This window comes from Bilifractor sp. LCP21S3_A7 (assembly GCF_052118825.1).
Taxonomy (GTDB): domain Bacteria; phylum Bacillota; class Clostridia; order Lachnospirales; family Lachnospiraceae; genus Bilifractor.
Window position 1 is genome coordinate 1 of record NZ_JBQKGL010000004.1, and the last position, 115343, is coordinate 115343.

93 protein-coding genes, 1 pseudogene, 1 CRISPR repeat array, 2 riboswitches and 1 other annotated feature are annotated in these 115343 nt (G+C 50.2%); of the genes and pseudogenes, 81 read left to right on the forward strand and 13 right to left on the reverse strand.

The features are described 5' to 3' along the window. Both ACTQ1O_RS04420 and ACTQ1O_RS04425 read left to right on the forward strand, forming a co-directional pair. The coding region (locus ACTQ1O_RS04420) for a transposase (RefSeq protein ID WP_441486290.1) at positions 1-1247 on the forward strand (1247 nt) is incomplete at its 5' end. Between the two features lie 132 nt (positions 1248-1379). Continuing rightward, a CRISPR array of direct repeats spans positions 1380-2802; the repeat unit is 33 nt; unit sequence GTCGCGCCCCGCGAGGGGCGTGTGAGTAGAAAT. 444 nt (positions 2803-3246) lie between these two features. Beyond that, positions 3247-3420 carry a hypothetical protein gene (locus ACTQ1O_RS04425; protein ID WP_441486291.1) on the forward strand — a complete coding sequence of 58 codons (174 nt, stop codon included), beginning with the start codon at positions 3247-3249 and terminating at the stop codon, positions 3418-3420. 57 nt (positions 3421-3477) lie between these two features. Here ACTQ1O_RS04425 and ygiD read toward each other — a convergent pair whose 3' ends face one another. Continuing rightward, entirely contained in the window at positions 3478-4269 is a 792-nt protein-coding gene (gene ygiD, locus ACTQ1O_RS04430) for a 4,5-DOPA dioxygenase extradiol (protein ID WP_441486292.1), read from the reverse strand. Between the two features lie 319 nt (positions 4270-4588). On the opposite strand from ygiD, the gene tnpA reads away from it, so the two are divergent. The 3 genes and pseudogenes from tnpA to ACTQ1O_RS04445 form a co-directional block, all read left to right on the forward strand. Further along, complete coding sequence (gene tnpA / locus ACTQ1O_RS04435) at positions 4589-5005, forward strand: IS200/IS605 family transposase (protein WP_441486293.1); 417 nt, start codon at positions 4589-4591, stop codon at positions 5003-5005. Continuing rightward, positions 4986-6125 carry an RNA-guided endonuclease TnpB family protein gene (locus tag ACTQ1O_RS04440; protein WP_441486294.1) on the forward strand — a complete coding sequence of 380 codons (1140 nt, stop codon included), beginning with the start codon at positions 4986-4988 and terminating at the stop codon, positions 6123-6125. Before tnpA ends, ACTQ1O_RS04440 begins: the two co-directional genes overlap by 20 nt. Before the next feature lie 195 nt (positions 6126-6320). Beyond that, positions 6321-6521, forward strand: a pseudogene (locus ACTQ1O_RS04445) (winged helix-turn-helix transcriptional regulator); the annotation flags it as partial. A 168-nt stretch (positions 6522-6689) separates the two neighbouring features. Here the strand turns inward: ACTQ1O_RS04445 and ACTQ1O_RS04450 are convergent. The 3 genes from ACTQ1O_RS04450 to ACTQ1O_RS04460 all read right to left on the reverse strand — a co-directional run bounded on the left by ACTQ1O_RS04450 (position 6690) and on the right by ACTQ1O_RS04460 (position 9065). Next, the gene (locus tag ACTQ1O_RS04450) at positions 6690-7487 is read right to left on the reverse strand and encodes a hypothetical protein (RefSeq protein WP_441486295.1); all 798 of its coding nucleotides are present in this window, start codon (positions 7485-7487) and stop codon (positions 6690-6692) included. A 298-nt stretch (positions 7488-7785) separates the two neighbouring features. After that, the gene (locus tag ACTQ1O_RS04455) at positions 7786-8289 is read right to left on the reverse strand and encodes a hypothetical protein (protein WP_441486296.1); all 504 of its coding nucleotides are present in this window, start codon (positions 8287-8289) and stop codon (positions 7786-7788) included. Continuing rightward, a complete protein-coding gene (locus ACTQ1O_RS04460; protein ID WP_441486297.1) occupies positions 8274-9065 on the reverse strand; it encodes a DUF1295 domain-containing protein in 792 nt (263 codons plus the stop codon). The genes ACTQ1O_RS04455 and ACTQ1O_RS04460 overlap by 16 nt, the downstream gene beginning before the upstream one ends. Before the next feature lie 201 nt (positions 9066-9266). Between ACTQ1O_RS04460 and ACTQ1O_RS04465 the strand changes: the two genes are divergently transcribed. After that, positions 9267-9818, forward strand: coding sequence for a TetR/AcrR family transcriptional regulator (locus ACTQ1O_RS04465; RefSeq protein ID WP_441486298.1), 552 nt, complete (start codon positions 9267-9269; stop codon positions 9816-9818). 203 nt (positions 9819-10021) lie between these two features. Here the strand turns inward: ACTQ1O_RS04465 and ACTQ1O_RS04470 are convergent, their stop codons facing one another. Beyond that, entirely contained in the window at positions 10022-11233 is a 1212-nt protein-coding gene (locus tag ACTQ1O_RS04470) for a 6-phosphofructokinase (protein WP_441486299.1), read from the reverse strand. Positions 11234-11862: 629 nt separating this feature from the next. Here ACTQ1O_RS04470 and mtnA point away from each other — a divergent pair. The 49 genes from mtnA (at position 11863) to ACTQ1O_RS04715 (ending at position 65503) form a co-directional block, all read left to right on the forward strand. Continuing rightward, complete coding sequence (gene mtnA / locus ACTQ1O_RS04475) at positions 11863-12966, forward strand: S-methyl-5-thioribose-1-phosphate isomerase (RefSeq protein WP_441486300.1); 1104 nt, start codon at positions 11863-11865, stop codon at positions 12964-12966. A gap of 38 nt (positions 12967-13004) precedes the next feature. Further along, positions 13005-14000 carry a serine O-acetyltransferase EpsC gene (epsC, locus tag ACTQ1O_RS04480; protein WP_441486301.1) on the forward strand — a complete coding sequence of 332 codons (996 nt, stop codon included), beginning with the start codon at positions 13005-13007 and terminating at the stop codon, positions 13998-14000. Positions 14001-14291: 291 nt separating this feature from the next. Next, positions 14292-14756 carry a GlcG/HbpS family heme-binding protein gene (locus tag ACTQ1O_RS04485; protein ID WP_441474146.1) on the forward strand — a complete coding sequence of 155 codons (465 nt, stop codon included), beginning with the start codon at positions 14292-14294 and terminating at the stop codon, positions 14754-14756. A gap of 645 nt (positions 14757-15401) precedes the next feature. Continuing rightward, entirely contained in the window at positions 15402-17066 is a 1665-nt protein-coding gene (locus ACTQ1O_RS04490; RefSeq protein ID WP_441101287.1) for a propanediol/glycerol family dehydratase large subunit, read from the forward strand. Positions 17067-17075: 9 nt separating this feature from the next. Then, positions 17076-17792, forward strand: a complete 717-nt coding sequence (locus ACTQ1O_RS04495; protein ID WP_441486302.1) for a propanediol/glycerol family dehydratase medium subunit — start codon at positions 17076-17078, stop codon at positions 17790-17792. Continuing rightward, positions 17792-18196, forward strand: coding sequence for a diol dehydratase small subunit (locus ACTQ1O_RS04500; RefSeq protein ID WP_441486303.1), 405 nt, complete (start codon positions 17792-17794; stop codon positions 18194-18196). The genes ACTQ1O_RS04495 and ACTQ1O_RS04500 overlap by 1 nt, the downstream gene beginning before the upstream one ends. A gap of 242 nt (positions 18197-18438) precedes the next feature. Beyond that, positions 18439-20256 carry a diol dehydratase reactivase subunit alpha gene (locus ACTQ1O_RS04505; RefSeq protein WP_441486304.1) on the forward strand — a complete coding sequence of 606 codons (1818 nt, stop codon included), beginning with the start codon at positions 18439-18441 and terminating at the stop codon, positions 20254-20256. Continuing rightward, a complete protein-coding gene (locus ACTQ1O_RS04510) occupies positions 20253-20591 on the forward strand; it encodes a glycerol dehydratase reactivase beta/small subunit family protein (RefSeq protein WP_441486305.1) in 339 nt (112 codons plus the stop codon). Before ACTQ1O_RS04505 ends, ACTQ1O_RS04510 begins: the two co-directional genes overlap by 4 nt. Positions 20592-20685: 94 nt before the next feature. Next, the gene (locus ACTQ1O_RS04515; protein ID WP_441474142.1) at positions 20686-21273 is read left to right on the forward strand and encodes a cob(I)yrinic acid a,c-diamide adenosyltransferase; all 588 of its coding nucleotides are present in this window, start codon (positions 20686-20688) and stop codon (positions 21271-21273) included. Between the two features lie 31 nt (positions 21274-21304). Then, positions 21305-22078, forward strand: a complete 774-nt coding sequence (locus ACTQ1O_RS04520; protein WP_441486306.1) for a phosphatase — start codon at positions 21305-21307, stop codon at positions 22076-22078. A gap of 368 nt (positions 22079-22446) precedes the next feature. Beyond that, the gene (locus ACTQ1O_RS04525) at positions 22447-23286 is read left to right on the forward strand and encodes a class II aldolase/adducin family protein (protein WP_441101280.1); all 840 of its coding nucleotides are present in this window, start codon (positions 22447-22449) and stop codon (positions 23284-23286) included. Positions 23287-23346: 60 nt separating this feature from the next. After that, positions 23347-24738: an aldehyde dehydrogenase family protein gene (locus ACTQ1O_RS04530; protein WP_441474140.1), complete on the forward strand. Its 1392-nt coding sequence runs from the start codon at positions 23347-23349 to the stop codon at positions 24736-24738. Between the two features lie 18 nt (positions 24739-24756). Next, complete coding sequence (locus ACTQ1O_RS04535) at positions 24757-26007, forward strand: zinc-binding dehydrogenase (RefSeq protein ID WP_441486307.1); 1251 nt, start codon at positions 24757-24759, stop codon at positions 26005-26007. A gap of 56 nt (positions 26008-26063) precedes the next feature. Further along, positions 26064-26381 (forward strand): BMC domain-containing protein, encoded by a 318-nt coding sequence (locus ACTQ1O_RS04540; RefSeq protein ID WP_441101277.1) that lies wholly within the window; start codon positions 26064-26066, stop codon positions 26379-26381. A gap of 22 nt (positions 26382-26403) precedes the next feature. Next, entirely contained in the window at positions 26404-26685 is a 282-nt protein-coding gene (locus ACTQ1O_RS04545) for a BMC domain-containing protein (protein WP_441101276.1), read from the forward strand. Between the two features lie 22 nt (positions 26686-26707). Next, positions 26708-27019 (forward strand): BMC domain-containing protein, encoded by a 312-nt coding sequence (locus ACTQ1O_RS04550; RefSeq protein WP_441101275.1) that lies wholly within the window; start codon positions 26708-26710, stop codon positions 27017-27019. Between the two features lie 398 nt (positions 27020-27417). After that, positions 27418-27699: a BMC domain-containing protein gene (locus tag ACTQ1O_RS04555; protein WP_441101300.1), complete on the forward strand. Its 282-nt coding sequence runs from the start codon at positions 27418-27420 to the stop codon at positions 27697-27699. A 109-nt stretch (positions 27700-27808) separates the two neighbouring features. Beyond that, complete coding sequence (gene pduL / locus ACTQ1O_RS04560; protein WP_441486457.1) at positions 27809-28423, forward strand: phosphate propanoyltransferase; 615 nt, start codon at positions 27809-27811, stop codon at positions 28421-28423. Between the two features lie 318 nt (positions 28424-28741). Continuing rightward, the gene (locus ACTQ1O_RS04565; protein WP_441101274.1) at positions 28742-29035 is read left to right on the forward strand and encodes a EutN/CcmL family microcompartment protein; all 294 of its coding nucleotides are present in this window, start codon (positions 28742-28744) and stop codon (positions 29033-29035) included. Next, positions 29032-30357: a 4Fe-4S dicluster domain-containing protein gene (locus ACTQ1O_RS04570; RefSeq protein ID WP_441474137.1), complete on the forward strand. Its 1326-nt coding sequence runs from the start codon at positions 29032-29034 to the stop codon at positions 30355-30357. Before ACTQ1O_RS04565 ends, ACTQ1O_RS04570 begins: the two co-directional genes overlap by 4 nt. A gap of 18 nt (positions 30358-30375) precedes the next feature. After that, the gene (locus ACTQ1O_RS04575) at positions 30376-30924 is read left to right on the forward strand and encodes a BMC domain-containing protein (RefSeq protein ID WP_441474136.1); all 549 of its coding nucleotides are present in this window, start codon (positions 30376-30378) and stop codon (positions 30922-30924) included. 165 nt (positions 30925-31089) lie between these two features. Continuing rightward, positions 31090-31866, forward strand: a complete 777-nt coding sequence (locus ACTQ1O_RS04580) for a DeoR/GlpR family DNA-binding transcription regulator (protein WP_441486308.1) — start codon at positions 31090-31092, stop codon at positions 31864-31866. Between the two features lie 248 nt (positions 31867-32114). After that, on the forward strand, positions 32115-32264 hold the full coding sequence (rpmG, locus tag ACTQ1O_RS04585; protein WP_441101270.1) for a 50S ribosomal protein L33: 150 nt from the start codon (positions 32115-32117) through the stop codon (positions 32262-32264). A 43-nt stretch (positions 32265-32307) separates the two neighbouring features. After that, positions 32308-32538: a preprotein translocase subunit SecE gene (gene secE / locus ACTQ1O_RS04590; RefSeq protein ID WP_441474135.1), complete on the forward strand. Its 231-nt coding sequence runs from the start codon at positions 32308-32310 to the stop codon at positions 32536-32538. A gap of 15 nt (positions 32539-32553) precedes the next feature. Then, positions 32554-33081 carry a transcription termination/antitermination protein NusG gene (nusG, locus tag ACTQ1O_RS04595; RefSeq protein WP_441101268.1) on the forward strand — a complete coding sequence of 176 codons (528 nt, stop codon included), beginning with the start codon at positions 32554-32556 and terminating at the stop codon, positions 33079-33081. A 56-nt stretch (positions 33082-33137) separates the two neighbouring features. Continuing rightward, positions 33138-33563, forward strand: coding sequence for a 50S ribosomal protein L11 (gene rplK / locus ACTQ1O_RS04600; RefSeq protein WP_441101267.1), 426 nt, complete (start codon positions 33138-33140; stop codon positions 33561-33563). A gap of 135 nt (positions 33564-33698) precedes the next feature. Continuing rightward, the gene (rplA, locus tag ACTQ1O_RS04605; protein WP_441101266.1) at positions 33699-34394 is read left to right on the forward strand and encodes a 50S ribosomal protein L1; all 696 of its coding nucleotides are present in this window, start codon (positions 33699-33701) and stop codon (positions 34392-34394) included. Positions 34395-34423: 29 nt separating this feature from the next. After that, positions 34424-34594 (forward strand): hypothetical protein, encoded by a 171-nt coding sequence (locus tag ACTQ1O_RS04610; RefSeq protein ID WP_441486309.1) that lies wholly within the window; start codon positions 34424-34426, stop codon positions 34592-34594. Positions 34595-34871: 277 nt separating this feature from the next. Further along, positions 34872-35915: a helix-turn-helix transcriptional regulator gene (locus tag ACTQ1O_RS04615; RefSeq protein WP_441486310.1), complete on the forward strand. Its 1044-nt coding sequence runs from the start codon at positions 34872-34874 to the stop codon at positions 35913-35915. Between the two features lie 56 nt (positions 35916-35971). Beyond that, positions 35972-37789, forward strand: a complete 1818-nt coding sequence (locus ACTQ1O_RS04620; RefSeq protein ID WP_441486311.1) for a transglutaminase domain-containing protein — start codon at positions 35972-35974, stop codon at positions 37787-37789. A 100-nt stretch (positions 37790-37889) separates the two neighbouring features. Next, complete coding sequence (locus ACTQ1O_RS04625; RefSeq protein WP_441486312.1) at positions 37890-38849, forward strand: hypothetical protein; 960 nt, start codon at positions 37890-37892, stop codon at positions 38847-38849. A 144-nt stretch (positions 38850-38993) separates the two neighbouring features. Then, positions 38994-40520, forward strand: a complete 1527-nt coding sequence (locus ACTQ1O_RS04630; protein WP_441486313.1) for an MBOAT family O-acyltransferase — start codon at positions 38994-38996, stop codon at positions 40518-40520. Then, on the forward strand, positions 40507-41487 hold the full coding sequence (locus ACTQ1O_RS04635; RefSeq protein WP_441486314.1) for a hypothetical protein: 981 nt from the start codon (positions 40507-40509) through the stop codon (positions 41485-41487). Before ACTQ1O_RS04630 ends, ACTQ1O_RS04635 begins: the two co-directional genes overlap by 14 nt. Positions 41488-41665: 178 nt before the next feature. Next, positions 41666-43183: an amino acid adenylation domain-containing protein gene (locus ACTQ1O_RS04640; RefSeq protein ID WP_441486315.1), complete on the forward strand. Its 1518-nt coding sequence runs from the start codon at positions 41666-41668 to the stop codon at positions 43181-43183. Positions 43184-43302: 119 nt separating this feature from the next. After that, complete coding sequence (locus ACTQ1O_RS04645) at positions 43303-43533, forward strand: acyl carrier protein (protein WP_441474129.1); 231 nt, start codon at positions 43303-43305, stop codon at positions 43531-43533. Between the two features lie 136 nt (positions 43534-43669). Further along, complete coding sequence (locus ACTQ1O_RS04650; RefSeq protein ID WP_441486316.1) at positions 43670-45340, forward strand: transglutaminase domain-containing protein; 1671 nt, start codon at positions 43670-43672, stop codon at positions 45338-45340. A gap of 418 nt (positions 45341-45758) precedes the next feature. Beyond that, entirely contained in the window at positions 45759-46748 is a 990-nt protein-coding gene (locus ACTQ1O_RS04655) for a glycosyltransferase family 2 protein (RefSeq protein ID WP_441486317.1), read from the forward strand. A gap of 172 nt (positions 46749-46920) precedes the next feature. Next, the gene (locus ACTQ1O_RS04660) at positions 46921-47343 is read left to right on the forward strand and encodes a GtrA family protein (RefSeq protein ID WP_441486318.1); all 423 of its coding nucleotides are present in this window, start codon (positions 46921-46923) and stop codon (positions 47341-47343) included. A gap of 123 nt (positions 47344-47466) precedes the next feature. Beyond that, positions 47467-47604 (forward strand) — a sequence feature (ribosomal protein L10 leader region). Between the two features lie 33 nt (positions 47605-47637). Next, positions 47638-48150, forward strand: coding sequence for a 50S ribosomal protein L10 (gene rplJ, locus ACTQ1O_RS04665; protein ID WP_279200398.1), 513 nt, complete (start codon positions 47638-47640; stop codon positions 48148-48150). Between the two features lie 122 nt (positions 48151-48272). Beyond that, positions 48273-48650, forward strand: a complete 378-nt coding sequence (rplL, locus tag ACTQ1O_RS04670; RefSeq protein WP_279200400.1) for a 50S ribosomal protein L7/L12 — start codon at positions 48273-48275, stop codon at positions 48648-48650. 340 nt (positions 48651-48990) lie between these two features. After that, positions 48991-50304: a murein hydrolase activator EnvC family protein gene (locus tag ACTQ1O_RS04675; protein ID WP_441486319.1), complete on the forward strand. Its 1314-nt coding sequence runs from the start codon at positions 48991-48993 to the stop codon at positions 50302-50304. A gap of 285 nt (positions 50305-50589) precedes the next feature. Continuing rightward, positions 50590-52575 (forward strand): sodium-translocating pyrophosphatase, encoded by a 1986-nt coding sequence (locus ACTQ1O_RS04680; RefSeq protein WP_441486320.1) that lies wholly within the window; start codon positions 50590-50592, stop codon positions 52573-52575. Positions 52576-52619: 44 nt separating this feature from the next. Next, positions 52620-52841 (forward strand): hypothetical protein, encoded by a 222-nt coding sequence (locus ACTQ1O_RS04685; protein WP_441486321.1) that lies wholly within the window; start codon positions 52620-52622, stop codon positions 52839-52841. Continuing rightward, positions 52838-54142: a fused HPr family phosphocarrier protein/2-hydroxyacid dehydrogenase gene (locus tag ACTQ1O_RS04690; protein WP_441486322.1), complete on the forward strand. Its 1305-nt coding sequence runs from the start codon at positions 52838-52840 to the stop codon at positions 54140-54142. Before ACTQ1O_RS04685 ends, ACTQ1O_RS04690 begins: the two co-directional genes overlap by 4 nt. 316 nt (positions 54143-54458) lie before the next feature. After that, positions 54459-58322 (forward strand): DNA-directed RNA polymerase subunit beta, encoded by a 3864-nt coding sequence (gene rpoB, locus ACTQ1O_RS04695; RefSeq protein WP_441486323.1) that lies wholly within the window; start codon positions 54459-54461, stop codon positions 58320-58322. Positions 58323-58453: 131 nt separating this feature from the next. Next, positions 58454-62212 carry a DNA-directed RNA polymerase subunit beta' gene (gene rpoC, locus ACTQ1O_RS04700; RefSeq protein ID WP_441486324.1) on the forward strand — a complete coding sequence of 1253 codons (3759 nt, stop codon included), beginning with the start codon at positions 58454-58456 and terminating at the stop codon, positions 62210-62212. A 155-nt stretch (positions 62213-62367) separates the two neighbouring features. Continuing rightward, a complete protein-coding gene (locus ACTQ1O_RS04705; protein WP_441486325.1) occupies positions 62368-62934 on the forward strand; it encodes a M48 family metallopeptidase in 567 nt (188 codons plus the stop codon). Between the two features lie 398 nt (positions 62935-63332). Further along, positions 63333-64274: an ROK family glucokinase gene (locus ACTQ1O_RS04710; protein ID WP_441486326.1), complete on the forward strand. Its 942-nt coding sequence runs from the start codon at positions 63333-63335 to the stop codon at positions 64272-64274. A gap of 392 nt (positions 64275-64666) precedes the next feature. Further along, positions 64667-65503: a deoxyribonuclease IV gene (locus ACTQ1O_RS04715; RefSeq protein WP_441486327.1), complete on the forward strand. Its 837-nt coding sequence runs from the start codon at positions 64667-64669 to the stop codon at positions 65501-65503. Between the two features lie 226 nt (positions 65504-65729). Here ACTQ1O_RS04715 and dapB read toward each other — a convergent pair whose 3' ends face one another. Together dapB and dapA are read right to left on the reverse strand one after the other, a co-directional pair. Beyond that, complete coding sequence (dapB, locus tag ACTQ1O_RS04720) at positions 65730-66488, reverse strand: 4-hydroxy-tetrahydrodipicolinate reductase (protein WP_441486328.1); 759 nt, start codon at positions 66486-66488, stop codon at positions 65730-65732. Positions 66489-66550: 62 nt separating this feature from the next. After that, on the reverse strand, positions 66551-67444 hold the full coding sequence (gene dapA / locus ACTQ1O_RS04725; RefSeq protein ID WP_441486329.1) for a 4-hydroxy-tetrahydrodipicolinate synthase: 894 nt from the start codon (positions 67442-67444) through the stop codon (positions 66551-66553). Positions 67445-67833: 389 nt separating this feature from the next. After that, a riboswitch (Lysine riboswitch) is annotated at positions 67834-68007 on the reverse strand. A 367-nt stretch (positions 68008-68374) separates the two neighbouring features. Here dapA and typA point away from each other — a divergent pair. Next, positions 68375-70210 carry a translational GTPase TypA gene (gene typA, locus ACTQ1O_RS04730; RefSeq protein WP_441486330.1) on the forward strand — a complete coding sequence of 612 codons (1836 nt, stop codon included), beginning with the start codon at positions 68375-68377 and terminating at the stop codon, positions 70208-70210. A gap of 474 nt (positions 70211-70684) precedes the next feature. Here typA and ACTQ1O_RS04735 read toward each other — a convergent pair whose 3' ends face one another. The 4 genes from ACTQ1O_RS04735 to murC are packed head-to-tail and all read right to left on the reverse strand — an operon-like array spanning position 70685 to position 75501. After that, the gene (locus tag ACTQ1O_RS04735; protein WP_441474112.1) at positions 70685-71872 is read right to left on the reverse strand and encodes a ribose-phosphate pyrophosphokinase; all 1188 of its coding nucleotides are present in this window, start codon (positions 71870-71872) and stop codon (positions 70685-70687) included. A gap of 40 nt (positions 71873-71912) precedes the next feature. Then, positions 71913-72947, reverse strand: coding sequence for an ATP-binding protein (locus ACTQ1O_RS04740; RefSeq protein WP_441474111.1), 1035 nt, complete (start codon positions 72945-72947; stop codon positions 71913-71915). A 54-nt stretch (positions 72948-73001) separates the two neighbouring features. Further along, complete coding sequence (locus ACTQ1O_RS04745) at positions 73002-74105, reverse strand: DnaD domain protein (RefSeq protein ID WP_441486331.1); 1104 nt, start codon at positions 74103-74105, stop codon at positions 73002-73004. 16 nt (positions 74106-74121) lie between these two features. Further along, on the reverse strand, positions 74122-75501 hold the full coding sequence (gene murC, locus ACTQ1O_RS04750; protein ID WP_441486332.1) for a UDP-N-acetylmuramate--L-alanine ligase: 1380 nt from the start codon (positions 75499-75501) through the stop codon (positions 74122-74124). A 381-nt stretch (positions 75502-75882) separates the two neighbouring features. Here murC and ACTQ1O_RS04755 point away from each other — a divergent pair, with 381 nt between their 5' ends. From ACTQ1O_RS04755 to ACTQ1O_RS04800, 10 genes are all read left to right on the forward strand, one after another. Beyond that, positions 75883-77160, forward strand: a complete 1278-nt coding sequence (locus ACTQ1O_RS04755; protein ID WP_441486333.1) for a glucose-1-phosphate adenylyltransferase — start codon at positions 75883-75885, stop codon at positions 77158-77160. Then, positions 77157-78272 (forward strand): glucose-1-phosphate adenylyltransferase subunit GlgD, encoded by a 1116-nt coding sequence (glgD, locus tag ACTQ1O_RS04760; protein ID WP_441098907.1) that lies wholly within the window; start codon positions 77157-77159, stop codon positions 78270-78272. Before ACTQ1O_RS04755 ends, glgD begins: the two co-directional genes overlap by 4 nt. A gap of 31 nt (positions 78273-78303) precedes the next feature. Beyond that, the gene (gene spoVG / locus ACTQ1O_RS04765) at positions 78304-78576 is read left to right on the forward strand and encodes a septation regulator SpoVG (RefSeq protein ID WP_441486334.1); all 273 of its coding nucleotides are present in this window, start codon (positions 78304-78306) and stop codon (positions 78574-78576) included. 157 nt (positions 78577-78733) lie between these two features. Then, positions 78734-80341 carry an RsmF rRNA methyltransferase first C-terminal domain-containing protein gene (locus ACTQ1O_RS04770; RefSeq protein ID WP_441486335.1) on the forward strand — a complete coding sequence of 536 codons (1608 nt, stop codon included), beginning with the start codon at positions 78734-78736 and terminating at the stop codon, positions 80339-80341. An 838-nt stretch (positions 80342-81179) separates the two neighbouring features. Continuing rightward, positions 81180-82169 (forward strand): tyrosine-type recombinase/integrase, encoded by a 990-nt coding sequence (locus ACTQ1O_RS04775; protein WP_441486336.1) that lies wholly within the window; start codon positions 81180-81182, stop codon positions 82167-82169. A 455-nt stretch (positions 82170-82624) separates the two neighbouring features. After that, complete coding sequence (pyk, locus tag ACTQ1O_RS04780; RefSeq protein WP_441486337.1) at positions 82625-84052, forward strand: pyruvate kinase; 1428 nt, start codon at positions 82625-82627, stop codon at positions 84050-84052. Positions 84053-84376: 324 nt separating this feature from the next. Continuing rightward, positions 84377-89068: an EAL domain-containing protein gene (locus ACTQ1O_RS04785; RefSeq protein WP_441486338.1), complete on the forward strand. Its 4692-nt coding sequence runs from the start codon at positions 84377-84379 to the stop codon at positions 89066-89068. Between the two features lie 109 nt (positions 89069-89177). Next, positions 89178-89369, forward strand: a riboswitch (cobalamin riboswitch). A gap of 148 nt (positions 89370-89517) precedes the next feature. Then, entirely contained in the window at positions 89518-90573 is a 1056-nt protein-coding gene (locus ACTQ1O_RS04790) for a FecCD family ABC transporter permease (protein WP_441486339.1), read from the forward strand. Next, the gene (locus ACTQ1O_RS04795) at positions 90574-91707 is read left to right on the forward strand and encodes an ABC transporter ATP-binding protein (protein ID WP_441486340.1); all 1134 of its coding nucleotides are present in this window, start codon (positions 90574-90576) and stop codon (positions 91705-91707) included. A 163-nt stretch (positions 91708-91870) separates the two neighbouring features. Further along, positions 91871-92521, forward strand: a complete 651-nt coding sequence (locus tag ACTQ1O_RS04800) for a hypothetical protein (protein ID WP_441486458.1) — start codon at positions 91871-91873, stop codon at positions 92519-92521. A 329-nt stretch (positions 92522-92850) separates the two neighbouring features. On the opposite strand, the gene ACTQ1O_RS04805 is transcribed toward ACTQ1O_RS04800, so the two are convergent. Next, positions 92851-93903, reverse strand: coding sequence for an aldose epimerase family protein (locus ACTQ1O_RS04805; RefSeq protein ID WP_441486341.1), 1053 nt, complete (start codon positions 93901-93903; stop codon positions 92851-92853). Positions 93904-94411: 508 nt separating this feature from the next. Here ACTQ1O_RS04805 and ACTQ1O_RS04810 point away from each other — a divergent pair. The 8 genes from ACTQ1O_RS04810 (at position 94412) to ACTQ1O_RS04845 (ending at position 106850) form a co-directional block, all read left to right on the forward strand. Further along, complete coding sequence (locus ACTQ1O_RS04810) at positions 94412-95893, forward strand: ABC transporter substrate-binding protein (RefSeq protein WP_441486342.1); 1482 nt, start codon at positions 94412-94414, stop codon at positions 95891-95893. Positions 95894-96107: 214 nt separating this feature from the next. Beyond that, on the forward strand, positions 96108-96965 hold the full coding sequence (locus tag ACTQ1O_RS04815; RefSeq protein ID WP_441098896.1) for a carbohydrate ABC transporter permease: 858 nt from the start codon (positions 96108-96110) through the stop codon (positions 96963-96965). A gap of 17 nt (positions 96966-96982) precedes the next feature. Further along, positions 96983-97897: a carbohydrate ABC transporter permease gene (locus tag ACTQ1O_RS04820; RefSeq protein WP_441474308.1), complete on the forward strand. Its 915-nt coding sequence runs from the start codon at positions 96983-96985 to the stop codon at positions 97895-97897. Between the two features lie 54 nt (positions 97898-97951). Continuing rightward, positions 97952-99445: a 4-alpha-glucanotransferase gene (gene malQ / locus ACTQ1O_RS04825; protein ID WP_441486459.1), complete on the forward strand. Its 1494-nt coding sequence runs from the start codon at positions 97952-97954 to the stop codon at positions 99443-99445. Between the two features lie 288 nt (positions 99446-99733). Beyond that, positions 99734-100771 (forward strand): LacI family DNA-binding transcriptional regulator, encoded by a 1038-nt coding sequence (locus ACTQ1O_RS04830; protein ID WP_441486343.1) that lies wholly within the window; start codon positions 99734-99736, stop codon positions 100769-100771. 18 nt (positions 100772-100789) lie between these two features. After that, positions 100790-102406, forward strand: a complete 1617-nt coding sequence (gene malQ, locus ACTQ1O_RS04835; RefSeq protein ID WP_441486460.1) for a 4-alpha-glucanotransferase — start codon at positions 100790-100792, stop codon at positions 102404-102406. A 131-nt stretch (positions 102407-102537) separates the two neighbouring features. Then, positions 102538-104805: a glycogen/starch/alpha-glucan phosphorylase gene (locus ACTQ1O_RS04840; protein WP_441486461.1), complete on the forward strand. Its 2268-nt coding sequence runs from the start codon at positions 102538-102540 to the stop codon at positions 104803-104805. A gap of 260 nt (positions 104806-105065) precedes the next feature. Continuing rightward, on the forward strand, positions 105066-106850 hold the full coding sequence (locus ACTQ1O_RS04845) for an LCP family glycopolymer transferase (RefSeq protein ID WP_441486344.1): 1785 nt from the start codon (positions 105066-105068) through the stop codon (positions 106848-106850). A 170-nt stretch (positions 106851-107020) separates the two neighbouring features. On the opposite strand, the gene ACTQ1O_RS04850 is transcribed toward ACTQ1O_RS04845, so the two are convergent. Continuing rightward, a complete protein-coding gene (locus ACTQ1O_RS04850) occupies positions 107021-107779 on the reverse strand; it encodes a DUF3786 domain-containing protein (protein WP_441486345.1) in 759 nt (252 codons plus the stop codon). 333 nt (positions 107780-108112) lie between these two features. Between ACTQ1O_RS04850 and ACTQ1O_RS04855 the strand changes: the two genes are divergently transcribed. From ACTQ1O_RS04855 to dxs, 7 genes are all read left to right on the forward strand, one after another. Continuing rightward, the gene (locus ACTQ1O_RS04855; protein WP_441474096.1) at positions 108113-109705 is read left to right on the forward strand and encodes a peptide chain release factor 3; all 1593 of its coding nucleotides are present in this window, start codon (positions 108113-108115) and stop codon (positions 109703-109705) included. A gap of 234 nt (positions 109706-109939) precedes the next feature. Further along, positions 109940-110329, forward strand: coding sequence for an Asp23/Gls24 family envelope stress response protein (locus ACTQ1O_RS04860; protein WP_441474095.1), 390 nt, complete (start codon positions 109940-109942; stop codon positions 110327-110329). Positions 110330-110486: 157 nt separating this feature from the next. Further along, positions 110487-110981, forward strand: a complete 495-nt coding sequence (gene nusB, locus ACTQ1O_RS04865) for a transcription antitermination factor NusB (RefSeq protein ID WP_441098889.1) — start codon at positions 110487-110489, stop codon at positions 110979-110981. Positions 110982-111038: 57 nt separating this feature from the next. Next, entirely contained in the window at positions 111039-112271 is a 1233-nt protein-coding gene (gene xseA / locus ACTQ1O_RS04870) for an exodeoxyribonuclease VII large subunit (RefSeq protein ID WP_441486462.1), read from the forward strand. Continuing rightward, positions 112272-112490 carry an exodeoxyribonuclease VII small subunit gene (xseB, locus tag ACTQ1O_RS04875; protein ID WP_441098887.1) on the forward strand — a complete coding sequence of 73 codons (219 nt, stop codon included), beginning with the start codon at positions 112272-112274 and terminating at the stop codon, positions 112488-112490. Next, a complete protein-coding gene (locus tag ACTQ1O_RS04880; protein ID WP_441486346.1) occupies positions 112480-113376 on the forward strand; it encodes a polyprenyl synthetase family protein in 897 nt (298 codons plus the stop codon). The genes xseB and ACTQ1O_RS04880 overlap by 11 nt, the downstream gene beginning before the upstream one ends. Before the next feature lie 88 nt (positions 113377-113464). Beyond that, a complete protein-coding gene (gene dxs, locus ACTQ1O_RS04885) occupies positions 113465-115318 on the forward strand; it encodes a 1-deoxy-D-xylulose-5-phosphate synthase (RefSeq protein WP_441486347.1) in 1854 nt (617 codons plus the stop codon). Positions 115319-115343 lie beyond the last annotated feature (25 nt).

Consider the following 115343-nt stretch of genomic DNA (forward strand, 5'->3'; position numbering starts at 1 on the left):
AGCTTGATGACAGGATCAAATGGCTTGATGGACATACGGACGAATACCTTCGTATTCTGAAAGAAATGGATGAAGAGAAAGATTTGGATGAGGATGTTGAACTTACACGTGGACTGGTTGAACAGAAGCTGAAAGAAGCACAGGAACGTCTGGAGAGATACAGAGGATACCAGAAGATAATGGAAGAAACTGGTGCTTCGCAGCTTTCTCTGACTGACGCTGATGCCCGGTTGATGAAGAATAAGAACGGTTTTGCTGTATCTTATAATCCCCAGACAGCGGTGGATTCAGAGACGCATCTGATCCGGAACTTTGAGATGACAAACCAGGTTACTGACCATGGATTGATTGGCCCAACGATGGATCAGATCAGAAAGGATTCTCCAAATCAGGTTTTGGAAGCTGTGGCAGATAAGGGATATGAAGACACAAATGATATGGCAGAATGTCTTGACAACGGAATTATCCCCCACGTGATCACAGATGATGGAAAAGATGGATATGAAATCGAGATTCCGTATGAAGAAGCCGAGGCAGATATTACCAGCACGAAGCCTAACGAGCTGAAGAAAGCACTTCATTCCGGACAGATACCTGAAGCTTACAAAGATGTGATCAGCGATATTAAGGTCGAAAATGTCCGCAGGAAGGTAAGCAATGATACATCCGAAGAAATAAAATCACCATATGGGACACCGGAAACTATGAAAGAGCGGGCGATGCAAGGCTACTTCGTCAGAGATCCGGAACGCAATCTTGTGTATTGTCCGGCGGGTGAAATCCTTCGGCAGAAATGTATCAAGAAGGGCGGACAGATCCGGTATGCAAATAAGAATGCCTGCCGTCATTGTCCGAACCGTAATAAGTGTTACCACGGGAAGAACGAGTGGAAGGAAGTTGATTTCTCGAAGGACAAGCTTGAAAAACCTTGTATCGATTGGCTGAAGAGCGAAGGTAGGGTGCCGGATTCATGTGGCGTGGATAAAAAAGGAAAATCTCATTATGAGATGGTTAAAATTGTGAGATTTTTCCTGAAGCCAGATATCGCGAAGACATCCAAAAGGATGTGCCTTTCGGAGCATCCCTTTGGAACAATAAAAAGGTCACTTGGATTCACTTACTTTCTCCTGAATGGGATAAAGAAGGTGACAGGAGAGTTTGCGCTCTTTTGTCTTGGATATAACATCGAACGGGCAAAAAAGTTGCTTGGGTTCGACAAAATGATGGAGCTGATGACTGCAACATAAACCTTTTGTCTTCTGAAACTGTGTACTTTATTCAGCTTTCAATGTGCATGAAAAATGGGCATATTTTATGCCAGAATTGGTTGTCAGGCCACAGAAAATCAAGGTTTTCGGACGGCCTGAGGGGGGTATTGTGTCGCGCCCCGCGAGGGGCGTGTGAGTAGAAATAGACATTCTTCTCCGTGGTCGCACCAATCCTTCGTCGCGCCCCGCGAGGGGCGTGTGAGTAGAAATTTTCAATTCAGCCTTGTCCACATCGTCTTCCATGTCGCGCCCCGCGAGGGGCGTGTGAGTAGAAATATGATGTATACGGAAAGTATTTCCGTGAAAACACGTCGCGCCCCGCGAGGGGCGTGTGAGTAGAAATTATCATTATTCGGGCTGTCGTAATTCATCGCCTGTCGCGCCCCGCGAGGGGCGTGTGAGTAGAAATCCGATCCATCAGCGTGTTGTACGTCCGGATGAGTCGCGCCCCGCGAGGGGCGTGTGAGTAGAAATAAAGTGATTGTCACTGTAAGCTCGTGGGGGATTGTCGCGCCCCGCGAGGGGCGTGTGAGTAGAAATGGTACACAGTTGGAACCTGCTGTGATGTGCCAGTCGCGCCCCGCGAGGGGCGTGTGAGTAGAAATCCTGAGCGATGTCAGCATGTCCGAAAGCTCTTCTGTCGCGCCCCGCGAGGGGCGTGTGAGTAGAAATATTAAACTCGTCCATATACGCCGGATCAAAATCGTCGCGCCCCGCGAGGGGCGTGTGAGTAGAAATGATTCCGACCGTTTCATAGACAAAATCCTGGTAGTCGCGCCCCGCGAGGGGCGTGTGAGTAGAAATTGCCGTTGCGTTGCCGTTGATCGTAACCTGCGGTCGCGCCCCGCGAGGGGCGTGTGAGTAGAAATTTAATGCCGTGGTTTTTCTTATAGGCGTGCAGCTGGTCGCGCCCCGCGAGGGGCGTGTGAGTAGAAATTTCCGATATCGTCCCGGGAGGCTTCGGGACATCGTCGCGCCCCGCGAGGGGCGTGTGAGTAGAAATGACTGAGATGGGCGTGGATGTGGAGACCTTTTCGTCGCGCCCCGCGAGGGGCGTGTGAGTAGAAATCAGTTACCAGCTGAAGTCCCAACAAAAAAGACCTGTCGCGCCCCGCGAGGGGCGTGTGAGTAGAAATCTCTGCATTCTTCTGTCATAGGCATCATCTATAGTCGCGCCCCGCGAGGGGCGTGTGAGTAGAAATGAAAAATATAAATATCAATTTAAGTTTCCGGAGACGTCGCGCCCCGCGAGGGGCGTGTGAGTAGAAATACCGAAAATATATAAATCCGTGGAATCTCCGTTTGTCGCGCCCCGCGGGGGGCGTGTGAGTAGAAATGTTCTTGATCCAACCCTCAGTGGCTGACACCGGTCGCGCCCCGCGAGGGGCGTGTGAGTAGAAATATTCCATCGACCAGAAGACCGTAACTGTCACCCGTCGCGCCCCGCGAGGGGCGTGTGAGTAGAAATGTGTCCGGTGTGACGGTCAACGTCACCGGCTTCGTCGCGCCCCGCGAGGGACGTGTGAGTAGAAATTATGTGGAAAGTACCATGCAGAGCGAGACCAAGTCGCGCCCCGCGAGGGGCGTGTTGCGAGTAGAAGTTAGAAGAAAATATAAGCTTTGCGGATTATTTATCCAGTTCATTGCACTGATCCTACGGTGCAGGAAACGCACGGACTTGAAAGACTGCTGCGAGAAGATGATAAAACGGCCGAAATACATGACCGTTGCAGCGGCTCTGAAAGTAATGATAGAAGCTCTTGATGCCGACCGATTTCTGCGCCGATCATGTTTGCAGAACCCTTCAGGATACTTTTTGGGTGGGCCCCATATAATCGATTTGGATCAAATCTCTGGAGATTCAGAGCATTTGGCAACCTGTGACAAAAATACAAAGCGTAACGTGTGCCGATTTTGGAACATTAATTGATAATGTGTCTTTTACGTGCCAAAATCGGAACATCATACTACGGAGGTGATGATTTTTGTTGAAAGAGGAGAATATCTGGACCAACTAATTCAGTGGAAGGATGAACTGGTCATCAAAGTTGTCACAGACACAGGTATAAGACGTTGTGGAAAATCAACGCTATTGATGCAGTATGCGGCGTGGCTTGGAGCAGACGGTATTGCAAAGGAGCAGATTATCTGAAGACAGGAACGCCTGTATGCCGTAGAACATCTGGTGTGTTGTATGCCTGCCTGATTATTAATTCTGCTCAAGACCGAACGCGTAGCCGGTCATCGCGATTGCGCCGAGTTCACAGTGGTTGTTGAAGACCAGTGGTTTTTCACCTTCGGATGCACCGAGCATGTAGAGGAGCGGAAGAAAATGTTCCGGTGTAGGAGCGGCATATCCGGTGTTCGGTAAGGATTCATATGCGATCACGCGGTCATCCTGGCGATTCCGGACATATTCCGTGATTGCCTTATTAAATGCAAGACATTCCGGGGATCCGTCCGGGTTGTCCCAATCTACCAGGCGCAGATTGTGTACAACGTTTCCGCTTGCAAGGATCAGATAGCCTTCATCACGAAGGGGCGCGAGCGCTTTTCCAAGATTGTAGATTTCGTCCGGGGAAAGCGTGCCGTCAACGGAAAGCTGAACGACCGGGATATCCGCCTCCGGGAACATATGGCAGAGCACGGTCCAGGCACCGTGATCAATGCCCCAGTCATCGTTGACAGACACCCGGTTACCGAGAAGCGCGGACACGCGTTCGGACAGGTCAGGATATCCTTTGACCGGATATTTGAAGTCATACAGCGCTTTCGGGAACCCGTACATGTCGTAGACCTGCTTCGGTTTTTCCGTGCTTTGCACAAAAGTCCCCTTTGTATACCAGTGTGCAGATACGGCGAGGATTGCCTTCGGCTTTCCGAATTGTTCTCTGATTTGAGAGCCGATGCTGTGCAGACCTCTCGTTACAGCAGTGTCCTCCAGTGCCAGCATTGGACTTCCATGGCCGGAAAAAATAACCGGCATTCTTTTTTTATTCATAGTACACCTCCGTAAATTTTATTTAAGATCATCAAATGCTGCCAGGGCCAAATGCTTTTTGACCCGAGATGAGGCCGGGAACTGCTTCGTTATTTTGAAGCTTATTTTGAAACTCTCCGACCTCATCGAAGATGGATATTGTCAGGAACGTGAATAATTCATTCTCATAAGTTTAACACGCCGTAAGCAAGAAATCCCCCACCTCTATAGGTGGCGGGATGAATTGCATAAACACGGCGTTTTTGACTTTGGTGTCTTGCTATGTTACAATCTAATTATAAATAGGTCAGTCGTACTTATCATAGGAGCTATAAATACAATGCAATTAGACACAAATAATCATTCGGTATTCATGCTGCACTATCATCTTATCATGTGCGTAAAATACCGGAATAAGGTAATCGATGACGAGATTTCTATACGTCTGAAAGAAATATTTGTGAGGATCGCTCCTACATATAACATAACATTGGAAGAATGGAATCATGATGTCGATCATGTTCATATTCTTTTTAGAGGACAGCCAAATACAGAGATCAGTAAATTTATCAATGCCTATAAATCTGCAAGCAGCCGTATCATAAAGAAAGAGTTTCCTATGATACGTAAATCCCTTTGGAAAGAGATGTTTTGGTCACAAAGTTTTTGTTTGCTGACTACAGGAGAAGCTGCTGTAGACATTATTAGGCAATACATTCAATCTCAGGGTAAGAAAGATGGCAAACAGGGCAATTAAGTATCGGTTATATCCTACAACGGAACAAAAGATCATGTTTGCAAAAACCTTTGGCTGCTGCCGCAAGGTTTATAATCTCATGCTCGCAGATAAGGTGGAAGGCTATAAAGCAACTGGTAAATTCCCAACGGTTACACCGGCAAAGTATAAGAAAGATTATCCATATCTCAAGGAAGTCGATAGTCTTGCTCTCGCCAATAAGCAGCTGGATCTGCAGGCAGCTTTTCACAATGCCTTTAGCAAAACCCGTAAGAAGAAAAATGGTTTTCCAAAGTTCAAATCCAAAAAACATAGCCGAAAATCTTATACGACAAACAACCAGAAAGGTACGGTTGCGATTATAGACAACAGGTATATCAAACTTCCAAAGGTTGGTAAAATCAAAGCTGTGATCCACCGCATTCCTGATAGCAGATGGATCATAAAATCTGCTACAGTTTTCCAGGAATCAGATGGAAAATTCTATACTTCTGTTCTTTTTGAATTTGAGCTAGTCGAAAACGGTTATATAGCCGACAAGACAAATGCGATCGGACTTGATTATGCGTCGGATGGCTTATATGTAGACAATAATGGTATTGTCGGCTCAAGCCACAAATACTATCGTGAAAGTCACAGAAAACTGGCAAAGGAACAGCGTAAGCTATCACGAAAAGCAGGCTCTAAAAAGAATGAGATAAAGTCGAATAATTATCTCAAACAACTCCGCAAAGTGAATAAGGTTCACAGACATATTGCTAATCAGCGGCTGGATCATCTACACAAAATATCTACTAAGATAGCCAATCAGTATGATGTTGTTTGTGTGGAGACATTGAATATGCGATCTATGGCAAATCATGGGTTCGGTAACGGAAAAGCCACTCTCGACAATGGATATGGAATGTTTCTTTCGATGCTTGAATACAAGCTGTCTGATAGAAATAAGTATCTTGTCAAAGTGGATAAGTGGTTTCCTTCCTCGCAGCGATGTCATTGTTGCGGTAAGATCCATCCGGAGATGAAAAGTTTGCAGACACGTATCATAAAATGCGATTGTGGGATGACTATGAGCCGTGACCAGAATGCAGCAATCAATATCCTGCATGAGGGATTACGATTACTTGCTGAAACAGCCTAAACAAAATATATAGTAGGGATGGAATAGCCCGAACTTATACGCCTGTAGACATTGTGTAAGACATTGAGTTACGTATCATCGTAGCCAATGCAGTAGTGGTTGAAGCAGGAAGCTCCGACTTCTATAAGTCGGAGTAGTTCACTTATCCGACTTGCAAAAATAATACGACCATAGTAGAATGCGGTCAAGCAGGCTACTCTTGCAACACATCTCCGGAATCTGGGAAAAGAGGGGCTGTTGACCAGGACGGTTTATCCGGAAGTACCTCCGCGGGTGGAATATGAGCTTACGGAGATCGGGTACGAGTTCAAACCCGTTCTTGACAGCATTGAATTGTGGGGAAGAAAGTATATCAGGCATCTTGAACAGACGAACTCGTCTTCTGATCGGCTCTGATCCATGCAATAGTCATCTCTGTTGAGTACGGGAAAACTGTCTGAACTACCCGGGTGTCCGTTGACAGTGCCGGGTAGTTGGAAATGGACTACAAGTGGAAATCACGCGTTTGACCACAAACGGATCAGTGTTATCATTGCGTTTATATCGATATTCAATTCCCATTATTTATCGAAACTGCTCAACAAAAGGGCGGATTTCTGTATGATCACGGCATATGTAGCGTTCGCAGATATCGTTGGTCAGAAATGGTGTCAGACAAGGCTGAGTGCCAATCACAATCTCTCTGCTATGCGGTACTGTTTTTTCAGCAATACTGTAGTATGACTGGAAATCTTCAATGATCCTGGATGGTGAGTCCGGGGGAATGACCATTGGCCGCGACTCTTTCATTAGAGAATCAAAGTGCATATTGAGATCGGCTAAAAATCTCGGATCTTTTGTGAAGGTACCGGTCATTGCTGTGTCACCGTTACCGAAAAGAAACGCACAGCTGTCTGTTACGATATAACTTGACGTGAGTGGCCATTTTTCCTGCTCGACATAGTCCGTGTAATAATAGTAGGAGGTATATCTGTCTGATCCAAGTGCCAGTTGCAGAGTGTTCTGCAGAATGGACAGATTTTTCCGCATAATGTCTGCATAATGGTCACCTCGCTGTCTCATTCGGATGATATTCTGGATTTTCGATTGATTTGCCGATTTTTCCGCAATAGAGAGACACTCCAGAATATGAGGGTCATCCGGCTGGACGACAGCATGGATGATCCCTTCGTCGGCGGTCGTCAGGATGGCGAGCAGAACCTGCTGAACGTTCAGGTCGCCGCGTATGTAGCTTATGGAATGGTCAAGCAAGCTGTCCGGGAGTCTCTGCTCGAACATATAGGATTCTGTTGCGTCCGGCGTGATACGGAAATGCTGCAGCATTGTCTCAATCTCTTTCCAGATTAAGTTTGATGTTTTCATTCTATTAAATCCCTACATGGACAACAATATCATATTTTGAAAACCCCCTATCCAGACGATTGTCCAATTATATGGGGAACAAGTTCAGCCCCTATAAGCGTGATAAAGAGTGAAATCTACTGCTGGTTTTTTCTTGCAAATAGTACAAAATCGCCGCCACCTGCTTAACGGGTGGCGGCGACTTTGAACTGCTTAACAAGTGGAGGCGATTCATTGCAGATGTAGTGCCATATTGAAAAAAAGCTGAGATACGCATTATTATCCAGAGATCGGAACAGGATGCCATGCCTGGTCTTCATCAGAACAGAATCCCCAGCAGAAAGCACAGCTGTGTGATTCCATTGACCATCTGTTCTTTCCAGTTTGATCGTGCGTCTCTTCCGTCCAGGCGTTTTGCGAAGAAGCACAGCACAAGGATGCCTGCGATTCCCGCGAGAAAGAAGATACAGGATGGAAAGGCTGTTACATGATGCAGAACCGCTGTCAAAGACCAGCGGCTCCGGTTTACAGCGAGTGCCAGGAGCATCAGGGCAAATCCGGAAGGCATGAGAAAACGCATCTGCCGGTTCAGAAACGGCACATCGATTTTTTTGAGTGCGATTACAAATTTCCAGCCTGCCTTTAGTGATCCGGCGAGGATAACCAGTACAGCGCCGATCCGGAAGAGCAGACTTGGAAAGCGGCAGGCGAGAACGCCGGCGCTGATACTGAAAAAGAGTACGGGTATACAGTCCGTCAGCGCCATGGACAGATGGAATCCTTCCGGGATGTTTGCGTTGCCTTGCATCATGCGACCAGCCATTTGTGCTCCTTTACCGAGTAGATGGGCAGAAACGGTATCATGATCGGGGTTGTGGATTTATATTTCCGATATTCCGGGTCATTTCCGTAGTTCTTGTCCTGACGGATTTCCAGCCGGCGCGCTCCTCCGAACATCACGTAGATAATTCCGGCATAGCCGAGAAGAGAACAGATCCATTCGGCGGCAGTGTGATATACGTTGAGTCCGGAAATGAAGACACCGGTCCAGAAGATCATCTCGCCAAAATAATTGGGACAGCGCACAAGACGGAACAGACCCGTATCGACAAAACGTCCCGGGTTCTTTTTCTTTGCGCGGTTTTTTTGCAGATCCGCGGTAGTTTCCAGAAGCAGACCGGTCAGAGAGATCAGGAATCCGATCAGGCAGAGAGCATCTGTGTCCTTATTGTCCTGCAGCCGGAAAAGAACCGGGGAAGTCTGCAGAACGTAAAGGACGGCTGCGGAAATCCATATGCCGACTTTGGCTGCGAAGGACACATTTTTATCGGATTTTACCTCTCCCTTCATCCGGCGGGTGTAGGCGGTTTTCAGGTCGCGATACGCGAGATATCCGGAGAGCCGGCAGCCGTAGACGATGAAGAGCACGCACTGCAGGATGGTTCCGGCACTCAGACTCCCGGAGAACGGGCACAGGAGGCCGGCACCGACCAGGGCGACAGCAGCTCCGTATCCCAGGGAAATGAACCATACATATTTGCGGAAACCACAGGAGCTGGCCAGAAGGGCCAGAAGCAGAAGAATCAAAAACTCTTTCATAAACAAAATCCTTTCGTTTGTCGCAGGCGAAAACCCACTGCCTTTAGGCTGCCGTTCGTTGGCACAGACACCTGCTGATGATCTTGACAGGTTATTTTTGAATGGTGCATATTAAATGATAGCGACAGCTGTCGTTATTTTCAATCGATTTCTTTCGGGAACGAGGAAACTGCAACATTCAGAGAGGAGGTGTCGCTTTTCTTGAGAAGAAAAGATCTGGACCACAGTCTGATACAGAGCTATCTGACGGAGGCGCTGCTGCAACTTATGGGGACAAAAAATTTTTCGGATATTTCTGTCGGTGAAATTGCGGAGCGGGCGGGGGTTCACAGGGCGACATTTTATCGGCATTTCAGTTCAAAGGATGAAGTCCTTCGATGTGCTCTGGCACGGATGCTCCGGGAAACAGAGGGAGACAGGGAACTGCTTCAAACGGATTTCACCTCGTTTATCCGCCCGGTGTTTCAGGCATTTTTCGACAACAAAAATCAGATGCTCCGGCTGTACAAAGCCGGTTTATCGGGTCAGATCCTGGATGTTCTGAAGGAGTATTTTCATTTTGATGAGATTCCGGATATGGCCATAAATTGCGGGGATGGTGATGGCGCATCCGATACAGGTGAAACCATAAATATGGAAAAATACAGGATGGCCTACCGGACAGGCGGCATATATTCCTGCCTGCTTCTGTGGTTTTCTCACGATATGAGGGAGACGCCGGAGGAAATGACGGAGATCGCTGTGTCGCTGTGACAGTGTAATTCGGTTAGTGATGAGTGTGGACGATGTGATTCGGTGAGTGATGATCGTAGAAGATGTGACCTTTTGCGTGATGGCAGGAAAGAAATTTTGAAGCGCCGGGCCGGCTGTGGAAAACTGTGTGAACCGGGGCTGCCACAACAGGTGTTGCGGCAGCCCCGGTTCATCAGGATTCCTGTTCAAACGAATGTGTGACGTCAGTACAGGACCATTGTTTCCGGGATGCCGTTTTTCCATACGATACGGCTCTCACCCTGGATCAGCGGTTTCAGGTAATCGATCATCTTCTGGGTCACATCGTTTCCGGATTTGTTGATCCAGTCCGCAGGAACTTTTTTCTCTGCATTTGCAGCGACATCGATATCGACAAGGCCGTAGGCCACGCGGTACGGTTTATCGGATGTACGGATAATGGAAGCCATTTTGCCGCTTTCGCCATTCAGAGCGGCCTGAACTGCTTTCATTCCGACCATACGCGACTCGTCTTCATCGGTTGCGCTCTGAAGGTGGGAGGCGCAGCGCTGCATGAGGTTCAGCTCGATGGATCGAACCTTGCAGCCGATTTTATTGCGGACGAGTGTCTCCAGAACAGAGGAGGCTCCCGCGATATAGGAATGTCCGAAATTGTCGGTCGCCTTAGTCTGGACGATTTCGGAGACATATCTTCCGTCCGAAAGCTTTACGCCCTCACTGACGGCGACCAGTACAGCGTCCTCCTCGGAAAGCTTCTGCTGGACATCCTGGATGAAGGATTCCGGGTAAAAAGGACTCTCGCAGAGGTAGATCAGATCGGGACCTTTTCCGCCATTCAGACGGGAGAGCGCGGAGGCGGCGGTAAGCCATCCGGCGTTTCTGCCCATGACTTCAACGATGGTGACCGCCTTTTTGGCGTATACATGGCAGTCGCGTTCCAGCTCTGAGAAGGTGGTGGCGATATATTTTGCCGCAGATCCGAACCCTGGGCAGTGATCCGTGCCGCAGAGATCATTGTCAATTGTCTTCGGTGCTCCCATGATGGAGATCCCGGTGATATTGTGTACACGGCAGTAAAGGGAGAGCTTGGCAATGGTATCCATGGAATCGTTGCCGCCAATATAGATGAAATACGAGATGGAATTCTTCTGAAGAATATCGATGATGCGCGCGAGCTGCTTCTGATCCTTCAGCTTCAGGCGGCAGGAGCCAAGAGCGGCGGCCGGTGTCTGGGACAGGAGCTGAAGTGCCTCGGAATTATCGATCTTGTCGCGGAGGTCGATGAAATTTTCCTCCATCACACCCTCGATACCGTTCACGGCACCGTAGATGTTGTCGATCTGGTCTGAAATCTGTGCACAGCTAATGATCCCGGCAAGGGTTGCGTTGATGGCGGAAGTAGGTCCGCCGGATTGAGCTACGAGCAAATTCTTCACTTTTTATTTATCCTCCGGTATATTTCTCATTCAGTGTCGTATACAATATAGCATCCCGCTGTAGTGTTGACAATAGAAGGTACGGAAAGGATGCCACGATGCCAGGCGCCATTTGTTGTTTACGGACGGGAACGACACGATCAAGCCACAGCAGGGTTGGGAGCATGGGGTCTCCAGACAAAAGACAGAAAGAAAAAGACAGGATGAAGAAGGTATAAGGGAAAATACGAAAAACAGGTTCACTTGATGTAAGAAAGATGATATAGTTGAAACTGTACTGTTTTAGTCGGATTTACTGTATAAGTCCAGTCGTAATGTTCTTGGCCCATGGGGAGCTTGCTCACCAGTGGGCAAGAACATTAGCGACGACAACAGGTATGAGCATGGAGCGGTGCGAAGCAACGCGGGAATGCTCATACCTGTTAGCGGCACGGAAGCTGCGAAGCAGCGAAGTGACGCGGGGACTTATACAGTGTGTGGCACGATTATCGTGTGGGCGTTACAGCATAAGTCCAGTCGTAATGTTCTTGGCCCATGGGGAGCTTGCTCACCAGTGGGCAAGAACATTAGCGACGACAACAGGTATGAGCACGAATTTATACATATTATTATAGAAAGAGGATTTTGTAATGAGTAAAAAACAGAGCATCATGGATATTGACACCGTTTCCCTGGATGATGAGAACAGTCAGATTATCATCATCGACCAGACTCTCCTTCCCTATGAGACAAAGACGATTCGTCTGACCACGCAGAATCAGATCTGGGACGCTATCTATACGCTTCAGGTCAGAGGAGCGCCGGCGATCGGGGTGACGGCGGGCTTTGGACTTTATCTCGCCGCAAAGGAGATCGGCGCGCACGCGAAGAGCTTTGATGATTTTTATCCGGAGTTTGTCAAGGCAAAGGATTATCTGGATTCTTCAAGACCGACAGCGGTGAATTTGTCATGGGCATTGAACATGCTTGACAAGACGGCACAGAAGAACCGGGACAAAACGGTTCCGGAGATTGTGGAGGCTCTGCACCGTGAGGCCGTCCGGATTCAGGAAGAGGATATCTGGGCGTGCCATAAGCTTGGCGAGTACGGCCTGACCCTTGTGAAGCCCGGGGACGGACTGCTGACGCATTGCAATGCCGGAAAGCTTGCCGCGACACGCTACGGCATGGCGACGGCGCCGATGTATCTCGGGCAGGAAAAGGGCTATCATTTCCATGTGTACTGCGACGAAACCCGTCCGGTGCTTCAGGGCGCGCGGCTGACGGCGAAGGAACTGATGGATTCCGGAATCGATACGACCGTTATCTGTGACAATATGTCCAGCTCTCTGATGAAGGAGGGTAAGGTTCAGGCTGTTTTTGTCGGCTGTGACCGTGTGGCGGCGAACGGAGATACCGCAAACAAGATCGGGACCTCGGTTGTTGCTATCGTGGCAAAGCATTATGGTGTTCCGATGTACATCATGGCTCCGACTTCCACAATTGATATGAATACGCCGGACGGTAGCAAAATCCGCATCGAGCAGAGAAAGCCGGAAGAGGTGACCGAGATGTGGTACAAGAAGAGAATGGCGCCGGAGGGAGTCAAGGTCTACAATCCCGCCTTTGACGTAACGGATCATGAGCTGATTACCGCGGTTGTGACGGAATACGGAATTGCGAGACCGCCTTATACGGAATCGCTGAAGAAAATCATGGAGAAAAAAGCTGAAGCGATGAAAGAGAAGGAATAATGATACCCGGAGCGGATGAGAGTTGAGGAGGGTGTTCTATGAATGATGAGGTAAAAGAGATGGCAGATGAGCTTGATAAGTTCATGAAGAATAAGGAGACCACAAGCGAAAAGACGGAGGCTCTGGTCGAGGAGATGCTGAAAAGCTATCGGGAATATCCGGTCAGCACCCGTCTGAATGTGACAAATATCCTGAACCGGGAGACATTGATCGATGTGCTGCAGAAGGTGCGTGAGATCCTTTTTCCGGGATATTATGACAACAGCAGGGTGCGGGCTGAATACGTGAAATATACGGTCGGCGAAAAAATTGAGTTTGTGCAGTATCATCTGACAAAGCAGGTGGCCATTGCGCTCGGCTCACAGGAAATCTGTGAGGAGTGTGAGCGGTCCGTTTTGCTGCAGAGGGCGGAGAAGATTGTCGATGATTTTCTCGATCAGCTTCCGAAGCTGCGGGAAATTCTTGCTACAGACATACAGGCTTTCTATGAAGGCGATCCTGCGGCATACAGTTTTGACGAAATTATCCTCAGCTATCCCGGCCTGATGGCAATTACCGTCTACCGGATCGCCCATGAACTGTGGAATCTGAAGGTTCCGCTGATCCCGCGGATTATGACAGAATATGCGCATGGCAAGACGGGAATCGACATTCATCCCGGCGCAACCATTGGAAAATATTTTTTCATCGATCACGGTACCGGCATCGTCATCGGCGAGACAACCGAGATCGGCGACCATGTCAAGATCTATCAGGGCGTGACACTGGGCGGCCTGTCAACGAGAAAAGGACAGGCACTGAAGGGCGTGAAGCGGCATCCGACAATCGGCAACAATGTCACGATCTATTCCGGCACTTCAGTTCTTGGAGGGAATACTGTCATTGGTGACAATGTGACCATCGGTGGCAACACGTTTGTGGTCCGGTCGGTTCCCGCGGATATGAAGGTCAGCGCGAGGGCGCCGGAGCTTGAGTATTCACATGGCCCATCGCAGGGTGCCGACAAGGATACTTATTGGGATTTTGTAATTTGAGGCGGATAGGGCCGTAAAGAATAGGGCGGGGATTTCCCTCTGTTTTGTCGGATGACAAAAGATGAAAGGAGGGAGATCTCTGTCCTTTTTGTGACGGAAAAACCACAGAGATGAACATTTTAGTGGATTTCTGTGGTTTTATTGACATTTTGACCGGATGCTCGTATACTTGAAATGAAATTGCAGAAGTCTGTGTAATAGATTTTTTCATAAATAATATGAGTATACGGTGATGCGGACTGCCGTGTGTTTTGCACGGCCGCAATCCGGCGGGTATTCCGGGGTGGAAGTATGGATCAGAACAGGATGACGGAAAATATCGTGAGTCAGATCAGAGGCAGCATTCCTCTGAAGACGGCGAAGGTTCTTATGGACCGGGTGGAGGAATATGCCAGGCAGAAGGGACTTGCCTGTGTCATTGCGGTCGATGATGCCCATGGCAATCCGATTGCGGTTCATGTTATGGAGGATGCCTTCCTTGTGAGTTATGAGGTCGCGACCCAGAAGGCCTATACTGCGGTCGCGGTGAAGATGTCAACGATGCAGGTCCATGAGATGATACAGCCCGGAGGCACCTTCTACGGGCTTGAGTCCATGAAAAACGGGAGAATCATCGGATTCGGCGGCGGCGTACCGTTGAAGATCGGAGACAAGATCGTCGGAGGTCTCGGCGTAAGCGGGGGAACCGGTGAGCAGGACAACGACGTGGCGGAGTTTGGCCTGAAGGTTTTCGCGGAGATTACCGGGCAGGCGTGACGTGTTCCGGAGCTGAAGGCGCCCGGACTCCTCACATCGGGAGAACTGCAGGTTCTCGGGATTGGAGTGCTGAATCGTCACATCACATCATCTTTAGAATTTATAGAGCGGATTAAAGAGTCGATTATAGAGTTGATTATAGAGTCGATGGAACATCATGGCGGATAGATACCTTGTGTATCGCCGCCATGTTTTTTTACGCGAACAGTGAGCCGCAGCCGAATGCGAAGTATTCGTGTGCGGCGAGCGTCGCGATAGCGAGATAAAACTCGCGCAGCGTGTTTTATCTCGCTATGTGGCTGCCGCGGAGGAACGACAAAAACTGGAGACGGATTTTTTTGTGAGAACAGCTGATATTGTGGAATTGTGTTGAGTTATTCCCCGATAAATGTGGTTTTTTGAAAGATTCGGCCCTGTTTCTATTGATAAACGATCATCCGGGATGTATAATGGATCCAAATACTATGAGTGGCACTGTCCGGATTGAGACAGGCAGATACTCTGGGTTTTTATCCTGTCCGGGACATGGGGTTTCGGACTTTCCGGGGGCATTCATTAAGTGCCCCGCATCCGATTTCGGTGATTATTGCGCCGGGATCAAATGACATGTTCACGTGATTTCAGACATTGCGGAGAAAATGAAGCATGAGAAGATCAAAGAGATTTGAGGTTCTGGACCAGCGTCCGGTAAATAAGGATGGCTATATCAATGAATGGCCGGAGATGGGCTTTGTCGCCATGAAGAGCCCGTATGATCCGAAGCCGTCTGTCCGGGTGGAGAACGGGCAGATTGTTGAGCTGGATGGAAAGAAACGGGAGGATTTTGACTTCCTGGATACCTTCATCGCGGATTACGCCATCAATATCGCACGCGCGGAACAGTCCATGAAGATATCGGCACTGGATATCGCGAAGATGATTGTGGATATTCATGTGTCAAGGAAAGAGGTTCTGGAGGTGATCTCCGGAATCACGCCGGCGAAGATGACGGAGGTCATCAATGAGCTGAATGTGGTTGAGCTGATGATGGGCATGCAGAAGATGCGCGCGAGGAAGAAACCCGGAAATCAGGCGCATATCACCAATCTGAAGGATGATCCGGTTCAGATTGCGGCCGATGCGGCGGAGGGCGCGCTCCGGGGATTTGCGGAGGAGGAGACGACGATGGGCGTTGCTAGATACGCGCCGCTGGATGCCATGGGTCTTCTGATCGGTTCGCAGGTCGGCCGGCCGGGTGTACTGACGCAGTGCTCATCAGAGGAGGCAACCGAGCTGGAACTCGGAATCCGGGGACTTACGACTTATGCGGAGACTCTTTCTGTATACGGAACGGAGAAGGTATTTATCGACGGCGACGATACGCCTTATTCAAAGGCGTTTCTGAATTCATCCTACGCATCCAGAGGACTGAAGGTCCGCTTTACCTCCGGCTCAGGCTCCGAGGTACTGATGGGAAGCAGCGAGATGAAATCCATGCTCTATCTGGAGTGTAGATGCCTCTATGTGACGAAGGGCTGCGGAAGTCAGGGGATTCAGAACGGTTCCGTCAGCTGCATCGGCATACCGGGATCGGTGCCTGCGGGTATCCGGGAGGTTCTGGGAGAAAATCTTGTGGCGGCACTTCTCGGGCTTGAGTGCGCTTCGTCGAATGATCAGAGCTTTTCCAACTCCGATATGCGCCGCACCGCGAGAACGATGCTGCAGTTCCTCCCGGGGACTGACTTCATTTTCTCGGGCTACGCAGCGGAGCCGAACTATGACAATATGTTCGCAGGTTCCAATTTTGACGCGGAAGACTTCGACGATTACAACGTCTTTCAGCGTGACATGCAGGTGGACGGCGGCCTGAGACCGGTAAAGGAAGAGGATGTCATCGCCGTCCGCAATAAGGCTGCAAAGGCTGTTCAGGCGGTGTTCCGTCAGCTCGGTCTTGCGGAGGTGTCCGACGAACAGGTGGATGCGATCACATACGCCCACGGCAGCAAGGATACACTTCCGAGAGATGTCGCGGCGGATCTGATGTCTGCGGAGGATGTCATGAAGCGGGGGATCACCGGCATCGATGTGGTGAAGGCGCTTGCCGACAGCGGCTTCACGGATGTCGCGGAGAGTGTGCTCTCCATGCTGAAGCAGCGTGTGATTGGCGATTATATGCAGACTGCGGCGATCCTCGACAGCGATTTCCATGTGATGTCCGGGGTGAATACGCCGAACGATTATATGGGACCGGGAACCGGGTATCGTGTGGAAGGGAAGCGCTGGGAAGAGATCAAGCGTATCCCGCATCGTATCAATCCTATGGATATTTAGGAGGACAGCATGCAGGTTTCACAGGAATTAATTGAGAAAATTACAGAAGAGGTTGTCCGTCAGATCCGAAGCCGCGGGAATTCCGGTTCGACTTACGACGCAAATGGTTTCCGCAGGGTAGTTGCCGGGGAGCTTGGGGAGGACGATATTCCCTCCATGGCGGGCAGGACCAGAATCAATGAGAATAAGAGCGATTACTCCGCATACAGAAAGGCGGAGAAGGGCACGGATCCGAAGGAGATCGTCATCGGCGTGGGCGCCGCGTTCCAGAGGGAGATCAAGAAAACTATCGGCGGAATTCCGCTCGACGAGGTCATCCGGAATGTAAAGGCTGGAATTGAGGAAGAGGGGATGATCCCCCGTGTGGTGAAAGTCCTTGACACATCAGACGTAGGATTTATGGCGCTTGAATCTGCAAAGCTGTCGGGTTCCGGAATCGGTATCGGGATTCAGTCCAAGGGAACGACCGTAATCAGCCAGAAAGACCTGTACCCGCTTTCCAATCTGGAGCTTTTTCCGCAGGCGCCGCTGATGACCCTGGAAACGTACCGGAGAATCGGACAGAATGCAGCGAAGTACGTCAAAGGGGAGAATGTTACGCCGATTCCTTCTGTCAATGATCCGATGGTCAGACCGAAGTATCAGGTAAAGGCGGCAATCATGCATATCGCGGAGACGGAGCAGCTGGATCCGAAGCTCGGAATCATTGAATGGGAGGAAAAATGATGCAGTATCCTTTGGGTGAACATGAGAGAGACCGTATTACTTCCAGAACCGGGAAGAAGCTGGATGAGCTTTCACTGGATGAGGTGAGGAAGGGACATGTGGCTCCCGATGACATCAAGATCTCCGCGGAGATGCTCCGTGCGCAGGGAGAGGTTGCGGATCAGGCAGGAAATGCCCCGATGAAGAAGAACTTCGAGCGTGCGGCGGAGCTGACCAATGTACCGGATGATGTGATCCTCAGAATGTACACCAAGCTCAGACCGAACCGGGCGACGAAGACAGAGCTTGCACGGATGGCAGAGGAACTTCTGGAAAAATATCAGGCGCCGAACTGCGCGAAGCTTGTTCTGGAGGCGGCTGAGGTGTACGAAAAGAGGGGGATCCTGCTTCCGGATCAGAAGTAAGCGCGCACGGAAAAAGGCATGCCTGAACGATGCGGCAGGCCGACGAAGCCGGTCACATGTGGCAGTTGCGAAGCAGCGGAGCAGGTGGCTTTATACATATTGCGGCGCTCCGCTTGCATGGCATGGGCGTTTACTACAGGAGCTGCTTTTGGAATATATTATCGTAATTTCCATCAGAAAATATCCATCAAAAAATTTCCATCAGAAAATATCCATCAGAAAATATCCGCGAGGTTAGGGCTTTGAGCATTGTAGCAGGTGTAGATATCGGAAATTCCACAACAGAGGTCTGTATCGGAGAATACAGTGAAGGGGAGAATTTGCGCTTCCTGTCCGGGGCTTCGGTCATGACGACGGGGACCAAGGGAACCGCGGCAAATATTCACGGGATCCTTGCGGCTCTGAAGGAAGCCATGGGCCGGATCGGCAGGGAAGTTTCCGGGATTGACCTGATACGGCTGAACGAAGCGGCTCCGGTTATCGGCGACACGGCGATGGAAACGCTGACGGAGACGATCATCACGGATTCTTCCATGATCGGGCACAATCCCTCTACTCCGGCCGGGGCCGGGCAGGCGGCGGGGGAACTGCTCTCGTTTGAAAGGCTGGACCGGGGACTGCCCGGGACACCGTACATTGTCTTTGTCCCGGGAAATCACGGCTATGAAGAGGTGGCAAGAAGGATTAATGAAACGGCCGGACGGCTGAATGTGGTCGGGATGATTCTTCAGGCGGACGAAGCGGTTCTTGTGGAGAACCGTCTTACGCGGAAGATTCCTATCGTCGATGAGGTGAAGAGAATCGACAAGATCCCGGACGGCAAGATGGCGGCGATTGAGGTAGCTCTTCCCGGTCAGTTTATCCGGATGCTCTCAAATCCCTACGGCATTGCCACACTGCTTCATCTCAATGCGGATGAGACGCGGACGGTGACGCCGATTGCCAAGAGCCTGATTGGAAACCGGAGCGCGGTTGTGATCCGGACGCCGAACGGAGACATCCGGGAGAATGTGCTTCCAGCCGGAGAGATTTATCTGGATGCGGAACATCCGGTCAGAATTTCTCTGGACGAAGGCGCAGATAAGATCATGAAAGCGGTCGGTGATGCGGGCAGAATCCGTGATGTGACCGGCCAGGCGGACACCAACGTAGGAAATATGCTCAGCCGCATCCGGAAGAGCATGAGTGAAGTAAGCGGAGAAACAGATGCGGATATTCATATCACGGATATTCTGGCAGTGGACACGCTTGCGCCGGTACTGATTTCCGGAGCACTTGCCGGCGAGACCTGCCTGGAGAAGGCGGTGGGAATCGCCGCGATGGTGCGTACGCAGCAGCTTCCGATGCGGCAGATCGCGGAGAAGCTTTCGGAGGTGCTGCACACCCGGACGACAGTTGCGGGTGTGGAAGCGGTCATGGCTAGTCTGGGAGCACTTACAACGCCGGGAACTGCCCTTCCGCTCGCTATTCTGGATATGGGAGGCGGATCGACCGATGCCGCGATTATCCGGGAGAACGGAAGTGTATCACTGACGCATCAGGCAGGGGCCGGGGAACTGGTATCCATGCTGATTCAGACAGAGCTTGGCCTGGACAACCGCTACATGGCGGAGCAGATCAAGAAATATCCGCTGGCGAAGGTTGAGAGCCTTTTTCATATGAGAATGGAAAACGGCGAGATGTATTTCGTGCAGGAATCCATTGACCCGAGATTTTACGGCAGAGTGGTTCTGCTCACGGAGTCGGGACTGGTCCGTGTGGAAAAGGATGTCCCGATGGAGCGGATCCGTGAGATCCGCCGTGAAGCAAAGAAAAAGGTATTCCTCACCAATGCGCTGCGGGCTTTGCGCTATGTGGCTCCGGATCACAATCTGCGGAAAATATCAAATGTGGTTCTTGTCGGAGGCTCGGCGGCGGATTTTGAGATTCCGGAGATGCTGATGGAAGAATTCGCCGGATACGGAATCGTCTGCGGCAGAGGCAATATCAGGGGAACGGAGGGACCGAGGAATGCGGTTGCGACCGGACTGGTGCTCTCCTACGGAGGCGAGAAGAAATGATCAGCCGGAGACCTTCGGTTTTTATTTATACGCATTGCGCAGACAATGATTTTCTGCGGGAGATACAGGCGGGAATTGAAGAAGAGAATGTTGTGTCTGAGGTCTTTGAGATGGATGAGTCTGACGCGGACATTTTGGCGTCTGACGCCTGCAATGCTTCGATGATGGGTTCCGGCATCGGGATATCCGGTGAGAATGTTTCCTTTCAAATGCGCGGCCGGAGGCCGGGGGAGTGTGTGTACAGCGTCCATATGCCGACCTTTGCCGCATGCAGGATCATCGGCTCCAACAGCGCGAGGGTGATGAAAAAACAGTGCCTCAGAGACCTGGAGTAGAGCCTTGTTGCTCTATACTCCTCAGGAAGAAGCTCCGGACAGAGGCATTTCAGAAATACCGGTATATGAAATTCGTATGAAGGACAGACAATCAATGAAAATCTATACGAAAAACGGTGATAACGGAAGGACATCTCTTCTGAACGGACAGAGCGTTCTGAAGACGGATGACAGAATCGAACTTCTCGGCACCATAGACGAATTGAACAGTCAGATCGGCATGGCAAAGGTGCTTGCGGACGATGAGCTCCGGGGAAGACTGACCCATATACAGAAGACGCTGATGTTTATTATGTCCGGGGTGGCCGCTCCCATGAAACGGGAATACCGTTTTGAGGAAACTGAGACGCAGAAGCTGGAAGGGTGGATCGACGCTACGGAGGATTCTTTTCCGCGTGTGAAGGATTTTGTACTTTATGGGGGATGCGAGGAATCCGCGAGGCTGGATGTGGCGCGCGCGGTTGCGCGGAGAGCGGAGCGAAGATTTCGCGTCGTCGCGCAGAAGTTTGTGGCAGACAAGAAAGCGATGCAGTACATGAACCGTCTGTCCGATTTCCTGTATGTTTCAGCCAGGTACGCGGATTATAAGGCGGAGAATATCCGGAGTGAGGGAGTCCGTCAGGAGGTGATCCGCGACATCCTGAAGGAACCGCACGGCTCCAGGAGGAGGATTGACAACTGAGCGGGAAGCAGGATAGGGAGGAAGGACAGAAATGTACGTGTGCGACATGCATACTCATTCAATCGCCAGCGGGCACGGTACTTCGAGTACCATCGCGGATATGGCGAAGGCCGCTGCAGCGAAGGGGATACAGGTGCTGGGCATTACCGATCACGGTCCCGCCACTGTTGCGGCAGGCACAGAATCGTACTTCAGAAGTCTGGCTTATGCTCCGGAGATCCGCTCGGGGGTTCGGATCTGTTATGGCGCGGAAGTAAATATTGTAGATTTTGCTGGAAACATTGATCTTCCGGATGACATACTGGACGGTCTGGATTATGCGATCGCCAGCATTCATCATCCCAATCTGAAGCCGGGGAGCGCTGTGGCCAACACCCTGGCTTATACGCAGGCAATGAGGCATCCGAAGGTGCGGATCATTGGTCATCCGGATGACGCAAGATATCCGGTCGACTATGAACTCCTGGCAGACGCGGCTGCGGAATATGGTGTCATTCTCGAGGTAAATAATTCTTCGCTTTCCCCTGACGGCTACCGGGGAGATACAAGACCGAATGACCTGAAAATGCTCGCGGCATGCAGAAAGCGAAATCTTCCGGTTATCATGGCGAGCGACAGCCACGGACCCGGTCATATCGGCGATTTCACCTGGGCGGAACAGATTCTGAGGGAGGTAAATTATCCGGCGGAACTGATTCTGAACAGCCGTCCGGAGAAAATCCGCGAGGCTCTGAGAATCGGAGAAGCCAGACGGAAACCTTCACGCAGCCGTCAGAGCGCGCACAGCGAACGTCCGGATGCATAGGCAAAGAGGTGAAGACTATCACGCAGCCGCCAGAGCGCGCACAGCGAACGTCCGTATGTGTTCGCAAAGAAGTGGAAGCTTTCGCACAGCCGGCGGACCGCACACATCGAATGTCCGGAAGTGTTCGCACGGAAGTGAATGCTTTCAAACGGCCGACAGACCGCAATGGAGAAGCTTCCTGGGCTTTGCGGGGCAGTTGATGAAACGAAGAGAAACCAACAAAATCGGTCCCGGAGAGGACTCAGAAACCACACAAAACAACACGATTCTATTGACATTGTTGAAGCGTATGATATAATGTCATCAGGATAAAAACCAACTAAACTCAAAACCAATCAAAATGATGCGTTTCAAGGAGGAAGTAGCAAATGGCTGTTAATGAGTTTGAAATTAAGAAACAGATCTGCGACATCGGAAAGAGAATCTACAACCGCAACATGGTTGCAGCGAACGATGGAAACATTTCCGTAAAGCTGGATGATCATACATTCCTTTGCACACCGACAGGCGTTTCCAAGGGATTCATGACTCCGGAATATATCTGCAAGATTGATGAGAAAGGCCAGGTGCTTCACGCAAATCCGGGCTTCAAACCTTCTTCTGAGATCAAAATGCATTTAAGAGTATACGAAAAGAGACCGGATGTCGGATCTGTCGTTCATGCTCATCCTGTATACGCGACAAGCTTCGCGATTGCAGGCATTCCGCTGACACAGCCGATTATGCCGGAGGCTGTTATCGCGCTCGGCTGCGTACCGATCGCTCCTTATGGAACTCCTTCCACAATGGAGATCCCGGACGCTGTTGAGAAATATCTTCCGTACTTTGATGCTGTTCTTCTTGAGAGCCACGGCGCGCTGACCTACTCTGTAGATCTGCTTTCCGCATATCTGAAGATGGAGTCGGTTGAGTTCTACGCACAGCTGCTGTATCAGTCAAAGATGCTGGGTGGCCCGAAGGAGTTCGACAAGGCAACGGTTGAGAGACTGTATGAAATCCGTCGTCAGATGGGTCTTCCGGGCAAGCATCCGGCGAACCTCTGCCAGAACAAGGGTACGCTGAACTGTCATAACTGCGGCGGTTCCTGCAGCAGTGACGGACTTGGCGAGCATACAGGATCCACATATGCGCATGGCGCTGAGAGCAATGCGGATACCGTTGCTGAAATCACCAAGAAGGTAATGGAGCAGCTCGGACTGAACAAGTAAACCGCCGGCCCGCATGGGCGGGCACGGCAAGAATTGTATAATATATCGGAGGTAATTATCGTGCCAGTTGATGAACGCATGGTGAAAAACATTGTTCAGGAAGTCATGGCAAAGATGAATATCAACGACAGCGCTTCCGGCAAGCACGGCATTTTCAAGGACATGAACGATGCGATTGAAGCTGCGAAGAAAGCCGAGAAGGTTGTCCGGGTAATGTCTCTTGATCAGAGAGAGAAGATCATCACCATCATCCGCCGCAAGATTCGTGAGAATGCGGAGCTGATGGCCCGCATGGCGGTTGACGAAACCGGAATGGGCAATGTTGGACATAAGATTCTGAAGAATTATCTTTGTGCAGATAAGATTCCGGGAACGGAGGATATTACCACAGAAGCATACTCCGGAGACCGCGGACTTACTCTTGTCGAGGAGGGCCCGTTCGGAGTCATTGGCGCAATTACACCCTGCACAAATCCGCAGGAGACAATTTTCTGCAACACAATCGGAATGCTTGCGGCAGGCAATACAGTAGTATTTAATCCGCATCCGCAGGCAATCAAGACAACAATCTACGCGATCAACATGATGAACGAGGCTTCCCTGGAGGCCGGCGGTCCGGACAACATCGCGTGCACCGTTGAGCATCCGACGCTGGATACCAGCTCCGTTATGATGCATCACAAGGATATTCCTCTTCTGGTAGCTACCGGAGGTCCGGGCGTTGTAACCGCGATTCTTTCCTGCGGCAAGAGAGGAATCGGAGCCGGAGCAGGAAATCCGCCTGCACTGGTTGATGAGACGGCGGACATCCGCAAGGCGGCGGAGGACATCGTAAACGGATGCACCTTCGACAATAACCTTCCTTGCATCGCTGAGAAAGAGATCGTCGCTGTACAGCAGGTCGTTGACGAGCTGCTGCACTACATGGTAACCGAGCAGGGATGCTATCTCGCATCCAAGGAAGAACAGGACGCTCTCATCCGCACCGTCATGGATGAAAAGGGCAAGCTGAACCGCAAGTGTGTGGGACGTGACGCCAGAACACTTCTGTCCATGATCGGAGTTGAAGCGGATCCGGGTATCCGCTGCATCACATTCGTCGGAGAAAAAGAGAATCCTCTGATTTCCACGGAGCTGATGATGCCGATTCTGGGTATTGTCCCGGCAAAGGATTTTGATGACGCTGTTGAGAAATGCGTATGGCTGGAGCATGGCAACCGCCATTCCGCCCACATTCATTCTCATGATGTGGAACGCATTACGAAGTATGCAAGAGCAATGGATACCGCAATCCTCGTCAAGAACGGCCCGTCCTACGCGGCTCTGGGCTATGGCGGAGAAGGAATCTGCACCTTCACCATCGCGTCCAGAACAGGCGAGGGACTTACAAGCGCCAAGACCTTCACAAAGAAGAGACGCTGCGTAATGGTAGACAGCCTTTGCATCCGCTGATCAGGAGGAAATTACAGAATGGATATGAATCAGAATAATATAGAGGAGATTGTAAGACAGGTACTTTCAAGCATGTCCGGAACACCGGCACCTGCGAATGCCCCTGTCGCGGCACCTGCCTCAAGCGGTCCGATTCCGAAGACCGCGCATGTGGCGATGCTCACAGCACTTCAGCACTATGATGTGAAGGAGTTCCCGATCCCGGAGGTCGGCGACGATGATATCCTCGTAAGAGTCGAGGGAACCGGAATCTGCGGAACCGATCAGCATGAATTCAAGAAAGATCCCTTCGGCCTGATCCCGGTTGCTCTGGGACATGAGGGAACCGGAGAGATTGTAAAGATCGGTAAGAATGTAAAGGTTGATAGCGCCGGAAATCCGGTAAAGGTCGGCGACAAGATCGTCACCTGCATGATGTTCAAGGATGATCCGGATATCACAATGTTCGACCTGAACAAGAAAAATGTCGGAGCGGCTGACGTATACGGACTGATCCCGGATGATGACATTCATCTGAACGGATGGTTCTCCGATTACATCTTCATTAAGGGTTCCCGCGGATCTACATTTTTCAATGTATCCGATATGGATCTGAAGAGCCGTATCATCATCGAGCCTGCCGCAGTTCTGGTACATGCGGTTGAGAGAGCAAAAACGACCGGAATCCTTCGATTCAACAGCCGTGTCGTGGTACAGGGCGTCGGACCGATCGGACTTCTGTGCGTAGCGGTTCTTCGGACCATGGGTATCGACAATATCACAACAGTGGACGGCAATGATTCCAGACTGGAGTTCTCCAAGAAGATGGGAGCGACAAAGACAGTCAACTTCATGAACTACAAGGGAATCGACAACCTGGCGAACGCGGTTGCGGAGACCTTTGACGGACATCTGGCAGATTTTGCCTTCCAGTGCACAGGATCACCGATTGCGCATTCCAATATCTACCATTTCATCCGCAACGGCGGCGGTCTGTGCGAGCTTGGCTTCTTCATCAACAACGGAGATGCCACCATCAATCCGCACTTTGATCTCTGCTCCAAGGAGATCAACCTCGTCGGATCCTGGGTATACACACTGAGAGACTACGTAACAACCTTCTCCTTCCTGAAGAGAGCAAAGGCAATCGGTCTTCCGGTAACGGATCTGATCACAGATGCGTTCCCACTCGACAAGATCAACGAGGCACATGAGTTCGCTCTGGCACAGAAGGGATTCAAGATCGCGGTTACAAATGTACCGCTTGACGGAAATACAAATAATCACTGATGATGCTTGACATCGATCGGAATGACTACGATACTGATTGAAAGGAGTGCAGGACAATGGCAAAGGCCGTGGGTATTCTGGAGGTTTATGGTCTGACGTGCGCCTTTGTGGCTGCCGACGCCGGATGCAAGGCTGCCAATGTCACACTGGAGGTTTTTGACAAGAATAAGCCTGCACATGCCGATGAGCTTCCGGTTCCTCTTCTCGTCACGGTGAAGTTCAGAGGAAATGTCTCTGAGGTAAACGCGGCGATGGAGGCCGGGATCGAAAAGGCAAAAGAGATCAGCGGAGTTGTGCAGCACTATGTAATTCCCAATCCGGATGATCCGGGTGTTGAAAAGATGCTGAAAATCAGCGCACTAGACAAGTTTTGAACTTATCAGGAGGATTTGAGAAATGTCACAGGAAGCTTTAGGTATGATTGAGACCAGAGGTCTTACAGCTGCTATCGAGGCAGCCGATGCTATGACCAAGGCAGCAGAAGTTCATCTGATCGGTACAGAAAAGATCGGATCCGGACTGGTAACTGTACTTGTCCGCGGTGATGTCGGCGCTACAAAGGCTGCCGTAGAAGCCGGAAGCGCTGCTGCATCCAGACTTGGAGAGCTGGTTGCCACACACGTAATTCCGAGACCTCATGAGGATGTTGAGTACATTCTGCCGCATAATCTCGAGTAATCACTGAAGGAGCTGACGATCCATGGGAAATGCGTATGGCTTTATAGAAATAGTAGGCGTAACCGCAGCTATGGACGCCGTCGATATCATGTGCAAGGCAGCCGATGTGAGGCTTGCTTCCTGGGAACGGAAGCTCGGAGGACGTCTGGTCACCTTGATTATTGAAGGAGATGTCTCCTCTGTACAGACAGCGGTTGACGCGGTCATGAGGGAGTGCATCAAGAAACCAACTCTGAAAGCGGTCATTGCGAACCCACATGAGGAAATTGTAAAAATGGTTCAACTGAGCGCAAGCAGATGGAGAACAGTGGGAGATTACGCATGGCGGAAATAAAGAAAACGAAGGTAAATCCTTCCGGTAATGAAGAAAAAGCCGCAGCTGCGGAGCAGAAGAAGCCCGCAGAGAAGAAGATTATTTCGGAAACCGTGAAAAATATGGATGCCAGCACAGCAGAACCGGCAGAACCCGCAAAAGCGGAGAAGCCTGCAGAAGCAGAGAAGCCAGTAAAAGCGGAGAAGCCTGCAGAAGCGGAGAAGCCAGTAAAAGCGGAGAAGCCTGCAGAAGCGGTAAAGCCCACAGCGCCGGAGAAAGCAGTGGAAATGGCAGAAGCGGACAGCAGGGATTCAATAACCGAATCAGAAAAGACAGAAACCGTTCATATCGAAGAATCAGATAAAACACCAGTAAAAGCGGATGAGCCCGCACACACGAATTTCAAGGAGGAAAGAAAAATGACACAGGAAGCTTTAGGAATGGTTGAGACAAGAGGACTTGTAGCTGCAATCGAGGCAGCCGATGCAATGTGCAAGGCAGCAAACGTAAGCCTGATCGGAACAGAGAGAATCGGTTCCGGACTCGTAACTGTAATGGTTCGCGGAGATGTAGGCGCTGTTAAATCTGCGGTTGAGGCCGGCGGAAACAATGCTTCCCGTCTTGGAGAGCTGGTTGCGACTCACGTAATTCCGAGACCGCATCAGGATGTTGAGATGATTCTTCCGCATCTGAATAAGTAAGCATTTGTACCTTCAGGGGTTGCGAGGCTTATCAACGAAAGCATACAAAGTTTTATTCAGATAACGAGGTGTCATTTTGGATACAAATCAGATTGAAACCATCACCCGCATGGTGATCGAATCCTTAAACAAAGCGGAGGAAAAGCCCTCTAAGGGATTTCTCGTTCCGGTTGGTGTATCCGCGAGACACGTACATCTGACACAGGAGCATGTAGAGGCTCTGTTCGGTCCGGGCTATCAGCTCACCAGGAAGAAGGATCTGATGGGTGGGCAGTTTGCGTCGAACGAGCAGGTTACCATCGTAGGTCTCAAGCTCCGTGCCATTGAAAATGTTCGTATTCTGGGACCCGTGAGAAAGCAGACACAGGTGGAGATTTCCGCAACGGACGCAAGGACGCTCGGTATAAAGGCGCCGATCCGTCAGTCCGGCGATATCGCTGGCAGCGCGCCGATCGCGATTGTAGGGCCAAAAGGGGCCATTTATCTCAATGAGGGAGCGATTGTGGCGATGCGCCACATCCATATGTCTCCGAGAGATGCTGAGGCAGCCGGCCTCAAGAATGGAGATATCGTTTCCGTAAAAGCCGATAATGACCGCGGTACCATCTTCAATCATGTGGTGATCCGGGTGGACAAGAGTTTTACTCTTGAGATGCACATCGATACCGACGAGGCGAATGCGGCGGGAATCAAACAGGGTGATACGGTAACGATTATTCCGTAAACCATCATACGATAAAACGTGCCATAAACTGTTTAAGCTACGGATAGCTACGTGCTTTGCACACTTTAGTGCTGCCATGTTCTGCAGGGCAAACTCTTTGCAGTTCGGCAGCACTGCTTGTACATAAATAGAAATTTTTTGCTCACGGAACCCGGCGCGTGATGTGCGTCGGAAGGTTCTGTCTGCATTTTTCTGATGAGATAATCATACAAAAGATAATTCTGTCTGTATTTTCAGACAAACGAATCATACAAAGAATAATCCTGTCTGTGATTTAGAGATGAAAGAATCATATATAAGGATAATGATGGAGGAAATATGATAGCAGGAAAGGTTGTAGGAAGTCTGATTTCCACCCGTAAAAGTGAAAAACTGGTCGGAAATAAATTTATGATTGTAGAACCACTGCATCATATGGCGGCGGACACACGCCAGATCATAGCCATCGATGTAATCGGTGCCGGAATCGGTGAATATGTTTTGATTGCGCAGGGAAGTGCTGCCAGAATCGGCTGTGATATGCAGGACGCTCCGGTAGACGCGGCAATCGTCGGCATCATCGATGACAACGGTTATTTTGAAGAAGAAAATTCTGGAATGGAGAAAGCATGAAATTTGAGGAGTTGCAGCAAAAACTGAAGGACGGCGGCGTAGTCGGTGCCGGTGGCGCCGGATTTCCGTCCTATGCAAAGTTGAATAAAAATGCGGATACCATTCTGTTAAACTGCGCAGAATGCGAACCGCTTCTGCAGCCACATAGACAGCTGCTCCGCAGCCATGCGGATGAGATACTCGCAGGACTCCATATGGTAGCCGAGACCGTCGGGGCAAAGCAGGCGATCATCGGAATCAAGAAGTCCTATGAACATGCAATTGCAGCCGTCGAAAAAGAAATCGGCAAATATCCGGAGATGAAGATTCATTACCTTCAGGAAGTATATCCGATGGGGGATGAGGTCATCCTGATCTACGAGTGTACCGGACGGGTCGTTCGTCCGGGCGGTCTTCCGATTGAGCAGGGCTGCATTGTATATAATGTAGAAACCATGTACAACATCTATCGGGCTGCGGTAGAGGATAAGCCGGTCACCTTCAAATATCTGACGATTATCGGTGAGGTATCAAAGCCGATCACAGTTCCTGTATCTGTCGGATGTTCCTTCAAATCTGTGGTGGATCTCGCGGGAGAGCTTACCTGTGAGGATCCGGTGTATTTTGTCGGCGGTCCGATGATGGGCCGTATTCAGCCGCATGATGGAAGGGTTACGAAGACAACAAATGCAATTCTGGTTCTTCCGCAGGATCATCCACTTGTCATGAAGAAGCGCAGAAAGTCGAAGATTGATCTGGCGAGAGCCGCGTCAATCTGCTGTCAGTGTGAGACATGTACCGATTTGTGTTCGCGTCATGCGCTCGGACACCCGATTGATCCCGCAAGATTTATGAGATCCGCCTCCAATGCGGATTTTCAGGATCTGAACCCGTTCCTGAATACAAACTTCTGCTCACAATGCGGTATCTGCGAGCTGTATGCGTGCCCGCAGGACCTTGCGCCGAGGACCTTGATCGGAGAGTACAAGGCGGGGCTGAGGGCAAAGGGAATCAAGCCGCCGGTTGTTGAAGCGGTTCCTGTAAAACCGTCCAGAGAATTCCGGAAGGTCCCGGAGGACAGACTGAAGGCCCGTCTGGGACTGAGCAAATACGATCTGCCCGCGCCCCTGGATGATGAACTGCAGCCCGAGAAAACCGTACGCATCCTTCTCAGACAGCATATCGGTGCACCGGCTGTTCCGATCGTCAAGGTCGGTGATCACGTGGAATACAGGCAGATGGTTGCGAAAGCACCGGATGGCCTTGGAGTTGCGATGCACGCATCTCTGCCGGGCGTTGTAACGGACGTGAACGATACGTTCATCAGGATCAGAAAAGAGTAAGAAAGGACGTAGGCGGCTATGAGTAAAGCAATCGGAATGATTGAGTTTAAGAGTATTCCAACGGGTATTACCGCGGCGGATCTGATGGTAAAGACCGCAGACGTTGACATTGTCGAGGCGCAGACGGTCTGCCCCGGAAAGTATATAGCTATTATCACCGGAGATCTCAGTGCGGTGAAAGCATCTGTGGAAGCGGCAAGCACGGCATATGAGTCCGAGCTTATCGATAATTTCGTACTCGGAAATCCTCATGAATCTCTCTTCCCGGCAATGTACGGGGCCAGCGAGATCGGAGAGGTGAATTCGCTCGGTATTCTGGAGACCTTTGATGTTGCTTCGCTGATCGAGGCGGCAGATGCGGCTGCGAAGACAGCCATTGTGCAGGTGATTGAACTGCGTCTCGCAAAGGGCATGTGCGGTAAGTCCTTCATGCTGCTCACCGGTGAGGTTTCTGCTGTGACAGCTTCCATTGAAAAGGCAAGGGAGATCGCAGGAGAGAAGGGAATGTATTTGGATTCACAGGTGATTGCGCATCCGGACCAGAAGATTATTCAGACCATTCTGTAAGATGAATATTCAGCTCCGGGAATCCTTTCTCGGGGCTGCTTTTTATCTGCGCGGGCAGTGAACTGCATCAGAATATGAAGTGATTGTGAGCAGAGTCAGCCGCGAGTATGAGAGATAACCCGCGAAGCGCATATGATCATTATCTTGATGTAGGAGGAAATAAGAGTGCTTGCAATTGAACGACGTAATTTGATACTTGAGAAGCTGCAGGACAACAAGAAAGTTGTCGTCAGCGAACTGAGCAAGCTTTACCACGTCTCGGAAGAAACCATCCGCCGGGACCTGGAGAAACTCGAGCAGGACGGATACGCCACGAAAAGCTATGGCGGCGCGGTGCTGAATGAGAACGTGGGTTTTGATATGCCGCTCACGGTGAGAAGCCGCAAGAATGTCGTTGCAAAGCAGAAAATAGCGGAGATTGCGGCGGGGATCATACATGATGGAGATCACATCATGCTCGACGCAAGCTCCACAGATCTTTTTATCGCGAAGGCAATCAAGAACAAGCAGAGACTGACCGTGGTCACAAATTCCATCGAGATCATTCTGGAGCTGTCCGAGGTTCCCGGGTGGACGATTATTTCAACGGGCGGAACACTCAAGGAAGGATATCTTGCCCTGATCGGCCCGGAAGCAGAGAAGTCCGCGAACGCTTACTATGCGGATAAAGCCTTTGTGTCCTGCAAGGCTCTGAACCGTGATCACGGGATCATGGATTCTCTCCAGCAGTTCACATCTCTGAAAAAGGTGACCATCGAATCGGCTGCGAAGAGCTATCTGGTACTGGACAGCACCAAGTTCGACAAGACAGCGTTCTCCAGAATCGATACATTGGAGCGCATCTATGGAGTGATCACCGATCAGAAGCCGGACGACTACTGGGTGGAGTATTTTGAACGCGAAGGAATCCAACTCTGTTATCCTGAGACGGCCGGACATTGACGCGGATCGGTGAAATTTTTGCTGAGGTACTGCTGAAATTTTGCTGAAATTTGCTGGGATTTTGCAACTTACACATATTGACACAGGATTTACTTCGTGCTATGCTAGTACAGAGACAACGAAGTAGGTCCTTTTTTTTTACGCTTTTTTGGTAGAAAGAGGCGGTGAACGTGATCGTTTCCCATTTGCCAGAAATGCAGAAAAATCTGGGCCCGATTTTAGTGTTTATTACAGTGGAGGTGGAAGTCGTGCGTACCAGAATTACATTAGCATGTACAGAATGCAAACAGCGCAACTACAATACGACGAAGGATAAGAAGACACATCCGGAGCGTATGGAAATCAAGAAGTACTGCAGATTCTGCAGAAAGCATACGCTGCACAGAGAGACCAAGTAATTGAGAGCCTTCGTTCTTTCGTTTTCTCTGGTGAGGTGAGTTTATGGCAGACGATGCAAAGAAGAACAAGGCCGGGAAACCAGCAAATGCCGACAAGAAAAAGGGCAGCTGGGCGAAGGGCCTGAAGACTGAATGGGACAAGATCGTATGGACAGAACCGAAGACACTCGGCAGACAGACCGCAGCTGTCGTTGCCATCTCGGTGGTTGTGTGCGTACTGATCACGCTGGTAGATAATCTGGGACTGCAGGTTATGCAGTTGATCATTGGGTAAGGAAAAGGTGGATCAATGTCAGATTCTGAAGCAAAATGGTATGTAGTTCATACTTATTCCGGTTATGAGAATAAGGTGAAGGCTAACATTGAGAAGACAATCGCAAACAGACACCTTGAAGACCAGATCCTGGAAGTCCGCGTACCGATGGAGGAGGTCGTTGAGGTAAAGAACGGCACGAAGAAACAGGTACAGCGAAAGATGTTTCCGGGATATGTGCTCCTTAACATGGTTATGAATGACGACACATGGTACGTCGTTCGCAATACCAGAGGCGTTACCGGATTTGTAGGTCCGGGTTCCAAACCGGTTCCGCTGTCACCGGCTGAGATGCAGCCGCTGGGAGTTGACGCCGGTGAGAAGGTTGTCATCGACCTCGAGGTCGGTGATCAGGTTGTCGTTATCGGAGGTGTGTGGAAGGATTCCACAGGTACCGTGTCGGCAATCAATCAGAGTAAACAGACCGTTACTATTAACGTTGAGCTGTTCGGACGTGCGACGCCGGTTGAAATCAGCTTCGCAGAAGTCCGCAAGGCCGGCTGACGGCCAGTGGGAGGGACATTCCCGCAAATACCACATTATTTTAGGAGGTGCCGAAAATGGCAAAGAAAGTTACAGGTTACATTAAATTACAGATTCCTGCAGGCAAAGCTACTCCAGCTCCGCCGGTTGGTCCTGCTCTTGGTCAGCACGGTGTAAACATCGTACAGTTTACCAAGGAGTTCAATGCAAGAACTGCTGATAAGGGAGATCTTATCATTCCTGTAGTTATTACAGTTTATGCAGACAGAAGCTTCAGCTTCATCACAAAGACTCCGCCGGCAGCAGTACTTATCAAGAAGGCATGCAACCTCAAGAAGGCTTCTGGAGAACCGAACAAGACAAAGGTCGCTACCATCACAAAGGATCAGATCAAAGAGATCGCCGAGATGAAGATGCCAGACCTTAATGCAGCATCCGTAGAGAGCGCCATGAGCATGATCGCGGGAACCTGCCGCAGCATGGGCGTTGTCGTTGAGGACTGATTCGGTCGACAGTAACTTTCGTAAGTGTCTGACGTTTCCTTCGGAGAAAGCGCTAATTCTTGCATGTGCGCCGGAAGGACGGACACAAATCGTGGGAGGGAAAATCCCGCAACTACCACAGGAGGTATTTTTAAAATGAAACACGGAAAGAAATACGCAGAAGCTGCAAAAGCTATTGACCGCGCAAATCTGTATGATCCGGCAGAGGCAATTGCCCTTGCAAAAAAATCTGCAGTAGCTAAGTTTGATGAGACAATTGAAGTACATATCCGTACAGGCTGTGACGGACGTCATGCGGATCAGCAGGTACGTGGAGCTGTTGTACTTCCTCACGGAACCGGCAAGAGCGTTCGTGTACTTGTATTCGCAAAGGGAGCAAAGGCTGATGAGGCTAAGGCTGCCGGCGCTGATTTTGTAGGCGATATGGATCTGGTTCCGAAGATCCAGAACGAAGGATGGCTTGATTTTGACGTTGTTGTTGCGACACCGGATATGATGGGTGTTGTAGGACGTCTGGGCCGTATCCTCGGACCGAAGGGCTTAATGCCGAACCCGAAGGCCGGAACAGTTACCATGGACGTAACAAAGGCGATCAACGATATCAAAGCAGGTAAAGTTGAGTACCGTCTTGACAAGGCAAATATCATTCACGTTGTAATTGGTAAAGCTTCCTTTACGGAAGAGCAGCTGAATGACAACTTCCAGACACTGATGGCAGCTATTAACAAAGCCAGACCTGCCGCACTGAAGGGCCAGTATCTGAAATCCGTTTCCGTTGCTCCTACAATGGGACCGGGCGTGAAGATCAACCCGATCAAGGTAAGCGCATAATTTCGTCGCAAAATTATGTGAGGGCTTTTTTGAAAGCTGTATATAAGGAACGTCTGTCTGCGAATGCGGTCTGCACAATTGCTTTCGCGGCAGGTTCCGGCAAGAATCCGGCCATTTTGGCCGGATTTTTTTACGTGAACAGTGAGCCGCGGCCGAATGCGAAGTATTCGTGTGCGGCGAGCGGCGCGATAGCGAGATAAAACTCGCGCAGCGTGTTTTATCTCGTTGCAGAAGAAAAATTGAAGGTATATTCGGGGGTTCAGTGGAAGAGTCATGGACAGGCTTGTGTTTATATTATCAAAATGTTTTCAGCTTACCGGTGTGAGTATCTCTTTGTATAAGAAGGGAGAAATGATCTTCAGTGCCGGTACAGAAGATTTTTACCCAATTCGGGATACGAAGGAATTCAGGCAGAGGCTGATTCAGACGGCGCAAAGTCAACAGGTACCCCTGATCGGGCGGGATGTGCATAAGGTAATGTTTGCATGTGCTGGCGGCGGGGATTCCTTCTGCTTTTTGGGGCCTGTTTCGACAGAGCATTTAAACCGTATAAAGGTGCATCGTTTCTATTTTGATATGGGAATGCGCAAGGGCATGGAGAAGCAGATTCCGTATCTTCCTCTTCCACGATTGCTGGCGTGTGTTGAGATCATAGCGGCTGAACTAACCGGTCATACATATACGGACGAGGAGATTCTTGACGCGAATGCAATCCGGGATGATTCGGAGTTGACCGCAGAAAAAAAGAAGAGCCTGGAGCGGCAGGATGTGATGGAGGAAGCTGCGCATCATACTTACATGGAGGAGCGAAAACTTTTGGATTGTGTGCGGGAGGGGCGCGTCGAGGAAGCCCTCGGCATGAATGCGCGGATGGATGCAGAGATCGGGATGATGTCAAAAAATGAAACGGAGCAGTGCCGGAAGCTGGCTACGGTGGCGATTGCTCTATCAGTCCGGGCAGCGATTGATGGAGGACTCTCGCCGGCAGAAGCCTATCAAATGAGTGATGATTTTCTTCAGAAGCTGGATGCATGCAACGATGTTTCCACACTGATCGCTATGCGCAATCGGGCCGTTCGTGAGATTACGACAAAGGTACATGATCGTCTTATGAAAAGAAAAAGGTCCAGTTATGTTGAACGATGTTGTGACTATGTGAATAAAAATTATAGAAATAAGATTTATCTGACAAAGATTGCGTCGGAGCTTGGAATCAGTCCGTCATACCTTTCCCGCCTGTTCGCAAGAGAAATGGGAGTGACACTTCAGGATTATATCGTTCGAATACGCATAGAATATGCGGCAAATCTTTTGAGATTTTCGAATGAAAGTATTTCTACGATCCTACATTTTTACTCAGCAACTTTCTGCATTGTTGGTCTGCAACTTCGTCGGAGACCTTCTTCCCGCTTTTTACGTGATCGTTTTTCTATAGAATTTCGTGGGCAAAAGTACTATAATACATATCACATGAGTATTTGCCAGGAGATATGGCCGTTGAAAAAATACATTGACAAATGAAAATGAGCATTCATATATCCTGGACAGATTCAGTGATGATGGAAAAGGGGAAGAATATGAAAAGAAAAAGGTTTGTTCAGCTATTAGCAGTGGTAACAGCGGCTGCAACGTTGTTTACAGCCTCGCCTGTTTTTGCTGCGGATGCGAATGGCTCTGTTGGAGCCGGAACGATAGAAGGAGCGTCAGACACCGCGACGAACAGCAGCAGTACCGCAGAGAACGGTGCAGCGGAGAGCAAGACCACGACGGTTACATCCGCGGGCAGTGAAACGGCGGGTAGTTCATCTTCAGGGAGTACCGATACAACAGAGACTGGAAGTCCGGCTGCCGAAAACAAAAATTCCGGCGACAACGCGGCTGAGAGCACGGTGATGACTGCATCGAAGGAATCAGAAAGCGCGGAGGCAGATTCCGCATCCGATTCATCGGAAACGAAGGATACTTCTGAGGAGTCTGAAGAAGAGAAGAAAGAGACAGAGGAGAAAGACGACAAAGACGACACTCAGGAGATACCCGTTGTCAGCTATGCGGCTCATGTTCAGCAGAAGGGGTGGCCGGCAGAGGACACCGTTTCCGGAACAGACGCTCCGACTTTTGCGGGATTTACGGGCAAGCGTCTTCGTGTTGAGGCAATCCGGGCCAGCGTGAAAGGCGATCAGAATCTCGGCATCACATATAATACTTATGTGCAGCGAAAGGGATGGACCGGATCGCAGAGCGACGGGGCAGTTGCGGGAACGACGGGACAGAGCCTCAGGGTCGAAGCAATTGTCATGGAGCTGACCGGAACCGATGCGGACAAGTACGATCTTTATTACCGCGTGCATGTGCAGAGCTTTGGATGGCTTGCATGGGCAAAAAACGGAGAGGTGGCCGGCACAACGAATCTGAGCCGCCGTATCGAGGCATATGAAGTTGCAATTGTGAAGAAGGGAGAGGCGGCACCTGAGAGATCTGCCGCACGTAATGTCGCTTATCTCACTGTTCCGACAGTAACCTATCAGACCCATGTGCAGAGATACGGATGGAGTCAGGGAGAGGTATCGAACGGCGCACTTAGCGGGACGACCGGACAGGGACTGCGGATGGAGGCGCTGAAGATCCATCTGGGCAACACAACCGGATTCACGGGTGGTATTTCATACTGCTCCCATATACAGAGACTCGGATGGGAACAGAACTGGAAGTCTGACGGAGTGATGACCGGGACAGAAGGAAAGGGACTTCGCCTGGAGGCGATCCGGATCCGGCTGACCGGTGAGATGGCAAATTGTTTTGATGTGTATTATCGCACGCATGTGCAGAGATTCGGCTGGACCGGATGGGCGTCAAACGGGGCGGACTGCGGATCCGCCGGCTATGGGTATCGTCTGGAGGCAATTGAGATCCGAATAGTGGCCAAGGGATGGGGCGCGCCCGGAAGTACGGCAAACACATTCCATCAATACACGATCCGGGACACCTATCCGCAGGCCTGCGCAAGACTGGATCAGGTGGGATGGAATCTGCGCAGTGCGCTGAATGCCGCCGCGGGACTCCGGTATGTCAGCACCTCTTACGCGCTGACTGCTTCCAATGTCAGCACAATCGCAAGCTACGGCTTTACTACAGGACGGGGCGACTGTTATGTGATGGCATGCTGCTTCTATGAGATGGCGAAAGCACTCGGATATGATGCACATGTTATGTTTGGATATGTTCCGCTTCGCTCCGAAGGTCTCGGCGTACATTCGTGGGTAGAAATTGACAACTACCAGGGCGGTACCGGAGTGTTCGATCCGGATTTCCAGCATGAAAGCGGCAGCGACGGTTTCAATCTCTATTACGGCAAACCCGGAACCTGGAGATATACGAGTGGAAGCAGAATAAATTAACAGGGTGTCCGCTATCCATGACAGCAGTATAGCATCAGGCAACTATGACACGAATAAGGCTGTATATAAATAATCATATCATTTATCAGGAGATGTATTCATGAAAAAGAAATTCCAGCACAACATTACCAGAATTCCGCTTACAGCGATGACGGTCATACTCACAGGCTCTGCGCTTCTTCTGGGAGGCTGTGGAAAGACTTCCGCTCCCGCGTCATCTGCCGCGTCGGTGACAGAAGCACCGGCTGCGCTTGAGGCGGTTGTCTCCTCAAGTACCAGTTCGGTTTCTTCCTCTTCCGCAGAAAAGGAGGAGAAAAAAATCATCGGTACAAAGGCGGAAGGTGCAAATATCGTACATATGGAGCTGACGAATGCCACCGGAAAGGTAATTACCGGTTTTTGCGTGAAATACGCAGGGCAGGAAGCATATGGCAGCAATATGCTTCCATCCGGTGAAAAATTCGCGGCCGGTGAAACCCGTACACTTTATTATGACGAATCCGAAGCTCTCAAGTCGGTGAATTCGGAGGATTCGTCCGATTCTGCCCCGGTTGTTAATCCGGACTATTCTATTCGTCTGACCTTTGATGATCAATCAGAGCTTGAACTGCATTCCGTACCTGTAAACGACATCAAGACAGCATCCATTATGCTGAATACAGATGGATCCTTCCTGTTTCTGAAGTATGTTTCCCTGTCCACAGGAGAAACTATCAGTACAGAGGATGGAGAGAAGGCAGCTCTGGAGGCATCCAAGGCAACACCTTCTCCGGATCCGACGCAGGCGGCGACAGAAACACCCGCAGCAGAGGCTCCCGCTGCAGAGCAGGGCACAACAGATCAGGCAGCTACAGAACAGGCCGCAGCACCTGAGGAGAGCAGTACGTACACTGCTCCGTCGGATACGTATACCGATCCATCGGCTGCTTATACGGCACCCTCGACGACGGATACGACCGATTCTGGCGCCGGACAGGCGGAAACAACGCCGGCTCCGGTTGCTACGGATCAGGGAGCGGACTCAGGCGAAGGATGTATTGACGACGGACTGACCTGGTAAGGGGCAGGATGAGTTCATGGAGGACGCAGGCAGGGCTGTGGTGCACATGGCGCGCGGGCTGATGCCTGTGTTTTCCTTGTCTGCCTATACCGTTATCATGTTGCGGATATCCCGCCTGTATATTACGTTTCCTAGGAGGAGACCATGTCACTGACATCAAATCTTTTTTTTCTCTTTCTGGCAGTCTGTCTGCTCTGTTATTATCTGGTGCCGAGTGGCCGGCGTTGGGTTGTGCTTCTTGCGGCGAGCATTGTCTTCTACCTGTCCTGCGGCATTCCCGCATTTCTCTGCCTGTTGTATTCCGCAATTGTCACGTACCTGACAGGACTGGCAATCGAACGCATCTATGCCAGATACACAGACAGGAAAGAATCCCGCAAGAGGGCGAGAAGAATAGTTATTCTCGGCATGGTGCTTGATTTTGCCATGCTGGGTGTGTTGAAATACACCAATGATATTCTGGGAATTATCGGTCAGATTCTTCATGGGGATTTTTCTCTGAAGGGTATTCTGCTTCCTCTTGGAATCTCATACTACACTTTTCAGACGGTGAGTTATATTCTGGACGTATACTGGAAACGAACCGGGGCAGAGAAGAATTTTTTCCATTATATGCTGTTTGTTTCGTTCTTTCCGCAGCTGGTTCAGGGACCCATCGGAAGGTACAAGACCTTAATGCCGCAGCTGCTCGAAGGACACGAATTATCTTTCCGGAATCTCAGATTTGGTCTGATGCGTATGGTATGGGGACTGTTCAAGAGCATGCTTCTGGCAGGTTGGGCAGGACTTTATCGTAAGGCCATCTGTGCCGACCTTGACCGGTTTTCCGGTATCGCGATATTTATCGTACTTCTGTACTCCGTTGAACTGTATGGCAGTTTCTCGGGAGGCATTGATTTTGTTCTTGGAATCGCTGAACTTTTCGGGATCCGTCTGGATGAAAATTTCCGGCGTCCCTATTTTTCGGTATCCATTTCCGATTTCTGGCGCCGCTGGCATATCACCCTCGGTACATGGATGCGTGACTATGTCATGTACCCCCTGACTCTTTCCCGGTGGATGGGCAGGGTCGGAAAAAATGCCAGAAAACGCTTCGGCAAGAGAACTGGGCTCCTGATTCCGATGTGCATCTCGAGTATCATCGTTTTTTTTGTGGTCGGACTCTGGCATGGAGCCGCCCTCAACAACATCGGGTGGGGACTGTATAACGGTGTGCTCATTGCCGCGAGCAACCTTTTGGGTGACTCCTTCCGGAAATGGAAAACGGCTCTTCGTGTCAACGAAAAATCGATGTATTGGAAATTTTTTACCATCATCCGGACGTTTATCCTTGTCAACATCGGCTGGCTCTTTGACACCACGAAGAATTTTGGAGAAGCTGTGAAGGTAATTTATTTCAGCTTCACAAGACTGCATCCCTCCCAGTTTTTATCTATTGCTGCCGGCAGGCTCGGCGCCTCCTACACGCCGACGGCATTGATCATTCTGGGATCCGGCGTCGTTCTGCTGTTCATCATCAGCCTTCTTCAGGAACAGGGGATGCAGGTCCGGGAATGTCTTTCCCGACGCCCGGTTCTCGTACAGGTTCTGATCTTTACCGCCCTGTTGGCTGTGACTGCTCTGCTTTCGCCAATGGCGGCAGAAAGAGGTTTTATTTATGCACAATACTAAAATTTTCGCTGTGCTGAAGTTTGTGGGCTGTGTGGCGGTTTTTACTGCCATACTGCTGGTTCTCGATCTGCTTTTGTATCCCTGCACGTATGTCCGCAATGACGTGCATGCTCTGGCATCCGGGCAGAACGATGTGGTCATTCTCGGAACCTCCAACTCACGCATGGGCATTGATCCGGATACTTTGCTGAAGGGAACGGGTCTGAAGGGACATAACCTGGCGAACGGAGGAGAGTATCTGTGCGATTCCTACTATATGCTGAAGCTGGCTGTGGAAGAGAACCGGCCATCTACAGTGATCCTGGATGTTGATCCGGGATATCTTGTGACGGAAAAGGAAAAGGGGAACAACTACCTGCTCTTTTATCACGAATTTCCGTTTTCAGCGGCAAAACTCAGCTATCTGGCTGCAATTATGCCGGAAAGCGATTTCCGGGCACTGTTGTTTCCATCCTATGAGTATCCTCTGAAGAGTATGCTTCCGCGGATTCCATCCAATGTGAGGGTGAAACTGAGCGGCGATTACAGTGCGGATCAGTTCAGCACAGCGAATATGCTCTATCATGCGGATGGATTTATTGAGCGTTATCCGGTTGCGGAAGAGAACTTTCCCGGCTGGAATCCGGTCCTTTTTGAAAAGGACAAGGTAAAGGAAGATAATATCTCCTATCTTAATAAAATAGTCCGTCTGTGCGATGAAAATAACATCCGGCTTGTTGCGACTACACTTCCCCAGCCGGATCGTTCGCTTGTGTCTTTTCCGGAAAATTATGAGGCTGCCTGGGATTACCTGAGTGATTATATGAAGAGAAACGGGGTAGAATATTACAACTTCAACCGCGAATACTACAGCAGTTTTTCGCATGACGTGTCCTGCTTTGTTGACTATGACGGGCATATGAACGGAGACAGTGCGGAAAAGTTTTCAGCTCTGTTAAGAGATATGCTGTTCGATAAGAAATCGTAAAGCCGAAGCCTAGAAGGATCCTGAAATGGGAGAAGCTTCGAATTGCGAGTGACTTTGCAATGCAAAGGACTTTGAAATATGAGAGACTTTCGTGCTGCGGTTCTGATGAGCCCAGATACGGGATAATGTACTGGCATTTATGCATTTGATGCAGCCGGATTTATATGGAGGAAAATACATGGCAAAGCTTGTTATGGAATATCTGGAGGAGACGGCAAAGAAGTATCCGGATAAGGCCGCATATGTTGACAAGGATCGCACGATTACCTTTTCGGAAACGAGGCAGGAAGCTCTTCATGTCGCGGGTGCGCTGGTGAGGCGTCACCTCTTCAAAAAACCGGTGGCCGTGTACATGGACAAGCGCGTGGAATGTATACCCGCAATGCTCGGAATTGCATATAGCGGCAATTTTTATACCGTTCTTGATACACAGATGCCAGATACAAGGATCCGGCATATCCTGAATGTTCTGGACCCGGCGGTAATCCTCACGGACCGGTCACACGAAAGTGCTGTCCTTTCCATAAAAGGCGGCGCGGAGATTCTGATCTATGAGGACGCGCAGGAATCTGCCTGCGAGGAAGAAGAAATTCTGAATGTCATGAACAAGATCCTGCCCACGGATGTCTTATATGTGCTCTTCACCTCGGGCTCTACCGGAACGGCAAAGGGTGTCGTTACCCCGCACCGCGCAGTGGTAGACTATGTGGATGCGGCAACCGATGCCTTTCATTTCACAAGCCGCGATGTAATGGGTAACGAGGCGCCCCTGTATTTCGTGATGTCACTGCTTGATGTTTATTCTACACTCCGAAACGGAAGTACTACCTGCATCATTCCCCGCCTTTATTTTTCCTTCCCCGCACTTCTGATGCGTTTTCTGGAAGAAAAAAAGGTGACCGTACTGTACTGGGTGCCGTCAGAGCTCGTGGTTCTGGCTAATCTGAAGGCTCTGAAGCTTTCGGATCTCTCCACTGTCCGAATGGTCATGTTCGGTGGAGAAATTATGCCGATCAAACAATTGAATATGTGGAGGGAGGCACTTCCTCAGGCTGATTTCATCAACCAGTACGGACCGACAGAAACTACTGACGGCGGGTCCTATTACTTTGTTGACCGGGAATTTCCGGAAAATGCGCGGCTCCCGATCGGAAAACCATTCCGGAACTATGATTTCATGATCCTGGATGAGAACAATCGGAGAATTACGGACAGTGCGGGGGGATCCGGAGAACTCTGTGTGCGCAGCAATTCCCTCACCTACGGATATTACAGGAATCAGGAGATGACAGACCGTGTTTTCACACAGAACCCTCTGAACTCCTGTTATGAGGAGAAAATCTATCATACGGGAGACCTCGTGCAGTATAACGACCAGGGAGAGATCATTTTTGTCGGCCGCAAGGATTTCCAGATCAAATATATGGGACAGAGGATTGAACTGGGCGACATCGAGGCAAATGTCTCCGCAATAAAAGGGGTTGAGGAAAACTGTTGTGTATACAACGAAGCGAAAAAGAGGATCGTTCTGTTTTACACAGGTAAAGCGGAAGAATCTTTTGTAAACGAAGAACTGGCCAAGATGCTGCCGGCATATATGATCCCCGGGCGCCGCGTCCATCTTGATTCCATGCCGCATAACCTGAATGGAAAAATTGACCGGGCAAAACTGAAAAGCAATGCCGCGGATCTCTGATTTTTGATGCAGCTGCCTCCCTTAGAATCCGATATTCTTATGTGATTCAAAGAGGAACGGAAAGCGGCATGGGTAAGAGACAACAAGTGTGAAAAATGTGATAAAAAGGAGAAAAACTGATGGATAATTCTATGGAAAAACTGATGAACATTCTGGATGAGATCAAACCCGGAGAGGATTTTACAAGAACAGATCTGGTTTCCGGAGGTGTATTGAAATCATTTGATATGATGCTTCTGATCCAGGAAATTAATGATGCCTTTGATGTCCAGATTCCTCTGGAGGATATCCTCCCGGAGAACTTCGAATCAGCGGAGAAGATTATGGAGACAATCCGGAAGCAGCTCTAAGATGTCCGGAAGCGGTTGAGATATATGGGGCTCTTTGAGATATGTGCTGAAAGCGATAATCGGATATACCTGATTCTGTCAGAAATAAGAATTCTGCTGCAGGGATGGGAAATGAATTGAGGTGAGAGAAAGCTGTATGAAAAAGAAGTTTTTCGTTCAATCTATCATGGCGATCACTACCATAGGAATGCTGTTTACTGCGCTCCCGGTTCTGGCTGAGGACGTGGTACCTTCTGTTGTTTCTTCGGTTTCTGTGTCTTCATCAGCGAATGAGGCGGAAGAATCTGTGACTGCTGGATCCGGAAGCGGGACAGGTGGAAGCACATCAGCAAAGGAGGACTTCAGCAGGACGACAGAAGCTGGATCCAACCCGTCGGAAACGAAGGAAACTTCTGAGAAGTCTGAAAAAGAAATAGAAGAAAAAGAGAGAGAAGACGCTCAGGGAATGCCTGTTGTCAGCTATGCCGCTCATGTTCAGCGAACAGGATGGCCGGACAAAGAGGTCATTTCCGGGGAAACCGCACAAACTTACGCGGGATCTACGGGAAGAGGCCTTCGTGTTGAGGCGATCCGGGCCAGCGTGAAAGGCGATCAGAATCTCGGCATCACATATAATACTTATGTGCAGCGAAAGGGATGGACCGGATGGCAGAGCGACGGGGCAGCTGCGGGAACGACGGGACAGAGCCTCAGGGCCGAAGCAATCGTCATGAAGCTGACCGGAGACGATGAGAAGAAGTACGATCTTTATTACCGCGTGCATGTGCAGAGCTTCGGATGGCTTGCATGGGCGAAAAACGGAGAGGTGGCCGGCACAACGAATCTGAGCCGCCGTATCGAGGCATATGAAGTTGCAATTGTGAAGAAGGGAGAGGCGGCACCTGCGAGATCTGCCGCACGTAATGTCGCTTATCTCACTGTTCCGACAGTAACCTATCAGACCCATGTGCAGAGATACGGATGGAGTCTGGGAGAGGTTTCAAACGGTGCTACTGGCGGGACGACCGGACAGGGACTGCGGATGGAGGCGCTGAAGATCCATCTGGGCAACACAACCGGATTCACGGGCGGTATTTCATACTGTTCCCATATACAGAGACTCGGATGGGAACAGAACTGGAAGTCTGACGGAGTGATGACCGGGACAGAAGGAAAGAGACTTCGCCTGGAGGCGATCCGGATCCGGCTGACCGGTGAGATGGCAAATTGTTTTGATGTGTATTATCGCACGCATGTGCAGAGATTCGGCTGGACCGGATGGGCGTCAAACGGGGCGGACTGTGGATCCGCCGGCTATGGGTATCGTCTGGAGGCAATTGAGATCCGAATAGTGGCCAGGGGAAGCGGCGCGCCCGGAAGTACGGCAGATACGTTCCATCAATACACAGTCCGGGATGCTTATCCACTGGCCTGCGCAAGACTGGATCAGATAGGATGGAATCTGAGAGCTGCATACAACTGGGCAAGAAATTTCAGATACATATCTATGGATATACCGTCGTCCAGAGGAGCCAGATACTTTGCCACTCTTGCCTTTAAAAATCAGAGCGGTGATTGTTACGGAAAATCAGCTTCGTTTTATGAGATGGCAAAAGCTCTGGGTTATGATGCACACTGGGTTGTTGGCTATGTAGCAGCATCAGGTGGAGGACGAGAAGAACATGGGTGGGTGGAAATCGATAATTATAATGGCGGAACCCATGTATTTGATCCATCCTTTGAACAGGGAGTTCACAAGAATGGATTTGCGATTACTTACGGTCAGAAAGGTACCTGGAAATATCTCGACTACTCGAGACAGAATTGAGGAAGCAAAAGGGAACCTGACAGATCGGAGAGATCGTGCTTACTTTATGGTGTGACATCTAACACGCGGTATCTAACAATCGAAGAAATAATACTTATTATGATAAATGAACGGATTTACATCCTGCCAGCTGATCTGATGTCAGATGGCAGGATATTTTTTATGCGAACAGTGAGCCGCAGCCGAATGCGAAGTATTCGTGTGCGGCGAGCGTCGCGATAGCGAGATAAAACTCGCGCAGCGTGTTTTATCTCGTTTACGGACTGGTGTTGGGCCTGAACAGTAACCGGGATCATGATTTCTGTTTCAATAGAGGCTTTATATAGATTTATGCAATCGATTGTGATATCGTGATATGGATATTATATAAATGAAACAGAATTTTCGATAATGTGCATTTTTGAATGAGGTGGAAATAATGCGGCAACCAAGACTGTGGATAGTTATTCCCTGCTATAATGAGCGCGATGTTCTTCCAATAACAGCTCCGTTATTTTTGAAAGAGTTAAAGAAGCTGATCTCTGCCGGGAAAGTCAGCGAAGACAGCCGGATCTTATTCGTGAATGATGGTTCCGGGGATGATACATGGGACATCATTATGGGGTTGTCGAAATCTGATGATCATTTCATCGGAATTTCGCAGTCACGTAACAGAGGACATCAGAATGCGGTTCTTGCCGGCCTTATGGAGGCAAAGGACAAGTGTGATATTACAATATCTATTGATTGTGACGGACAGGATGACATTTCGGCAATGGATAAGATGGTGGATGAATATCACAATGGAAGCGAAATTGTCTACGGGGTCCGTTCAAGCAGGAAAACCGATACCTGGTTTAAACGTACAACAGCTCAGGGATTTTACCGTTTTCTTAATCATATGGGCGCGGAAGTTGTCTACAATCATGCGGATTATCGATTAGTAAGCGCAAGAGTCCTGGCACATTTTGCTGATTTTAAGGAAGTGAATATTTTCTTACGTGGCATGTTTCCTCTGGTTGGTTTTAAAAGCACTTCTGTTTATTACGAGCGTCATGAGAGAATGGCAGGGAGAAGCCATTATCCGCTTCGGAAAATGCTGGCACTTGCGTTTGATGGTATTACAAGTCTTTCCATCAAGCCTATCTCGATCATCTGTGGAATAGGTGTGGGGGTGAGTCTCATTGGCTTCATCGGTGTCATCTGGGCGATTGTAATGGCTGTGATCGGGAACACAGTTGCCGGATGGGCTTCCATTTTCTGTATCATTTGCTTTCTTGGAGGAATTCAGCTTCTTTCAATGGGAATAATAGGCGAGTATGTGGGGAAGACATACCTGGAGTCAAAGCACAGGCCACGCTATATCATCAGTGAGAAAACCTGGGACCCGTTACCTGACAACAGGGAGGAAACTGATCGTGAGGGGTAATGTTTCCGAATAGTCGGTAAATAAAGCACAAAGGGAGGAAACTGTTCGTGAAGGGTAATGCTTCTGAAGAGTCGGCAAATAAAGCACAACGAGTAGTCGTTGTTACATTGATGGCAATAGCACTCGTTTTTGCTGGCACTTTTGCCATACCAATAACTGAGGAGGCTCTCTTATGAGTTTTTCAAGTATTATTGAGAAATATAAGGATCTGATTCCTTATGCAATCTTCGGGGTGCTGACTACCCTGGTAAATATTGCGTCGTATTGGGTATTTGCGCACCCGCTTCAACTTCCGGTTACGTTATCGACAATTCTTGCATGGATTGTCTCTGTAACATTCGCCTACTTAACAAATCGCAAGTGGGTTTTTCACAGCGAGGCAGATACAAAGAAGGCTGTGGCAAAGGAAGTTATTTCCTTTTTTGGCTGCAGAATGGGAACTGAATTTGTAGATCTTGCGGCGATGTTTATTTTCGTTGATCTGCTCTCATATAATGATATGGTGGTAAAGGTAATTTCAAATGTTGTTGTCATTATTTTGAATTATGCAGCAAGTAAATTCCTGATATTCCGGCATAAGGGCGTACGTCACTAACTCTGTGTTGCGCACTCTCGAAGAGCTTGAAAAGTACTTTCGAAGTATTCTCGAAGAGCTTGAACAAAGAACATTCTCGAAGATCCTGAAAAAGAACTTGACATTTTCACGGCTGCGCGATAAGATACCATTTGTATCACGCCGAAGACAGCAGGTGTCGAAAGACGTAAGCGGAGTACCGCCTGCCGAGGATGTCGATTCTTTTCTGTTATGAAGAATTCAGACCGCCCGGCATGCCCGGACGGTTTTTTATTTGGCTGGTACACACATCAAAATAAGGAGGTATACCAGATCATGGCAAAGGTAGAACTGAAGAAACCAGTCGTTGATGAGATTTCGAGCGCAGTTGACGGTGCTGCTTCCGTAGTCCTTGTGAATTACAGCGGACTTAACGTAGCACAGGATACCGAGCTTCGTAAATCCCTGAGAGAGGCCGGCGTAAACTACAAAGTCTACAAAAACACAATGATGCATCTTGCATTCAAGGGTACGGATTACGAAAGCCTTGTACCGTATCTGAACGGAACAAACGCCATCGCCATTTCCAAGGATGATGCGACTGCTCCGGCGAGAATTCTTGCGGGCTTCGCAAAGAAGAATCCGCAGCTTGAGCTGATCGCGGGTGTCGTTGAAGGCAGCCTTTACGATCAGAAAGCTGTTGAAGCTCTTGCAGAGGTACCAAGCAGAGAGGTTCTGCTGGGCCGACTGCTCGGAAGCATCCAGGCCCCGATCGCAAACTTCGCACGCGTTATCAAACAGATCGCGGAGAAGGATGGCGAGGCAGAGGCTGCACCGGCTGCAGAATAATCTGCGGCGAAATCTGTGCATAGTCACAGATCCGTTTATTACCGATCCGGTTTTTAGCGATCCGTTTTTATCAGATCCGGATCACAGAGTAGATTCAAATACTAAATTGGAGGAAAATTACAATGGCAAAGTTAACAACAGAAGAATTTATTGCTGCTATTAAAGAGTTATCTGTACTTGAGTTAAATGATCTCGTAAAAGCTTGCGAGGAAGAGTTCGGCGTATCTGCATCTGCAGGCGTTGTAGTAGCTGCTGCTGGCGCTGGCGCTGGTGAGGCTGCAGAGGAGAAGACCGAGTTCGACGTTGAGCTGACTGAGGTTGGCCCGAACAAGGTTAAGGTTATCAAGGTTGTTCGTGAGATCACCGGACTTGGTCTGAAGGATGCGAAGGATCTTGTTGATTCCGCACCGAAGATGATCAAAGAGGGCGCTTCCAAGGCTGAGGCTGATGATATCAAGGCTAAAGTTGAGGAGCAGGGCGCAAAAGTTACCCTCAAGTAATAATTATGCGATGTGTGGGCCGGAGACTGCTGTGTCAGTCTCCGGCCTTTTTTACGCGAACAGTGAGCCGCAGCCGAATGCGAAGTATTCGTGTGCGGCGAGCGTCGCGATAGCGAGATAAAACTCGCGCAGCGTGTTTTATCTCGTTGGTGCGCCCGGCGGGCGCACGTTGAAAAAAGGGATTGCCGTTGCAGAACACTAAAAAACAGCGATTACAATAAAAATATTGCGGAAAAGTTACAAAAGGTTACAAAACACTTTTAATAGAACGGTACATATGTTATAATAGCTTCAATCACTTGAGAAAGGGGAAACGATTTTAAATCTGAGGTGTACATTTATGAAGGGAATGAAACGATTTTTACCTGCGGCACTTTCTGCAGCTCTGCTGCTGTCGGGGGCTTTTGGAACTTATCCGGCAGCGGCTTCTACGCAGGATGAGATCGATTCGGCTGAGGCGAAGAAGAGCGCGGCAGAATCTGAATACAATAGCGCGCAGGATAGAATCAGCGGGCTTCAGGCGAAGAAGGATAATGCACAGGAATATCTGCAGGATCTCAATGATCAGCTGACGGATCTGAATCAGCAGCTGGATGAGCTTCAGCAGAAGTACAGCGCTACCCAGGAAGAATATGATACCGTGAATCAGGAACTCGCCGATGCGCAGGAGAAGGAAAGTGTTCAGGCGAAGAACATGGCGCTCCGGATCAAATATATGTATGAGAATGGAATCGGAACAGGTGCGCTGGAGACGCTTTTTTCCTCCGGTAACTTCAGTGATTTCCTGAATGAAAGCACAAACGTGTCTGAGCTCACGAGCTATGACAGGAAAGTTCTGAAGGAGTACAGCGAGATCTGCGAGACGATTACCGAGAAGCAGAAAGAGGTGAAGAAGGAGGCGGATCAAATCGCCGGTCTTCAGGAACAGAGCAAGAGCAAACAGGAAGAGATACAGAATCTTGTGGATTCCACCCGTGAGGATGTCCAGGAGTATGCAGATTCTCTGGAAGGTGAGCAGAGTACAGCGGCGGACCTTCTGGCAAGCATACAGGAACAGCAGGCCAATATCGACGCGCTGAACGAGAAGGCGGCAGATGAGGTGGCCGCTGCAGATGCGGCAGCGGCGGATAAGGCGAGAACCTCGACGCAGGAGGCTGTTTCCGAGCAGGAGACCCAGGAGGCGGCTGCTCCGGAATCAAAATCGTCGATGCCGGCATCCGGGAGTACCTCAGCTTCATCTTCATCGGGAGCCACGGGTACTGCCGCGGCTGTGGCAACACCGACGCCGACTGCAGCTCCTGCTCCCACGCAGGCAGCTTCTGCGGAGAGCCCGGCACCATCCAGTACTTATTCTGGCGCGGCGCTTACGGCGGCTGCCGGCCGGATTGAAGGTCCGAGCGGGCAGGAAACTTATTATAACATGGATATGTCAGGTGTCGTCAGCATCATGAGAAGCATGGGTAATACCGATGAATACTGGGTGCGGTCCGACGGAGCCAAGATGCTTGGAAGTTATGTAATGGTTGCGGCAAATCTTGGTGTCAGGCCGAGAGGATCTCTGATCGCGACGAGTCTCGGAATGGGAATAGTGGTTGACACCGGCGGCTTCGCTGCCGCGAACCCGACACAGCTTGACATTGCGGCAAACTGGTAATTATAAATCGTCATGCCCCGCAGGCAGGGCACCACAATATGTACAAGGAGCTTCTTCGTTCCATGAACGAGGAAGCTCCTTTTCTAAATATACGAGGAAGCTCCTTTTCTAAATATACGAGGGAGCTTCTTTTCTAAATATTGTTTGTGATATGAATGAAAAGTAGTATAATTGAAGAAAAACGGGAAAATAGACAGTGTTTAATCCCGTAAGCCCGGATGCCCTGCGAGTGGGGCATAACAAACTTTATAAGCTGCAGATTGGTGAGTAAGGGAGGCGAAAGAAATGTCAAAGAGTATTTTGGTTCTGGTGCCGGTGATCAGTGCTGTTGCGCTGATTTTCGCTGCCTGTTTGGCGGGTTCCGTCAGAAAAGAAGAGGCGGGAACGGAGCGCATGCAGGAAATCGCGGCTGCGATCCGGGAGGGCGCGAGCGCGTTTCTCGCCTCGGAGTACAAGGTGCTGGCGGTTTTTGTCGCGGTTCTGTTTTTGGTTCTGGGCTTTGCGCTGCAGAACTGGCTGGAGGCGGTATGCTTTCTGATTGGAGCGGCATTTTCGGTGCTGGCTGGTTTCTTCGGAATGCGGGTCGCTACGCTGGCTAATGTCCGTACGGCGAATGCAGCAGGGAAATCCGGAATGCCAAAGGCCCTTTCCATTGCGTATCATGGAGGTGCTGTCATGGGCTTCTGCGTGGTTGGCCTCGGTATACTGGGAGCCAGCCTGATCTATCTGATCAGCGGCAATGCGGATGTGCTGTTCGGCTATAGCCTCGGCGCCTCCTCGGTTGCGCTCTTTGCGCGTGTCGGAGGCGGAATCTACACCAAGGCGGCAGATGTCGGCGCAGACCTGGTCGGAAAGGTTGAGAACAATATACCGGAAGACGACCCGCGCAATCCGGCAGTGATTGCGGATAACGTCGGAGACAATGTCGGCGATGTGGCCGGTATGGGAGCGGATTTGTTTGAATCCTATGTGGGAGCGGTTGTTTCCGCGGTCACGCTTGGAATCGCGTCTTCCGGAGAGGCGGGCGCTTTCTATCCGCTTATGATTGCGGCATGCGGAATAGCCGCGTCTATTATTGGCACTTTTTTTGTCAGAGGGAAGGAGAACGGAAACCCGCAGAGAGCTCTGAACATGGGAAGCTATGTTGCGTATCTGCTGGTCATTATTGCGTCTCTGATTCTGAGCAGGACTCTGTTCGGGGAGTTCCGGCCGGCAGTTGCGGTGATTTTCGGACTTCTCGTCGGGTTTGTGATCGGTCAGATGACAGAGATCTATACTTCAGACAAATATAAATCCGTCCGAAAGATCGCGGAGGAATCACAGACCGGAGCCGGCACAACCATCATCACAGGGCTCGCGGTAGGAATGAAGTCTGTCATGGTGCCGATTCTTTGTATCTGTGTCGGTATTTTCGTGTCCTATATCACAGCGGGACTTTACGGCATCGCGCTCGCGGCGGTCGGAATGCTTGCAACGGCCGGAAGTACGATTGCCGTAGATGCATATGGTCCGATTGCGGATAATGCCGGCGGAATCGCCGAGATGTCCGGCATGGATGAGAGCGTCCGAGAGATTACCGATGCTCTGGATTCCGTGGGGAACACGACCGCGGCAATCGGAAAGGGATTTGCGATCGGATCTGCAGCTCTGACGGCACTTGCGCTTTTTGTATCCTATGCGCAGGCGGTTCATCTGGAGAAGATTGATATCATGGATCCGAAGGTTATCATCGGTCTCTTTGTCGGAGGCATGCTGACCTTCCTGTTCTCCGCCTTTACGATGGAATCTGTATCGAAGGCGGCATACAAGATGATTGAAGAAGTGCGGCGGCAGTTCCGTGCGGATCCGGGCATTCTGGCCGGAACGAGCCGTGCGGATTACAAATCCTGTGTCGGGATATCCACACAGGCGGCGCTTCACGAGATGATTCTTCCGGGCATTCTCGCAGCAGCTTCACCAATCCTGCTTGGCCTGATCCTCGGAACGGATGCTTTGGGAGGGATGCTTGCGGGTGCGCTGCTCACAGGCGTACTGATGGCAATTTTCATGAGCAACGCCGGCGGCGCCTGGGACAATGCGAAGAAATACATTGAAGGCGGAAAGTTCGGAGGAAAGGGCAGCGAGGCGCACAAGGCAGCGGTTGTCGGAGACACTGTCGGCGATCCTTTCAAAGATACGTCAGGTCCGTCCATTAATATTCTTATTAAGCTGATGACGATTGTATCTCTGGTATTCGCGCCGCTGTTTCTTGCTGTGGGAAGTCTGCTGTAATCGATTCCACTTGTATCTTCTCAAACTGCCGGGAACATGATATCATGGATGCAGCATCATGTCGGACAATTGAACAGGCAGCTGACATGGCGGAGAATCCGGCGTCACGGAAGATGATGAGATGTGGCGACAGGCAGTCAGCTGCCATGGGAGATGATGAGATGCCGCGACAGGAAATCATACGGCCCGGCAGACAGGTAACACGAAAACGGCCAGGTAGTACGGAGATGTGTACGGATGTACATATCAGAAAGGAAAAAGAATGAAAAGCTTACAGTATACGGTGAAAACCCCTCTCGGAATTCATGCGCGCCCGGCGGCAATGATTGCTCAGGCGTGTACCGCACTGAAGAGCGAGGTCGTCATAGAATGCGACGGAGAAGTGGCGAGCGGCGACAATGTTCTTCAGATTCTCAAGCTTCATGCGGCAAAGGGGTCTGTTCTGAACATTACGGCGGAAGGCCCGGATGAGGAGGAAGCCATTGAGAAAATTTCTGATGTGTTTCACGGGATCGCGGCGAAGGATAAGAACGTGGATGTTCTGAAGGTTGCTTTCTTCGGGACAAAGGATTATGACAGAATGTTTTTCAGTCAGCTTGCGAGGGATAAAGGAGAAGGCACTTATAACGTTGAGATCAAGTATTTTAAGGCAAGGCTGACATCGGAAACGGTACATCTGGCCGAAGGATTCCGTGCGGTATGCATTTTCGTGAACGACGAGGCACCGCGCGAGGTAGTGGAGGCGTTGAGTCAGTGCGGCGTCCGTCTGATCCTTCTGCGCTGTGCGGGCTTCAACAATGTTGACCTGCAGGCGGCAAAGGAGTGCGGAATTACGGTGCTTCGCGTGCCTGCTTATTCCCCGTACGCCGTTGCCGAGCACGCAATGACGATCATCCAGGCGGCGAACCGCCATATTCACAAGGCATACCTTAAGGTGAAGGAGAATGATTTTGCACTGAGCGGTCTTCTCGGTGTGGACCTTCACAATAAGGTTGCGGGTATTATGGGAACCGGAAAGATCGGTCAGTGCATGGCCAAGATCTGCAAGGGATATGGCATGACGGTGCTCGGATGGGATGCCTTCCCGAATCGCAGGCTGGAAGAGGAGGGGCTTCTCACCTATGTCAGCAAGGACGAGCTGCTTCAGAGAGCGGATCTCATCTCTCTGCATCTTCCGTTAATCATGGGAGAGGGCGGGACTTATCACATCATCAATGACGATACGATTGCCATGATGAAGGATAATGTAATGCTCGTGAATACCTCCCGGGGCGGCCTTGTAGACGCGGAAGCTCTGATCCGCGGACTGAAGGCGCAGAAGTTCCACGCAGTGGCGCTCGATGTATATGAGGGAGAAGATTCCAATGTATACACGAATCATTCCGATGATTTCCTCACAAATGATATCGTGGCTCGGCTCACCATGTTCCCGAACCTGATTCTGACCTCCCATCAGGCATTCTTCACCCGGGAGGCGATGCAGGCAATTGCGGCGATTACTATGGAAAATGCCAGAAACTTCAACGAGCATCTTCCCTACGGTGACGCGGAGTGCCGGGCAAAATAAGAAGCGGATACAGGAACATTGTGTTAAAAATGTATAAATGGAAAAGCGTCTCCGGAGACGGAGACGCTTTTCGTGTCTGGAAAACAGAAAAAATATGTTTCAATTGTATTAAATTTCATTTGACAGGCTTGACAGACTGTGTTATTGTAAAAAATGCACTATTATGGCAACATGTGCCTACCATCCTGAGAACAAAAAAAATTTTGTTCAAATTCACGATACAGATGGGCATGTATAGTTACCGTCAACGAAGCCCCTCCGGGGGCTTGGGAGACATAATTTATTTTCATATTATATCACAAGGGGTGAAACGTCAATGGAGAAAAACAGGATACGTCTGATCCACAGCGGCAGAAACATTCGCATGACCTACCAGAGACAGAAAGAAGTTCTGGAAATGCCCAATCTGATCGAGGTTCAGAAGGATTCCTATGAGTGGTTCCTGAAGGACGGTCTCAAGGAAGCTTTCGATGATATCTCTCCGATCGAAGATTACGGCGGGAAACTGAGTCTTGAGTTTGTGGACTACCAGCTCTGTGAGGATGATGTAAAGTATTCCATCGAAGAGTGTAAACAGCGTGACGCTACGTATGCAGCACCACTTAAGGTAAAGGTACGTCTTTTCAATAAGGAAAAGGATGAGATCAGCGAACATGAGATTTTCATGGGCGATCTCCCTCTTATGACGGCGACTGGTACCTTCGTCATCAACGGTGCTGAGCGTGTCATCGTCAGCCAGCTGGTGCGTTCTCCTGGAATTTATTACGGCATTGCGCATGATAAGCTTGGTAAAGAGCTTTATTCCTGTACGGTTATCCCGAACCGTGGCGCATGGCTTGAATATGAAACCGACTCCAATGACGTTTTCTGGGTACGTGTGGACCGTACCAGGAAGGTTCCGATCTCCGTACTGATCCGTGCGCTCGGTATCGGAACGAACGCCGAGATCGTTGAGTATTTCGGCGAGGAACCGAAGATTCTGGCAAGCTTTACAAAGGATACCTCTACGAATTATCAGGAAGGTCTTCTTGAACTCTACAAGAAGATCCGTCCCGGTGAGCCGCTTGCTGTGGAGAGCGCCGAGACGCTCATCAATGGCATGTTCTTTGACCCCCGCCGGTATGATCTGGCGAAGGTGGGCCGCTACAAGTTTAACAAGAAGCTTGCTCTTCGGAATCGTATCGCGGGTCATGTACTGGCTGAGGATGTTGTCAATACAGAGACCGGAGAGATCATTGCGGAAAAGGGACAGACCGTCACCCGCGAGATGGCGGACGATATTCAGTATGCTGCAGTTCCGTATGTGTGGATTGAGACACCGGAGCGCAATGTCAAGGTTCTTTCCAACCTTGAAGTGGATATCACCAGATGGGTGGATGTAGATCCGGACGAAGTCGGAGTCACTGAGGAAGTTTATTACCCGGTTCTCGCCGAGATCCTTTCCGAGTATACGGATATTGAAGACATCAAGGACGAGATCCGCGACAGAATCCACGAACTGATTCCAAAGCATATCACGAAGGAAGACATCTTCGCTTCCATCAACTACAATATGCATCTGGAGTATGGCATCGGAAATGATGATGACATTGACCATCTGGGCAACCGGCGTATCCGCTGCGTGGGAGAGCTTCTTCAGAACCAGTACAGAATCGGTCTTTCCAGACTGGAGCGTGTTGTGCGTGAGAGAATGTCCACGCAGGATCTTGATACGATTTCCGCACAGTCTCTGATCAACATCAAGCCGGTTACAGCTGCCGTCAAGGAATTCTTCGGATCCTCGCAGCTGTCCCAGTTCATGGATCAGAACAACCCGCTCGGTGAGCTGACACATAAGAGACGTCTGTCTGCCCTTGGACCGGGAGGACTTTCCAGAGACCGTGCCGGCATGGAGGTGCGTGATATTCATTACACGCATTACGGACGGATGTGTCCGGTTGAGACTCCTGAGGGACCGAACATCGGACTGATCAACTCCCTCGCATCCTATGCGAGAATCAATAAATACGGATTTGTCGAGGCACCTTACCGCCGCATTGACAAGACGGATCCCAAGAACCCTGTTGTCACGAAGGAGGTTGTCTATATGACGGCCGATGAAGAGGACAACTACCATGTGGCGCAGGCGAATGAGCCTCTCGATGAAGATGGACATTTCATTCATCATAACGTATCCGGACGTTTCCGGGCAGAGACTCAGGCTTATGACAGAAGCATGTTTGATTACATGGATGTATCTCCGCGGATGGTATTCTCGGTCGCGACATCGTGCGTGCCTTTCCTTCAGAATGATGACCCGACCCGTGCACTGATGGGATCGAACATGCAGCGTCAGGCCGTGCCGCTTCTGTTCACCGAGGCACCTGCTGTCGGAACTGGAATGGAAGAGAAGGCTGCCGTTGACTCCGGAGTCTGCGTTGTCGCAAAGAAGGCGGGAACCATCACGTATTCAACTTCCTACGAGATCCGCATGGACAACGATGACGGAAGCCGCGACGTATATCATCTGATGAAGTTCGAGCGAAGCAACCAGAGCAACTGCTACAACCAGCGGCCGATTGTCTTCAAGGGTGATCATGTAGACGCTGGTGAGGTGATCGCGGATGGTCCTTCCACATCGGGCGGAGAGCTTGCGCTCGGAAAGAACCCTCTGATCGGTTTCATGACCTGGGAGGGCTACAACTACGAGGATGCGGTTCTTCTGTCAGAGCGTCTGGTGCGTGATGACGTGTACACCTCCATCCATATCGAAGAGTACGAGTGCGAGGCCCGCGACACCAAGCTCGGACCGGAGGAGATCACAAAGGATGTTCCCGGTGTCGGCGATGATGCGCTGAAGGATCTGGATGAGCGCGGTATTATCCGCATCGGCGCGGAGGTACGTGCCGGAGACATCCTTGTCGGAAAGGTAACTCCGAAGGGAGAGACCGAGCTGACCGCTGAGGAGCGTCTGCTTCGTGCTATTTTCGGAGAAAAGGCAAGAGAAGTCCGTGACACGTCGCTGAAGGTTCCGCACGGCGAGTACGGTATTGTTGTGGATGCCCGGGTATTCACCAGAGAAAACGGCGATGAGCTGTCCCCCGGTGTGAACCAGGCGGTTCGTATCTACATTGCGCAGAAGAGAAAGATTTCTGTCGGTGACAAGATGGCCGGACGTCACGGAAACAAAGGTGTCGTATCCCGCGTACTTCCAATCGAGGATATGCCGTTCCTGCCGAACGGACGTCCGCTCGATATCGTTCTGAACCCGCTGGGCGTACCTTCCCGTATGAACATCGGACAGATTCTGGAGATCCATCTGAGTCTTGCCGCGATGGCACTTGGCTTCAATATCTCCACGCCGGTATTCGACGGCGCGAATGAGGTGGATATCCAGGATACCCTTGAGCTTGCAAACGACTACGTGAACAGTGAGTGGGATGATTTCTATGAGAAATACAAGGATATCCTCCTGCCGGAAGTTATGCAGTATCTGTCCGATCACAGAGATCACAGGGCGCTCTGGAAGGGCGTTCCGATCCGCCGCGACGGAAAGGTTCAGCTCCGTGACGGTCGGACAGGTGAGCCGTTTGACGGCCCGACCACAATCGGACACATGCATTACCTGAAGCTGCATCATCTGGTTGACGATAAGATTCACGCACGTTCCACAGGTCCATACTCCCTTGTTACCCAGCAGCCTCTGGGAGGAAAAGCGCAGTTCGGAGGACAGCGTTTCGGAGAGATGGAGGTATGGGCGCTGGAGGCATACGGCGCAGCTTATACACTTCAGGAGATCCTGACTGTGAAATCCGATGATGTCGTTGGACGTGTGAAGACATACGAGGCGATCATCAAGGGTGAAAACATCCCCGAGCCGGGCATTCCGGAGTCCTTCAAGGTTATGCTGAAAGAGCTTCAGTCTCTTGCACTGGATATCCGCGTTCTGGATGAGAACGGAGAAGAGGTCAAGATCATGGAGTCTGTTGACTACGGGAATACAAGCTTCCGCAAGATCATGGAGGATGCAGACCGGTACAACAACAGAACGGATGACAAGGAACTGAGCGACCACGGATTCGGAAAGCAGGAATTCAAGGACGGTGAGCTCGTTGACAGTGAGAACGATCTCGATGATACCATCACAGACGATGAGGATGAGGAATTTATCGAAAGCCTTGATGACGACATGGATGAATAATTTATTCGTGCCGGGGCCTGAAAACGCAGGCCCTGCAAGGTGTCTGTCAACCAATGAGTAGTAGATCCGTGCCGCGCCGGTTACTTCCGCGGCGCGCCGGATTTCATATACATGCTGAAAGGGGTAAATAAATGCCGGAAACAGTTAATAAAGAAGAAGGAACGCATCAGCAGCTGAACTTCGATGCCATTCGCATCGGCCTTGCTTCACCGGATAAGATCCGTGAGTGGTCTCATGGAGAGGTCAAGAAGCCGGAAACGATTAACTATCGTACGCTGAAACCGGAAAAAGACGGACTGTTCTGCGAACGGATTTTCGGACCGACCAAGGACTGGGAGTGTCATTGCGGAAAATACAAGAAGATCAGCTACAAGGGTGTGATCTGTGACCGATGCGGCGTAGAGGTTACGAAATCATCTGTCCGCCGGGAGCGTATGGGCCATATCGAGCTGGCAGCGCCCGTATCCCACATCTGGTACTTCAAGGGGATTCCTTCCCGTATGGGCCTGATCCTGGACCTGTCTCCGAGAACACTGGAGAGAGTTCTGTATTTTGCAAGCTATATTGTACTTGATCCCGGTGATACCAAGCTGATGAAGAAGCAGATTCTCTCAGAGCGTGAGTACAGTGAGGCGCTTGAGACGTACAGACCGGATGAGTTCCGTGTCGGAATGGGAGCTGAGGCAATCAAGGAGCTTCTCTGCGAGATCGATCTGGACAAGGAATATGAAGAGCTGACAACAGAGCTGGAGCAGGCAAGCGGTCAGAAGAGAGCCCGTATCATCAAGAGACTTGAGGTTGTAGAAGCTTTCCGTGAGTCCGGAAACCGCCCGGAGTGGATGATTCTGGACTGCGTACCGGTTATTCCGCCGGATCTCCGCCCGATGGTACAGCTGGATGGCGGCAGATTCGCGACCTCCGATCTGAACGATCTTTATCGCAGAATCATCAACCGGAACAACCGTCTGAAGAGACTCCTGGATCTGGGAGCACCGGATATCATCGTCAGAAATGAGAAGAGAATGCTTCAGGAGGCTGTAGATGCTCTGATCGATAACGGACGAAGAGGAAGACCGGTTACAGGCCCGGGAAACCGCGCACTGAAATCTCTGTCTGACATGCTGAAGGGAAAGAACGGACGGTTCCGTCAGAACCTCCTCGGAAAACGTGTCGATTATTCCGGACGTTCCGTTATCGTCAATGGACCGGAACTGAAGATTTATCAGTGTGGTCTTCCGAAGGAAATGGCTATTGAGCTGTTCAAGCCATTTGTCATGAAGGAGCTTGTATTCAGGCAGATGGCACACAATATCAAGAACGCCAAGAAGATGGTGGAAAAGCTTGATCCGCAGGTCTGGGATGTACTGGAAGATGTCATCAAGGAGCACCCGGTTATGCTGAACCGTGCGCCTACACTGCATCGTCTCGGTATTCAGGCATTTGAGCCGATTCTGGTTGAAGGAAAAGCAATCAAGCTTCATCCGCTGGTATGTACCGCATTCAATGCCGACTTTGACGGTGACCAGATGGCCGTGCATCTTCCGCTGACACAGGAGGCGCAGGCAGAGTGCAGATTCATGCTTCTCTCCCCGAACAACCTGCTGAAGCCGTCTGACGGAGGAGTCGTTGCCGTTCCGTCTCAGGATATGGTTCTCGGAATCTATTACCTGACACAGGAACGTCCCGGCGAGATCGGAGAGGGAACCTTCTACAAGGATCTCAACGAGGCACTGCTCGCTTATGAAAACGGATATATCAAGTATCAGTCAATCATCAAGGTCCGCCGCTATGGGAAGGACGCTGAGGGAAATGAGATCTCCAAGGTGGTCGAGACGACACTGGGACGTCTGATTTTCAACGAGATCATTCCGCAGGATCTGGGATATGTGGACCGTTCCGTGCCGGGCAATGAGCTTCTTCCGGAAATTGATTTCATGGTAAAAAAGGGAGACCTGAAGAAGATTCTGGAGAAGGTCATCAACACCCACGGTGCGACCAGAACCGCTGAGGTTCTTGATGCCGTGAAGGCAATGGGATATCATATCTCCACCCGCGCAGGAATGACGGTATCCATCTCGGATATGACTGTCCCGAAGGAAAAGCCGGAGCTGCTTGAGGAGGCGGAGAAAACCGTCGACAAGATCACCCGCAACTACAAGCGTGGACTGATCACAGATGAAGAGCGCTATAAGGAAGTAATCTCCACATGGGAGGAAGTCGATAATCATCTGACCAAGCTTCTTCTGAGCGGACTTGATAAGTACAATAACATCTTCATGATGGCGGATTCCGGAGCCCGTGGTTCTGATAAGCAGATCAAACAGCTGGCAGGTATGCGAGGCCTGATGCAGGATACAACCGGTCATACCATCGAGCTGCCGATCAAGTCAAACTTCCGTGAAGGTCTGGATGTACTGGAGTACTTCATGTCGGCACATGGAGCCCGTAAGGGTCTTTCCGATACCGCGCTTCGTACCGCCGATTCCGGATATCTGACCCGTCGAATGGTCGATGTATCACAGAACCTGATGATCCGCGAGCCGGACTGCTCCGTCAACCGCAAGGAAATTCCGGGAATCTGGGTCGAGGCGTTCACCGAGGGCAAGGAGATGGTTGAGTCTCTGGAAGAGCGTATTACCGGCCGTTTCTCCTGCTATACGATCAAGGACAAGGACGGAAATGTGATTGTAAAGGCAAATCATATGATCACACCGCGCCGTGCGGCTAAGGTTGTGTCTGAAGGCGTGGATGAGAATGGAGATCCGATCACAAGAGTGAAGATCAGGAGCATTCTTACGTGCCGTTCGCATCTTGGCATCTGCTCAAAGTGCTATGGCGCGAACATGGCGACCGGAGAAGTTGTTCAGGTCGGCGAGTCTGTCGGAATCATCGCAGCGCAGTCCATCGGTGAGCCTGGTACACAGCTTACCATGAGAAACTTCCATACCGGTGGTGTTGCAGGTACCGCTGATATTACACAGGGTCTTCCCCGTGTCGAGGAGCTTTTCGAGGCCCGTAAGCCGAAGGGACTTGCCATCGTTACAGAGATGTCAGGTACCGCACAGCTTAAGGATACAAAGAAGAAACGTGAGATCGTTGTAACCGATAAGGAAGGCAATTCAAAGACGTACCTGATCCCGTACGGAACAAGGCTGAAGAAGGAGCTTGAAGATGCTGACGCCACCAAGGAAGTAGAGGCAGGCGATCCGCTAACCGAAGGTTCCATCAATCCGCATGATCTTCTCCGTATCAAGGGAGTTGAGGCCGTTCAGAATTATTTGCTCGGAGAAGTTCAGCGTGTATATCGTCTGCAGGGTGTTGATATCTGCGATAAGCACATCGAGGTTATCGTTCGTCAGATGCTGAAGAGAGTCCGCGTGGAAGAGGGCGGCGATACCGGTCTGCTTCCGGGCAAGATGATGGATTATCTTGACGTTCTGGATATGAATGAAAAGATGGAAGAGGAAGGCAAGGAGTGCGCGACCTATGAGAGACTGCTTCTGGGTATCACAAAGGCGTCTCTTGCGACAGATTCCTTCCTGTCCGCGGCGTCCTTCCAGGAGACCACCCGTGTTCTCACTGATGCTGCAATCAAGGGCAAGGTGGATCACCTGATCGGTCTGAAGGAGAACGTAATCATCGGAAAACTGATTCCGGCAGGAACCGGCATGAAATATTACCGAAACCTGAAGCTGGATACCGATGCGGAGATCGAAGCCGAGAAGGCTGCAAAGGCACTTGCTGCGGCGTCCGGCAGTGATGCGGAAGATGAGTCCGCGCCGGCAAAGGAAGAAATTCCGGAAGATCAGGAAAATGAATCAATCACAGACGTAGATGAGCCCGCTGAGAACGAAAATACAGAGGACAATACCCCTGTAACTACAGAATAATAAGTCTGCCGTCGGTTTGTTTCTGCGACAGTAAAAAAGGCCCTTAGATGCATGCCGATCAATCGGAGCACCAGGGCCTTCTTACAGTATGAGGAACTATCATATGTGGCAGCATGCAAATTGGCATGACTGTATTTCGGGGAAGGAAGAGGGGCATGAAATACAAGGTAATCCGAAGCCGGAAGAGACGAAAATCCCTGAGCCTTCAGATTACTCCGGATGCCGGAATTGTCGTGCGCGCACCATATTTTGCAACGAACGATGAGATCCGGAGATTTGTGGAAGCCAACCAGGGCTGGATCGAGCGCAACGCCGCTAGGATGGAGAAGAGAAAAGAAGAGCTGGCGAGGAATCCGTACGGAAAAATTACGGAGGATGAAATCCGTAAATTGTCGGAACTCGCAGCGCGTACCATCCCCCCAAGAGTGGCTGTTTACGCAGCCGAGATCGGAGTGACCTACGGAAGGATTACCATAAGGAACCAGAAGACACGCTGGGGAAGCTGCTCCGCGAAGGGAAATCTGAACTTTAACTGTCTGCTGATGCTTGTCCCGCCGGATGTGCAGGATTATGTGATCGTTCATGAGCTGTGCCACAGAAAACAGATGAATCATTCCCGGCTGTTCTGGAATGAGGTCGAGAAAATTCTTCCGGATTACAGAGAGAGGGACCGGTGGCTGAAGGAAAACGGAGGCCAGCTGATTGCCAGGACGCGGATGTAATGGAAAATCTGCATAGTATGATAATAGCAGACTTTTGCTTTGAGGCTTTGAGAGAAAAGAATATAGAGTAAATGGCCATACGATACATTGTGCCACATACTGTATAAGTCCCCGCGTCACTTCGCAGCTTCCGTGCCGCCAACAGGTGACCGACTTCGTCGGTCTGTCGCGGCGTTCGCCCCACCGCTTCACACTTTGTGTGAGCGGATGTGGCTCACTGCCCGCGCATATTCGCACTTCCGTGCCGCTTGTGCGTCACTTCGTGCTCATACCTGTTGCTTTCGAAATCGCATACAGTCTCTTACGCGCGCTTCGCGTGCGGCGATCCTGTCTGCGTTTTCGAAGAGCTTATACAGTAAAGGGATTTGTGAAAGAATAGAAAACAGGAGGTTGGATTGATGAAAGCATATGCAGTCGGAGTTGATGTAGGGGGAACTACAGTTAAGATCGGAATTTTTCGGACTTCTGGAGACCTGCTTTTGAAATGGGAGATTGTAACGGACAAGAAGGACGGGGGCCGCAATATTCTTCCGGACATTGCGAGCTCGATCAAGAGCATGCTGTCGAATAAGGGAATCGGTCTGGATGAGATTCAGGGAGTCGGAATCGGCATTCCGGGAGCGATCCTGAACAGATCGATCGTGAACCGCGCGGTGAACCTTGGATGGGATGTCGTTCCGGTAAAGGATCAGCTGGAACAGCTTTTTGACGGCAAGATCAATGTTCTGGTGGGAAATGATGCAAATGTCGCCGCGCTTGGAGAAATGTGGCAGGGCGGCGGAAAAGGGTTCAAGGATATCGTAATGGTGACACTCGGAACCGGTGTCGGCGGAGGAATCATCATCAACGAGCAGATTCTGGACGGAACCTTCGGCGCTGCGGGAGAGATCGGACACATGCCGGTGAATCCGCAGGAGACAAGAGTCTGCGGATGCGGCAAAAAGGGTCACCTGGAGCAGTATGCTTCCGCAACTGGAATTGCAAACACGGCGAAAGCTGTCGTTTCTTCCACAAAGGAAGATACGGATCTGAAAGGGCTGGACAGTATCACGGCAAAGGATGTTTTTGACGCTGCCAAGAGAGGAGACAAGGTGGCTCTTGGAATCGTTGATTATACTGCGGAGATACTGGGCAGAGGTCTCGCGATGGTTGCGGCTGTCGTCGATCCGCAGGCATTTGTGATCGGAGGAGGTGTCTCGAAGGCAGGCCCCATCCTCACGGACTCCATTCAGAAGTATTACAGAAAGTATGCCTTTCATGCATCGGAGGATACAAAGTTTGTCCTGGCTACACTCGGAAATGACGCAGGCATTTACGGAGCGGTACGGATGGTTCTGTGACACGGCGGGGCATCAGCAGAATAGCAATAATCCCAATCTGCGTGTTTTTCTGTGACACGGCGGGACATCAGCAGGCTCCGTCATAATTCCAGTCCGCGTTTTTTTTACGCGAACAGTGAGCCGCAGCCGAATGCGAAGTATTCGTGTGCGACGAGCGTCGCGATAGCGAGATAAAACTCGCGCAGCGTGTTTTATCTCGTTCGTGACATCGGTCAGAAAATGGGTGCGGGCGGACATCGTAGATTAGAGAACAGGACTTACAGGAGCGGAAATCGTATGAAGAAAATCGCAGGATACATTCTGGCGGCGCTGGTTGCGGCGGGCTCGGCGTTTATCTTCCTCAGAATGAAGATCTATAAAAAAATAAAAGTATTCAGGAAAAAAGAGGGATAATGATTTACATCGGAAACCATGTATCGATCTCAAAGGGGTACCTCTCGATGGGAAAAACGGAAGAAAGGCTCGGCGGGAACACGTTCGCCTTTTTTACCAGGAACCCGCGAGGGGGCAGGAGCAGTGAAGCGGACCCGGAGGACATAGCAGCACTGAGGGATTTTCTTTCGGCGCATTCCTTCGGCAGGCTGGTGGCGCACGCACCGTATACAATGAATCTGTGTTCCGCAAAAGAGGACATCCGCGAGTACTCCGAGAATATATTCCGGGAAGATTTACAGAAAATGGAACTTCTGCCCGGACAGTTCTTCAATTTTCATCCTGGCTCCCACTTGAAGCAGGGTTACGAAAGGGCAGCGGATGAAATCGCGGATGTTCTGAACCGGACGATTTCAGCCGATCAGACGACCACGGTTCTTCTGGAAACTATGGCCGGAAAAGGCACAGAAGTCGGACGCAGCTTTGAGGAATTAAAGGGAATCCTTGACAGGACAGAGCGGAAGGAGAAGATCGGTGTATGCTTTGATACCTGCCATGTCTGGGATGCCGGATATGATATCGTGAATGATCTGGACGGGGTGCTCCGGCATTTTGATGAGGTGATAGGACTGGACAGGCTCTTTGCAGTTCATCTGAATGACAGCAAGAATGAATGCGGCTCTCATAAGGACCGTCACGAGAAGATCGGCCTCGGGAAGATCGGAGAGGAAGCTCTGATGCGGGTAGTGAATCACCCGCTTCTGCAGAACAGGCCATTCATTCTGGAGACGCCGAATGATGACGAAGGTTACCGGAAAGAGATCGCCTTGGTGAAACAGACAAATCAGGAGGCGTGAAAAGCTGCGGATTGCTCCGCAGCTTTTATGACGTAAAAAGTTATACGATTACATGTGACGCGCAGATTTGTCAATTGCGTTCAGAGTACAGATTTATTGATGTCATCTGAAATACAGAGTTATGCGATTTCATCTGAAGTACAGAGTTATACGATGTCATCTGAAATACAGAGTTATGCGATTTCGTCTGACGTGTGGATCTGCCGATTCCGTCTGAAATACAGACTTACCCAATTACGTCTGACATGTCGTACATGCCGGCGGGCTTTCCGGCAAGGAATTTAGCTGCCTCAACCGCGCCTTTGCCGAAGATGGCACGGGAGTAGGCGGTATGTCGGAATTCAATCACCTCATCCTGCCCTGCAAACATGACGGTGTGATCGCCGACGATGGAGCCACCCCGAACCGAAGAAATACCGATTTCCTTCGGGTCTCTCTTTTCGTGGCGGTCATGACGGCTGAATACGAAGTGATATTCATTGCCGAGAGCTTCGTTCATGCTTTCGCCGAGCGCCAGGGCCGTTCCGCTCGGAGCATCGATCTTTCGGTTGTGGTGCGCTTCCACGATCTCCATATCGTAACCCGCGGGAGCCAGAAGAGCAGCAGCCTCCTTTACAAGCTTCATCAGCAGATTGATGCCGACAGACATATTCGCGGAGCGGAGGATCGGGATGACTTTGCTGCATTCGGCCACCTTCGCGAGGGTCTCCTCCGTGAGAGCGGTGGTGCAGAGAACCAGGGGAAGTCTGTGGTCTACACAGAAATCCAGAAGGGCATCTGTCGCCCGGAAATTTGAAAAATCAATGACAGCATCTGCTTCAACGCTGCAGTCAGCAGGACTGGAAAAAATCGGATACTCACGGACATTATTTGCCGGAGCAATATCAATACCTGCTGCAATAACCGTCTCGGAATCTGCGTTCAGGATGTCAGTCAGAACCTGTCCCATATGTCCGTTGCATCCGCTCAGAATCACCTTTACCATTTCTTTCTCCTTCTTCACAGCTTATTCTTTAAGAGCTTTTCCGTTTTCAGATCCAAAGAGATTTATTTTACCTTGATTCCGAAGTCGATCAGTGATTTTCTGAGCCGCTCGGTGTCCGCTTCGGATCCCATACCGTAGAGCGGTCCGCGGAGAGGGCCGACCTCTTTGCCCATCATGTTCAAGGCAACCTTAACCGGGATCGGGTTCACCTCACAGAAGAGAGAGTCGATCAGGTCGATGGCATTCAGCTGCATCGCACAGGAACCCTTGGTATCGCCGTTCAGGTATTTCCAGCACATCTCATGGGTATATCCGGGCGCGACATTTGAGAGAACGGAGATTACGCCGAGACCGCCGAGAGACATAATCGGAACAACCTGATCGTCGTTTCCGGAGTAAATATCCAGAGCATCACCGGCAAGAGATTTTGTCTTCGCAATCTGGGAAAGATTGCCGCTGGCGGCTTTGATTGCCACGATGTTCTTTACATTCTTTCCAAGGTAGGCTGCTGTCTCCGGAAGAATATTGCAGCCGGTTCTGGAAGGAACATTGTACATGATGATCGGTGTGTGTACCGATTCCGAAACCTCGGTGTAATGGCGGATGAGGCCTGACTGCGTCGCCTTGTTGTAATAGGGGGTGACGACAAGAAGGCCGTCAACTCCGGCTTTTTCAGCTTCTGTAGAAAGGTAAATCGCGGTTTTTGTGCTGTTGGATCCGGTTCCGGCAACAACTGGAATCCTGTGATTGACAGTCTCTACACAGTGGCGGATGGTGGCGATATGTTCCTCCTCAGAGAGTGTAGCAGACTCGCCGGAAGTACCGCAGATGACGATACAGTCAGTTCCCTCCGCAATATGCCACTCGATCAGCTCATCGAGCTTATCGTAATTTACAGTTTCGTCTTCATTCATCGGGGTGACGAGCGCGACACCGGCTCCTTTAAAAATTGCCATGACAGATCCTCCTTGATTTGGTTTAGAAATTGATTCTTCACGTTGCCAGTCTGTGTACTTGTAACTGAGTACACAGTTTCGCACAGTCGTGTCTGTGCATCGATATCTGTGCTTATATCTGCGCATCGATATCTGTGCATCCATATCTGTGTATCTATGTCTGTGCATCTATGTCTGTGCATCCATATCTGTACATCGATGTCTGTACCACCAGGTCTGCGCATTCGTATCTGTGAGATAGGTGCATCAGTGTATGAGAACTATGCCTTGAGACAAAAAATATGCGCCGCCGGAATGGCGCCGCCTGACATTCTGATGAAGCAGATCCGCCCGAGGCATAAAAACCGTTACCGGAATGCAGCCGGCGATCATGATTCATCGTATATGTATCTGCGGATAGCGCTCCATCTGACGATGACAGTCATAAACCTGTTCGATTCATGCCCAAGAAAAAGAAAGCAGAGATCCCTTCCTTTCGGCGTATGTCCCTTTCTCCGCGTCTTCCCCTGCACTCTGCTGCATCGAACCGGATACTCTTGAGATACGCAACCTCTATCACATATAAGGCGATTATATCGTCTGCATAAATGCTTGTCAAGATAACGAAAAGACGATTATCGTTAAATCTGTTCAAAAAAGTTCGTGGAAACCGCATAAAATCAGACCTTTGCAGACTACACAAAGGGAAAATGTTGTGATATAATTTCGTGGTTGCAGATAGTGAAAAAATATACAGAGTTGCCCCGTTTCAGGGGTCAGGCAGTGAGATCTGCCCGGGTTCGGCAGAAGAAAAGCTTGAATATTTGAATCCGGAGGCAGGTTTTCCCAGGAGCAATGTCCGCGAGACCGGAAACGGGTTTTCCAAGAGACAATGTCCGGGAGAACAGATGCACGTTGATGCTGCCGGCATTAGATGTGAGGTTGAAGATTATGAAAATTACCAGAAACGATATCCGTAACGTTGCCATTATTGCCCATGTCGATCACGGCAAGACAACGCTGGTAGATAAATTGCTGAGACAGAGCGGAGTATTCCGGGATAATCAGCAGGTACAGGAAAGAGTCATGGACTCCGGCGCAATTGAAAAGGAGCGTGGAATCACCATCCTTTCCAAGAACACTGCGGTTCAATATAAGGACACCAAGATCAACATCATCGACACACCCGGACATGCTGATTTCGGCGGCGAGGTAGAGCGTGTACTGAAGATGGTAAATGGCGTTATCCTTCTGGTAGATGCGTTTGAAGGGCCGATGCCGCAGACACGTTTTGTCCTTGAGAAGGCTCTGGCACTAAATCTGAAGGTTGTGGTCTGCATCAATAAGGTAGACCGTCCGAACGCGCGCCCGACTGAGGTGGTGGACGAGGTCCTCGAGCTTCTGATGGATCTCGGAGCTTCCGATGAGCAGCTCGACGCTCCCTTCCTCTACGCTTCTGCGAGAGACGGATGGTGCACCAACGAGCTTGATGACGAGCGAAAGGACATGACACCACTCTTCGAGGCAATCCTGAAATATATTCCAGCTCCGACAGGTGACCCGGATGCCGGTATTCAGATGCTGGTATCTACCATCGATTACAATGAGTATGTCGGCCGGATCGGAATCGGTAAAATCGACAATGGAACATTGTCTCTGAATCAGGAAGTTCTTCTGATGAATCATCATGATCCGGATAAGAAGGCACGGGTAAAGATCAGCAAGATGTATGTCTTCGACGGACTGAAGAGAGTTGAGGTTGAAAAGGCAACGGTAGGAGAGATCGTAGCGGTATCCGGTATCGCGGATCTGCATATCGGAGATACGCTCTGCGATCTGGAGAACCCGCAGCCGATTCCATTCCAGAAGATTGAGGAGCCCACGATTTCCATGAATTTCGTGGTCAACGATTCACCTCTTGCAGGAACCGAGGGAACCTATGTTACTTCCCGGCATCTTCGCGATCGTTTGTTCCGTGAGCTGAACACCGATGTGTCACTCCGGGTTGAGGAGACAGATTCTGCGGACTGCTTCAAGGTATCCGGACGAGGCGAGCTTCATCTGTCGGTTCTGATCGAGGAGATGAGACGTGAGGGCTACGAATTCGCGGTCAGCAAGGCAGAGGTTATTTACAGGTACGATGAACGTGGCAGGAAGCTGGAGCCGGTGGAGCTGGCATACATCGATGTGCCTGATGAGTATTCAGGGGCTGTGATTCAGTCGCTGAGCGAGCGGAAGGGCGAGCTTCAGGGAATGAGCGTCGGTGAGAACGGTATTACCCGTCTGGAGTTCAGCATTCCTTCGAGAGGCCTGATCGGTTTCCGCGGCAACTTCATGACGATGACAAAAGGAACGGGAATCCTGAACACGATTTTTGATGATTATGCACCGTACAAGGGTGATATTGTGTTCCGCAAACAGGGATCTCTGATCGCCTTTGAGCCAGGAGTATCCGTTGCGTACGGGCTGTTCGCAGCGCAGCAGAGAGGAACGCTGTTCATCGGACCGGGTGAAAAGGTTTACGCGGGAATGGTTGTCGGCATGTCTTCCAAGCCGGAGGATATTGAGCTGAACGTTTGCAAGACCAAGCATCTGACCAACACCCGTACCTCTTCATCAGACGAGGCGCTCGTGCTGACGCCTCCGATGGTTCTCTCTCTCGAGCAGGCACTGGAATTCATAGACAGTGACGAGCTTCTGGAGGTAACTCCGAAGAGTCTTCGTATTCGTAAGCGTCAGCTTGATTCCAGACTCAGAAAGCGCGAGGGAATCAGAAAGAACGGATAAAAGAGCCGGTCACAGATACAGGCGGGCGGCCTGAAAATCAAAAAAATCGGATTACGAGAGAAAAGTAAAAAGAGCCTGTAACAGATGCAGGAAAGAGCAAGGAAAAACGAGACGGCCGGAACATTTCCCCGAGCAGGAAATGTTCCGGCCGTCTCGTTCTGTTTCTGCGTTTTTGCACAGCAGACTGCTTTGCACATTGTACCATTTGACGAATACAGGAGCATCGATCTGTTGATGTTGTTGCGCAGCTGACAGGCGGCGGCATTCGCGAGCAAGCTCAGGCGCTGACAGGCGGCAGCATTCGCAAGCAGCTCAGGCGCTGACAGGCGGCGGCATTCGCGAGCAAGCTCAGGCGCTGACAGGCGGCGGCATTCGCGAGCAAGCTCAGGCGCTGACAGGACGCGGTATTCGCAGGCACCTCCGATGTTGTGAACTCGCTTATGACAACAGGAATGAGAGACATTTGCCCGCAGATCAGATTTTCTCGTGATTCTCGAATTTTTTCAGAACCTTCTGGATACGGTCTACCGGGTCCAGAAGACTGCTGATGGAGGCGTCATGATTCAATGTGTCTATCAGAAGTGCTATGTACTTGCTCATATCACAGCTGATGTAATATGGACGCTGCAGAAGCTCCGGCCTCTGGTATACAAGATTTGTTGTGACAAGCTTTGTGAACACTCCCTTGCGGTAGGCTTCATCAAAGCTGTCAAGTCCGTTCGTGAACAGACCGAAGGTAGCACACATGTAGATGTTCTTCGCCCCGCGCTCCTTGAGCAGAGAGGCAACTTCAATCATGCTGTCTCCGGAGGAGATCATATCGTCGATGATGATCATGTCCTTGCCCTTTACGTCAGCCCCGAGGAATTCATGGGCGACGATCGGGTTTCTGCCATCGATGATGGTGGAATAATCGCGGCGTTTATAGAACATACCCATATCGACACCGAGGTTATTGGCGATGTAGATTGCTCTAGCCATGCCGCCCTCATCCGGGCTGATGCACATCAGGTGATCGGAATCGATCTTCATGTCAGGTTCCGCGTGCCGGAGGATGTTCTTGATGAACTGGTAGGATGCGGAGATGGTCTCAAATCCGTGAAGCGGGATCGCGTTCTGTACGCGAGGGTCGTGAGCATCGAAGGTGATGATATTTTCGACGCCCATTCCGACCAGCTCCTTGAGACCAAGGGCACAGTCCAGGGACTCACGGCCGGAACGCTTGTGCTGACGGCTCTCATAGAGGAAAGGCATGATCACGTTGATTCTTCTGGCCTTTCCGCCGATTGCCGCGATCGCCCGCTTAAGATCCTGAAAGTGGTCGTCCGGGGACATGTGATTGACATAGCTGCCGAGCTTATAGGTCAGAGAGTAGTTGCAGACATCAACGAGAAGGTAGATATCGTCTCCGCGGACGGACTCGCCGATGACTCCCTTTGCTTCGCCAGAACCAAATCTGGGAATGTCGCACGGAATAATGTATGAACTTCTCTCATAGCCCTCGACAGCCGATGAGGTTTTGTGATCCGATTCCCGGTCCCTTCTCCACTGCACGAGATAATCATCCACCTTGCTGCCGATCGTTGTACAGCTCTTTAACGGAATGATCCCGAGACGTCCGACCGGTAGGGAGTCATAGTAATTGTCGTTTCTGTTTGCCATATCTGAAATTCCTCCTTAAAACTGCAGGTTTCAAGTAGCATTATTCTGAGGTCTGATTCCGGTTCCGGTCCGGACCGTCGGCGGAGAGCCGTTTGCGGATCCGGATGTCTTCTCCGGAAATATGAATCAGACGGTATGAACCCATTATACGTGAAAAAGTACGTTCTGAGAAGGCTTCCCGGACCTTCATAATGGAAAGGTTTGTGGAAATGATCGTTGATTTTTTCTGAAGAATCCGTTCGTTTACGATGAGGAAAAGCTCGGATGTCACAAAATTATTCAGCATTTCCGTGCCGAGATCGTCAATGATCAGAAGATCACAGTCGTATACGGTCTCATACGTTTCCTTCAGATCTTCTTCAGAATGAAATTTGTATCTGCTCATGAGATCAAAGAGATCATATGCTGTCAGATACAGAACACTGCATCCGAGATCCAGAACTCCTTTCGCAATGGCGTGGGAGAGATGCGTTTTTCCGACGCCTACATCACCATAGAAGAAAAGATTTTCCGGTGTGCCCTTCCTGTGATTCTGCCGGAAATCCCGCACAAAATTCCTTGAAACAGCAAGAGCATTCTCGGCTTCCCAGTAGAAGGATTTCTGATTTACCTTATTAAAGGAATCTGTCGGATAGTATTTCAGTGAAAAATTATCAAAGGTGTCGGATTCCAGAGCATCCTTCAGATTTGAGGCGGAATAGAGCAGATCAATCTCAAGCTGGCGGAAACAGCTGCATTTCCGGTCTCCGACATATCCGGTGTCGTGGCAGAGAGGGCAGTCATACCGTGGCTCCAGGTAGTCCTCGGGATAGCCGTTCGAGAGGAGGAGCGCACGACGCTCCTCGGCAAGATCCTGAATTGCCCGGTCGGTGTCGAGATCGCTGCCCTTCGGATCACCCAGGAGAAAGAAGGCCTTTCGGACCGATACGGAGGCTACCTCGGCATCGATCTCGGGGAGACGTGGGATCTTCGCGTAGACCTCCGCTTTTCGGCGGTCCAGATCGCGACGACTTTTCAGCTGCTTCTGGCTGTAGATACGCATAATAGCATCATATTGTGAGTTGGACAGAGGCATAATCCCTCCTCTCTGTGTCTGGTTTCAGACGCGGATGCAGAGGAAGCCCGGAGATTAGTCCGGTGTTTCCGACTGCTGGTTCAAAAGAAGCTCCTGCTCGAGACGGTCGAAATCGTAGTCCCGCTGATGGAAATTCTCGTTGAAACGTGTCGAGGATTTTGCGGGTTCTCTTCCCGGACGTTTTTGAGACAGAGCCGTGTTCCCGGCTTCGGAAGACGCATGGGACTGGCGATAGGCGGAATCGAGCTTCTGAATATCGTCCGGCGTGTGGACGCCTGCCTTGTTCCAGTCGGAGAGAATGCGGTCCGCGTAGGAAAAAGAAGGCTGTCCGGTCTGCCGGATGGTCCGGCTGGCTGCCTCGCGGATCAGATCCATCGGCATTGCGTATTCCTTCAGCCATTTGTCCATCATCTTTATCTCATCGGGGATCGGATTGCGATTCCGGATGCCGAAGGCACGGAAAATCGCGAAATACCTGTCCTTCCAGGAACTGGAATATTCCTTCGCGGCCTGTACGGTTGTGAGCTTCTCATCGTTCCATGCAAGCCCGACTTTTTCAATGTAATTCATGTTCCGGCCGCCCCGCGATACGCAGTATTCCACCAAGTAGTCGATCAGATCAACCGGAAAATGAAGAACATCGTAGAAATACAAAATCCGGCGCATATCTGTTGCACTCAGGGGATGACCGATATACTGTTCAGTGAAGAAAAGAATTTGCCGTACATCCTCATTGTCTTTGAGTTCCCTTGCCCGGGCAGAGGAAATCTGCGCGGGAGCCGTTTTTTTCTCAGGGGGTTCGGGCGGTTTCCTCTCAGAGGGCTCCTCCGGTACATACTGAGTTTTCTGCAGTGAAGGCTGAATGGGCAAAAGCTCGATCTTCTCAAGCTCCCGTTCTTTCCCCCGGTAAGAGAGATTCAGAAGCCCGGCCTGCTGCCAGTAGCGAAGCGCGCGGAGAACATCCTTTTCCGTGCATGAAAAAACATCTGCAAGGGAGGAGAGCGTAGGATTGAAATCCTGCCGGTGGACACTCCGAAGCAGATACAGATAGATTTTCACAAAATCCCCGTTGGCACGGGGCATATAATAATCGATAAAGTCGTCTGCCAGAAGTGTCATTCCGGCAAGACGACTGTCCTTAATGGTTAACAAACCCATAGTTATTTCACCTGCGTCAGTCGATCAGATCCTCTCCGACCTGAACAATATTTCCTGCTCCCATGGTGATCACAAGATCGCCGTCCTTGACATTCGCGCGCAGGAAGTCTTCGATCTCCTCGAAGGACGGAAAATAGTCACAGTCAGTTCCCAGCTTCTGGATCTCCGCCTGAAGATCCCTGGAGGAAACACCGTAGATGTCAAGCTCGCGCGCTGCGTAGATGTCCGCGAGCACCACATGATCCGCAATGGAGAGTGCCTCCGCAAACTGCGGAAGAAGTGCCTTTGTCCTTGTGTAGGTGTGGGGCTGGAATACACACCAGATCGTTTCGTGGGGAACACGCTCCGCGGTGTGCAGGGTTGCCTTGATCTCGGTTGGATGATGTGCGTAATCGTCGATGACGGTGGCTCCGCACTTCATTTTGCCCTTGTACTCAAAACGACGATTCGTGCCGTGAAAGCTCTCGAAGCCATTCTCGATGGTAGCGGCATCGATACCGAGCTCTCTGGCGAGGGCAATGGCGGCAAGTGCGTTGCTGACATTGTGCTGTCCGGGCACCTGTAGCGAGAAATTGCCGATGGGGTTGCCCTTGTACAGAGCACGGAATGAGGCATTCCCCCGCTTGTCATAGGTCACGAGATCTGCGGTATACTCTCCCTTGTTGCTCATGGAGTAGGTGATGATCTTGCAGGTAAGCCCCTTGGTGATCATCTTGCATGCCGGATCATCGGCATTGATGATCAGCACTCCGTCGTCCGGGAGAAGCTCCGCGAACTTCCGGAAGGAATGACGGATATCGTCCAGATCCTTGAAAAAATCCAGATGATCCGCATCAATGTCGAGAATGATGCTGATCTTCGGGAAGAAACTGAGGAAGCTGTTGGTATATTCGCATGCCTCCATCAGAAATGTATTGTTGCTTCCGATTCTGTAATTGCCTTTGATCAGAGGCAGTATACCGCCGACGGAGATCGTCGGATCCATATCGGCCGCCATGAGAATGTGTGCAGCCATGGAAGTTGTCGTGGTCTTACCATGGGTTCCGGAGACGCAGATCGGAATCTTATAGTTCTTCATCATCTGTCCCAGAAGCTGTGCCCTGGTGAGGAGCGGAATTTTCTTCGCGACCGCAGCGGCATACTCCGGATTGCTCGGATGGATTGCTGCAGTGTATACAACGACATCAATGCCATCGGTAATGTTATCGGCTGCCTGCTGATATGCAATTCTGGCACCAGCCGCCTGCAGACGATCCGTCAGCTCTGATTCATGGGAATCAGAACCGGAGACGACGAAGCCCTCCTTCAGGAGAATTGCGGCAAGTCCGCTCATGCTGATTCCGCCGATGCCGATGAAGTGGACATGTGACGGTTTGTCAAAATTTATTTTGTACATAGTATGGATAACTCCTTTATGCGAATACCTGCGAACCGTGAATCAGTGCGCACCTGTATCCGTGTATCATACATATTTCCTTCTACATGCGAATACATGAGAACCGTGAAACGCATCCTGTCGGCAGAACCTGTCTCAGATTGTTTCTGCCGGTACAGCGTATCAATTATACCCTTGCGACCTTAATATTTCAAGCAGACGCCTGAGGTGATAATGACGAATTTCGCACAGCACTTACAATACCGATATGCACTGTTTTCGGCAAAAGTTATAAAAATTCGACAAATAGGATTGGAAAATTATTTAAAATGTTCACTTTTGAAAATGACTATGATATAATCCTATTATTGATATAATCTTTTCAAGACAAGAGGTGATTCCATGGTCAAAAAAGAAATGATCGCCATGATCCTCGCGGGCGGACAGGGAAGCAGGCTTGGTGTGCTTACTTCGAAGGTCGCAAAGCCTGCGGTGGAGTTCGGCGGAAAGTACAGAATCATTGATTTCCCTCTCAGTAACTGTATTAATTCCGGAATCGATACGGTGGGTGTACTGACACAGTATCAGCCGCTTCGGCTGAACAGTCATATCGGAATAGGAATCCCCTGGGACCTGGACCGGAATGTCGGGGGTGTCACTGTTCTTCCGCCATATGAGAAGAATACAGATACGGAGTGGTACACAGGAACCGCAAATGCAATTTTTCAGAATCTGGCATATATGGAGTCCTATAATCCGGAATATGTTCTGATTCTCGGCGGTGATCACATCTACAAGATGGATTATGAGGTTATGCTGGATTTCCATCGCGCGAACAAGGCGGATGTTACGATTGCGTGTATGCCTGTTCCGATGGAGGAGGCGAGCCGTTTCGGTATCATGATAACAGACGGTAAAGGACGGATAACCGAGTTTGAGGAAAAACCGGAGCATCCGAGAAGCAACCTCGCTTCCATGGGGATCTATATCTTCTCCTGGAAGACATTAAAAGAATCTCTGATTGCGCTCAAGGATCAGCCCGGGTGCGATTTCGGAAAGCATATCCTGCCTTACTGCAGGGACAGGGGCAGCCGGCTGTTCGCTTACGAATTCAACGGTTACTGGAAGGACGTCGGAACGCTGGGATCCTACTGGCAGGCGAACATGGAGCTGATCGACATCATACCGGAATTCAATCTGTATGAGGAATACTGGCGGATCTACACAAAGGGAGACATCATCCGGCCGGAGTACATTTCCGAAAGCGGTGCTGCAGACCGCTGTATCATCGGCGAAGGCTCGGAGATCTATGGGGAAGTTCACAATTCGGTGATCGGTCCCGGTGTCACCATACAGAAGGGAGCTGTTGTCAGGGATTCTATCATCATGAGGCGATCCACTGTCGGGGCGGGCACGAAGATTGAGAAGGCAATTATTGCCGAGCAGGTCCGCATCGGTGACAACTGCAGCATCGGTGTCGGAGAGGAGGCTCCAAACGTCTTCAAACCGAATATTTACGCCTTCGGTCTTGCCACAATCGGTGAGGATACTGTGATTCCGGATGGTATTACGGTAGGGAAGAATACGGTGATATCGGGAAAGACCGTTCCTGAAGATTATGAAAACGGCATTCTTCCCGGAGGAGGAGCGCTGATCAGGGAGGACGGTGATATCCTATGAGAGCATTAGGTATTATTCTTGCAGGAGGAAACAGCAACCGGATGCGGGAGCTCTCGGAGAAGAGGTGCATCGCCGCTATGCCGGTCGCCGGGAGTTACCGGAGCATTGATTTTGCACTGAGCAGTATGACGAATTCGCATATCCAGAAGGTCGCTGTACTCACACAGTACAATGCAAGATCCCTGAATAATCATCTGATGTCATCGAAGTGGTGGGATTTTGGAAGAAAGCAGGGAGGCCTGTATGTCTTCACTCCTACCGTGACATCGACGAACAACTGGTGGTACAGAGGCACTGCAGATGCTATCTACCAGAACATACAGTGGCTGAAGGAAAGCCATGAACCCTATGTCATTATTGCTTCCGGCGACGGAATCTATAAGCTGGATTTTAATAAGGTTCTGGAATATCATATTGCGAAGCGCGCGGATATCACCATTGTCTGCACGGAATGTCATGACGATGATCCGAACCGGTTCGGCGTACTGAAGATGAACGAGGACTACCGCATAGAGGAGTTCGAAGAAAAACCCATGGTTTCAGATTCGAGCTTGATTTCAACGGGAATCTATGTTATAAGAAGGAGACAGTTAATAGAGCTCCTTGAGCGTTGTGCACAAGAAGGGCGGTATGACCTGGTTAAAGATATCTTTATCCGCTACAAGAATCTGAAGCGGATTTATGGATATAAAATAAATACCTATTGGAGTAACATTGCGACGGTGGAATCCTATTATAGAACAAATATGGATTTCCTTAAACCGGAGGTAAGGGATTTCTTCTTCAATGAATATCCCGAGATCTATTCAAAGATTGATGACCTCCCGCCGGCAAAATACAATCCTGGCAACATAGTGAAAAACAGTCTGATATCGAGTGGTTGTATCATTAATGGACAAGTTGAAAATTCTATTCTTTTCAAAGACGTATATGTAGGCAACAATTGTGTGATCAAGAATTCCATCGTCCTGAACAATGTGTACCTTGGGGATAATACTCACATTGAGAATTGTATCGTCGAAAGCCGCGATACAATAAGGGCGAACTCTTATTACTGCGGCGAAGACAGAATCAAGATCGTGGTCGAAAAGAACGAGAGATACGCGATCTGAAATGCCTGCTGAACGCGGGAGAAGGAGCCTTATGCAGATCACAGATGTCAGAGTACGTAAAGTAACAAAAGAAGGGAAAATGAAGGCGGTTGTTTCCATTACCCTGGATGATGAATTCGCAGTTCACGATATTAAGATTATCGAGGGCGAAAAGGGATTGTTTATCGCAATGCCGAGCAGGAAGACAACAGACGGAGAATACAGGGATATCGCTCATCCGATCAATTCCGAGACGCGAGACAGAATCCAGAAGATCATTCTGGAGAAATATGGAGAAGTTCTGGATCAGGGTGAAGAAGAGTGATTGGTAATACCAATCACAGTTTACATTATAATAGGAAGAAACAGAGTTCTTCATCGCTCAGAACACGGACAAGAAAACAGAGAAAATCAGAAAGCACCTGGCAGTGACTGTCAGGTGCTTTCTGTCGAAGTGCGGACGGACGCAGAGAGAGGGAAAAATGAAGCTTCCATATGAGTTTGATGAGAGAATGAAGGAGATGCTTGGTGGGGAATATGACGACTTCATGGCAAGCTATGACAGACCGAGGTTTCGGGGTCTTCGCGTGAATACCATGAAGGTCACACCGGAAGAGTTCGAGAAGGCTGCTCCCTTTCCGGTCCGAAGAGTTCCCTGGGTGTCCGACGGATTTATCTATCCGAATGATGTTTTTCCCGCGCGGCATCCGTATTATGCCGCGGGCGTTTATTATCTTCAGGAACCGAGCGCAATGACGCCGGCGAGCCGGCTGCCGGTTGAACCCGGAGACCGGGTGCTGGATCTCTGTGCGGCTCCGGGCGGAAAGGCAACGGAACTCGCTGCAAGGCTCCGGGGGACGGGAATTCTTGTGGCGAATGATGCCAGCAATTCCAGGGCGAAGGCTCTTCTTCGAAATCTCGAGTTGTTCGGTACAGAGAATATGTTCGTGACGAACGAAATGCCTGACCGGCTTGCCGATGTTTTTTCCAGCTATTTTGATAAGATTCTTGTGGATGCACCCTGTTCCGGCGAAGGGATGTTCCGGAAGGATCCGGATGTCGCTGAAACCTGGAGTCCGGAGCGCGTGAGGTATTTTGCGTCTCAGCAGCGGAATATTCTCGAAAATGCCAGAAAAATGCTGAAACCGGGAGGATACCTCATGTATTCCACCTGCACGTTTTCACCGGAAGAGGATGAACAGATGATCAGCTGGTTTATCCGTACATTTCCAGATTTTTCTCTCCAAGAGATGGAGGGCTATGCGGGATTTTCGGAAGGAAGACCTGACTGGGCCGACGGTAATCCGGAGCTCCGGAAATGTGTGAGAATCTGGCCGCACAGAATGGACGGCGAGGGGCATTTCCTGGCATTGATGCGAAGAAATTTATCTGTGGATCCGGAGCTTGAAGCGGAATCGGGTCAGAGACAAGGCAATATCGCAGCTTCCGCATTGTCCGCATCAAGAGGACTTGCCGATGCCGTGACGGGATTCCCTGCAGGTGAAAGGGCAGGCTGTACGGAAGCCGGTTTATCAGTATTGGGAATAGGAGACCGTGCGCGGACGGACGACCGTACGCAGAGCGATTTGCTTTGCAGAAGGAAGAAGAAGACGCACAGAGGCGGAGCCTCGGGAAAAGGCAGAGGAAGAGAAAATATGTCATCAGACATCCGCCCGGATCCAGAGCAGATGGAGCTTCTCAGTGAGTTTCTGCCACAGGCAGATCCGGAGAAAATTGAGCGACGTGCAGGGAAAGGATATTATGTACAGGAACTGCCAGATGGCGCGGGGAGATTGAATTTTCTGAGAAACGGACTTTATCTCGGGGAATGGAAGAAAAAAAGATTTGAGCCGTCACAGCCTCTCGCTATGGCGCTGAATCCGGAGAAATTCGGGAGGGTTTTTCCCATGAAACCGGGGGATGAAAGAATTGCCCGCTATCTTCACGGGGAGACAATCCAGGCGGATCCGGAGAGGGAGAAGACCAGCGACGGATGGAATCTCATCTGTGTGGATCGATTTCCGATCGGATGGGGAAAATATGCGAATGGTACGATAAAGAATAAGTACGCGGCTTCCTGGAGGAAATGAAAGGAAAAGCAGAAAACTTCAGGTACTGTTAATACGAAAATGCAGAATCTTCGGACAATATGGAAGCGAGAAATACACAGACTGGAAATGAGAGGTACACAGAATCTTATAAGATGACCGGAGAGGGGTGATCTCCAGAGCAGAAATACTGAGCCCGCATACCTCTTGTTGAGCATTTCACGACACGGAGAAGCCCCGGAAGTGCCTCGCGAAACAATTCTCGTCCGGAATTGGACGCGCTGTGGGAAAGTATCATGAGAATACCCGAGCATGCCGGGTCATCGCCGGCAGCATAGAAGTGAAATAAAAACCGGATTGAAACGGTGAAGAGTTCCGAGTGAGGACTGGCATAGAGGTTGATAAATTATATCAGCAGAATTATTTTTTTGAAAAAGTAAAAAGCAGTGGCATAATTATATGTCCTGGAGTATACTGATTATATCAAAACAGCCATAAAAAATAAAACTCCCGGCTGCAATATAAGAAATTATTATATTGCAGTTCTGACTCAGTTTTGTAATTGTATGTATTATATAAATATTCTGGTCAATATCTCCGTTTCGATCATATTATACCTTATCTTATATATTATTGCAAGACAATATTTTCAATTGCTAGAAGATATTGTTACTGCTTGTGCCGTACTCCGAAAAGTGGAAGTCACAGATGAAGTTCTCACCATTCAGCAATGCTCAAACCTCCGCATTGTGAATTTCCGGTTCTGTTAACTGAGCGCCGGCAAGATTTTCATGCTTTTTCAGATAATCATACAGGAAAGAACCCCGGAAGGTGAGCTATAATTTGCTACTGGACTGGCATGATCGTTGGAAAGGAGAATATGAATAGGGAAGACGAAAACCGAAATCAAACCGTCACGGTACATGAATTTCTTGAAAGTTATTGCCGGTATCTGAATGAGGATCTTGCATTGTCGGGTAAATCACCTGCTACATATTCGTACCTCATTGAAAAACATCTCATCCATGACCTTGGAGAATACCAGCTGTCGGAGCTGGATTCTGATATTCTGAACAGCTACCTGAAGCAAAAAATATCAGACGGAAGGCTTGATAATTCCGGAGGCCTTTCTCCCACAACCGTTTCGGAGTTGAGAACAATCCTGAACTCTGCCTTCAAATATGCGAAATGCAATCATTATTGTGTGCAAGACATGAATGATCTGGTACATATTTCTTTTCATCAGCCGGAAATCAGTATATTCAACCGGGAAGAGACCGGCAAGATGGTCCGATATCTGACGCAGCATCCGACACCATACAACAGCGGTGTCCTTCTGGCACTTGTGAGTGGAATCCGGATCGGAGAACTCTGTGCACTGACATGGGGCGACCTGAATCTCGATGAGGGAGTGCTGCAGATTACAAAATCTCTCGGCAGACTTCCAAATCCGAATGCAGATACGGATGGACACAGAACACATCTCGTGATCGCTCCGCCAAAGACCAGAAACTCCATCCGTTCCATTCCGCTACCGCCGGAAATCCTTGATCTTTTGAGGAAGCAGCAGCAACCGCCAGAGGTGTATCTGTTAACGGGCAGAAAAAAATGCATGGAGCCCTCCTCCTGTAGTAAGCGTTTTCGAAATATGCTGAAGAAACTTGACATTCCCGCCAGGAATTTTCACACGCTGCGCCACACCTTTGCGACTGCCTGCATCAGAGACGGGGCCGATCCGAAAACGGTAAGCATGATACTCGGACATGCAAGTGTAAATATTACCATGATGATGTATGTGCATCCGAGCCTTGAGGATAAACGTCGTGTCATGGAACAGGTATATACGCACACCTACATCCCGCCATCCTGATGGCGATCATCTGCCAAGAACTGCAATATAATAATTTCTTATATTGCACCTGACAATACTTATTGTAATATTATTCAGACAACTGTCGGTGGCGCATCATGAGGGCACCTTTGGAAACTTTGTTTTCAAGGGTGTTTTTTTTACGCGAACAGTGAGCCGCAGCCGAATGCGAAGTATTCGTGTGCGGCGAGCGTCGCGATAGCGAGATAAAACTCGCGCAGCGTGTTTTATCTCGTTTCGGTAACATACAGGGCTGAGGGGAAAAGTTTTGTATATTGTGCATAAAGAAACGAAGGATTGTTTATGTTAAAATAGGGATGACTGATTGAGCCGGGTGTACATGTTTGGGGATGGACAAATACCATCGGCCAATCGGTCTGACATTTCGAGACAAGGACACAATATGTGGACCGGTCGAAAAACCGGTCATTTGTTTATCTGTGAAAGGAATAAATATGCGAAAAACAAAAATTATCTGTACAATCGGACCTGCAAGTGCTTCTGAGGAAATATTGAGCCGCATGGTGAAGGCGGGTATGAATGTCGCGCGGCTTAACTTTTCTCACGGAACCCATGAAGAGCATCTGGAGAAGATGAAGCTGATCAAGAAGGTTCGCAATAAGCTGCACCGGCCGATTGCAATTATGCTCGATACGAAGGGCCCGGAATACAGGATCGGTGTATTCAAGGATCACAAAGTCACCCTCAAGGAGGGACAGGAATTTATCTTTACGACGGAAGATCTGATCGGAAATGAAACCATTGTATCGGTCAGTTACAAGGGGTTTGCAGACGAGCTGAAACCGGGAGACAAGATCCTTGTAAATAATGGACTCGTTGTATGCATCGTAGAGAGAGTAGAGGGAACGAAGGTTTTTACAAAGGTGGAAGCTGGAGGGGTTCTCTCGGACAGAAAGAGCATGAACTTCCCCGGGAAGCTGATGAAGAATGACTTCCTCAGTGAGCAGGACAGGGAGGATCTTCTGTTCGGGATCAAGAATGATGTAGATTATATTGCGGCATCTTTTGTTTCGACAAGGGAAGATGCGCAGGAGATGAGGGATTTTCTGAACGCCAACGGAGGACAGGACATCGATATCATCGCAAAAATTGAGAACAGGGCTGGAGTGAATAATATCCGTGAGATCTCGGAAGTGGTTGACGGTATCATGGTTGCGAGAGGAGATCTCGGAGTAGAGATTCCGTATATGGAGGTGCCGGCTGTTCAAAAGGAGATTGCGCAGGAGTGCAGACTTCTCGGGCGCCGCGTAATCATCGCGACGGAGATGCTGGAATCGATGATCAATAATATCCGTCCGACCCGTGCCGAAATTTCCGATGTAGCGAATGCGGTATATGACGGTGCGTCGGCAATCATGCTTTCGGGCGAATCCGCGGCAGGAAAATATCCGGTGGAAGCGGTTAAGACGATGGCACAGGTGGCAGAGTTCACAGAGCAGCATATCAACTACCGGAAACGTTTCAAGAACACAGAGTTTGTTCAGAAAAACATCCTGGACGCGATTTCGCACTCCACGTGCTCGATGGCAATCGATGTGGATGCGAAATGCATCGTGGTAAGTTCAAAATCGGGAATGACGGCGAGAATGGTCAGCCGGTTTCGCTGTCCGGTACAGATCATCGGCATGACGACTTCGGAGAAGGTTTACCGCAAGCTCTCTCTGAGCTGGGGCGTTGAGCCGATTCTCTGCGAGGAATTTGAGTCGATTGATGTCCTGTTCTATCACGCAATTCGTCAGGCTGTCAATATCCTCAACCTCAAGATGGGAGATAACATCGTTCTCACCGGCGGACCGGTCGGCGGAGGAAAAGGCGGAACAAATATGATTAAGGTGGAGACCATCCACAGAAATTATCAGTAAAGATACTGTATAAGTCCAATCGTAATGTTCTTGGCCCACGGGGAGCTTGCTCACCAGTGGGCAAGAACATTAGCGACGACAACAGGTATGAGCACGAAGTGACGCGTAAGCGGCACGGAAGTGCGAATGCCTGTTAGCGGCACGGAAGCTGCGAAGCAGCGAAGTGACGCGGGGACTTATACAGTGTGTGGCACGATGTATCGTATGGGCGTTTACTGTATAAGCTCTTCGAAAACGCAGACAGAATCGTCGCACGCGAAGCGCGCGTAAGAGACAGGATACGATTTTGAAGACATCAGGTATGAGCACGAAAGGCGAGGAAATATGGCTGAGATGATGCTTCGCGAAAGCGAACAATACGACCGATATTTTAATCTTCTGCAGGGAGGCGTCTGCATGGTTGCAGCAGACGGTTCGGAGCGCATCGTCTTTGCCAGCAGGCAGATGGCACTTCTTTTCGAGTGTGAGGACGAGGAGGAGTTTCTGAAGAATTATCCTTCCTATCAATATCTGATGGATGGAAGAGATTACAAGCCTCTTCAAGAGTATGGCAATTTGCATCCGGAGCACTTTTCGGTGAATTTTCATTATCAGACGAAAAAAGGACACTTCCGTGAGGTAGAGGGAACGGGTGCTTTAAGGAATACTGCTTTCGGAAAAACCTATGTTCTGCAGTTCTTCTCATCAGAGCAGATATCAAATGACCGTAAGGTGGACGAGATAACCGGATTGCCGGGAATGCACGATTTCTTAAAGGAGGCGTTCCGCCGCGCGAAGGAGAGAAAGGCGATACACAGATTAAGAGACTTCTGTCCGGTCAGCTTTGATGTTACGAATTTTAAGGAATATAACCGTCAGTATGGTGTTCATCAGGGCGATCAGTGCCTGAAGAAAATTGGAGATACGATCACAGGAATTTTCCCGGGCGCTCTGGTGGGCCATCTCACGGCGGACCGATTTGTTGCGCTGCTGCCGGAGAAGAATCTTGAGGTAAAGCTTGAACAGGCCTGCAATGAAGTGAATCACTATATCCATGATGATGGGATTCAAATGAAGGTCGGCGTCTACCGGGCGTCAGAAAACGACTCCCTGGATGATCTGCGGAATGCTTTTGATCTGGCAAAAATGGCCTGTGACAGCATTAAGGAGGACGGCAACCGGGTCGTGGCGTTTTACGAACCCTCTATGGGGGAAAGTGCTGCGAATAAGACCTATGTTCTCCGCCATTTCAATGAGGCGCTGGAAAGGCATTATATCAAGGTATATCTGCAGCCTGTGATCCGCACAATGACAGGACGGGTGAGCGGATTCGAGGCACTGGCGCGATGGGAAGACCCGGAGCTTGGAATGATATACCCGAACGTGTTTATTCCTGTTCTGGAAGAGGCCCAGCTCATCAACCGGCTTGACCGGTATATTCTGGAGCATGTTCTTTACCTCAGCCGTGACCGGATGGAGAACGGACTGCCGCTGCTTCCGATATCCATGAACCTTTCCGCCTATGATTTCGAGGTGGCGAACCCGCTCGATACGATTGAGAAACTGGTCAGCCGTTACCATGTACCGAGGAGCGTCCTCTGCTTTGAGATCACGGAACGGATCATGCTCCGCAACCGTCATAGCATGGTCAGGACGATTCAAAGGTTTCAGCAGGCAGGATATCAGATCTGGATGGATGATTTTGGAAGCGAATACTCGTCCCTGAATTCTCTTCATAATTTCCAGTTTGATGTAATCAAGATTGACATGGGATTTTTCAGCCATTTTGATGATCGAAGCCGGCAGATTATTACCTCCGTTGTAACAATGGCGAAAATGCTCGGGGTGGAGACACTGGCAGAAGGTGTGGAGACGCAGGAGCAGGTTTCCTTTCTCCAAAAGATCAACTGCGGTCGGATTCAGGGATATTATTACGGACGTCCGATGCGCTACGAGGATAGCGTGACGTATATCCATGGCAGAGGCATGCAGATGGAGAGTCCGGAGGAAGCACATCTTCTCGATGCCGCAGAAGACATCAATATTATTTCGGATTCTCCTACTTCACTTTTTAGTTTTGATGGGAAAAATATTGTTCTTCTGCTCGAAAACGATGCGTATCGGAGAGAGCTGAGAAGTACAGGTACGCAGAATATGGAGGAGGCAAATTCCTACCTCAACAATGCGGGATCTCCAGTGAGAGACAGGTTTGTCCAGCTTTTACAGAGAACATTGAAGTCGCATGCAGAAGAGAGCATGGTATACGCGGACAATGGACAGTATATGAAGGTAAATGTCCGATGGATTGCGGGAGATGTGCGGCGCTGGGTCGGAGTGGCACATATCTATAATATCAGCAATAATGCTTCGCTGCAGTTTGCGAACAACCTTGACCAAACGCTGCGGAACATCTTTCAGCTGTATGAGGGATTTTATCTGATCGATCGTGGATCTGAAAAGGTGAAAATTCTCCGGTCCAGCCATCCGGAGATAAAATCTCAGGATGGCTTTTCTTCGATAGCGGCGTTTGTCCGGTACTTCAGGGATGAATTGATCTATCCGGATGACAGAGATCGTTTTTTTGCTTTTGTTCAGGCTGAGAATGCTGAGTCGGAAGGCAGCGGTACATATAAGGGAATCAGGGCAGAGATATTGCGAGTGCGGACCGCTGACGGAACATACAGGTGGGCGGTGTTTGAGACACTGATGCTTTACAAGAGTAAAGCGAGAAACCTTCTTCTTTGTGAGCGTGAGGATGTGTGGGAGAGGAAAAACGATCGGGACAGACTTCTTCCGTTATTCTGCCAATCATTCGGGGCACCGGGATACAGCACAGAACTGACGGAGGAGGTGAAAGAGAGGAACCTGTTCCGGACACTCTGCGATACATCTCCGTATGAATTCTTTTGGATGGACAGGCAGAGAAGGCTTTTGGGGGCAAGCAGGGAATTTGTCAGGAGAATCGGGCTTTCCGACGAGAAAGACTATCTTGGCAAGACAGAATCAGAACTGGGATGGCATATCGATTCTGCTGCTGCGGAGATGGAGGAGAAAAAAGTTCTGGAGATGGGCGTCAGGTCGACATCGGCCAATGAGCTGGTGCTGTCCGGCGGCAGACTTGACGGAATCGAGATTACCCGTGTTCCCTGGTACCGTGAGAGGGAAATCGCGGGGATGATGGGAATGATCAGCGGTGATCAGGCAGATGACAGAAAGAAGGAGGTGCGCCTGGGATTTGTGGACCGCGACACAGAGCTCATGAGTTTTCGCGGTTCGATAGAAGCCGGAATGATATATGAGGATCAGTATCGATTGAAAAAAATCGATTATACAGGACTATTAATTGATGTTGCCGCATATGCTGAAGTGATGCGGGAAAGCGCCGAGAAGGCAAAGGTGATTCTGACCGAAATTTCTGCAACACTGAAAAAACTGATGAATCCGGAATGGGCGATCGCGCGGATAGGGCTGTGCTGTTTTCTGTGCTTCTGCCGCAGGGATCATGCCGGAGATATTGAAGAGAAGATTGACAGGGTATCCGGAATGCTTCCGACGCTTTGGAGGAAGCTCGGAATTCAGGCTGATCCTGTTCTGGCACATGCGATTGTCTACGGGTCGGAGGTAATGAGCCTGGACGAGATGTTCATGCTGCTGATCCGGAGAATCAGCAGCACGGAGAAGGCGGCTCATGGGGACAGCCCATATGTCGGGGACTACATTGCCCTGAGACGTGAGGTGTTCGACAGCCTGACGGAACATGTCATTGTCAGTGATCCCAGAACATACGAGCTTGTATATATGAATCGTTCTGCCCGAAGGGATTTTGGAATAAAACCGGATGGCAGCCTGAACGGGTGCCGCTGTTATGAGGTGCTGGAAGGTCAGGATGTTCCCTGCGGCGACTGTCCGAATCTGTTGCTGCGGAAGGATTGTGCGTATGAGGCATCACACCTGAACCGGAGAAAGGGAGCAAAAGTACTGATTCGTTCTGCTCTGACAACATGGGAGAACCGGACGCTGAGGCTGACGGTCGAATTTGATATCAACAAGTATCTGCATGCAATGGCAAGGGATCACGAGCTGATCTATCAGGAGATGCGGGCAAATGAGGCAATTTCTCTTGGTATGGCGGAAGAGGATCCCGGAACAGGAATCGAGAAGACGATTGCATGTATCTCTGAAAATATGAGATCGGAGCGCTTCCTGATCTTTGAGGAACGTGATGACAATACGGTAAGTGCCACCTATGAATGGACGGCACCCGGTGTTTTTTCTCTGAAGGAGGAGCTGCAGAGTATTCCTCTCTCGGAATTGCGGGCGCTGTATACGCAGTTTGCCTCACAGCATGTGGTGATGGTCAGTGATATGGATGCCTTTCAGAAGGAAAATCCCGGTTTTTCCATGCGAATCCATGATGTCCGGAGCTTTATATCCGGGCAGCTGAAGATCCTGAATCAGACAGAGGGCTTTACGATGGTTATCAATCCGGCGGAGGACACCTTCCGTAATACCAGCGTGCTGCTCTCCACGCTGACGGATTTCATAGCAATTATGATTCGCAACAGGAACAGCGTGCACCAGCTGGAGAAACAAAGCATGATTGACCAGATGACGGGCGCCGGAAACCGGAGGGCTCTTGAGCGGCAGATCCGCGAGTGGAAGGGTGACGGTCTGCTTGGAGTGATTTCCGTTGACCTGAACGGACTGAAGAACACAAACGATACGGCGGGCCATCATGCCGGCGATGTGCTGATTTGCGAAACAGTCCGGGTTCTTCAGGAATGCGCAGGTGAAAAGTATGTATTCCGGACCGGCGGGGATGAATTTGTCGTTCTGACGGAAGAGCTGGAGGAAAAGGATATCAGCCTGCTGATACGGCATATGCGTGAGAACGCAGCAAATAACGGGATCAGTATGGCGATTGGATATGCAGTCTGCCGCGGAAAGGTTACGGACTTTGATGCGCTGCTCACCAGGGCAGATTTCAATATGTATAAGGACAAGGGACATAGTTTCCGAAGAAGGCGGAATGATTGAAGGGCTGAAGGAAAGGCATATATCCGCGATGCGGTTTATTTGACACTTTTCAGCCTGTATCGTATAATCGTTGCAGACAATTGAAGAGAGGCCTTTCAGTGCATCCGATTTTCTGCACATGCCTGACAGCAGGAGTGCAGAGGAACTGTATGAGAATAGAGAATCAGGTGAAATTCCTGAGCGATCCGGTCACTGTGAGCAGCGAACCATTCCGTTATGTCATTGTGTCATAGAACATGAGAAGACAGGAACTGGTGCTTGAGCTGTCAGCCAGGAGAACTGCTGAGAGGTTTGTAGATATGCTTCCGAAGAAAGCAGATTCTGATGACCTGGAGGCTGCCGGATTGCCGGCGGAACCGATTGAGACAGGTTAATTATTCAGGACGAATGCTTCGGCATTCGTCCCTTTTCATGTATAAGATCATTGAAGTTGAAAGGCATACTTGCAAATGATGAGTGATAATGAAATCAGCAGTTATCATGCTGAGAATCTGAAAAGGAGAATGCGATACACGGCGGTTTTTGCCGTTCTGGCAGCTGCGTTTCTGGTCGTGACCGTAATCAATATCAATACCGGTAACGTTGATATTTCGATTGATAAGATTTTGAGAGCTGTTTTTCTCCGAAGCGGGTCAAGAGATGATATGAATATCATCTGGAAGATCCGTCTGCCGCGGATTCTGATGGCGGCTATTCTCGGAGGGGCGCTCTCCCTGTCCGGATTTCTGCTGCAGACATTTTTCGAGAATCCGATTGCAGGTCCTTTTGTGCTCGGAATATCTTCCGGCGCAAAACTGATTGTCGCGTTTCTCATGATTCTTGTGGTGGCCAGGCACGGAGCAGTGTCCTCCTGGGCCATGATTCTTGCCGCGTTCGCGGGGTCTCTTGTGTCAACCGGCTTTATCCTGCTGGTTTCCCGGAGCGTGCGGAATATGTCGGCACTGCTGGTTGCGGGAATCATGATCGGGTATATCTGTACTGCGCTGACGAATCTTCTCGTTACATTTGCCAGTGATTCGGATATCGCCAATCTTCACAACTGGTCTCAGGGAAGCTTCTCGGGTATGACCTGGGACAATGTCCTGGTGGGCGGAATCATCATCGGAGCTGCGTCTGCCCTGGTATTCCTTCTCGCAAAGCCGATTGGTGCGTTTCAGCTTGGCGAGGCTTACGCGCAGAGCATGGGGGTTAATGTAAAGCGGTTCCGGGTGGCCCTCATCCTGCTGTCGAGCATCCTCTCTGCGACGGTGACGGCATTTGCCGGTCCGATTTCTTTCGTAGGCATCGCGGTTCCCTTCCTGATCAAGCGCGCACTGAACACGGCAAATCCGGTCGTGGTCATCCCGGCCACCTTTCTTGGAGGCGCCGTCTTCTGCATGGTCTGTGATCTGATCGCAAGGGTTGCATTTGCACCGACTGAACTGGAAATCAGCACGGTGACCTCGATTTTCGGAGCACCGGTCGTGATCTTTATGCTGATACGGCGGCAGAAGGGAAGAAGATAAATGGAGAAGGTACAGAACAAGGAAAAATATTATCTCCACCTGGAGGGTCTGTCGGTCGGGTATAACGGGAAGCCTGTGATCCGCGATATTGAGATCGGAATCCGGCGCGGTGAGATTGTTACACTGATCGGACCGAACGGCGCGGGAAAATCTACAATATTGAAAAGCATCACGAGACAGCTTTCTCTTGTGGAGGGAGAGGTTTTTTTTGATCTGAAGAATTTGTCGGATTATTCGTTCCGAGAATTGTCTTCGCGTATGGCTGTTGTTCTGACGGACCGTCTGCATCCGGAGCTTATGACCTGTCACGATGTGGTCGCGACCGGAAGATATCCATATACGGGACGGCTGGGGAAATTGACGGAAGAGGATGAACGGAAGGTAGATGATGCGATGAAGGCGGTTCAGGCGCAGGAGATTGGCAACCGCGACTTTAACGCGATCAGTGACGGGCAGAAGCAGCGGGTGCTGCTCGCGAGGGCGATCTGCCAGGAACCGGATATCATCATCCTGGATGAGCCGACGAGTTTCCTGGATATCAAGCATAAGCTGAAGCTTCTGTCGATTCTCCGGGATATGGCTAAGCAGAAGAATATAACGGTTGTGATGTCGCTGCATGAGATCGATCTGGCGATGAAGATTTCTGACAGGATAATCTGCGTTCACGGCGATAAGATCTTCCGGAGCGGAACGCCGGAGAGCATTTTTCACGAGGACACGATCCGTGAGCTGTATGAAATTGACAACGGCTTTTTCGATCCGATGTTCGGAAGTATCGAGCTTCCGAAGATCGAGGGAAATCCGAAAGTACTGGTACTGTCATCCTGTGGAACGGGGATACCGGTGTATCGAAGGCTGCAGAAAGAGAAGATGCCCTTTGCGGCAGGAATTCTGTACACAAATGATGTCGATTACCGTCTGGCGCGTCTTCTGGCTTCGCAGGTGATCACCGAAAAGCCGTTTCATGAAATTTCGGACCGCGCTGTCGGCGAGACGCTGGAGGCTGTAAAAAGCTGTTCCAGGATCATCGATGCCGGCGTGACAATCGGTCCGGGAAACCGGAGAATGCAGGAGATTCTCGATGCGGCATATGAAAGTGGAAAATGTGTGAAGTACAGGGTTTCAGATACATAAGAACATGGCTTCAGATACATAAGGGCATAGTTTCAGATACATAAGAACATGGCTTCAGATACATAGGGGCATAGTTTCAGATACATAAGTGTATGAATTCAGATACATGAATGTACGGCTTCAGATACAGGAGAGTATGGCTTTTTATGACAGGAGGGAATGAATAATGAAACAGAGAACAGCAGCAATCTTATGTGCGGCAGTTATGGGAGCATCGCTTCTGACCGGGTGCGGGACCGGAACGGGCAGTTCTGCTTCGGGGACATCTTCTGCAGCGCAGACCGAGACACAGTCAGAGCTGGAAGAGAACACGGCTTCATCTGTTGTCTCCGCAACATCGTCCGCGGACTTAAGCACATCTTCATCCGATGCTGCCGGACAGTCATCGGAGACCGTTGCCGGTAGTGTTTCAACGTCTTCAACAGCTTCTGCGGGAGCAGAGGTGCCGGCCGACGGAACCTATACGGCTGAATTCACATCAGACAGTCCGATGTTTAAAGTGAATGAGGCAAACGATGGGAAGGGAACACTTACAGTAAAGGATGGAAAAATGGTCATCCATGTAAGCCTGACTTCCGAAAATATTGTGAACCTGTTTGCCGGAACAAAGGAGGATGCGCAGAAGGATGGCGCAGAGCTTATTCAGCCGACCGTAGATACGGTCAAATATAGTGACGGAACGACAGAGGATGTGTATGGATTTGACATTCCCGTTCCGGCACTTGACAGGGAATTTCCCGTTGCGCTGATTGGTAAAAAGGGAAAATGGTACGACCATATGGTTACCGTTACCAATCCCGTTCCAAAGGCATGACTGTGCTTTCACTCCATTGATGTCGGGAATACGTTGAATGAACAGGATTTTTTGCTGAGATGGATCGGAAAGCGGTTTCGGAAAATGGTTGAAAAAGAGGTTTAAGAAAAAGAGGGCCGCCGCACTAAGCACATTGTGTTAGTGCGGCAGGCCCTTTTTTACGCGAACAGTGAGCCGCAGCCGAATGCGAAGTATTCGTGTGCGGCGAGCGTCGCGATAGCGAGATAAAACTCGCGCAGCGTGTTTTATCTCGTTTCGATAGCGGATGGGGCAGCGGGATAACACCGGAAAACGTATCCTATCTCCCGCTGGGCAGCCCGAAGCAATCATCATTTGCGGAAGCTGAGCTTATAGGTTGTTGTGGACTCATATTTCTGGCCGGCCGGCAGAATGGGGCTTGCAAAGCCGTCGATGTTGATGCTGTTCGGGAAATACTGTGTTTCGAGCGCAAACCCGCATCTCCGGTCGTAGATATGCCCGGACTTTGCGGTGTGGCGCGTGACATAATTTGCCGTGTAGAGCTGCATGCCGGGAAGATCGGAATACACATCGAGCTGAAGGCCGGTGACGGAGGAGAAGACCTCTGCCATTTTTCGCGTCTCACCCCTGTCCAGGGAAAAGACAAAGTTGTGATCATAGCCGTTACCGAAGCGAAGCTGTTCATCATCTGCCTCGATATCGGCTCCGATAGATTTTCCGTTCCGGAAATCAAAGGGTGTTCCCTCTACATCAAGGAGTCTGCCTGTCGGAATGGTTCCGGCGTCGATCTCAGTGATTTTGTCTGAGAACAACTTCAGATTGTGATCCAGAATGTCTCCGTTTCCCTCGCCGTTCAGATTGAAATAAGAGTGATTTGTCATGTTGCAGAGGGTGTCCTGATCAGAAATTCCTTCATAATGGATGGAAAGGCAGCCGTCTTTGGCAAGCTTATAGGTCACAGTTACGGAAAAAGCGCCCGGATATCCCTGATCTCCGTCAGGAGTGTCAAGTGTCAGAGAAATAGAAGCTCCATCGCTTGCGATGCCCTGCGTCTTCCACATTCTTTTATAGTAGAAATCGGGACCGCTGTGCAGATTGTTCTCGCCGTCGTTTTTTGCCAGATGGTATGTCGTACCGTTCAATACAAACTGTGCGCCGCCGATCCGGTTGGCATTCCTCCCGACGGTTGCACCGAAGCAGGCATCGCTCTTCTCATAATCAGAAGCATGGTCATATCCGAGGACGATATCTACAGGAGTCCCATCATCATCTTTTACGGCAAAGGATACAAGAGTAGCGCCATAATCCGATATTGACGCCGTGTATCTCCCGGCGTGTATGGTGTACAGCGTCGCCGGCTGTCCCTTAGCTGTTCTGCCGAAATCTTTAACCCAATCGTTCATAAATAAACCCACCTTTCAGAAATACCTGATACTTTTTGCACCGGGTTCATTCCGGTGCCATACTCTGTTATTTTACAGCAGTTTGCCTGTGAAAAACAGATGGAATCACGATTATCGCTGTGCTTTGTGCCGCTTACGCGTCACTTCGTGCTCATACCTGTTGTCGTCGCTAATGTTCTTGCCCACTGGTGAGCAAGCTCCCCGTGGGCCAAGAACATTGCGACTGGACTTATACAGTAAAGGTGCACAAAAAGAGACGCCCCGATTTGAGAGTATTAACGAAAAGTTAATTTGTTATTGAAAACGTTTCCAACAGGTGCTATTCTCTAAACATAGAAAACGTTTCCAATGAAATCCGAATATGATACATTCCTTTAAAATAAAGGGTTGGACGCAGTTTTGATTCATGGAGAGGAAAAGTTCGAAAACGTTATCTAAAGGTAAGGAAAAGCTCGTGGGAAAATAGATTCCTGCAGCTAAAATGTGTAAATCAAAGGAGGATAAACACATGAAAAAGAAAGTTCTCAGTCTTGTACTCGGAACAGCAATGGCAGCTTCCATGTTCGCTGCCTGCGGATCTTCAACATCTTCAACAAGCTCTGCTGCTTCTTCCAGCAGCGCAGCAGACAGCAGCGTTGCTTCGGCTTCTGCCGGAACCACCGAGGATGTTGCATCAAGCAGCGCAACAGCATCAACTGCATCCGGAGACGGCAAGGTATACATGCTGAACTTCAAGCCGGAGACAGATGATGCCTGGCAGGATCTTGCAAAGACCTACACCGAGCAGACCGGAGTTGAAGTAAATGTACTTACCGCCGCTGACGGACAGTACGCGACCACACTTCAGTCCGAGATGGCAAAGTCCGAAGCACCGACAATCTTCAACATCGGTTCTTCTACAGACGCACAGACATGGGATGATTACACATACGACCTGAAGGATACTGACCTCTACAATCACGACAGTGATCACAGCCTGGACGTTGTATATAACGGAAAGGTTGCAGGTATCGCGAACTGCTACGAGGCATACGGAATCATCGTCAACAAGACAATCCTTGATACATACTGCAGCCTTGACAACGCAAAGATCTCTTCCATCGACGACATCGACAGCTTTGACAAGCTGAAAGAGGTTGCCGACGATATCCAGAGCCGTCTGGACGAGATCAACAAGGCAGGCGGATATGATCTGACCGGAGCATTCACCTCCGCAGGACTGGATGACTCCTCATCCTGGAGATTCTCCGGACACCTTGCGAATATGCCGCTGTACTACGAGTTCGTAGACGACGGACTTGAGGATCCGACAGCAGGAGAGGCTACCATCAAGGGAACATACCTGGACAACTACAAGAAGGTATGGGATATGTATGTATCTGATTCCGGAGCTGATCCGAAGACACTTGCAGGCGGCACCTACAACGCTGAGCAGGAGTTTGGTATGGAAGAGGCAGTCTTCTATCAGAACGGCGACTGGGAGTACAGCGCACTGAAGGATGCTGACGGAACAAACGGTTATCTCACAGCAGATGATGATCTTACCATGATCCCGATCTATTTCGGCGTTGATGACAAGAATGAGGGCCTCTGCGTAGGTACCGAGAACCACTGGGCAGTCAACAGCAAGGCATCTGATGCTGACATCAAGGCTTCTCTTGATTTCCTGAACTGGGTAATCACCTCTGACGAGGGACGCGAGGCTCTGAACTCAACGATGGGTCTTTCCTGCCCGTTTGATACATTTACCGGAGACTACGCACCGAGCAACGAGTTCAGCGCTGTAGCACAGAAGCTCAATGATGAGGGCAAGAAGTCCGTTGCATGGGCATTCAACTCCACACCGAACGTAGATGACTGGAGAGCTGATGTTGTATCTGCGCTTACCGCTTACACAGACGGAACCGGCGACTGGGATGCAGTTAAGACCGCATTTGTAGACGGATGGGCAAATCAGTGGAAACTTCAGCAGGAATCCGCTTCTGAATAATCCTTTCGGGAATGATTAAAACAGCAGATAATCAGGTGGCACGCGGACATATGAAGAATATGCCATCATAAATAAAGTGATGACACCTTAGCAGAAAAATAAAGGGGCTGCCGGATGAAAAACAAAAATGATCATCGCGACAGCCCTTTTGCTCGCCTGAAAAATCAGTGAGTGTGCTTATTGAAACTGTCTTTGTTCTAAAGTGAGGCTTTCTATGTCAAAACCATTAAAAAAATACTGGCCGCTTTTCGTGCTTCCCACAATGGCGGCGTTCGTGATCGGATTTATCGTACCATTCGTATATGGCGTATTTCTTTCCTTCTGTAAATTCACGACAGTTACGGACTGGAAGCTGGTGGGGCTGCGCAATTATACCAGAATCTTCTTTGTCAGCGGAAAACTGGATACCACATTCATTCATTCGCTGTGGTACACCTGCCTGTTCACGGTAGTCACGGTACTGATTATCAATGTGGTCGCATTTTTCATTGCGCTTGCGCTCACAAAGGGAATTCGGGGCACCAATATTTTCCGTACCTCGTTCTTCCTTCCGAATCTGATTGGAGGCATCATCCTTTCCTACATCTGGTTGATGATCTTCAATGCGATTCTTGCAAAATATTCCAAGACAATTGTATCCACACAGTGGACAGCGTTCTGGGGTCTGGTAGTTGTCGTTTGCTGGCAGCAGATCGGATATATGATGATCATCTATGTCGCAGGTCTTCAGAATATTTCGGCGGATCTTCTCGAGGCGGCGAAAATCGACGGAGCCAATAACTGGCAGCTGATGAAGGGTGTCATCATTCCTATGCTTCGTCCGACCATCGCGACCTGTACCTTCCTGACACTGACGAACGGATTCAAGCTTTTCGATCAGAACTTTGCTTTGACCGGAGGCAATCCCGGCAAGATGTCACAGCTGCTTGCGCTGAACATTTACGATACCATGTACGGAACCACCGGATGGCAGGGCGTAGGACAGGCAAAGGCAGTTATCTTCTTTATTCTGGTTGCGATCATCGCACTCGTTCAGAATAAGCTGACAACGCGTAAGGAGGTAGAAGCATAATGGCACAGGCAAATACAATGAAAGTCAAAAAAACAAAAGAGAATGAAGTGTCTGCCGCCAGAAAATCGAAGCACGGCACAGCACTGACCGTGTTCTTCTCGGTACTTTCCTTCTTTTGGATTCTGCCGATCCTTATCGTTGTGCTGAACTCGTTTAAGAGAAAAGCATACATCTTCAAGAATCCTTTCGGAATCAGTAATGTAGCGCTGTCACAGGGCTTTGACAGATGGCGCGCGGGAATCCACAAGACCTTTGTAGGACTCACCAACTATGCAACGGCAGTCAAGAAGACGGATTTCTTCCGCTGCTTCGGATACTCGGTATTTATTACCGTGGTTTCTGTTGCACTGATCGTGCTTCTGTGTTCCATGACTGCATGGTACATCATCCGTGTAAAGAACGTGGCGACGAAAACGGTATATCTTCTGTGCATGTTCTCTATGATCGTGCCTTTCCAGATGGTTATGTTTACGCTTTCCAAGTTCGCGAACATTCTTCATCTCTCGAATCCGGTCGGTATCTGTATTGTTTATCTGGGATTCGGAGCGGGACTAGCGATCTTCATGTTCACCGGATTTGTAAAGCAGATCCCGATTGAGCTGGAGGAAGCGGCAATGATCGACGGCGCCACACCGGTACAGTGCTATTTCCAGGTTATCCTCCCGGTTATGAAGCCGACGCTGATCACGGTTTCCATTTTGGACGCGATGTGGATCTGGAACGACTACCTTCTGCCTTCTCTGGTACTGAATGTCAACAAGTACAAGACGATCCAGATCGCCGTTCAGTATCTGAAGCAGTCTCACGGTCAGGTTGACTGGGGCGCTATGATGGCGGTTCTCGTTCTTGCAATCATCCCGATTGTCATCTTCTACATGGCAGTGCAGAAGTACATTATCGAGGGTGTCGTTGCCGGCGCCGTTAAAGGCTGATGAATAAATCTAAAGAATGGGCCTGGTTGTCCCGGGCCTGAGGAAAGGAAGAAAATAATGAGGGCTAGCGGAATACTGATGCCGATCTTCAGTCTTCCCGGAAAATACGGAATCGGGTGCTTCTCGGAGGAAGCGTACAGGTTCGTGGATTTTCTGAAAAAAGCAGGACAAAAATACTGGCAGATTCTGCCGGTTGGACCGACGGGATTTGGAGATTCCCCCTACCAGTCCTTTTCTACCTTTGCAGGGAATCCCTATTTTATCAGTCCGGAGGAACTCGAGAGACAGGGGCTGATCCGGAAAGAGGATATCCCGGAGCCGGAAGAGGACGCAAGGGAGGACCGTGTAGATTACGGATGGCTTTACAACACGCGATATATAGTCCTGAGAAAGGCATTTCAGAACTGGAAGGGGCAGGAGCATCCGGATTTTGTGGAATTTCTGTCCGAGAACGGGTACTGGATTGAAGATTACGCTCTTTTTATGGCAGAGAAGGACCACTTCGGGGGAAGAAGCTTTTCCGAGTGGGATGCAGATATCCGCTTCCGGAGACCCGCTGCCATGGAAAAGGCGAGGCAGGAACTTGCGGATGAGATTCTGTACTATGAATATATTCAATACGAGTTCAACCGGGAATGGACAAAACTGAAAAAATATGCAAACGAGAACGATATCCGGATTATCGGTGATATTCCGATCTATGTATCACCGGACAGCGCGGATTTCTGGGCACACCCGGAACTCTTTCAGACAGATGAGAACAATCTGCCGACCAGTGTAGCCGGATGCCCGCCCGACGGTTTTTCTGCAGATGGACAGCTTTGGGGCAATCCTCTGTATGACTGGGAGTATCACAAGAAGACCGGATACAATTGGTGGCTGAAGAGAATTTCAAAATGCGCAGAGCTCTATGATGTGATCCGGATTGATCACTTCAGAGGTTTTGACGAATATTACTCCATCAAGGCGGGAAGCCCGAACGCAATCGGAGGGCACTGGTGCAAGGGACCGAATACAGATCTGTTTAATACGATCCGGGAAAAAATTGGTGATATCCGGATTATCGCGGAGGACCTCGGCTACATTACAGATACCGTGAAGAAAATGGTAAAGGAAACCGGATACCCGAATATGAAGGTGATCGAATTTGCTTTCGATTCGAGAGATTCCAGTGGCAGAGCTGCGTATTACCCGTACAACTACAATAGCAACTGCGTTGTATATACGGGTACTCACGACAATGAGACTCTGCTGGGCTGGCTCGGGAACATTCTGCCCGAGGAGAGGCAGGAGCTCAAGGATTATCTGGGAACGGATACAGAGGATGACCGGGAGATTGTGGACCGGACCATTCGTCTGGTTGAGAGCAGTGTAGCGGATCTCTGTGTGGTACCGATACAGGACTGGCTTGGACTGGACAATTCTGCCCGGATCAATCATCCGAGCACGACCGGTACAAACTGGGTGTGGAGACTGAAGGAAGGACAGATAACAGAGCAGCTTTCCGACAGAATTGATAAGATCTGCAGTATATACGGCAGAATCTGAAGAATAGTTTAACATGGAATAACCTTGACATTGATAAGCAAATAAGCCATTATTAAATGCTGACAGAACCCGCGTCGTCAGACAGACGGATGCGGGTTTTTTTCAGAGCACTGATTGGAAACGTTTCCCATCAGAAAAAACGTATGCGAGGAGGATTTTTACGAAAATTTTTATTCACGCATTGTGTCACAGACTTTATAAGCTGCAGATCACGTTGTACCGCACATTCTAAATAATGCAGCAGGGTATGACGACTGCAGAAGGGACATTTGAGGAGAAGATAAGAAGTTGGCGGGGTTAACGATTAAAGATATTGCAAGGATCTGCAATGTAAGTATCAGTACAGTGTCGAGGGCAATCAATAATGACCATGGCATTAACAGCCAGACGCGGGAGCGTGTGCTGCAGGTGGCAAAGCAGTTCGGCTATGTTCCGAATAACAGCGCAAGAAACCTGAAGATGGCAGAGTCAAATACGATTGCGCTGATGAGCAAGGGTATGAATAATCCCTTCTTCCAGGGGATGTATCCTTACTTTCAACAGGAACTGGAGAAATATAATTATGAATTTCTCCTGCACTCGATGCCTGAGGAGATTGATGAGGGATACGAGGCAGAGGAAATCGCGAAGGAAAAAAGACTCAAAGGCATGATCTTTCTCGGAGGAAGACTCGATTATCCCGAGGCAGTGCTCGGGAATATACAGGTTCCCTTTGTTTTATGTTCTGTCGCAAGTGCCGTGAGTGTAAATATGACGAACATGAATGTCTCTTCGGTGTCCATTGATGATGAGAAAGAGGCTTACAAGGTTGTGAAGTATCTGATCCGGATGGGCCACCGCAGAATCGCGATTATCGCAGGCAAGAAGCATGATCACACGGTAGCCTTTCTGCGTGAATCCGGCTATCGCAGGGCGATCAATGAGAGTGGAATCGAGATGGATCCGGAGCTGATCCGCTATCTGGATGACAGCATTCCCGAGTATACAGAGGCAAACGGGTACGCGACCATGAAGAAGCTGCTGGAGTCCGGCACGGATTTCACTGCGGTTTTTGTGATCTCGGACCGGATGGCTACCGGGGCTTACAAGGCCATTTATGATTCCGGCAGGAAGATACCCCGGGATATTTCCGTGGTTGGATTTGACGGAATCGAGCTTTCACGGTATTTGTATCCGTCACTCACCACCGTGGTGCAGCCGGTTCAGAAGATGGTAAAGTCCAGTGTGGAACTGCTGAGGGCCCAGATCCTGGGTGATACAACAAAGAAGCATCTCATCTATGATGCGGAGCTTTCCGAGGCGGACTCCGTGAGAAATCTGCTCTAAGGGGCGGGTTGTGACGGAATTGCACGGGAAGTACAGGAGAACGAGGTGAAAATGAGAACAAGTGGTATTTTGCTTCCGGTTTCATCCCTGCCGACCCGATATGGAATCGGCGGTTTTTCGGATGAAGCGTTTGAATTTGTGGACCGGCTAGAGGAGGCCGGGCAGAGCTGGTGGCAGGTCCTGCCACTGGGTCCGACCGGATACGGGGATTCTCCGTATCAGTCCTTTTCCACCTTCGCCGGGAATCCCTACTATATTTCACTGGATAAGCTGAGAGAGGAGGGACTTCTTACCGCTGAGGAATGCGAAGAGGCGGACTGCGGTCAGAACCCCGAATATGTAGATTATGAGAAAATCTACTTCAGCCGCTTCAAGGTTCTGAAGAAAGCCTTCGACCGGTTCGAGCGTGGATCAAGGGGACTGGATGAACTGGAGACTTTCTGTGAGAAGAATCGGGACTGGCTTGCGGATTATGCTCTGTACATGGCAATCAAGAACAGCCGCGGCGGAGAGGAATGGAGCCGCTGGCCAGCGGAGCTGAAGGACAGAGATCCTGAGGCGTTAAAGGCGGCGGAGAGTGAGCTCCAGACAGAGGTAAAATACTACTGCTTCCTGCAGTTAGAATTCGCGAAGCAGTGGAAGGCATTGAAGGATTATGCGAACGGGAAGAAAATCGGCATTATCGGAGACATTCCGATCTATGTGGCAATGGACAGCGCGGACTGCTGGGCAGGCAGGGAGCTCTTCCAGTTCGGCAGTGACGGTAAACCTTCCGGGGTCGCGGGATGTCCGCCGGATGCATTTTCCGCTGACGGACAGCTCTGGGGGAATCCGCTGTACAACTGGGATTATCACAGACAGACAGGATACCGCTGGTGGATCCGCAGAATGAAGAGGTGCGCGGAGCTTTATGATTCGGTCAGAATCGATCATTTCCGTGGATTTGCGGGGTACTATTCGATTCCCTTCGGTGCGCCGAATGCCAGAAATGGTCATTGGGAGAAGGGCCCCGGCATAGATCTGTTTCATGCGATCCAATCTGAGCTCGGAGATCAGAATTACATCGCTGAGGATCTGGGCTTCCTGACGGATGATGTCGTAGAAATGGTAAAGGAAACCGGATATCCCGGGATGAAGGTTCTGGGATTTGCCTTTGACGGCAGTCCGGATAATGGTTATCTCCCGGATCACTACGAGAAGAACTGTGTGGTATATACAGGCACTCATGATAACGAGACGATTGTGGGATGGTTCCGCAATCTGAACCGAAAGGGGAGAGCCTTTGCAAAGAAGTATCTCGGACACAGAGTTGTTCCGGAGGAGGATTTTGTCAGGCTTGCGCTGATGAGTGTCGCGAATCTGGCGATTATTCCGGTTCAGGATTATCTTGGACTTGGCGATGAGGCAAGAATCAATGAGCCGTCTACACTTGGGGACAACTGGAAGTGGAGACTTGTCCCGGGGCAGTTTGATGCGCACACGGCGGGGAGGATCCGCGAGCTGACAGAAATCAGTGACAGACTCCCGGCAAGTGAACGGAACAAACGAAACGACCGGGCGAAGGACCGTACGAAAGTTAATCCAAAAGATAGTACAAAGGAAACGGAAACCGTAAACAGCTGTGCCACGAAATGAGGACACAGGGACATTGCGACTGAACTTTAGACAGAAGTTATACTTTGAGACAACAACATGTGAGAGAAAATAAGGAGAATCAAAGCATGGGAACAATGGAAGAGAAAAGTGTAGATACGACAGATGCTGTTATGGAGGAGAGAATCGAGAAAATTCTGACGGTGCGTTTCGGAAGAGGACTGAGGGATTGTACAAAAGAGGAAATTTTTGAGGCTCTGATGCAGATCACGAAAGAGGAGATGGAGGGACGTCCGAAAGTAGAAGGCAAAAAGAAGCTCTACTACATTTCCGCCGAGTTCCTGATCGGAAAGCTGCTTTCCAATAACCTGATCAACCTTGGACTCTATGACAAGGTGAATGCCATCCTGAAGAAATACAAGCTCTGTGTTGCAGATATCGAGGGACTTGAGAATGAGCCGTCGCTCGGAAACGGCGGTCTCGGCCGTCTTGCCGCATGTTTCCTGGATTCAATCGCTACGCTGAATCTGTGCGGAGACGGAGTGGGTCTGAACTATCATTACGGATTGTTCCGTCAGGAATTTCTGAACAACAAGCAGCATGAGGTGATTAATCCCTGGATTCGCAAGGACAGTTGGCTGGAGCGCCGCCCGGAATCCTTCGAGGTGCCGTTCGGCAGATTTACTCTGAAATCTACGATGTATGACATTGATATTCCAGGATATGAGACCGGAAAATGCAACCGGCTGCACCTGTTTGATCTCGATTCGGTCGATGACGGCATGGTTCAGCCGGACAGCATCAATTTTGATAAGAGAGATATACAGAGAAATCTCACCCTGTTCCTGTATCCGGACGACAGCGACCGGGACGGAAGAATTCTGCGTGTATATCAGCAGTACTTTATGGTAAGCAATGCTGCGCAGCTGATTCTGAAGGAAGCGGACGAAAGGGGAGTAGACCTTCACAAACTCGACGAGTATGTTGCTGTACAGATTAATGATACCCACCCGTCTATGGTGATTCCGGAGCTGATCCGTCTTCTGACCGCGCGCGGCCTGTCCATGGATGAGGCAATCGCGGTAGTCACAAAGACCTGCGCATACACCAATCACACAATCCTCGCGGAAGCTCTTGAAAAATGGCCGATCGATTATCTGGAGGAAGCGGTACCGCATCTTCTTCCGATCATTCGGGAGCTGGACAAGAGAGTCAGGGCAACGGTGAAGGATGAGACAACCTACATCATCGACAAGAACAATCTGGTTCATATGGCATCGATGGATATTCATTACGGGCATTCGGTCAACGGTGTCGCTTCTCTTCACACGAAGATACTCGAGGAATCCGAGCTGAAGAATTTCTATAAGCTTTATCCGGAGAAATTTAACAACAAGACAAACGGCATTACGTTCCGCCGCTGGTTCATCGCCTCCAACCCGGAGCTCACCGCCTATATCGAGTCCCTGATCGGCCCCGGATTCCGGAAGGATGCTATGGAGCTGGAAAAACTGATGAAATATCATGATGATGAGAAGGTGCTCAATGAGATCGGCAGAATCCGTCATCACAACAAGAAAAAGGCGGCGGAGTATCTGTATGAGACACAGAACCTCGTTCTGGATGTGGACTCGATCTTTGATGTACAGGTAAAGCGTCTGCATGAGTATAAGCGTCAGCAGATGAATGCGCTGTACGCGATCTATAAATATCTTGAGATCAAGAAGGGCAATCTTCCGAAGCGTCCGATCACGATGATCTTCGGCGCCAAGGCGGCTCCGGCCTACACCATCGCAAAGGATATCATACACCTGATTCTCTGTCTGCAGGAGCTGACGACAAAGGATCCGGAGGTAAGCCCATACCTCAAGGTTGTCATGATTGAAAACTACAACATTACCAAGGCGGAGAAAATCATCCCGGCTGCGGATATCTCTGAGCAAATCTCTCTTGCTTCCAAGGAGGCTTCCGGCACAGGCAATATGAAGTTCATGCTGAACGGAGCCATCACCCTCGGAACCGAGGACGGCGCCAATGTAGAGATTCATGATCTTGTCGGAGATGACAACATCTACATCTTCGGAAAGAAATCGGAAGAGGTTGTGAAGCTGTATGAGACCGAAGGCTACAAGGCAAAGGACTATTACGACAATGTGCCGCTGATTCACAGACTGGTTGACTTTATCATCGGAAGTGAAGTGAAGAGTGTCGGCGATCCGGTAAGCCTTGAGAGACTTCACCATGAGCTGATTTCCAAGGACTGGTTCATGACTCTTCTCGATGTTGAGGATTATATCCGCACGAAGGAGAAAATGTTCGATGACTTCAATGACCGCAGGAGCTGGTACAAGAAGGAACTTGTGAATATCGCGAAGGCAGGATTCTTCTCCTCCGACCGGACCATCGCTCAGTATAACAAAGACATCTGGCATCTCAGCTGAGACAGGCTCTGCAGAGTTGTTAAGGGCTGCCGCAATGCGGCGGCCTTTTTTACGCGAACAGTGAGCCGCAGCCGAATGCGAAGTATTCGTGTGCGGCGAGCGTCGCGATAGCGAGATAAAAATCGCGCAGCGTGTTTTATCTCGCTGCTTGACGGAAAAAATAAATTCTGCTATTGTGCACATATGCGGGTCAGAAGACCCGGAGAGTGCACGCGGAGCATGGATCAGGGATAATAGATAATATAAGAGGAAGAAAATTTATGAGCAGAGAGTCAGACGACGATCATGAGTACAGGCGGTCCGGGAGAAGAACGGATGACGGCCGGGAGTACAGAAGTTCGGGGAGAAGAGCGGACGATGGCCGGGAGTACAGCAGGACCGGGAGAGGGACGGACGACGACCGGGAGTACCGAAGCTCCGGAAGAAGGCAGAATGACGAAATGAGGCGCAGCTGTTCCGGGAAAAGGGCAACCAGAAAAAAACGAAAGAAAACTGCTCTGACGATCTTAATCCTGGTTGTCGCTGTACTCGCGGCAATTGCGATTATTTTCTTCCTGTTCCTGGAAGGAACACTTAACAGTATCAAGAGAGTTGACAAGTCCAATGAGGCCTATGTGGCAAGGAGCGATGAGACCTTTGAGGTGGATTCCAGCGCGGGAAGCGACACGATGAACGCGGACGACGTCAATTTTAATGCTGGTAATATCGATGTCATGGACAGTGATGATGTGAAGAATATTCTGCTGATCGGACAGGATAAACGTTCGAATCAGAAAACCAGAACGCGTTCCGACACGATGATTATCGCGTCGATTAATACGAAAACCAATAAGATCACGATGGTATCGCTGATGCGTGACATGTATGTGCCGATTCCCGGATATTCGGCAAACCGGATCAATGCCGCGTATGTGTTCGGCGGAATGAGCCTTCTCGATCAGGTGATCAAGGAGGACTTCGGAATTACCATTGACGGCAATGTCGTTGTGGATTTTGACGGTTTCCTTGAGACTATGACGAAGATCGGCGACCTCGATATAGAACTCACTGAGGACGAAGCAAATTATATGAATGCAAACGAGGGACTCGGCTCGGCAGAGGATAATGCTTCTGTGTCAAAAGCATGGGGACTTACAGCTGGGGTGAATTCGCTGACACCGGAGCAGGCACTCACCTACAGCCGGATGAGATATGTCGGAAACTCTGACTGGGAGAGAACGGAGCGGCAGAGAAAGCTTCTGACCGCGGTATTCAAAAAAGCCAAGAAATCAAGTGTGACGAAGATCCTCAGCATGGTCAGTGACCTGATCCCGTATTTTGAGACAGATCTGAGCAACAAGGAAATCCTGAAATATGTAAAGACCGTATTCAGCGGCGACATCAAGCTGAATTCAAAGAGCTACCGTATTCCGGTGGATGGCGGCTACACTTCTCAGACAATCAGCGGCATGTCTGTGCTGGTTCCTGATCTTGAGATTAACAGCGCTTATCTTCAGCATTACCTGTACAATAAGAAGATCAGTGAATCTCTGAAGGAGACTGCAAAAAAGGCGGAAGTTTCGACGAGCTCTGACACAACAACACCTTCCGGCAGCGGTTCGTCCGGCAATACAACAGACGGAGGCAGCACCTATTCGTACAATACGGACAGCGGGAACGCGTATTCGGGCAGTTATGACAGCTCCCAGGATTCATATTATGAGGAAGAAAACGGAACCGGCGGCTCGGGTACATATGGGCAGAATGATTACAGCGGCGGAACGGCTGGCGGATACAACGGTCAGGAATATGCCGGAGACGGAGATGCGGGAGACGGATCAGGTATGAATCCCGGTGCGACGAATTCTGGAACGAATCCGGGGACAACAGATTCGGGAACTGGAAACGGGGCAGTGGACAATTCCGGAAATACGGACAACAGCGGTGCTGGAACGGGGAATCCGGGTACCGGGGACAACGGGGGCACAGGTGCTGCCGGAACCGGTTCGACAGATACTGGCGCAGGAGACGGCACAATGACAGGAGCGGCCGGAACTGCCGCATAAATGATAGACAGCGTATCAGGCGCAAAATAACTGAATCTGTCAGCAGATTTGTATAAATGGCATGCATAAGGAGACGACAGCATATACATCACCGGACAGAACAGAAGATCACCGGTTCTTCCTGATCCACGGCCTGCAGGGGCAGATCGTGGACGGAGGAACCGGTGATCTCATTTATTCGGTGTTTCGAACGGAGAAAAGCGGTAGTCCTTTAACACATCAGGCATGGTAATAAAATCCTCGAGGCAGTCGTGGATGGTACCAATCAGATACCAGACCGTCTCATAACGGATAAACTGGAGAGCGTTCTGCGGCAGAAGAAACTGGTAATTCACTGGAAATTCTTCATCCCCATCCCAGAACTGAAACCAGACCGGGAAGCGGTCAAATACGGGGAGAAGGAAGCTTACATCCGCGCTCCCGGGAGCAGGCGTACCGTGGACGGCCAGACAGGCCTCTCGTAAATCATCGGCCTTTCCTGAAAAAAGAGACTTGTCTGAATTCGAGACGAGTGAGGTGGCATGATACGCGCCGATGATGCCTCCAAGCATGGAAACGGATGCCCACTCACCGGAAGGAATCGGCATCTCACCGTCAAGAGAGTAGGTGAGCATCTCATAGACCGTCATGGCAATCCCCGGTGAGGCTTTACGGTAGCCGGTTTCAGAAGGGGACGCAGCCTCGGAAGAAATCATTGAAGGGCAGGGCGAATCAATCTGAACCTCACAGGTGTGTCTGAGAATACGGGCGGGAAAGGAAAGATAACGGAAAGAAATCATGGAGTCATCTGCGTCAAGGTGATAGTGCCGGATGATTTTTTCCTGGTCGAAACCCTGAAAGAGTTTCCTGCCTGATTCCGTGAAACGCTCATAGTTGCTGTGCTTTTTGTACTGTTCAATGGTGTTCTGTATCTTCTTGTTTTCTGCCATATCGGGATCCCCTCTTTCATACCTGTAGCGGGCGTTATCTTCAGGAAGGAAGACAACCGCTTCATCAGAGCAATATGTGTGCTTATATTCAGGATAATCAGAGAAGTGCAGGTTGTCAAATAAGCATGATCATTGTTTTTGAACCATCATTCGGCGGGATCGCCGGTTCTTTCAACCATTGACGGAAAAACTTTCTCTGTGCTATATTTATAAGGTTTAGATAGAAGTTGTCAAAGCAGTGCAGAGAATGAACGGCGTACCGGACAGGTGCGCCCCGGATAGCGTGACAATGTTCCGGTCAAGGACTCTGCGATCGGATTAGGAGTATAGAACGTGGCTGATTATAGAAAAGAAATTCAAAAGAGACGTACCTTTGCGATTATTTCCCACCCGGATGCAGGTAAAACGACACTGACTGAGAAATTTCTGCTGTACGGCGGCGCCATTAATCTTGCAGGCTCTGTCAAGGGAAAGGCGACGGCAAGACATGCGGTATCTGACTGGATGGAGATTGAGAAGCAGAGAGGAATTTCCGTCACGTCTTCCGTTCTTCAGTTTAATTATGAGGGCTACTGCATAAACCTGCTGGACACACCGGGACACCAGGACTTCTCAGAGGACACCTACCGTACGCTGATGGCTGCGGATTCCGCGGTGATGGTGATTGACGGCGGCAAGGGTGTGGAGCCGCAGACGAGAAAACTGTTCAAGGTATGCGCCATGCGGCATATTCCGATTTTTACGTTTATCAACAAGATGGACCGGGACGCAAGGGACACCTTTGATCTGATCGATGAGATCGAGAAGGAGCTGGGCATTCCGACATGTCCGGTTAACTGGCCGATCGGTTCCGGAAAGAGCTTCCGCGGTGTGTATGACCGCGATACAAACAAGGTTCTGACGTTCTCAGATACGATGAAGGGAACGAAGGAAGGTAAGGAAGAGGAGATTTCTCTTGATGATCCGCATCTTCTGGATGTTATCACAGAGGATCAGAAGGAACAGCTGGAGGAGGAGATGGAGCTTCTGAACGGAGCGGCCGAGGAATTCGATCAGGAGAAGGTGACGGCGGGAAAGCTGTCCCCGGTATTCTTTGGATCAGCGCTGACTAACTTTGGAGTGGAAACGTTCCTGCAGCACTTTCTGAAGATGACGATGCCTCCGCTGGCAAGAATGTCCGATGAGGGTCTCATCGATCCGATGCAGGAGGACTTTTCCGCTTTTGTGTTCAAGATTCAGGCAAACATGAACAAGAATCACAGGGACCGGCTTGCCTTCATGCGCATCTGCTCCGGCCGTTTTGAGGCGGACCGTGAGGTCTATTATGTGCAGGGCGACAAGAAGATGAGACTTCTGCAGCCGCAGCAGATGATGGCGGATGACCGGCATGTCGTGAATGAGGCGTATGCGGGCGACATCATCGGTGTTTTTGACCCGGGTATCTTCTCGATCGGAGATACGGTGTGCGCGCCGGGCAAGAAATTCCGTTTTGAGGGAATTCCGACCTTTGCGCCGGAACATTTCGCAAGGGTTACACTGATTGACTCGATGAAGAGGAAGCAGTTTGTGAAGGGAATCCGTCAGATTGCACAGGAAGGAGCAATTCAGGTATTCCAGGAGATTCACGGCGGAATGGAGGAGATCATCGTGGGCGTCGTCGGCGTCCTTCAGTTTGATGTGCTCAAGTTCCGGATTGAAAATGAGTACAACGTGGACATCCGGCTTGAAATGCTTCCATATGAATATATCCGCTGGATCGAGAACTGGCACGACGTGGATCTGGACCATATCGTCGGAACGTCCGACATGAAGAAGGTGGAGGATATGAAGGGACAGCCTTTGCTGCTCTTTGTCAATTCCTGGTCGGTCGGAATGGTCCTGGACCGGAACGAGGGCCTTGTGCTGACCGAATTCTCGCGGAATTGACGGACTCGTCGAGAAGAATGCGACGCAGGCGTCCGATGAGGCCGTCATGTTGGCCTGCCGCGCAAAGAATCATGAACAGTAACAAGATCAGGGACTTATCCGGGATGATTTTCCGGGAAGAGTTCACAAAGACGGCGGCGTTTGGTATAATTAGTGCAAAATCGGTAATCCGAAGGAGACAGGCATCCGGGATACGCGGCAGACGGCAAAGCGTAAGCGATGAAGGAGGAAGTTATGTCACAGAAGGGATCTAAGGAAAAGCAGAACACATACATGATTTATGACGATCACACCATCGGAACCGTTCAGATTGCGGATGAGGTCATCGCAACGATCGCTGCGCTCGCGGCGACGGAGAATGACGGCGTTGCATGTCTCGGAGGAGGCATCACTCACGCAAAGGCGTCCCGGGCAGGCGCGCGTGCCCTTGCCAAGGGCGTACGGATTGAACTTCAGGACAAGGTGATCCGTGTGAGCATCATTATCATTATGCGATTCGGATATAATATTCCGGAGACGACGAAGAAGGTTCAGGAGAGAGTGAAGAACGCGCTGGAGACGATGACGGGCTTTGAGGTCGCGGATGTGAACGTGAGCGTCGCTGATGTGCAGGTTGAGAAATAAGTAGGCACTGCGAAGACTGACTGATTATAGAGGCCGAAAGATAGATAAATGCGGCGAAAGCTGGCTGCCTGTGCAGCTGAAAAATAAGTAGGTGCTGCGAGGAATAGCGGCCTGTGCAGTTTGTGAGACAATAATAAGATCGGGAGATATTGAGAGAATGATACGTACCCAGCTGAGAGAGACAATTTTTCGCCTTCTTTTTATGAAGCAGTTTGCCGATAAAGAGGAGATGAATGATCAGGTAACACTGTATCTGGATGAGATGCGGGGAGGGCTCGTTGAGATTCCCTACGCTTCCTATGAGAGCAGGGAGGAGGAGAGGGAGAACAATCCCGCTTTTGCGAATGCCGAGGATGTTACGATGGAGGACGAGAAGTATATCCGTGAAAAGCTTTCCCGGATACTCGAAAAACTTCCGGAAATTGACGGGAAGCTGAACGAGGCGTCCAGGAACTGGAAGACCTCACGCATGGCGAAGGTGGATCTCAGTGTCTTGCGGCTCGCGGTATATGAGATTCTGTATGATGCGGATATCCCGACCGGAGTGGCAATTGATGAGGCGGTGGAGATCGCGAAGCATTACGGAGGAGAGGAATCCGGCTCCTTTGTGAACGGCGTTCTCGGACAGATCGCGCGGGAAGAGAAGGAATGATCTGTATTGAATCATAATATATATTCGGTCGGACAGGTGAATGCATACATCCGGAATATGTTTGCGCAGGATTTTGCGCTGCGCATGATATCGGTGAAGGGTGAGATCAGCAACTGCAAATATCACCGCTCCGGCCATATTTATTTTACACTGAAGGACGAGCAGTCCGCCATGTCGTGTGTTATGTTTTCGGGCGACCGGAGGGGCGGCCTGGGATTCCAGATGAAGGATGGAGACCGCGTCGTTGTGACAGGGCCGGTTGAGGTCTATACGAGAGACGGAAAATATCAGCTCTATGCCAAGAAGATTGAGCTGGAGGGAGCCGGACTTCTCTACGAGCAGTTTCTGAAGCTGAAGCAGGAACTGGAGGATATGGGAATGTTTGCGCCGGAATACAAGCGTCCAATCCCGAAGTACGTCCGCACACTCGGGATTGTAACAGCGCCGACGGGTGCTGCCATACAGGACATCCGGAATATATCGCTCCGCAGAAATCCGTATATTCAGCTGATTCTGTATCCTGCTCTCGTACAGGGCGAGGGTGCGGTTCCGAGCATTGTGCGGGGAATCGAGACACTGGACCGGCTCGGGGTGGACTGTATCATCGTCGGACGTGGCGGCGGATCCATTGAGGATCTGTGGGCTTTCAATGAGAGAGAGGTCGCGCGGGCGGTCTTTGATTGTCAGACACCGATCATCTCCGCTGTCGGTCATGAGACAGATACCACAATCACGGATTATGTTGCAGATCTGCGGGCTCCGACCCCTTCCGCTGCCGCAGAGCTTGCAGTAGCTGACGTACGGGAGATTCTTCATCGGATGGAGGCGTATCGCGGGCGGATGCTCTCCGATATGGAGAGGAGCGTCTCCGCTGCGCGTGACCGGCTGGAGGCGGACCGGGCAAAGATTCGTTATCTGAGCCCGGCGAATCAGCTGCGGGAGAAGAAACAGCGTCTCGCCGACCTGGAGGACCGTCTGGCGGAGCGCCAGGAGCGGATTCTCATTGAGACCAAGAGACGGTGGAATGATCAGCTCCATCTGCTGCGGGAGCGTTCTGCGCAGATCACTGCGGAGCGAAGACATCATCTGGAGCTGCTGATCCGGCAGCTGGACGGACTGTCTCCGATACGGAAGCTGAATCAGGGTTATTCGTATGCTGAGGATGAAAGCGGCAGGAATATTTTTTCCGTAGATCAGGTCAGGCCGGGAGACGAGCTGCTGCTTTCGGTCACAGACGGAGTCATCCGCAGCAGCGTCACAGACACGAGGAAGAGAAGGAGGGAGGTCTGAATGGAATCTGCTGAGAAGAAGGAACTGACTCTTGAAGAATCCTTTCAAAGGCTGGACGAGCTGATCGCGAAACTGGAGGATCGGGAGATTCCGCTGGAGGAGTCGTTCGCGGTTTACAAGGAGGGAATGGATCTTCTGAAATCCAGTCGGGAGAAAATTGATACCGTTGAGAAGAAAATGCTTCAGATAAGCGAAGATGGTGAATTAAGTGAATTTTGACGAGGAATTAAAAAAACGTCGGGATCGGGCGGATGCTGTTCTTGAGCGTTACCTTCCGGCGGAGGACGCAGTTCCGGGGAAGCTGGCGGAGGCGATGAACTACAGTATCCGGTCCGGGGGCAAACGGATCCGTCCGATTCTGATGATGGAAAGCTATCAGATGTTCGGCGGCAGGAAAACGGTTGTGGAGCCGTTCATGGCTGCCATTGAAATGATCCACACGCATTCTCTCGTGCATGATGACCTTCCTGCCGTTGACAATGATGAGCTTCGCCGGGGCAGAAAGACGACACACGCGGTGTTTGGAGAGGCAATTGGAATTCTGGCGGGGGATGCCTTGCTGAATTATGCCTACGAGACAGCCCTGCAGGCTTTCCGGCAGACGGAGGATGCACAGCTTGTAGTGGAAGCGCTTGAGATTCTGGCGCGGGAAACCGGTCTGTACGGTATGCTTGGCGGACAGAGCGTGGACGTAGAAAATGACAAAAACGGCATCTGCGCGCTGCCGAAGGAGATGCTGGATTACATCTATCTCCACAAGACGGGTGCACTGCTGGAAGCTCCGCTGATGATCGGGGCGGTTCTCGCAGGCGCGGGCAGGGGGGAGACCGAATCGATGAGGGAGATCGGAAGACGGATCGGTCTGGCGTTCCAGATTCAGGATGATATCCTGGATGTGATCAGTACTGCGGAGGAGCTGGGTAAACCGGTCGGTTCCGATACGAAGAATGACAAGACGACGTATGTCACGCTTCAGGGCGTGGACGGCGCACAAAGGACCGTGAGGGAACTGACTGATGCTGCGGTGAAACTTCTGGACAGCATACCGGGAGAAAAGGAATTCCTCCGGGAGTTTCTGATTCGCATGGCTTCCAGAAGTAATTAAAGATCAGGTGTCAGATGGAGCTGGATACCGTGAATTCCGATCGATTCCGCCGGAAAGACACGGGAAGAGATATAGAGGGGGGATGGCTATGCTGGAAAAAATCAAGAAACCGAATGATGTGAAGAAAATTCCGGCGAACCGGCTCCCGGAGCTGGCGGATGAAATCCGTCAGTTCATGGTTTCGTCCGTCAGCAGAACCGGCGGACATCTTGCGTCGAATCTGGGAGCGGTTGAGCTGACGATTGCGCTTCATTATGTGCTGAATCTTCCGAAGGATAAGATTCTGTGGGATGTGGGACATCAGTCCTATACGCACAAGATTCTGACCGGGCGCATGGATCGTTTTTCGACGCTTCGGCAGGAGGGTGGACTTTCCGGTTTTCCGAGGCGGGAGGAGAGCAGCTGTGATTCGTGGGACGCGGGGCACAGCTCGAATTCCATTTCCGCCGCGCTCGGCTATGTCAGGGCGAGGGATCTGAGGAGACAGCAGTACACGGTTGTTTCCGTGATCGGTGACGGGGCGCTGACCGGCGGCATGGCGTATGAGGCGCTTGACAATGCCGCGCAGCTGAAGACGAATTTTATTATTGTTCTGAATGACAACAACATGTCGATTTCCGGAAATGTGGGAGGAATGCATGATTATCTCGCGACGCTCCGGACATCTCACGCGTACACGGATCTGAAGGAACAGGTGGCCGGAAAGCTTGAGAAGCTTCATGGCGGAGATGAAGTGATCGAGCGGATCCGGAAGACGAAGAACAGCATCAAGCAGCTTGTCATTCCGGGAATGCTTTTTGAGAATATGGGACTTACCTATCTCGGGCCGGTGGACGGTCATAATATATCCGCGATGATTCGTCTCTTTGAGGACGCAAAGCGGATTAACGGTCCGGTGATCGTGCATGTGAAGACCGAGAAGGGGCATGGCTACGCTCCGGCTGTCCGGCATCCGTCCAGATTTCACGGGACCGGCGCGTTTGACGTAGCGACCGGAATCCCGGAGAGCAGAGGGGTCGTCTCCTGGACGGATATTTTTTCCACGGTTATGGTCAAGATGGGAGAGCGGAATCCGGATGTCGTGGCGGTTACCGCGGCGATGAAGGAGGGAACAGGGCTGAAGCGCTTTGCAAATCGTTTTCCAGACCGGTTCTTCGATGTGGGAATCGCCGAGGAGCATGGGGTCACGTTCTCTGCGGGCCTGGCTCTCGGAGGACTTATTCCTGTTTTTGCGGTTTACTCCTCCTTTCTTCAGAGAGGATTTGACCAGATTATGAATGATGTCTGCATGCAGAACCTGCATGTGGTTTTTGCGATTGACAGAGGCGGACTCGTCGGTGCGGATGGAAAGACACATCAGGGAGTATTCGACCTGTCCTATCTGACCATGCTTCCGGGGATGACCGTGATGGCTCCGAAGAACAAGTGGGAGCTTTCCGATATGATGAAGTTCGCCGTGGCATTTCATGGACCGGTTGCCATCCGTTATCCGAAGGGAGCAGCGTACAGCGGGCTTATAGAATGTCGTGAGGAGATTGTTCTGGGAAAGGGAGAGGTTCTGCGGAAGGGAAAGAAAATCGCGCTTCTCGCTGTTGGATCCATGGTGGCTGAGGCTGTGGCGGTTGCGCAGCGCCTTGAGGCGGATGGATGGAACCCGACGGTTGTAAATATGCGCTTTGTAAAACCGCTTGACCGGGAGCTTCTGCGGGAACTGGCATGTGACCATGATCTTTTCGTGACGATGGAGGAAAATGTCAGATGCGGAGGATTCGGGGAGCAGGTCCTCGACGAGATGAAGAGCCTGCCGGAGGAAAATCCGGTGCATGTAGAGATCATTGCCATTCCGGATACCTACATTCATCACGCCGGCAGAGATTCGCAGCTGCGGACGGCCGGCATCGACGCGGAGACGGTTTATCAGAGAATCTGTGAAATCCTGTAAGGAACGGTCCGGTTACTGTTCGCAA

What these genes read in the sequence shown, in the direction of transcription:
- ACTQ1O_RS04425 (WP_441486291.1), top strand. Translation starts at nt 3,247, where the DNA reads ATGATTTTTGTTGAAAGAGGAGAATATCTGGACCAACTAATTCAGTGG.
- ygiD (WP_441486292.1), bottom strand. Translation starts at nt 4,269, where the DNA reads ATGAATAAAAAAAGAATGCCGGTTATTTTTTCCGGCCATGGAAGTCCA.
- tnpA (WP_441486293.1), top strand. Translation starts at nt 4,589, where the DNA reads ATGCAATTAGACACAAATAATCATTCGGTATTCATGCTGCACTATCAT.
- ACTQ1O_RS04440 (WP_441486294.1), top strand. Translation starts at nt 4,986, where the DNA reads ATGGCAAACAGGGCAATTAAGTATCGGTTATATCCTACAACGGAACAA.
- ACTQ1O_RS04450 (WP_441486295.1), bottom strand. Translation starts at nt 7,487, where the DNA reads ATGAAAACATCAAACTTAATCTGGAAAGAGATTGAGACAATGCTGCAG.
- ACTQ1O_RS04455 (WP_441486296.1), bottom strand. Translation starts at nt 8,289, where the DNA reads ATGGCTGGTCGCATGATGCAAGGCAACGCAAACATCCCGGAAGGATTC.
- ACTQ1O_RS04460 (WP_441486297.1), bottom strand. Translation starts at nt 9,065, where the DNA reads ATGAAAGAGTTTTTGATTCTTCTGCTTCTGGCCCTTCTGGCCAGCTCC.
- mtnA (WP_441486300.1), top strand. Translation starts at nt 11,863, where the DNA reads ATGAGTAAAAAACAGAGCATCATGGATATTGACACCGTTTCCCTGGAT.
- epsC (WP_441486301.1), top strand. Translation starts at nt 13,005, where the DNA reads ATGAATGATGAGGTAAAAGAGATGGCAGATGAGCTTGATAAGTTCATG.
- ACTQ1O_RS04485 (WP_441474146.1), top strand. Translation starts at nt 14,292, where the DNA reads ATGGATCAGAACAGGATGACGGAAAATATCGTGAGTCAGATCAGAGGC.
- ACTQ1O_RS04490 (WP_441101287.1), top strand. Translation starts at nt 15,402, where the DNA reads ATGAGAAGATCAAAGAGATTTGAGGTTCTGGACCAGCGTCCGGTAAAT.
- ACTQ1O_RS04495 (WP_441486302.1), top strand. Translation starts at nt 17,076, where the DNA reads ATGCAGGTTTCACAGGAATTAATTGAGAAAATTACAGAAGAGGTTGTC.
- ACTQ1O_RS04500 (WP_441486303.1), top strand. Translation starts at nt 17,792, where the DNA reads ATGCAGTATCCTTTGGGTGAACATGAGAGAGACCGTATTACTTCCAGA.
- ACTQ1O_RS04510 (WP_441486305.1), top strand. Translation starts at nt 20,253, where the DNA reads ATGATCAGCCGGAGACCTTCGGTTTTTATTTATACGCATTGCGCAGAC.
- ACTQ1O_RS04515 (WP_441474142.1), top strand. Translation starts at nt 20,686, where the DNA reads ATGAAAATCTATACGAAAAACGGTGATAACGGAAGGACATCTCTTCTG.
- ACTQ1O_RS04520 (WP_441486306.1), top strand. Translation starts at nt 21,305, where the DNA reads ATGTACGTGTGCGACATGCATACTCATTCAATCGCCAGCGGGCACGGT.
- ACTQ1O_RS04525 (WP_441101280.1), top strand. Translation starts at nt 22,447, where the DNA reads ATGGCTGTTAATGAGTTTGAAATTAAGAAACAGATCTGCGACATCGGA.
- ACTQ1O_RS04535 (WP_441486307.1), top strand. Translation starts at nt 24,757, where the DNA reads ATGGATATGAATCAGAATAATATAGAGGAGATTGTAAGACAGGTACTT.
- ACTQ1O_RS04540 (WP_441101277.1), top strand. Translation starts at nt 26,064, where the DNA reads ATGGCAAAGGCCGTGGGTATTCTGGAGGTTTATGGTCTGACGTGCGCC.
- ACTQ1O_RS04545 (WP_441101276.1), top strand. Translation starts at nt 26,404, where the DNA reads ATGTCACAGGAAGCTTTAGGTATGATTGAGACCAGAGGTCTTACAGCT.
- ACTQ1O_RS04550 (WP_441101275.1), top strand. Translation starts at nt 26,708, where the DNA reads ATGGGAAATGCGTATGGCTTTATAGAAATAGTAGGCGTAACCGCAGCT.
- ACTQ1O_RS04555 (WP_441101300.1), top strand. Translation starts at nt 27,418, where the DNA reads ATGACACAGGAAGCTTTAGGAATGGTTGAGACAAGAGGACTTGTAGCT.
- pduL (WP_441486457.1), top strand. Translation starts at nt 27,809, where the DNA reads ATGGTGATCGAATCCTTAAACAAAGCGGAGGAAAAGCCCTCTAAGGGA.
- ACTQ1O_RS04565 (WP_441101274.1), top strand. Translation starts at nt 28,742, where the DNA reads ATGATAGCAGGAAAGGTTGTAGGAAGTCTGATTTCCACCCGTAAAAGT.
- ACTQ1O_RS04570 (WP_441474137.1), top strand. Translation starts at nt 29,032, where the DNA reads ATGAAATTTGAGGAGTTGCAGCAAAAACTGAAGGACGGCGGCGTAGTC.
- ACTQ1O_RS04575 (WP_441474136.1), top strand. Translation starts at nt 30,376, where the DNA reads ATGAGTAAAGCAATCGGAATGATTGAGTTTAAGAGTATTCCAACGGGT.
- secE (WP_441474135.1), top strand. Translation starts at nt 32,308, where the DNA reads ATGGCAGACGATGCAAAGAAGAACAAGGCCGGGAAACCAGCAAATGCC.
- nusG (WP_441101268.1), top strand. Translation starts at nt 32,554, where the DNA reads ATGTCAGATTCTGAAGCAAAATGGTATGTAGTTCATACTTATTCCGGT.
- rplK (WP_441101267.1), top strand. Translation starts at nt 33,138, where the DNA reads ATGGCAAAGAAAGTTACAGGTTACATTAAATTACAGATTCCTGCAGGC.
- rplA (WP_441101266.1), top strand. Translation starts at nt 33,699, where the DNA reads ATGAAACACGGAAAGAAATACGCAGAAGCTGCAAAAGCTATTGACCGC.
- ACTQ1O_RS04615 (WP_441486310.1), top strand. Translation starts at nt 34,872, where the DNA reads ATGTTTGCATGTGCTGGCGGCGGGGATTCCTTCTGCTTTTTGGGGCCT.
- ACTQ1O_RS04620 (WP_441486311.1), top strand. Translation starts at nt 35,972, where the DNA reads ATGAAAAGAAAAAGGTTTGTTCAGCTATTAGCAGTGGTAACAGCGGCT.
- ACTQ1O_RS04625 (WP_441486312.1), top strand. Translation starts at nt 37,890, where the DNA reads ATGAAAAAGAAATTCCAGCACAACATTACCAGAATTCCGCTTACAGCG.
- ACTQ1O_RS04630 (WP_441486313.1), top strand. Translation starts at nt 38,994, where the DNA reads ATGTCACTGACATCAAATCTTTTTTTTCTCTTTCTGGCAGTCTGTCTG.
- ACTQ1O_RS04635 (WP_441486314.1), top strand. Translation starts at nt 40,507, where the DNA reads ATGCACAATACTAAAATTTTCGCTGTGCTGAAGTTTGTGGGCTGTGTG.
- ACTQ1O_RS04640 (WP_441486315.1), top strand. Translation starts at nt 41,666, where the DNA reads ATGGCAAAGCTTGTTATGGAATATCTGGAGGAGACGGCAAAGAAGTAT.
- ACTQ1O_RS04645 (WP_441474129.1), top strand. Translation starts at nt 43,303, where the DNA reads ATGGATAATTCTATGGAAAAACTGATGAACATTCTGGATGAGATCAAA.
- ACTQ1O_RS04650 (WP_441486316.1), top strand. Translation starts at nt 43,670, where the DNA reads ATGAAAAAGAAGTTTTTCGTTCAATCTATCATGGCGATCACTACCATA.
- ACTQ1O_RS04655 (WP_441486317.1), top strand. Translation starts at nt 45,759, where the DNA reads ATGCGGCAACCAAGACTGTGGATAGTTATTCCCTGCTATAATGAGCGC.
- ACTQ1O_RS04660 (WP_441486318.1), top strand. Translation starts at nt 46,921, where the DNA reads ATGAGTTTTTCAAGTATTATTGAGAAATATAAGGATCTGATTCCTTAT.
- rplJ (WP_279200398.1), top strand. Translation starts at nt 47,638, where the DNA reads ATGGCAAAGGTAGAACTGAAGAAACCAGTCGTTGATGAGATTTCGAGC.
- rplL (WP_279200400.1), top strand. Translation starts at nt 48,273, where the DNA reads ATGGCAAAGTTAACAACAGAAGAATTTATTGCTGCTATTAAAGAGTTA.
- ACTQ1O_RS04675 (WP_441486319.1), top strand. Translation starts at nt 48,991, where the DNA reads ATGAAGGGAATGAAACGATTTTTACCTGCGGCACTTTCTGCAGCTCTG.
- ACTQ1O_RS04680 (WP_441486320.1), top strand. Translation starts at nt 50,590, where the DNA reads ATGTCAAAGAGTATTTTGGTTCTGGTGCCGGTGATCAGTGCTGTTGCG.
- ACTQ1O_RS04685 (WP_441486321.1), top strand. Translation starts at nt 52,620, where the DNA reads ATGGATGCAGCATCATGTCGGACAATTGAACAGGCAGCTGACATGGCG.
- ACTQ1O_RS04690 (WP_441486322.1), top strand. Translation starts at nt 52,838, where the DNA reads ATGAAAAGCTTACAGTATACGGTGAAAACCCCTCTCGGAATTCATGCG.
- rpoB (WP_441486323.1), top strand. Translation starts at nt 54,459, where the DNA reads ATGGAGAAAAACAGGATACGTCTGATCCACAGCGGCAGAAACATTCGC.
- rpoC (WP_441486324.1), top strand. Translation starts at nt 58,454, where the DNA reads ATGCCGGAAACAGTTAATAAAGAAGAAGGAACGCATCAGCAGCTGAAC.
- ACTQ1O_RS04705 (WP_441486325.1), top strand. Translation starts at nt 62,368, where the DNA reads ATGAAATACAAGGTAATCCGAAGCCGGAAGAGACGAAAATCCCTGAGC.
- ACTQ1O_RS04710 (WP_441486326.1), top strand. Translation starts at nt 63,333, where the DNA reads ATGAAAGCATATGCAGTCGGAGTTGATGTAGGGGGAACTACAGTTAAG.
- ACTQ1O_RS04715 (WP_441486327.1), top strand. Translation starts at nt 64,667, where the DNA reads ATGATTTACATCGGAAACCATGTATCGATCTCAAAGGGGTACCTCTCG.
- dapB (WP_441486328.1), bottom strand. Translation starts at nt 66,488, where the DNA reads ATGGTAAAGGTGATTCTGAGCGGATGCAACGGACATATGGGACAGGTT.
- dapA (WP_441486329.1), bottom strand. Translation starts at nt 67,444, where the DNA reads ATGGCAATTTTTAAAGGAGCCGGTGTCGCGCTCGTCACCCCGATGAAT.
- typA (WP_441486330.1), top strand. Translation starts at nt 68,375, where the DNA reads ATGAAAATTACCAGAAACGATATCCGTAACGTTGCCATTATTGCCCAT.
- ACTQ1O_RS04735 (WP_441474112.1), bottom strand. Translation starts at nt 71,872, where the DNA reads ATGGCAAACAGAAACGACAATTACTATGACTCCCTACCGGTCGGACGT.
- ACTQ1O_RS04740 (WP_441474111.1), bottom strand. Translation starts at nt 72,947, where the DNA reads ATGCCTCTGTCCAACTCACAATATGATGCTATTATGCGTATCTACAGC.
- ACTQ1O_RS04745 (WP_441486331.1), bottom strand. Translation starts at nt 74,105, where the DNA reads ATGGGTTTGTTAACCATTAAGGACAGTCGTCTTGCCGGAATGACACTT.
- murC (WP_441486332.1), bottom strand. Translation starts at nt 75,501, where the DNA reads ATGTACAAAATAAATTTTGACAAACCGTCACATGTCCACTTCATCGGC.
- ACTQ1O_RS04755 (WP_441486333.1), top strand. Translation starts at nt 75,883, where the DNA reads ATGGTCAAAAAAGAAATGATCGCCATGATCCTCGCGGGCGGACAGGGA.
- glgD (WP_441098907.1), top strand. Translation starts at nt 77,157, where the DNA reads ATGAGAGCATTAGGTATTATTCTTGCAGGAGGAAACAGCAACCGGATG.
- spoVG (WP_441486334.1), top strand. Translation starts at nt 78,304, where the DNA reads ATGCAGATCACAGATGTCAGAGTACGTAAAGTAACAAAAGAAGGGAAA.
- ACTQ1O_RS04770 (WP_441486335.1), top strand. Translation starts at nt 78,734, where the DNA reads ATGAAGCTTCCATATGAGTTTGATGAGAGAATGAAGGAGATGCTTGGT.
- ACTQ1O_RS04775 (WP_441486336.1), top strand. Translation starts at nt 81,180, where the DNA reads ATGAATAGGGAAGACGAAAACCGAAATCAAACCGTCACGGTACATGAA.
- pyk (WP_441486337.1), top strand. Translation starts at nt 82,625, where the DNA reads ATGCGAAAAACAAAAATTATCTGTACAATCGGACCTGCAAGTGCTTCT.
- ACTQ1O_RS04785 (WP_441486338.1), top strand. Translation starts at nt 84,377, where the DNA reads ATGGCTGAGATGATGCTTCGCGAAAGCGAACAATACGACCGATATTTT.
- ACTQ1O_RS04790 (WP_441486339.1), top strand. Translation starts at nt 89,518, where the DNA reads ATGATGAGTGATAATGAAATCAGCAGTTATCATGCTGAGAATCTGAAA.
- ACTQ1O_RS04795 (WP_441486340.1), top strand. Translation starts at nt 90,574, where the DNA reads ATGGAGAAGGTACAGAACAAGGAAAAATATTATCTCCACCTGGAGGGT.
- ACTQ1O_RS04805 (WP_441486341.1), bottom strand. Translation starts at nt 93,903, where the DNA reads ATGAACGATTGGGTTAAAGATTTCGGCAGAACAGCTAAGGGACAGCCG.
- ACTQ1O_RS04810 (WP_441486342.1), top strand. Translation starts at nt 94,412, where the DNA reads ATGAAAAAGAAAGTTCTCAGTCTTGTACTCGGAACAGCAATGGCAGCT.
- ACTQ1O_RS04815 (WP_441098896.1), top strand. Translation starts at nt 96,108, where the DNA reads ATGTCAAAACCATTAAAAAAATACTGGCCGCTTTTCGTGCTTCCCACA.
- ACTQ1O_RS04820 (WP_441474308.1), top strand. Translation starts at nt 96,983, where the DNA reads ATGAAAGTCAAAAAAACAAAAGAGAATGAAGTGTCTGCCGCCAGAAAA.
- ACTQ1O_RS04840 (WP_441486461.1), top strand. Translation starts at nt 102,538, where the DNA reads ATGGAGGAGAGAATCGAGAAAATTCTGACGGTGCGTTTCGGAAGAGGA.
- ACTQ1O_RS04845 (WP_441486344.1), top strand. Translation starts at nt 105,066, where the DNA reads ATGAGCAGAGAGTCAGACGACGATCATGAGTACAGGCGGTCCGGGAGA.
- ACTQ1O_RS04850 (WP_441486345.1), bottom strand. Translation starts at nt 107,779, where the DNA reads ATGGCAGAAAACAAGAAGATACAGAACACCATTGAACAGTACAAAAAG.
- ACTQ1O_RS04860 (WP_441474095.1), top strand. Translation starts at nt 109,940, where the DNA reads ATGTCACAGAAGGGATCTAAGGAAAAGCAGAACACATACATGATTTAT.
- nusB (WP_441098889.1), top strand. Translation starts at nt 110,487, where the DNA reads ATGATACGTACCCAGCTGAGAGAGACAATTTTTCGCCTTCTTTTTATG.
- xseA (WP_441486462.1), top strand. Translation starts at nt 111,039, where the DNA reads ATGTTTGCGCAGGATTTTGCGCTGCGCATGATATCGGTGAAGGGTGAG.
- xseB (WP_441098887.1), top strand. Translation starts at nt 112,272, where the DNA reads ATGGAATCTGCTGAGAAGAAGGAACTGACTCTTGAAGAATCCTTTCAA.
- dxs (WP_441486347.1), top strand. Translation starts at nt 113,465, where the DNA reads ATGCTGGAAAAAATCAAGAAACCGAATGATGTGAAGAAAATTCCGGCG.